Origin of the sequence: Sorangium sp. So ce295, from assembly GCF_051527405.1 — a bacterium.
GTDB lineage: Bacteria > Myxococcota_A > Polyangia > Polyangiales > Polyangiaceae > Sorangium > Sorangium cellulosum_B.
The window spans coordinates 1,036,791-1,152,133 of record NZ_CP150324.1 but is presented as its reverse complement, the minus strand read 5'-3'; the positions used below and the strand labels follow the sequence as shown (position 1 = coordinate 1,152,133).

Annotated in this window: 92 protein-coding genes (2 of these 92 cut by a window edge); 46 read left to right on the top strand and 46 right to left on the bottom strand. The window is 69.8% G+C overall.

Annotated features, from left to right (window positions below):
* Positions 1–78, bottom strand: partial view of a DNRLRE domain-containing protein gene (locus WMF11_RS04365; RefSeq protein ID WP_437976531.1) — the 5' portion only. It extends 858 nt beyond the left edge of the window; the window shows 78 of its 936 coding nt (coding positions 1–78); it begins with the start codon at positions 76–78; its stop codon lies off the left edge, out of view.
* A 373-nt stretch (positions 79–451) separates the two neighbouring features.
* On the opposite strand from WMF11_RS04365, the gene WMF11_RS04360 reads away from it, so the two are divergent.
* The 3 genes from WMF11_RS04360 (at position 452) to WMF11_RS04350 (ending at position 3,362) form a co-directional block, all read left to right on the top strand.
* On the top strand, positions 452–1,075 hold the full coding sequence (locus WMF11_RS04360) for a hypothetical protein (RefSeq protein WP_437976141.1): 624 nt from the start codon (positions 452–454) through the stop codon (positions 1,073–1,075).
* A gap of 119 nt (positions 1,076–1,194) precedes the next feature.
* The gene (locus WMF11_RS04355; protein WP_437976140.1) at positions 1,195–2,550 is read left to right on the top strand and encodes a DDE-type integrase/transposase/recombinase; all 1,356 of its coding nucleotides are present in this window, start codon (positions 1,195–1,197) and stop codon (positions 2,548–2,550) included.
* Positions 2,547–3,362 (top strand): ExeA family protein, encoded by an 816-nt coding sequence (locus WMF11_RS04350; protein WP_012238190.1) that lies wholly within the window; start codon positions 2,547–2,549, stop codon positions 3,360–3,362. Before WMF11_RS04355 ends, WMF11_RS04350 begins: the two co-directional genes overlap by 4 nt.
* Positions 3,363–3,565: 203 nt before the next feature.
* Here WMF11_RS04350 and WMF11_RS04345 read toward each other — a convergent pair whose 3' ends face one another.
* The 5 genes from WMF11_RS04345 to trmB all read right to left on the bottom strand — a co-directional run bounded on the left by WMF11_RS04345 (position 3,566) and on the right by trmB (position 10,412).
* A complete protein-coding gene (locus tag WMF11_RS04345; RefSeq protein WP_437976530.1) occupies positions 3,566–5,656 on the bottom strand; it encodes a hypothetical protein in 2,091 nt (696 codons plus the stop codon).
* Positions 5,657–6,773: 1,117 nt separating this feature from the next.
* Positions 6,774–7,694, bottom strand: a complete 921-nt coding sequence (locus tag WMF11_RS04340) for an SDR family NAD(P)-dependent oxidoreductase (RefSeq protein ID WP_437976529.1) — start codon at positions 7,692–7,694, stop codon at positions 6,774–6,776.
* 443 nt (positions 7,695–8,137) lie between these two features.
* Positions 8,138–8,854, bottom strand: a complete 717-nt coding sequence (locus WMF11_RS04335; protein ID WP_437976528.1) for an MXAN_6577-like cysteine-rich protein — start codon at positions 8,852–8,854, stop codon at positions 8,138–8,140.
* A 583-nt stretch (positions 8,855–9,437) separates the two neighbouring features.
* A complete protein-coding gene (locus tag WMF11_RS04330) occupies positions 9,438–9,674 on the bottom strand; it encodes a hypothetical protein (protein WP_437976527.1) in 237 nt (78 codons plus the stop codon).
* 57 nt (positions 9,675–9,731) lie between these two features.
* The gene (gene trmB / locus WMF11_RS04325) at positions 9,732–10,412 is read right to left on the bottom strand and encodes a tRNA (guanine(46)-N(7))-methyltransferase TrmB (protein ID WP_437976526.1); all 681 of its coding nucleotides are present in this window, start codon (positions 10,410–10,412) and stop codon (positions 9,732–9,734) included.
* 111 nt (positions 10,413–10,523) lie between these two features.
* On the opposite strand from trmB, the gene WMF11_RS04320 reads away from it, so the two are divergent.
* The 7 genes from WMF11_RS04320 (at position 10,524) to WMF11_RS04290 (ending at position 21,234) form a co-directional block, all read left to right on the top strand.
* A complete protein-coding gene (locus WMF11_RS04320) occupies positions 10,524–12,773 on the top strand; it encodes a hypothetical protein (RefSeq protein WP_437976525.1) in 2,250 nt (749 codons plus the stop codon).
* Positions 12,774–13,168: 395 nt separating this feature from the next.
* Positions 13,169–15,508 (top strand): TonB-dependent receptor, encoded by a 2,340-nt coding sequence (locus tag WMF11_RS04315; RefSeq protein ID WP_437976524.1) that lies wholly within the window; start codon positions 13,169–13,171, stop codon positions 15,506–15,508.
* 155 nt (positions 15,509–15,663) lie between these two features.
* Positions 15,664–16,164, top strand: coding sequence for a chemotaxis protein CheW (locus tag WMF11_RS04310; protein WP_437976523.1), 501 nt, complete (start codon positions 15,664–15,666; stop codon positions 16,162–16,164).
* Entirely contained in the window at positions 16,161–16,685 is a 525-nt protein-coding gene (locus WMF11_RS04305; protein ID WP_437976522.1) for a response regulator, read from the top strand. The genes WMF11_RS04310 and WMF11_RS04305 overlap by 4 nt, the downstream gene beginning before the upstream one ends.
* Positions 16,686–16,760: 75 nt before the next feature.
* Entirely contained in the window at positions 16,761–17,342 is a 582-nt protein-coding gene (locus WMF11_RS04300) for a YfiR family protein (RefSeq protein WP_437549630.1), read from the top strand.
* 138 nt (positions 17,343–17,480) lie between these two features.
* Complete coding sequence (locus tag WMF11_RS04295) at positions 17,481–19,046, top strand: methyl-accepting chemotaxis protein (protein WP_437976521.1); 1,566 nt, start codon at positions 17,481–17,483, stop codon at positions 19,044–19,046.
* Positions 19,030–21,234 (top strand): hybrid sensor histidine kinase/response regulator, encoded by a 2,205-nt coding sequence (locus WMF11_RS04290; RefSeq protein ID WP_437976520.1) that lies wholly within the window; start codon positions 19,030–19,032, stop codon positions 21,232–21,234. Before WMF11_RS04295 ends, WMF11_RS04290 begins: the two co-directional genes overlap by 17 nt.
* A gap of 30 nt (positions 21,235–21,264) precedes the next feature.
* Here the strand turns inward: WMF11_RS04290 and WMF11_RS04285 are convergent, their stop codons facing one another.
* Positions 21,265–22,056 (bottom strand): OmpA/MotB family protein, encoded by a 792-nt coding sequence (locus WMF11_RS04285; protein WP_437976519.1) that lies wholly within the window; start codon positions 22,054–22,056, stop codon positions 21,265–21,267.
* 203 nt (positions 22,057–22,259) lie between these two features.
* Here WMF11_RS04285 and WMF11_RS04280 point away from each other — a divergent pair, with 203 nt between their 5' ends.
* Both WMF11_RS04280 and WMF11_RS04275 read left to right on the top strand, forming a co-directional pair.
* Positions 22,260–23,078 carry a DUF4339 domain-containing protein gene (locus WMF11_RS04280; RefSeq protein WP_437976518.1) on the top strand — a complete coding sequence of 273 codons (819 nt, stop codon included), beginning with the start codon at positions 22,260–22,262 and terminating at the stop codon, positions 23,076–23,078.
* 478 nt (positions 23,079–23,556) lie between these two features.
* Positions 23,557–25,023: a glucose/sorbosone family PQQ-dependent dehydrogenase gene (locus WMF11_RS04275; protein ID WP_437976517.1), complete on the top strand. Its 1,467-nt coding sequence runs from the start codon at positions 23,557–23,559 to the stop codon at positions 25,021–25,023.
* Positions 25,024–25,101: 78 nt separating this feature from the next.
* Here WMF11_RS04275 and WMF11_RS04270 read toward each other — a convergent pair whose 3' ends face one another.
* Positions 25,102–26,796 (bottom strand): delta-60 repeat domain-containing protein, encoded by a 1,695-nt coding sequence (locus WMF11_RS04270; RefSeq protein ID WP_437976516.1) that lies wholly within the window; start codon positions 26,794–26,796, stop codon positions 25,102–25,104.
* Between the two features lie 400 nt (positions 26,797–27,196).
* On the opposite strand from WMF11_RS04270, the gene WMF11_RS04265 reads away from it, so the two are divergent.
* Both WMF11_RS04265 and WMF11_RS04260 read left to right on the top strand, forming a co-directional pair.
* Positions 27,197–27,556 carry a hypothetical protein gene (locus WMF11_RS04265; protein ID WP_437976515.1) on the top strand — a complete coding sequence of 120 codons (360 nt, stop codon included), beginning with the start codon at positions 27,197–27,199 and terminating at the stop codon, positions 27,554–27,556.
* A 332-nt stretch (positions 27,557–27,888) separates the two neighbouring features.
* Entirely contained in the window at positions 27,889–29,064 is a 1,176-nt protein-coding gene (locus WMF11_RS04260) for a hypothetical protein (protein ID WP_437976514.1), read from the top strand.
* Positions 29,065–29,083: 19 nt separating this feature from the next.
* Here WMF11_RS04260 and hcp read toward each other — a convergent pair whose 3' ends face one another.
* Positions 29,084–30,385: a hydroxylamine reductase gene (gene hcp / locus WMF11_RS04255; protein WP_437910947.1), complete on the bottom strand. Its 1,302-nt coding sequence runs from the start codon at positions 30,383–30,385 to the stop codon at positions 29,084–29,086.
* A gap of 568 nt (positions 30,386–30,953) precedes the next feature.
* On the opposite strand from hcp, the gene WMF11_RS04250 reads away from it, so the two are divergent.
* On the top strand, positions 30,954–32,723 hold the full coding sequence (locus WMF11_RS04250) for a CotH kinase family protein (protein WP_437976513.1): 1,770 nt from the start codon (positions 30,954–30,956) through the stop codon (positions 32,721–32,723).
* A 58-nt stretch (positions 32,724–32,781) separates the two neighbouring features.
* Here the strand turns inward: WMF11_RS04250 and WMF11_RS04245 are convergent, their stop codons facing one another.
* Both WMF11_RS04245 and WMF11_RS04240 read right to left on the bottom strand, forming a co-directional pair.
* Positions 32,782–33,204, bottom strand: coding sequence for a DoxX family protein (locus WMF11_RS04245; RefSeq protein WP_437976512.1), 423 nt, complete (start codon positions 33,202–33,204; stop codon positions 32,782–32,784).
* Between the two features lie 97 nt (positions 33,205–33,301).
* Complete coding sequence (locus WMF11_RS04240) at positions 33,302–34,204, bottom strand: LysR family transcriptional regulator (protein WP_437976511.1); 903 nt, start codon at positions 34,202–34,204, stop codon at positions 33,302–33,304.
* Positions 34,205–34,616: 412 nt separating this feature from the next.
* Between WMF11_RS04240 and WMF11_RS04235 the strand changes: the two genes are divergently transcribed.
* Positions 34,617–35,987 (top strand): glycoside hydrolase family 15 protein, encoded by a 1,371-nt coding sequence (locus WMF11_RS04235; RefSeq protein WP_437907112.1) that lies wholly within the window; start codon positions 34,617–34,619, stop codon positions 35,985–35,987.
* Between the two features lie 54 nt (positions 35,988–36,041).
* Here the strand turns inward: WMF11_RS04235 and WMF11_RS04230 are convergent, their stop codons facing one another.
* Positions 36,042–36,929, bottom strand: a complete 888-nt coding sequence (locus WMF11_RS04230) for a transglutaminase-like domain-containing protein (protein WP_437976510.1) — start codon at positions 36,927–36,929, stop codon at positions 36,042–36,044.
* Between the two features lie 178 nt (positions 36,930–37,107).
* Between WMF11_RS04230 and WMF11_RS04225 the strand changes: the two genes are divergently transcribed.
* From WMF11_RS04225 to WMF11_RS04205, 5 genes are all read left to right on the top strand, one after another.
* On the top strand, positions 37,108–37,413 hold the full coding sequence (locus tag WMF11_RS04225; RefSeq protein WP_437297850.1) for an ArsR/SmtB family transcription factor: 306 nt from the start codon (positions 37,108–37,110) through the stop codon (positions 37,411–37,413).
* Positions 37,414–37,457: 44 nt separating this feature from the next.
* Positions 37,458–37,931 carry an ArsI/CadI family heavy metal resistance metalloenzyme gene (locus WMF11_RS04220; protein ID WP_437976509.1) on the top strand — a complete coding sequence of 158 codons (474 nt, stop codon included), beginning with the start codon at positions 37,458–37,460 and terminating at the stop codon, positions 37,929–37,931.
* Between the two features lie 76 nt (positions 37,932–38,007).
* The gene (locus WMF11_RS04215; protein ID WP_437907109.1) at positions 38,008–38,418 is read left to right on the top strand and encodes an arsenate reductase ArsC; all 411 of its coding nucleotides are present in this window, start codon (positions 38,008–38,010) and stop codon (positions 38,416–38,418) included.
* Positions 38,415–38,855: an arsenic resistance N-acetyltransferase ArsN2 gene (arsN2, locus tag WMF11_RS04210; RefSeq protein WP_437976508.1), complete on the top strand. Its 441-nt coding sequence runs from the start codon at positions 38,415–38,417 to the stop codon at positions 38,853–38,855. Before WMF11_RS04215 ends, arsN2 begins: the two co-directional genes overlap by 4 nt.
* Positions 38,856–39,143: 288 nt before the next feature.
* Positions 39,144–40,229 carry an STAS domain-containing protein gene (locus WMF11_RS04205; RefSeq protein WP_437907107.1) on the top strand — a complete coding sequence of 362 codons (1,086 nt, stop codon included), beginning with the start codon at positions 39,144–39,146 and terminating at the stop codon, positions 40,227–40,229.
* 252 nt (positions 40,230–40,481) lie between these two features.
* On the opposite strand, the gene WMF11_RS04200 is transcribed toward WMF11_RS04205, so the two are convergent.
* Positions 40,482–42,734: a prolyl oligopeptidase family serine peptidase gene (locus WMF11_RS04200; RefSeq protein WP_437976507.1), complete on the bottom strand. Its 2,253-nt coding sequence runs from the start codon at positions 42,732–42,734 to the stop codon at positions 40,482–40,484.
* A gap of 382 nt (positions 42,735–43,116) precedes the next feature.
* On the opposite strand from WMF11_RS04200, the gene WMF11_RS04195 reads away from it, so the two are divergent.
* From WMF11_RS04195 to WMF11_RS04180, 4 genes are all read left to right on the top strand, one after another.
* The gene (locus WMF11_RS04195) at positions 43,117–43,383 is read left to right on the top strand and encodes a hypothetical protein (protein WP_437907105.1); all 267 of its coding nucleotides are present in this window, start codon (positions 43,117–43,119) and stop codon (positions 43,381–43,383) included.
* A gap of 78 nt (positions 43,384–43,461) precedes the next feature.
* Entirely contained in the window at positions 43,462–44,979 is a 1,518-nt protein-coding gene (locus WMF11_RS04190) for a M20/M25/M40 family metallo-hydrolase (protein WP_437976506.1), read from the top strand.
* Positions 44,980–45,048: 69 nt separating this feature from the next.
* Positions 45,049–45,492: a helix-turn-helix transcriptional regulator gene (locus WMF11_RS04185; protein WP_012233393.1), complete on the top strand. Its 444-nt coding sequence runs from the start codon at positions 45,049–45,051 to the stop codon at positions 45,490–45,492.
* Positions 45,493–45,545: 53 nt separating this feature from the next.
* The gene (locus tag WMF11_RS04180; RefSeq protein ID WP_437297839.1) at positions 45,546–45,932 is read left to right on the top strand and encodes a VOC family protein; all 387 of its coding nucleotides are present in this window, start codon (positions 45,546–45,548) and stop codon (positions 45,930–45,932) included.
* Positions 45,933–46,009: 77 nt separating this feature from the next.
* Here WMF11_RS04180 and WMF11_RS04175 read toward each other — a convergent pair whose 3' ends face one another.
* The 3 genes from WMF11_RS04175 to WMF11_RS04165 all read right to left on the bottom strand — a co-directional run bounded on the left by WMF11_RS04175 (position 46,010) and on the right by WMF11_RS04165 (position 48,989).
* The gene (locus tag WMF11_RS04175) at positions 46,010–47,131 is read right to left on the bottom strand and encodes a hypothetical protein (protein ID WP_437976505.1); all 1,122 of its coding nucleotides are present in this window, start codon (positions 47,129–47,131) and stop codon (positions 46,010–46,012) included.
* Between the two features lie 89 nt (positions 47,132–47,220).
* Positions 47,221–48,060 (bottom strand): hypothetical protein, encoded by an 840-nt coding sequence (locus WMF11_RS04170; RefSeq protein ID WP_437976504.1) that lies wholly within the window; start codon positions 48,058–48,060, stop codon positions 47,221–47,223.
* Positions 48,057–48,989, bottom strand: coding sequence for an ABC transporter ATP-binding protein (locus WMF11_RS04165; protein WP_437976503.1), 933 nt, complete (start codon positions 48,987–48,989; stop codon positions 48,057–48,059). Before WMF11_RS04165 ends, WMF11_RS04170 begins: the two co-directional genes overlap by 4 nt.
* Before the next feature lie 650 nt (positions 48,990–49,639).
* Here WMF11_RS04165 and WMF11_RS04160 point away from each other — a divergent pair.
* Positions 49,640–50,233 (top strand): hypothetical protein, encoded by a 594-nt coding sequence (locus WMF11_RS04160; protein WP_437549606.1) that lies wholly within the window; start codon positions 49,640–49,642, stop codon positions 50,231–50,233.
* Between the two features lie 57 nt (positions 50,234–50,290).
* Here the strand turns inward: WMF11_RS04160 and WMF11_RS04155 are convergent, their stop codons facing one another.
* Complete coding sequence (locus WMF11_RS04155) at positions 50,291–51,649, bottom strand: FAD-binding oxidoreductase (protein WP_437976502.1); 1,359 nt, start codon at positions 51,647–51,649, stop codon at positions 50,291–50,293.
* A 129-nt stretch (positions 51,650–51,778) separates the two neighbouring features.
* Complete coding sequence (locus WMF11_RS04150) at positions 51,779–52,684, bottom strand: LysR family transcriptional regulator (protein WP_437976501.1); 906 nt, start codon at positions 52,682–52,684, stop codon at positions 51,779–51,781.
* Between the two features lie 145 nt (positions 52,685–52,829).
* On the opposite strand from WMF11_RS04150, the gene WMF11_RS04145 reads away from it, so the two are divergent.
* Positions 52,830–53,609, top strand: a complete 780-nt coding sequence (locus tag WMF11_RS04145) for an NAD(P)H-dependent oxidoreductase (protein WP_437976500.1) — start codon at positions 52,830–52,832, stop codon at positions 53,607–53,609.
* Between the two features lie 101 nt (positions 53,610–53,710).
* Here WMF11_RS04145 and WMF11_RS04140 read toward each other — a convergent pair whose 3' ends face one another.
* Positions 53,711–55,168 carry an RICIN domain-containing protein gene (locus WMF11_RS04140; RefSeq protein WP_437976499.1) on the bottom strand — a complete coding sequence of 486 codons (1,458 nt, stop codon included), beginning with the start codon at positions 55,166–55,168 and terminating at the stop codon, positions 53,711–53,713.
* A 405-nt stretch (positions 55,169–55,573) separates the two neighbouring features.
* A complete protein-coding gene (locus tag WMF11_RS04135; protein WP_437976498.1) occupies positions 55,574–57,070 on the bottom strand; it encodes an RICIN domain-containing protein in 1,497 nt (498 codons plus the stop codon).
* A gap of 1,082 nt (positions 57,071–58,152) precedes the next feature.
* Here WMF11_RS04135 and WMF11_RS04130 point away from each other — a divergent pair.
* Positions 58,153–59,355: a hypothetical protein gene (locus WMF11_RS04130; RefSeq protein ID WP_437976497.1), complete on the top strand. Its 1,203-nt coding sequence runs from the start codon at positions 58,153–58,155 to the stop codon at positions 59,353–59,355.
* 185 nt (positions 59,356–59,540) lie between these two features.
* Positions 59,541–59,708 carry a hypothetical protein gene (locus tag WMF11_RS04125; protein ID WP_437976496.1) on the top strand — a complete coding sequence of 56 codons (168 nt, stop codon included), beginning with the start codon at positions 59,541–59,543 and terminating at the stop codon, positions 59,706–59,708.
* A 449-nt stretch (positions 59,709–60,157) separates the two neighbouring features.
* On the opposite strand, the gene WMF11_RS04120 is transcribed toward WMF11_RS04125, so the two are convergent.
* Positions 60,158–61,102, bottom strand: a complete 945-nt coding sequence (locus tag WMF11_RS04120; RefSeq protein ID WP_437976495.1) for a hypothetical protein — start codon at positions 61,100–61,102, stop codon at positions 60,158–60,160.
* A 1,252-nt stretch (positions 61,103–62,354) separates the two neighbouring features.
* Between WMF11_RS04120 and WMF11_RS04115 the strand changes: the two genes are divergently transcribed.
* Complete coding sequence (locus WMF11_RS04115) at positions 62,355–62,513, top strand: hypothetical protein (protein ID WP_437976494.1); 159 nt, start codon at positions 62,355–62,357, stop codon at positions 62,511–62,513.
* Between the two features lie 122 nt (positions 62,514–62,635).
* On the opposite strand, the gene WMF11_RS04110 is transcribed toward WMF11_RS04115, so the two are convergent.
* Positions 62,636–67,096 (bottom strand): phosphorylase family protein, encoded by a 4,461-nt coding sequence (locus WMF11_RS04110; protein WP_437976493.1) that lies wholly within the window; start codon positions 67,094–67,096, stop codon positions 62,636–62,638.
* Between the two features lie 171 nt (positions 67,097–67,267).
* Positions 67,268–67,633 carry an ATP-binding protein gene (locus WMF11_RS04105; protein ID WP_437976492.1) on the bottom strand — a complete coding sequence of 122 codons (366 nt, stop codon included), beginning with the start codon at positions 67,631–67,633 and terminating at the stop codon, positions 67,268–67,270.
* Positions 67,634–67,972: 339 nt separating this feature from the next.
* Here WMF11_RS04105 and WMF11_RS04100 point away from each other — a divergent pair, with 339 nt between their 5' ends.
* Positions 67,973–69,187, top strand: a complete 1,215-nt coding sequence (locus tag WMF11_RS04100) for a hypothetical protein (RefSeq protein ID WP_437976491.1) — start codon at positions 67,973–67,975, stop codon at positions 69,185–69,187.
* Positions 69,188–69,360: 173 nt separating this feature from the next.
* Here WMF11_RS04100 and WMF11_RS04095 read toward each other — a convergent pair whose 3' ends face one another.
* The 3 genes from WMF11_RS04095 to WMF11_RS04085 all read right to left on the bottom strand — a co-directional run bounded on the left by WMF11_RS04095 (position 69,361) and on the right by WMF11_RS04085 (position 75,713).
* Positions 69,361–69,906: a DUF1003 domain-containing protein gene (locus WMF11_RS04095; RefSeq protein WP_437907094.1), complete on the bottom strand. Its 546-nt coding sequence runs from the start codon at positions 69,904–69,906 to the stop codon at positions 69,361–69,363.
* 572 nt (positions 69,907–70,478) lie between these two features.
* Positions 70,479–71,801, bottom strand: coding sequence for a hypothetical protein (locus tag WMF11_RS04090; protein WP_437976490.1), 1,323 nt, complete (start codon positions 71,799–71,801; stop codon positions 70,479–70,481).
* A gap of 237 nt (positions 71,802–72,038) precedes the next feature.
* Positions 72,039–75,713: a sensor histidine kinase gene (locus tag WMF11_RS04085; protein WP_437976489.1), complete on the bottom strand. Its 3,675-nt coding sequence runs from the start codon at positions 75,711–75,713 to the stop codon at positions 72,039–72,041.
* A 184-nt stretch (positions 75,714–75,897) separates the two neighbouring features.
* Between WMF11_RS04085 and WMF11_RS04080 the strand changes: the two genes are divergently transcribed.
* Positions 75,898–76,167, top strand: coding sequence for a hypothetical protein (locus tag WMF11_RS04080; RefSeq protein ID WP_437976488.1), 270 nt, complete (start codon positions 75,898–75,900; stop codon positions 76,165–76,167).
* A 198-nt stretch (positions 76,168–76,365) separates the two neighbouring features.
* Here WMF11_RS04080 and WMF11_RS04075 read toward each other — a convergent pair whose 3' ends face one another.
* Positions 76,366–76,725: a hypothetical protein gene (locus WMF11_RS04075; protein WP_437976487.1), complete on the bottom strand. Its 360-nt coding sequence runs from the start codon at positions 76,723–76,725 to the stop codon at positions 76,366–76,368.
* Between WMF11_RS04075 and WMF11_RS04070 the strand changes: the two genes are divergently transcribed.
* Entirely contained in the window at positions 76,724–77,404 is a 681-nt protein-coding gene (locus WMF11_RS04070; RefSeq protein ID WP_437976486.1) for a hypothetical protein, read from the top strand. The genes WMF11_RS04075 and WMF11_RS04070 overlap by 2 nt on opposite strands.
* A gap of 132 nt (positions 77,405–77,536) precedes the next feature.
* On the opposite strand, the gene WMF11_RS04065 is transcribed toward WMF11_RS04070, so the two are convergent.
* The 9 genes from WMF11_RS04065 to WMF11_RS04025 all read right to left on the bottom strand — a co-directional run bounded on the left by WMF11_RS04065 (position 77,537) and on the right by WMF11_RS04025 (position 90,388).
* Entirely contained in the window at positions 77,537–81,451 is a 3,915-nt protein-coding gene (locus WMF11_RS04065; RefSeq protein WP_437976485.1) for a serine/threonine-protein kinase, read from the bottom strand.
* On the bottom strand, positions 81,435–82,289 hold the full coding sequence (locus WMF11_RS04060; protein WP_437976484.1) for an ATP-dependent Clp protease adaptor ClpS: 855 nt from the start codon (positions 82,287–82,289) through the stop codon (positions 81,435–81,437). Before WMF11_RS04060 ends, WMF11_RS04065 begins: the two co-directional genes overlap by 17 nt.
* 69 nt (positions 82,290–82,358) lie before the next feature.
* Positions 82,359–83,228: a hypothetical protein gene (locus WMF11_RS04055; protein ID WP_437976483.1), complete on the bottom strand. Its 870-nt coding sequence runs from the start codon at positions 83,226–83,228 to the stop codon at positions 82,359–82,361.
* Positions 83,229–83,593: 365 nt separating this feature from the next.
* Positions 83,594–83,752 carry a hypothetical protein gene (locus WMF11_RS04050; RefSeq protein ID WP_437976482.1) on the bottom strand — a complete coding sequence of 53 codons (159 nt, stop codon included), beginning with the start codon at positions 83,750–83,752 and terminating at the stop codon, positions 83,594–83,596.
* Between the two features lie 74 nt (positions 83,753–83,826).
* Positions 83,827–84,321: a cupin domain-containing protein gene (locus WMF11_RS04045; RefSeq protein WP_437865387.1), complete on the bottom strand. Its 495-nt coding sequence runs from the start codon at positions 84,319–84,321 to the stop codon at positions 83,827–83,829.
* Between the two features lie 176 nt (positions 84,322–84,497).
* Entirely contained in the window at positions 84,498–85,577 is a 1,080-nt protein-coding gene (locus WMF11_RS04040) for an STAS domain-containing protein (RefSeq protein WP_437976481.1), read from the bottom strand.
* Positions 85,578–85,930: 353 nt separating this feature from the next.
* A complete protein-coding gene (locus WMF11_RS04035; protein ID WP_437549590.1) occupies positions 85,931–87,220 on the bottom strand; it encodes a DUF1552 domain-containing protein in 1,290 nt (429 codons plus the stop codon).
* A 71-nt stretch (positions 87,221–87,291) separates the two neighbouring features.
* Positions 87,292–88,962: a DUF1592 domain-containing protein gene (locus WMF11_RS04030; protein WP_437976480.1), complete on the bottom strand. Its 1,671-nt coding sequence runs from the start codon at positions 88,960–88,962 to the stop codon at positions 87,292–87,294.
* 592 nt (positions 88,963–89,554) lie between these two features.
* Positions 89,555–90,388 carry a helix-turn-helix domain-containing protein gene (locus WMF11_RS04025; protein WP_437715666.1) on the bottom strand — a complete coding sequence of 278 codons (834 nt, stop codon included), beginning with the start codon at positions 90,386–90,388 and terminating at the stop codon, positions 89,555–89,557.
* 131 nt (positions 90,389–90,519) lie between these two features.
* On the opposite strand from WMF11_RS04025, the gene WMF11_RS04020 reads away from it, so the two are divergent.
* Together WMF11_RS04020 and WMF11_RS04015 are read left to right on the top strand one after the other, a co-directional pair.
* The gene (locus WMF11_RS04020; RefSeq protein ID WP_437976479.1) at positions 90,520–91,371 is read left to right on the top strand and encodes an NAD(P)H-binding protein; all 852 of its coding nucleotides are present in this window, start codon (positions 90,520–90,522) and stop codon (positions 91,369–91,371) included.
* A gap of 393 nt (positions 91,372–91,764) precedes the next feature.
* Complete coding sequence (locus WMF11_RS04015) at positions 91,765–92,613, top strand: hypothetical protein (RefSeq protein WP_437976478.1); 849 nt, start codon at positions 91,765–91,767, stop codon at positions 92,611–92,613.
* A 19-nt stretch (positions 92,614–92,632) separates the two neighbouring features.
* Here WMF11_RS04015 and WMF11_RS04010 read toward each other — a convergent pair whose 3' ends face one another.
* The gene (locus tag WMF11_RS04010; RefSeq protein ID WP_437976477.1) at positions 92,633–93,409 is read right to left on the bottom strand and encodes a hypothetical protein; all 777 of its coding nucleotides are present in this window, start codon (positions 93,407–93,409) and stop codon (positions 92,633–92,635) included.
* 477 nt (positions 93,410–93,886) lie between these two features.
* Here WMF11_RS04010 and WMF11_RS04005 point away from each other — a divergent pair, with 477 nt between their 5' ends.
* From WMF11_RS04005 to WMF11_RS03990, 4 genes are all read left to right on the top strand, one after another.
* Complete coding sequence (locus tag WMF11_RS04005; protein ID WP_437976476.1) at positions 93,887–94,555, top strand: hypothetical protein; 669 nt, start codon at positions 93,887–93,889, stop codon at positions 94,553–94,555.
* A 76-nt stretch (positions 94,556–94,631) separates the two neighbouring features.
* Complete coding sequence (locus WMF11_RS04000) at positions 94,632–94,946, top strand: hypothetical protein (RefSeq protein WP_437976475.1); 315 nt, start codon at positions 94,632–94,634, stop codon at positions 94,944–94,946.
* The gene (locus tag WMF11_RS03995; RefSeq protein WP_437976474.1) at positions 94,930–95,217 is read left to right on the top strand and encodes a hypothetical protein; all 288 of its coding nucleotides are present in this window, start codon (positions 94,930–94,932) and stop codon (positions 95,215–95,217) included. The genes WMF11_RS04000 and WMF11_RS03995 overlap by 17 nt, the downstream gene beginning before the upstream one ends.
* Positions 95,218–95,504: 287 nt before the next feature.
* Positions 95,505–95,996: a UPF0262 family protein gene (locus tag WMF11_RS03990; protein ID WP_437976473.1), complete on the top strand. Its 492-nt coding sequence runs from the start codon at positions 95,505–95,507 to the stop codon at positions 95,994–95,996.
* Between the two features lie 152 nt (positions 95,997–96,148).
* On the opposite strand, the gene WMF11_RS03985 is transcribed toward WMF11_RS03990, so the two are convergent.
* Entirely contained in the window at positions 96,149–96,655 is a 507-nt protein-coding gene (locus tag WMF11_RS03985; protein ID WP_437976472.1) for a DUF1993 domain-containing protein, read from the bottom strand.
* Between the two features lie 402 nt (positions 96,656–97,057).
* Between WMF11_RS03985 and WMF11_RS03980 the strand changes: the two genes are divergently transcribed.
* Positions 97,058–97,630: a hypothetical protein gene (locus WMF11_RS03980; RefSeq protein WP_437976471.1), complete on the top strand. Its 573-nt coding sequence runs from the start codon at positions 97,058–97,060 to the stop codon at positions 97,628–97,630.
* A gap of 112 nt (positions 97,631–97,742) precedes the next feature.
* On the opposite strand, the gene WMF11_RS03975 is transcribed toward WMF11_RS03980, so the two are convergent.
* Positions 97,743–99,659: a response regulator gene (locus tag WMF11_RS03975; protein ID WP_437976470.1), complete on the bottom strand. Its 1,917-nt coding sequence runs from the start codon at positions 99,657–99,659 to the stop codon at positions 97,743–97,745.
* A 219-nt stretch (positions 99,660–99,878) separates the two neighbouring features.
* Between WMF11_RS03975 and WMF11_RS03970 the strand changes: the two genes are divergently transcribed.
* The 5 genes from WMF11_RS03970 to WMF11_RS03950 all read left to right on the top strand — a co-directional run bounded on the left by WMF11_RS03970 (position 99,879) and on the right by WMF11_RS03950 (position 105,519).
* Positions 99,879–100,808, top strand: a complete 930-nt coding sequence (locus tag WMF11_RS03970) for an RNA ligase family protein (protein ID WP_437976469.1) — start codon at positions 99,879–99,881, stop codon at positions 100,806–100,808.
* A 77-nt stretch (positions 100,809–100,885) separates the two neighbouring features.
* Positions 100,886–102,100, top strand: coding sequence for a phosphotransferase (locus tag WMF11_RS03965; protein ID WP_437976468.1), 1,215 nt, complete (start codon positions 100,886–100,888; stop codon positions 102,098–102,100).
* Positions 102,101–102,131: 31 nt separating this feature from the next.
* On the top strand, positions 102,132–102,791 hold the full coding sequence (locus tag WMF11_RS03960) for a MarR family winged helix-turn-helix transcriptional regulator (RefSeq protein ID WP_437907072.1): 660 nt from the start codon (positions 102,132–102,134) through the stop codon (positions 102,789–102,791).
* Between the two features lie 250 nt (positions 102,792–103,041).
* Entirely contained in the window at positions 103,042–103,626 is a 585-nt protein-coding gene (locus WMF11_RS03955; protein ID WP_437549576.1) for a protoglobin domain-containing protein, read from the top strand.
* Positions 103,627–104,052: 426 nt separating this feature from the next.
* On the top strand, positions 104,053–105,519 hold the full coding sequence (locus WMF11_RS03950; protein ID WP_437976467.1) for a hypothetical protein: 1,467 nt from the start codon (positions 104,053–104,055) through the stop codon (positions 105,517–105,519).
* Between the two features lie 125 nt (positions 105,520–105,644).
* On the opposite strand, the gene WMF11_RS03945 is transcribed toward WMF11_RS03950, so the two are convergent.
* Entirely contained in the window at positions 105,645–106,091 is a 447-nt protein-coding gene (locus WMF11_RS03945) for a hypothetical protein (RefSeq protein WP_437976466.1), read from the bottom strand.
* Between the two features lie 299 nt (positions 106,092–106,390).
* Between WMF11_RS03945 and WMF11_RS03940 the strand changes: the two genes are divergently transcribed.
* Positions 106,391–106,867 carry a VOC family protein gene (locus WMF11_RS03940; protein WP_437907068.1) on the top strand — a complete coding sequence of 159 codons (477 nt, stop codon included), beginning with the start codon at positions 106,391–106,393 and terminating at the stop codon, positions 106,865–106,867.
* Positions 106,868–106,982: 115 nt separating this feature from the next.
* On the opposite strand, the gene WMF11_RS03935 is transcribed toward WMF11_RS03940, so the two are convergent.
* The 6 genes from WMF11_RS03935 to WMF11_RS03910 all read right to left on the bottom strand — a co-directional run.
* Positions 106,983–108,020 carry an NADP(H)-dependent aldo-keto reductase gene (locus WMF11_RS03935; RefSeq protein WP_437976465.1) on the bottom strand — a complete coding sequence of 346 codons (1,038 nt, stop codon included), beginning with the start codon at positions 108,018–108,020 and terminating at the stop codon, positions 106,983–106,985.
* Between the two features lie 220 nt (positions 108,021–108,240).
* Positions 108,241–108,945: a hypothetical protein gene (locus WMF11_RS03930; protein WP_437976464.1), complete on the bottom strand. Its 705-nt coding sequence runs from the start codon at positions 108,943–108,945 to the stop codon at positions 108,241–108,243.
* A gap of 143 nt (positions 108,946–109,088) precedes the next feature.
* The gene (locus WMF11_RS03925; RefSeq protein ID WP_437976463.1) at positions 109,089–112,892 is read right to left on the bottom strand and encodes an ATP-binding protein; all 3,804 of its coding nucleotides are present in this window, start codon (positions 112,890–112,892) and stop codon (positions 109,089–109,091) included.
* A gap of 272 nt (positions 112,893–113,164) precedes the next feature.
* On the bottom strand, positions 113,165–114,205 hold the full coding sequence (locus tag WMF11_RS03920; protein ID WP_437976462.1) for a metalloregulator ArsR/SmtB family transcription factor: 1,041 nt from the start codon (positions 114,203–114,205) through the stop codon (positions 113,165–113,167).
* 216 nt (positions 114,206–114,421) lie between these two features.
* Positions 114,422–115,024 (bottom strand): glutathione S-transferase N-terminal domain-containing protein, encoded by a 603-nt coding sequence (locus WMF11_RS03915; RefSeq protein WP_437976461.1) that lies wholly within the window; start codon positions 115,022–115,024, stop codon positions 114,422–114,424.
* A gap of 209 nt (positions 115,025–115,233) precedes the next feature.
* On the bottom strand, positions 115,234–115,343 hold the 3' end of the coding sequence (locus WMF11_RS03910) for an IS1182 family transposase (protein ID WP_437974976.1). The gene runs 1,480 nt beyond the window's last position; only the last 110 of its 1,590 coding nucleotides appear in the window; its start codon lies off the right edge, out of view; it ends in the stop codon at positions 115,234–115,236.

Genomic DNA, 115,343 nt, shown 5'->3' with positions numbered 1-115,343 from the left:
TGCCGCTTGCGAGACCAGGTACTCCGCGCTCGACACGGTATTACCGCGCCCTCTCATTGATGCGGCAGCGCATCGCATCGAGCATGCTGCTTGATGGTGAGGGGTTCTGCCCAACGAGGCTGGCCATCAAGGAGAGTGCTCGCTCCGCGTGCGCGACCCGAGAGGACGACTCCGGAGGGCCGCGGCGCACGCGCATTACCTCCAGCCCCTCAAGATTCTCATCGCAGCCCTCTCTGCGCACGGTTTCGTCGACCCCAGAGAAGCCCTTCCCGCGCGGGCACCCCACTTCCGTCCATCGGTCGAAAATTACCACCTCTTGTTGCTCCCGCGCCCGCCTCACGACGGGGTAGGCCGACCGCAGGAGCGGAGCAGCGGCGCGGTGCCGGCCACAAAATAGGCGACGAGGAGACCTGATCTTGGCGGACAGCCTCCTCGTCGTGCTCCGGTTCTTGTGCCCAGGAATCGAAGCGGTCGCAGTGTTATCCAGAGCGCCATCGACATCAAGCGCTGGCAGCAGCAGCTGCCCACGGTCGTCGAAGCTAGGCCTGCGCGCTGCCCCGTCTGCGGCGCTGCGAGCTGTCCGCTGGGCGGCGCCATCCGGCTCCAAGGCCACGGCAGGCGGGAGCGGCAGGTCTGGGGCCCCACCAGCCCGGACCAACCTCCCGAGGTGCTCTCGGTGACCGCCCGCCGCTACCGCTGCCTCGATTGCGGCGCGGTGCTCCTCGTCGTTCCTCGCGGTGTGCTCGGCCTTCGCGTGTACAGCGCCGCCGCGATCGGCTTCGCCCTCGCGCTCTGGGGCCTGGCGCTCTCGACGGCGGCTGAGGTCCGTCGGCGTGTGGGCCCGGCGAAGATCCTCGGCGACAGCGCCGTCGCTGGTTGGGCCACGCTGCGCCGGTGGGCGCGCGACGTCGCGCAGCGACGTCTGTTTGCGGATGCCCCCGACCCAGGCCCGTCCGCCTCGCTCCGGAAGAGCGCAGCCGCCGCTGCGGCATCACTCGCGGCAAGCGCGGACCCGACGACCCGGGCGCTACCGCTCGAGCAGCGCGCCTTCTTCGGCGCCGCGCATGCGGCGTGAGGTCCTTTGCCCCCAAGGAGACCCACTCGTACAGCCCACCTGAGAGGATCGCTGCCGAAAACGCCGCCGATCCCGGACAAGGACCGCGCGCCAGCAAGGCGCAGAAAGGACCTGTCCGAATGCCCCTCGGCCCTGCCGACCCAGCCGAGACCGTCGCGATCTATCGCGCCACGGTCATTGGCCCTCTCATGCATCGCGTGCTCACCCACGGCCAGCTCGCCGCCGAGCTGCGCACGCTCAGCGAGCAGCGGTTTCGACCGCCGGGCGCGCACAGCACGCGCACCTACTCGGTGCCCACGCTCGAGCGCTGGCTGTATGCGTATCGCTCCGCTGGCCTCGACGGCCTGCGCCCGCAGCCGCGCAGCGATCGCGGCTTCGCGCAGGGCCTGTCGGAGGAGCTGCGCACGCTGCTGCTCGACATCCGACGCGAGCATCCCGACGCCTCGGTACCGCTCATCCTCAAGACGCTCGTCGACGAGGGGCGGCTCGAAGCGGGCAAGGTCTCCGAGCCCACCGTACGGCGACTGTACGCCGCGCACGGCCTTCGCCGCCGCGCCGCGCGCGCCGAGGGCGAGTCGAAGACGCGGCTGCGCTGGCAGGCCGAGCGCCCCGGCGCGCTCTGGCACGGTGACGTCTGCCACGTGACCGGCTGCACCGTCGGCGGCAAAGCGACGCCGCTGCGCATCCACGGGCTGCTCGACGACGCCTCTCGTTACGTCGTGGCGCTCGAGGCGCACACGACCGAGAAGGAGGTCGACATGCTCGCCATGACCGTCGACGCCCTGCGTCGCCACGGCAAGCCCGACGCGCTCTATCTCGACAACGGCTCCACCTACCGCGGCGATGTCCTCAAAACCGCGTGCGCGCGGCTCGGCATCACGCTCCTGCACGCAAAGCCGTACGACCCAGAGGCGCGTGGCAAGATGGAGCGCTTCTGGCGCACGCTGCGCGAAGGGTGCCTGACCTACCTCGGCGCCGTGGCGTCGCTCGTCGACATCAACACGACGCTCCGTGCCTTCCTCGACAGGCGTTACCACCCGGCGCCGCACGCGGGCCTGCTCGGCCAGACCCCGGCGAAGATCTATGCGGCTCGCCCCGCCGCCGAGGGCGGCGTCGACGAAAAGGCGCTGCGCGTCGCGCTCACCGAGCGCACTCGCCGCCGCGTCTCGGGCGACAACATCGTTTCTGTCGACGGTGTCGCCTGGCAGCTCGATCAGGGCTACCTCGCCGGCCAGATCGTCTCCGTCGCCCGGTGCTTCGTCGCGCCTGACGAGCCGCCGTGGGTCGAGCACGAGGGCAAGCGCCTGGTGCTGCATCCGGTCGATCCGCAGCGCAACGCGCGGCGCAAGCGGGTGCCGTGCGGCGGGCCTGCGGCGGACAAGCCGACACGCCCGGTGGACTTCAACCCCGCGCGGACGCTCGGCCGCTCGATGGGCACTGGCGCCGACACGAGCGAGCGCGGAGGTGAAACGTGAGCGAGTCCTATGTCCGCTTCTTCACCCTCTCCGCCGCCCCCTTCTCCAAGGAGATCCAGGACGGCGACCTGTGGCTGCCGCCCTCCAAGGAGCAACTCGTCGAGGAGGTGTGCGAGGCCGTGCACGAGCACGCCCAAGTGCTGCTGGTCGGCGAGCCCGGTGCCGGCAAGACATGTGTGCTGCGGGCAGTGCGTCATCGGTTGCCGCAGGCCGGCTTCCGGCTGACCTACTGCCACAACGCCACGCTGGGCCGTCGCGACTTCTATCGCCAGCTCTGCCATGCCCTCGGACTCAACCCCGCCGCGACCGCAGCGGCTGTCTTCTACGCAGTCAGCGCGCATATCGAGACCCTCGGCCGCGAGCGCATCCACCCGGTTTTCCTGCTGGACGAAGCGCACCTGCTCCACCAAGACACGCTCGATCATCTCCACATCCTGCTCAACTACGAATGGGACAGCCGCGCCCTGCTGTCGCTGATCCTGGTAGGGCTCTCTGACCTCCAAGACCGGCTTGAGCTGCGCAAAAACCGCTCGCTGTATTCGCGCATCGAGCGGCGTCTCTCGATCGGTGCGATGGTGCCCGACGATACCGGAGAGTACGTGCGGCTACGGATGAGCCGCGCCGGCGCCGACCGCGACGTCTTCACCGCGGACGCTCTGACGCTGCTCCACGAAGCGGCCGGCTCGAGCCTGCGCGAGATCGACCGCATGGCCACCGCCGCGCTGCGCGAGGCGGCGCGACGGAAGAAGAAGCTCGTCGAGCGTGACGTGATGGCACGCATCGTCGGCGATCTGGGGACGGACGGCAGCTGACGCTGACCGACACGACGGGCGTCACCTCGGCGCTGGCAAAGGAACACCTCGCCGGCGCCGACGGCCACGAACGATGATGGCCATCGCGAGTCGCCCTGCGGCGCGCGTCCGAGCGATGGCCATCGCTCTCCTTGACTGCAACCGCGCACGCCGGCGATCGCCATCAAGCGGCCTGCGCGGCGGACCATCAGCCAGCCTGAGCGTCAACACACGGTGCCGGTCGCGGCCTGATCGGCCGAGAACAGCACGACCTGATTCTGCGGCGCCGAAAGCTCGACGCCCACCACGTTGCCGGCGATTACGTTGCCGTCCGCAGCCGACAGTCGCGTTTGCTCGCCGAGCGTCGCGCCCGCCGAGACGACGGTCAGCCACTGCTGCGCCGCCGCACGCACCGGAGCGTGCACCTCGAGCCGCGCCGTCGAAGCGGGCAGCGTCGTCGTCGTCGTGCTCGCGCTCTTCGGCAGCAGCGCGCGCACGCTTCCAACCAGCGTGGTCCCCACCACGACGTCGAAGCGCTTCTGTGTCGCGTCGGCGGTGGTCACCTGACGCGGCGCCACGGGTGTGTGAAAGCTCATCCACTGGTCCGCGCTGGCCTTCGCCACCGTCGTGCGGTCGAACAGCACGAAGCTGCCTGGACGGAAGAACACCACGTCGCGCGTGAACTGCGAGACCGGCTTGACCGTGGGGCTGCCGTACTGGTCTCCGAGGCCCGTGGCGCGCGCGCGCACGAACGCGCCGCGGTCCTCGTACCGCTCTACATGGGCGTTCGAATCGACCGGTGAGAGCGAATTTTGTCCGGGGTTGTACCGGTTCGTGGCGTCGTCGACGAAGAAGGTATTGTGCAGCCGGCGCTGGCTCGTGCCGTAGCTGTCGTCGTTCACCAGGTTCTCGCAGGCGTTGCCGCAGTTCTGGGGCAGCCAGCCGGTGGCGTTCATCAGTACCGGCTGATCGCCGACCACCACGCTCAGACCGCCGGCGTTGAACATCTGCTCACCGGAGTAGGCGGCGTTGATGTACGCGCCGCCAGACAGCGCCCCCCACACGGCCGTCTTGTCCCAGGACGAGCGCATGCCGACGTGGCCAGGGCCGGCCGCGAAGTGCGACAAGCCGCTCGACTGGTACCCGCTCCTGGCGGCGGCCGGATCGCCATACAAGAACTTGGACCACGGCGCCGAGTCGTCGCCTGCTGCCGCGATCACGTCGGCGGCGAAGCCGCGCGCGACGGCGGCCGAGGTGTCACCCTGCTGCTCGAGCATGGTCGCCAGGCCGAGGAACATCGCCACAGAAGGACGCATGTTGATGCCCGCACGAATCGTGCCCTGGTCGTCCATGTGCTTGAGTGAAGGCCACGTGAAGTACCGAGCATAGGTCGCCTGCTCGCGGGCCAGCGGCAGCTCCTTCCACCAGTCGAGGCCGGTCGCCGTCTTGGTCGCCCACAGCGCCTCGACCACGTACAAGACGGCCCTGCCGCCGTAGCCCCAGCCCTCGGGCCAGCCTCCGCCGGCCATCATGCTCGTGAACTTCGGCTTCACGAGCTGTCCCCACATGCGCGTCACGACGTCGTTCCAGTACGCGCCGGCCTTGGCGTTCTCGCCCTCGGTCGCCAGCGCCGCCGCGGTCTTGGCGAGGTAGTAGCCGGCGAAGTAGTTACCGATCGGGTCGTTCTTGATCAACCCGCTCTCGTCATACCAGTCGATCCACGCGTTCATCGAAGCGACCAGGCGCGTCTTGGTCGCAGCCGGCAGCGCCGGGTAGAGCCAGTCGTAGCCGAACGCCATACCGACCACGTAGTTTCGGATGCCGTAACCCAGGTCCGTCGACGGCTTCTGCCCCCCGGACGCGACCGGGGTGCTCATGGCCTCCAGCAGGCGAACGCCGGCCTCGCCGTAGCGAGCCTGCGCGGCCGTGTCGTTCGTCACGCGATAGCAGATGCCCAGCGCGCGCACGACCGGCGGATACTCGTCACCTTGATAGCCTTGCCCGACGCTCGGGTAGCCCGGGTAGGTGCTGCCGTTCGGCGGGTGCATCGTGCCGGTCGTGTAATCGTCGCAGCGCTTCTTCAACGCCGTCCAGGCGGCGTCGCCAGCCGCGGCGCGCGCCTTCAGGCGCGCGATGACGGAGTCGGTCAAGATGAGCCGCGCGGCGGGGCGCGCCACCAGCATCTCCTCGCTCGCGCCCACGTCTTCTTCGGCCAGCTCAGCCAGATCGTCCGAATCGGAGACGCCCAGGCAGCCGAGCAGGCCGGAGATCCCGGCCAAGAACGCCAAGGGAAGGAGGTGACTGATTCTACGCATTGAGTCTCCTTTGACGGAAGGCACACACGTGCCCCGTCGCAGACTTGCTTCGTCTGTGGGTTACCCGTTCGGCGACTGACCTCGAATCGGGGCCTGGGCGGCCCCTCCGCGGTCACGTCCTCATCGAGCGGCGCTCAACGATCGACATCACCACGAGCGAGGTGATGAGCTTCCCGGCGGCAAACGACCGCGACCCAAAGCATCGAGAAATCGAATGCATGGCTTCTTCTCCCCCGGCGTCGTCGAACCGCTGCGGTGGACAGGACCGTGACGGGCGAAGGCACCAGGGGGCAAAAGAGGAGCCTCCCGCTGCATGCCTTCGCGCCGCGAACCATCGGTGCAGACCATCCAGCACCAGAGGGTGCGGATACAGGCGCTCTCGTGAAACGACTCTATTCCCGGATCGACATGTCCGGTCAAGACGAAATACTTTCCAGGATCAAACGACCGCCAATTAGGTCGCACACTTCGGTCGTCATTCACATCAAGGCTATAAATTTTCGATGCAGAACTGAAGTGCTCAGGCCGCCCGCCGGTGTGAAGCAAGGTATAGAGAAGCGGCCGTCCGCTCGCTTGAGTGTATGAACGCAGACGAAATCCACAGAAGTGTTGGTGAACACCCAGCGCGACTGGGTTATCCAGGCCAGCCAACGACCTTTACTTACCTGACCCCGCGCTGGCTGGCTCGGCGGCGGCCCCCGCGACGCGATGGAGGTCGCGCGCTTCGTTGGCGACACCGCGACTCCGCAAGCAAGAAGCCGCTCCCAGTCCTGATCGAGCGCTGTGCCGAGGGTTGGCTACCCGGATCGCGGCTCGCCAGGGCCGCTGGAGCGCCGCTCGCCGTGACCTTCGTCCGCGCGGTCGCGAGGCTGCGAAAGGCGTGCTCGCGAGCCGCTCGCCGATGGAGCTCGTGTACCGGTCGCGGAGCGCGAGTGCGTCGACGAGCTGCCGGTCCTTCGCGCGCTTGTCGTGGAGAGCAAGACTCCAAAGCAGCGCGAACGCCGCTCGCTTCTCGAATTCCCCCTCTTCACGGCTCCACTGCTCGACCTTCGCCCACGCGTCGTCGCGGCGAGGTGCCGGCAGCGCGCCTGGATCTTCCGAGGCGCGCTGCCCCGGGTCACACTGCGGTGTAGCCGCCGTCCACGGTCAGCTGCGTGCCGGTCATGTACGACGACCAGTCGGACAGCAGGAAGACCGCCGGTCGAGCGATCTCGTCTGCGTGCGCGTACCGCTTCATCAGCGTGGCCGCGCCGAAGGCGTCGAGCACCTGCTCGCCGCTTTGCATATGATCCCAGATCTCGGTCTCCACCGGGCCGGGCAGGATGGCGTTGACGCGAATCTTGTCCGCCGCGTAGTCGATGGCCGCAGACTTGGTGAGGCCGAGGATCGCGTGCTTGGTCGCGGCGTAGACGCCGAACCCGGGCGCAGAGACCGTGGAGGCGATCGAGCCGCAGTTGACGATCGAGCCGCCGCCGCCCTTCTTCATGACGGGCACTTGATACCTCATGCACAGATAGATGCTGTGCAGGTTGACCTGCATGAGAGCGAGGTAATCGGCGACCGGCACGTCCGCGAGCGGCCCGAGCGCGGTGGCGATACCGGCGTTGTTGAAGACGCTGTCCAGCCGCCCATGGACCTCCACGGTGCGCTCGATCAGAGCGTGGATGTCCGCCTCGACGGTGACGTCGGTGCGGACGAACAGCGCGTTTCCACCCTCCACCTTGATGCGGGCCGCGAGCGCGTCGCCCATCTCCTGGCGTCGCGCGGCCAGCACCACCTTGGCGCCGGCCCGCGCCGCCGCGATCGCCGTCGCGGCCCCGATTCCCGATGTGGCCCCGGTGATCAAAACGACTTTATTGCTGAGCATGGTAATCTCAACTCCGTGTAATAAGGATTGGAATGGTTCGAGAGACTGGCTGTCTTTAGCTGACGGGACGACGGCGAAGAGGAGCCGCCCGAGGGGCCGCCGGTGCTCGTCGCGCCGCGGGCTCGCCTTGACGAGCTCGAGGCCGTCCAAGCGTTCGCGCTGGCGTGCCACCGAGGATAGCCCGCGCGAAGCCATTCCGACCTATCAAGAATTTTCCGCCAACGACGACCGGCAGTTGGCATAACGTACAAGAAGTACGATCCACTGATCCGCGTACAAATACCAACAGATCCAACGAGTTCACTCGGATATGTAATATTGTCTACATTACGCTGGCGACGCCGTCAGATTTCAGCGCTGCCCGATTCTATTTGGCGAGGGCGGGAACGGCAAGAGCGCGGGGATCAACCTCGTGAGGGCGATGTTTCCGCCGGAAGCACTCGCGAGCCTTCCGCCGCAACGGTGGACGGAGCGATTTGCGCTGTCTGCGCCGCCGGCGTCGCGGTACTTGGCGCGGGCGATGACCATGCGGACGTGGCTCGGGCGCCGCCAGGCGAGCCCGGCGACCGCTCGTCATCGACCGGTGTTTATGGCGGGATCTCTGACACGCGGAACTAGCGACAGATGCCCGTGACGCAGTTCTGTCCGTCGGTGCAGACGGTGCCGCACGCTCCGCAGTTGCTCTCATCGTTGCTGAGATTCACGCATCGGTTGCCGCAGTACGCCAGCCCCGCGTTGCACGTGCACTCGCCAGCGGTGCAGAACGAGCCGCCGCCGCACGTGTTGCCGCACGCCCCGCAGTTGAACTGATCGAGGTTCGTGTTGACGCAAAGCGGATCGCAGTAGGTCTGCCCCGCCAGCGGGCATGTGCAGGCGCCGGCCTGGCAGGTCGAGCCCGCTTTGCAGGTGGTGCCGCAAGCCCCACAGTTCATGCTGTCCGTCTGCGTATCGACGCACGCGGGATCACAGAACGTCTGGGTCGGGGGACACGGAGATTCGCTGGCCCCACCCTGTCCCCCCGAGCCGTCGAGGCCACCTTGCCCCCCCGCCCCGCCGGTGCCACCCGCCCCGCCGTCACCGCTCCCGCCTTGCCCTCCGGCCCCCCCGAGCCCGCCGGTGCCGCCGGTGCCGCCCGCGCCGCCGGTGCCGCCCGCGCCTCCATCACCGCTCCCGCCTTGCCCTCCAGCGCCCCCGAGCCCGCCCGTGCCCCCCTGCACGTCTCCACCACTCCCCGCGTTCCCGCCGGTAGCGCTACCGGTGCTCGTGGTGGTGGAGCCTGACGTGGCGCTCGCCTCCGCCTGGGTGCTCTCGCCGCCGCTACATCCGACCATCGGTGCCGAACAGACGGCCACGCCCGCCAGCCAACCCAGGATCCCCATGTTCACGCGCGCACGATGCATGTCGTCCTCCAGATGTAAGAGGTAAGTGGAGTCGTGCCAACATCACGGCTTGCTCTGGGCAGCTTCGACGACTCCCATGGACCGCTGTCGCTGCGGATAGCGCGCGCGGCTCAGCTTTTTCTCATCTCGGGTCCGAAAGAACGACTGCCTCTGTTCGGAGCACCACGGAGAGAGCCCAGGACGAGCCCTTCCCCCGAAGCGTCGCGTCCCCCATCCCAGGTGTGCCCGCATCGCTGTAGGACACATGAGCCTCGACACCGGACGACCGGCCCCGTTCTTCGCACGGCGTAGGGGCGCTCGACTCCCACGCTTGCGACACCGCGACCGTATCGGTCCACGATCAGGGTCGGCGACGCACATGCGGCGATGGGCGCTGCGCCTGGGGCAGGCTTGGCTCCCTCTCCCGATTCGGCAGCAGCGTAGCGGCTACCGTGCGTGCCCGGGAGGGGATCCCCCAGAGCTCGAGCATGGCCTGCTGAGCAGCGCGCGGCGCTGCTCAGCAGCCATTCTCCATCTACTCCTCGTCGTCACTCTCCATCTCGGTGTTCGGCGTCGGCCGGGAGACATCGTCTTCCTGCCGCAACCCCGAGTACACAATGAAGCATCCCGCGATCGGCAATAGCCAACTCAGCGCGCTTTGCAGGAGCTTCTGGTCGCGCGAGTACAGATCGCTCCGCCACAGGCGCACCGTGATGAACACCTGGGCGAGGATCGCCGCGGCGACTGTCGTCCACGCGAGGATCGAACACATGACGTGCAGCGTAGCCGCCATCCGTCTCACGCGCCCCGTCGAGCACGTCCAGCGGGCTCAGCCGGCGTCTTGGCCGGGATCCAGCGGCGCGCCGCCGGCCGCGCGCGGCCGCCTCCGGTAACGCAGCCGGCTCACCGGCAGCCCGTCGGCGATCGCGTGGTGCTCGCGGGGGCTCCTCGCGCCGTAGGGGTTCTCGGCGAGGTGCGGCGAGCCGGGCGCGTCGCCCGCCGGCTCGAACGCGGGGTGCGCGCCGATCTGCTCGGCGTAGAGCGCGCCGCGCTCCTCGACGTCGGTCTGCACGAAGAGCTCGCCGCCGTCCATGAGCAGGCGCGCGAGGCTGTCGAGCAGCGCCGGGCCCATCACGAGCCGCTTCGTGTGGCGCTTCTTCCACCACGGATCCGGGAAGTGCAGGAAAAACCGCGCGATCGACGCGTCGGGGCGGAGCCGCGCGAGCGCCTCGCGCGCGTCGGCGTTGAGCGCCCGCACGCGGCCGCCGAGGCCGCCCTTCCTCAGGCGCCCGTCGACGATCGCCGACCACTTCAGGCGGATCTCCAGCCCGAGCAGCCGCGCCTCGGGGCTCGCCGCCGCGCGCTCGAACAGGAAGCCGCCGCGGCCGGGGCCGATCTCGATCTCGACGGGGCCGGCGCCCGGGATCAAGGCGTCGATGGAGACGTCGTCGCCGTCAGGGAAGCGAGGCGCGTCGGCGTAGGGGTGGTTCGGGCGCGGCTGGAAGACCATGGAGCCCCGGCGCTCTACCAAATGCCGGCCGCCCCCGCGCGGGAAATCCGCCGGCCACCCGGCGCGGGAAATCGCTGTCCCCCGGCGGCACGGTGGTATGCGTCGGGCCCCATGGCGGCACCTCCGGCCCCCTCCCGGCTGCGCGCCCTCGCCGCGCGCGCCCTCCCCTATGCGCCCGCCCTCGCCGCGAGCGGCGCGCTCGGCGCGCTCTGCGTCAGGGCGATCCTTGCGCAGGCCGGGCGCCCGGCCCTGCCGCTCGACGACGCGTTCATCCACATGCAGTACGCCCGGCGGCTCGCCGAGGGCGGCCTCTTCAGCTTCGTCGCCGGCGAGGGCTACTCGAGCGGCGCCACCAGCCTGCTCTGGCCCGTGCTGCTCGCCCCCTTCCACGCGCTCGGCCTGCGCGATCTCTCGCTCGTCTATGCGGTCTGGGCGCTCGGGCTCGTGTTCCACGCGGCGCTCGCCGTCGAGACCGCGCGCCTCGCACGCCCCCTCGCCGGCCCCGCGGCCGCCGCCGGCGCGGGCGCGATGTGCGCCGGGTTCGCCGCGTTCGCGTGGTTCGCCTGGAGCGGGATGGAGACGGTCGCCTTCGCCTGGATCCTCACCCGCACCGCCCGTCTGGCAGCGGCGCTCTGCGAGCCGGCACCGCCAGAGGCCGCCACGGACAGCGCGGCCCCCGCGGAGCCACCCGGCGCGCCCGCGCAGCCGCCCACCGCCTCCATCGCCCGCTCCCTCGCGCTCTGCGGCTTCGTCGCGCCCCTGCTCCGCCCGGAGGGCGCGCTCGCCTCCCTGCTCGCCGCGATCGCGCTCGCCCTGTGGGCGTCACGCGCTGTGGCTCCAGCGCTGCTCCCGGCGCCGCCCCTCTCCGCTCCATCCCCCTCCCGCAGCGGCGCTCTCTGGCACACCGCGCACACCGCGCACACCGCGCACTCCGCGCACTCCGCGCGCTCCGCCGGGCGCCTGCTCGCCCTCGCGCCGCTCCTCGGTCCGCTCGTCGTCCCGGCCTTGAACCTGCTGCTCGCGGGCCACCCGACCTCATCGACGACGTCCGTCAAGTGGCTGATCGGCAACCCCAACTACGACGGACCGACGCTCAGGGCCGCGCTCCTCGACAACGTCCGGCTGCTCGTGACCGACGTGATCGACGGCGGCCAGTGGACGGCCGTCTTCCTCCCCGAGGGCTCCGCCGCCGTCATCGCCCTCGGCGCCGTCGCGCTCGCCGTGGCAGCGTACCGGAGGGGCCGCCCAGCGCACGCCGCGATCGTGGGCGCCCTCGCGCTCGGCGCGCTGCTGCCCTGCACGTACCTCAGCTTCCTCTGGAACCGCGTGCGGTACGTCTGGCCCTTCGCGCCGGCGTGGATCGTCATGGCCGCCTGCCTCGCGCGCGAGCTCGGCGACGCCGCCCGGCGGCTCCGGCCCTCGCTCCACTACGTGACGCCCCTCCTCGCCGGCGCGTTCGCCGGCGCCCTCGCCGCGCGGCTGCCGTGGGCCATCGGCGACCTCGCCAACTCCGCCCGCGCCATCGATCGGCAGCAGGTCTGGCTCGGCCGCTGGGCCGCGCAGCACCTGCCGGAGGACGCCAGGATCGGCGTCAACGACACGGGCGCGCTCGCCTACTTCAGCGGCCGCAGGACCTTCGACGTCGTGGGCCTGACCACCGAGGGCGAGGCGCGCTACTGGGTGGCCGGCGCCGGCTCCAGGTTCGAGCACTACGAGAGGCTGCCCCCGGAGCGCCGGCCGACCCACTTCATCGTCTACCCGCACTGGATGGCGTGCCCGCCGGTGCTGGGCCGCGCGCTGGTCGACGCCACCGTCGAGGACCAGGCCATCCTCGGCGGCACCACGATGATCGCCTACGAGGCGCGCTGGGACCTCCTCGGCTCAGGGGCGCTGCCGGTGCGGTCCGTGCCCGGCGAGCGCATCCTCGACGAGCTCGACGTCTCGGACCTCGAGTCCGAGGCGGCGCACGCCTATGCGCTCGATCCGCTCGCGGACCAGCGCAACATGGCGATCGCGCTCGCCGCGCCGGAGAGCAGCGCGCCAGGGGAGCTCGACCTCACGCGCACGGAGCTCGCGGACGGTGGCCGCTACCACCGGACCGCCGATCGCTTCGTCGCCCACCTCGCGGCGCCCCCCGCCGAGGCGCGCCTCGTGCTCCGGGTGGCCTCGGACGAGGGCGCCGAGCTCGCCGTCTCCGTGGCGGGCGAGGCGATCGGCGCCATCGACGTGCCGCGTGGACCGTGGGTGGAGCGGGCGCTGCCCCTCCCCGCCGCGCGCCTCTCCACGCCGGCCCCCATCGCGATCACCCTGCGCCGCGGGGCTGGATTCCACGCCTTCCATTACTGGATCACCGGGCGCTGACCGCCGGCCCCCGGCGCCGCCCGCTCATCGGGGAACACCACACCTTCTCACATCGACTCCGATCGAGTCGCGCCCCGGGTGCAGCTCCCGCTCCCAAGCTGCCTCTCGAGAGTCGAGAGCGCGCCGGCGGGCTCGCGGAGCTCCACGTCGAGCGTTCAGGACAGGCGTTGACGCACCCGGGTATTCGTGTAACATCGGGATGTTCGCGCAATACAGCAAGTCAGCGAACAGATCCGTCGCAGACTCGTGGGGGAGACCGGGCAGCGCGCGCCCGCTGGCGCCGCCGCGCACCGCCATGGCCGGCGGTCCAGCCGTGCTCCAGGACCTCGGGCCACCGGCACGCCGGCTCGCCCCGATCCCGTGCGCCCTGCCCGGCGCTCGAACGTGGGGAATCGATGCGCAAGTCGGCTTTGCTCCTCTGCTCGCTGCTATGCCCTCTCGGGGCGGCGGGCTCTTCCTGGGCGCAGACCCCGGGGGGCGAGGCGCTGGCCAGCGGTGATGACGGCGGTCAGGGGCAGTTCCTCTCGCTCGATCTCGAGGAGCTGCTCAACGTGAAGGTCTCGTCGACTGGCTTCTTCGAGACCGAGAGCAAGACGTCGACCGGTCAGGCGCGCCTCTATGATGCGCGGACGCTGAAGCTCTACGCCGTCCGCTCGCTCGACGACCTCTTGCAAGCCCACCAGCCCGGCGTCCTGATCGGCGAGCACGAGCGCACCTCGCGCCTCATCGGCGTGCGCGGCGTGCTCATCGACAACAACGCCAAGACGCTCGTCATGGTCGACGGCGTGAACACGAACATGCGCGCCCATTTCGGCGCCATCGGGAGCACGCTGGCCGTGCCCCTCACCGGAGACATCGAGCGGGTCGAGGTGATCCTCGGCCCCGGCGCCATCGTCCACGGCTCCGGCGCGATCAGCGGCTTCGTCAACGTCCTCAGGCCCACGGGGATCACCCGCCCCGGGCTCTGGGGCAAGGCGTCGTATGCCTCCGGAGACACGCGCACCCTGGAGGTCAGCTACGGCGGCCTGCTCAGCGAGAAGCACAACGCCGATTGCTTCCTCTACTTCGGTCACGCCGACAACGAAGGAGAGCTGCCCCAGGCGCCCCGGCCGAACACGGCAGAGCTGTACGGGAAGGACTACGCGGACGTCACGGCGTCTCCCTTCCTGCACCACACGCGCGTCAACGCCCTCGGCGAGCCGAGCTACAAGGGCTTCGGCCGCTTCCGCTACGGCTCCGAGCGCAGCCCCGTCAGCGTCGATCTGCGGCTCGACTACGCGCAGACGTCGATGATGGGCAACGCCCCGAACAGGGGCATGACCCGCGAGCAGCTCGCGGGCCAGTGGTCCGACAGCAACACCGGCCATGTGCGGCAGAGGACGTTCGCCGTCACGCCGGAGATCCACGTCCACCTGTCCAGGCAGCACAAGGTCGAGCTGGTCCCGACCTTCTCGGCCTTCGAGACGGCCCTCGTCCCGGCCGACTGGGTCGCAGGCGAGATGGCGAAGGCGTCCAATCCGGTCCCGGGCGCAGGGCTCCTGCCGGTCGGGGGCCTCGGCGAGGAGCACCGGGACATCAAGGCGGTCTACAAGACGACGGCGCTGCCGAACAGCCAGCTCGCGATCGGCGCGTCGGCGAGCCACAAGCGCTTCAACGGCCAGAGATCCCGCTGGGGACGGCTCTACGGGACCGCCTTCGAGTCCCCGGAGAGCTTCTCATGGACCGAGCTCGCCGCCTTCGGCGAGAGCACGGCCACCTTCCACGATCTCACCGTCTCCGCGGGCCTGCGCTTCGATCACACCGAGTTTGGAGAGCTGAACCTCCGCGGGGGCCTCTCGCGCGAGCCCGAGCCGGTGGACAGCCCCTCCTACCGCGTCGCGGCCGCCTACGCGATCAGCGACACGCAGAACGTCAAGCTGTCCTACCAGAAGGGCTTCCGCTTCCCGGACGCCGCTTACTTCAACTGGCTCGAGCGATTCAACGCCGCCTTCGAGGACGAGCCCATCGCGCCGCTGCCCTCGCTCGTTCCGGAGTCCTCCCACCTCGTGGAGCTCGACTATGTCGTGGGCCTGCTCGACGAGCGCCTCGCCCTCGACGTCGCGGTCTTCTATGAGCGCTACAGGAATACCCTCGGCTGGGTGTTGTGGGATCGGGTGCGGCCCGAGGACTTCGAGGACCACGTGGCCCAGAACCCCAGGCACCCGGCCGTGGGCGGCTGGTGGGGCAGCTTCGCGAACAGCACCGCGGACGTCGACGCCCTCGGCGGCGAGATCGGCGCGATCGCCGACCTCGGCGGCGGGTTCGCGGGGGACCTCTGGTACAGCGTGTCGAAGCCGTTCGGCGCCGAGAGCGACCTCAACATCCTGACCAACTGGGACGGCGAGACCTGGGCCAACTACCCCATCCACCTCGTCAAAGGCCACCTGAGCTACAGCGCCAGCCGGTTCACCGCCGGGCTCGCCGCGACCTTCCGGACTGGCATGAACAGCCACGGCTCCAGGGACGCGCCCGCCCACGACACGGACGAGCTGCCGCCGAGAGATCGGCTGGCGGCGCGATCGGCGTTCAACCTCGACGCCTCTGTGTCCTTCTCGCCGATCGAGCGCGTCTGGGTCTCCGTGTTCGGCAAGAACCTCACCTTCAACAAGATCCCTCCACCCTCCTACGCCTCGCACCGGCTGATCATCACCACCGGTCGCCCCTACGTGGGCGCCTCGGTCGAGGCGTCTTACTGACGCCGCCGGCCCGGGCGGGAAGGCGGCGCGCGCGGGAAGGCGGCCCAAGCGCACGACAGCGACAGCAGAACCGACATCAGAAATCTCCTGACACCGCGCAGCCCGATACGAATGCACCTCCCCGGCGTCTGCCCTTGTGATAAATCGAGGACACCTTGTCCGAAGCAATGAGCCAGGTTCACGATCTGCTCGACGACACCCCGGACAAGGGCCTGCGCGAGAGGGCCGTTGTCGATTTCCTGCTCTTCGACATGGGCGCGGTGACGTTCGCGGTGAGGGCGCAGCAGGTGGAAGAGGTGATCGCGTGGCGCGCCCCCTTGCCGCTGCCGCGCACCGACCCCCGGGTGATGGGCATCCTCCAGGACCGGGGGAGGATCATCGTGATCCTGTCGCCCTTCCTCGCGGAGCCGGCGGCTACCCCGCTCCGCATCGTCGTCTGCCGCGCTGCGCGCGGCTACCTGGGATTGCCCGCCGGCAAGACGCGGTGTGTCGCCGCGGTCGAGGTGTTCGGGGAGCCCGTGCCGAACGCTCTCGTCGACACCAGCGAGGGAGCAGTGACCTTCCTCGACGTGACCCACCTGGTCGACGCTCCCGGCGTTGCGCCTCGGCCCTTCGTGGCGACGCGCGAAGCTCAGGGCATCTGGTCGAATCCATGAGCGTTCCGAGCTCCCGATCCCCTGCGCCCAGGGCCAGACAGCCGCTCGATTCGGCCGATGAGGCGTCCCCGGCGAGCGCGGCCCCGCTGTCGCGGTCGCCGGCGAGCGCGCCGGCGAGCACGCCGGCGAGCACGTTGACAACCGCGCCGGCGAACCCGCCTGTGCTGGTGATCGACGACAGCGAGATCGCCCGAGAAGAGGTGTCTCGCGTGCTGCGCTCTGCCGGTTTTCAGGTGCTCGCGCTCCCCTCCCCCATCGGGGCGACGCAGGCCATCGTGCGGCACCAGGTGCGCATCGTCGTCCTCGACGTCTTCATGCCCACCATCCGTGGGGACCGGCTGCTCACCCTGTTCCGGAAGAACCAGCGGCTCGGGCAGCTCAGCGTCATCCTGATGTCCGGACACTCCGAGCGGGAGCTCGAGCAGCTGAAGCTGGAGGTCCAGGCGGACGCGGTCCTCTCGAAGCGCCACCTCGAGCGTCTGCCGGCCCTGGTCCAGCGGCTCGCCGGCAAGGAACGCTGACGTGGGGACCGCGGTCGCCTGATGCCACGCCCGTCGAGGATCCGTCCGCGATCGTACAGAGCTCGCCAGCGGAACATGGTGTCTCCGATCTCGTCGATTCGAATGCTGATGGCCGCGGCCCTCCTCACGACCGTGAGCACCGAGAGCCACTCTGCCGCCTCCGTCCCCTACGAGCTGCGGGGCGCCATCCTCCTGCGCTCGATCGGCTACGAGAGCGGGTTCGCGAGCCGCGCGGGCACGGCCGTGCTCGCGGTCGTCGGGGCGGAGTCGGGCGCGAGCGCGGAGGACGCGAGCGCGATGGCGGCCGTGCTCTCCAGGCTGGCCGCGAAGACGACCGTGGCCAAGCGGCCGGCGTCCGTCCTGCGCGTGACGTACAGCGGAAGGGCCCAGCTGCAGGAGGCGCTGCGCGCCGCCGGCGCCGAGGTGGTCTATGTGGCGCGCGGGCTCGCCGCGGCCATCCCGGACATCCCGTCGCGCGAGGGAGCCGTCGTCCGCATCGTCGTGTGCGGCGACGGCGACGACACGAAGCGCGGCTGCGCCGTCGCCGTGGGGCTCTCGGGCGCCAAGCCCGAGCTCCTGCTGAACGTGAAGCACGCCAACGCCGTCGGCCTCCGCTTCGACCCGCAGCTCCTCCGCCTCGCCCGCATCGTCGACTGAGGCCCTCGCGGCGTCCGTCACCGGACACCGCGCATCGCCGCTCGCAGGTTCACGGCTCACGGTTCACGACTCGCGATCTCCCATCGCCCATCCAGCGCCCCCCCGTTCAGCGTCCGCCATCGCTGCCCCTCACCCGCCATGCTCTACTTTCGCTCTATCCGCTGGAAGATCGCCGCCCTCGTCGCGTCGGTGGCCATCGTGCTGTCGGCGCTCGATCTGTGGCTGATCCCCGAGCACGCAGCGCGTGCGAGCGAGGCCGAGCTGCGCGAGCGCGCCGGGATCCTCGCGACCATGCTGAAGGAGCCCATCGGCGTGGCCATGGACCTCGAGCAGCCGCCGGAGACCTTCCCGGACACCCTGCGCACCGCGATGACCGATCCCCTGGTGAGCTGGGTGTCGGTCTACGACGCGAGGGGGCAGCGCATCGCCGCGATCGGCGCGGCGCAGGCGCCCGAGGGCGCGCGGGGCCGGGGCGACGCGGGCGTCGTCGTCAGCGAGGCCCCGATCCGGTCGCGGAACGGCGATCGCCAGCTCGGGACGCTGGCCGTCGGGCTGCGCAGCGACCGGATCGCCGAGCGCCGCGCCGACGCGCGCAGGACGATCGCCCTGCAATCGGCGGGGATCGCGCTGCTCGGCCTGGGCCTCGCCTGGGTCATCTCGGCGCGCATGACGCGCTCGATGGCGCACATCAAGGAGGCGGCGGACCGGATCGCCCGCGGCGACGTCTCGGCCCGGCTGTCCCTCAGGATCTCGGACGACGAGCTCGGGGACATGGCCAGCGCGTTCGAGCGGATGAACACCCAGCTGCGCGAGCTCCAGGAGACGGCCGCGCGGGTCGCGGGCGGCGATTTCACCTGCAAGATCACCGGCGACGGGGAGCTGTTCGCCGCGTTCCGCTCCATGGTGACGAGCCTCCAGGAGCTCGCCTCGCGGATCGGCAACACCTCGGCGGAGGTCGCGTCGGCCGCCGCCGGCATGTTCTCGTCGGTGCGCGAGCAGGAGACGAGCGCGAGCCAGCAGAACGCGGCGCTCGAGGAGATCCGGCGGACCGTCGAGGCCCTGACCGCCAGCGCGGATCACATCGCGAAGGACGCGGCCACGGTGCACGAGACGGCGCAGCGGAGCCTCGTCAGCGTCCAGCACACGGCGGAGCAGACGCGCCTCGTCAGCTCCCACTCGGACCGCATCGGCGAGATCCTGTCCTTGATCCAGAGCATCGCCGACAAGTCGGACCTGCTCGCGCTCAACGCCGCGCTCGAGGGCACGAAGGCCGGCGAGGTGGGGCGCGGGTTCTCGCTCGTGGCCGCCGAGATGCGCCGCCTGTCCGAGCACGTCATGGACTCGGTGCGCGACATCCGGAAGCTCGTGGCGAACATGCACGCGGCCTCCCACGCGTCCGTGCTCGCGACCGAGGACGGGATCAAGCTGGCCCGCGACACGGCCGCGGCCGCCGCGCAGATCTCGGACGCGGTGGACCACCAGCGCGAGGGGACGGCGCGGGTCAAGACGGCGATCGTCAACATCGTCGGGGCGGTGAACGACACGCTGACGAGCAGCGTGGCCGCGACGCGCTCGGCCGAGTCGCTGCTCCAGCTGTCGCACGTGCTCAAGACGACGGCGAAGGCCTTCCGGGTCAAGCCGCCGGGGGCGAGGGCCGGCAAGCCCGAGAGCGCGGAGGCGGACGCGGATGAGGAGCCGGGCTGATCTCGTCGCCGCCTTCCGCCGGACCATGCCCGACCGCGTGGCCCAGGCGACGGACCTGTGGCTCGGCTACGAGCAGGGCCAGAGCGGCAACCTGCAGGTGCTGCGCCGGCTCCTGCACACGCTGAAGGGCGAGGCGCACATGCTGGAGCTCGCCGCGTGCGGCGACCTGGCCGAGCTGGCGGAGGACGTCATCGACGCGGTGCGGGGCGGCGCGCGCCCCACGCAGCTCACCGGCGACAGCCTCCTCGGCGCGCTGGAGGGGCTAGGGCTCCTGTCGGCGAGCCCCGACGCCGAGGCCGCGCGCGAGCTCGAGATCGTGAAGGAGACCCTCCGCGCCGCGCGCGCGGAGCTCGGCGGCGGCGGCCCGCCCGCCGGCGAGCTCGCGCCGCCGCTCGCGCCGGCGCTCGTACCGCCGCTCGTGCCGGCGTCTGATTCCGTGCACGAGAGCGTCCTGCCGCCGCGGCTGGACCCGCCCGACGCGCCGCCCGACCCCGCCCAGCCGACCGCCCGCGCGGCCCTCGACGCCGAGGCCGTCGGGGCGCTCTTGCAGGAGCTCCAGCGGCTCCACGGCGAGCGGGAGGTCATCCAGCGGCGACTTCGCGAGTCCCAGCGCATGCTCCGCGCGCTGCTCGTCGAGATCGACCCCCGCGGCGCGGACGTGGATCGATTCGGGGAGCGCATCGCGAAGACGCTCGGCTATGGCGCGGAGATCGAGCGCCTCCTGAGCGCCGTCCGGGCGGACTGGTCCAGCAACGAGTTCGCGGCGGGGCGCGCGCTCGACGAGCTCGACGAGGTGGTCCGGAGGGCGTCGGTCGTGCGCACCGAGCGCCTGCTGAACCAGGTGTCGCTCGCCGCCCGGAGCGCGGCGCGCATGCTGGGCAAGGACGTCGAGGCGCGGGTCGAGGGGACGGGGCTGCTCGACGCGGCCGTGGAGCGCCGCCTCGAGCCGGCGCTGCTGCACCTCGTGCGCAACGCCATCGACCACGGGATCGAGCCGGCGGACGTCCGGGCGCGCCGCGGCAAGCCCGCGCGCGGGACGGTGGCGGTGACCGTGGTCCAGACCGACGCCGCCGTGCGGGTCGAGGTGAAGGACGACGGCGGCGGGGTCGACTTCGCCCGCCTGCGCGAGGTGCTCGCGCCGTCGGTCCCGGGCGCCTCGACCCTCGACGACGCCGAGCTCATCCCGTACCTGTTCGCGCACGGGCTCACGACGAGCCGCAGCGTCGGCGCGATCTCGGGCCGGGGCGTCGGGCTCGACATCGTGGCGCGCGAGATCGGCGCGCTGGGCGGGCAGGTACGGGTCGACTCGAAGCCCGGGCTCGGCACGACGATCGTGCTCGTGGTGCCGAAGAACCTGCACGGCGAGGAGGTGGTCCCCGTCTCCAGCGGGCGCTTCCGGTGCGCGGTGCCCACGCACGCCGTGCACTCGGTCGTGCTGCTGGAGGACGAGGAGCTCCTGCGCGCCCCCGACGGGCCGCGCGTGCGCCTGACCAGCGGCGCCTGCGCGGAGCTCGCGCCGCTGTACGCGCTCGGGGCGGTGCTCGGCGACGGAGGCCAGCCCGCGCCCGGGGACGCGGCGCTCGTGCTGCACCACGCCGCTGGCCTGTTCGCGGTGAGCGTGGACGGCTACGAGAACCCCCGGCTTGTCGCGCTCGTGCGCTCGGAGGAGATGCCCCTCACCTCGCCGCTCGTGCGCGGGGTGGCGCCGACGGCGGACGGCGAGGCGATGCTGCTCCTCGACGTGGAGCGGCTGTTCGCGTACGCCCGGCAGGCGCCGGGAAACGCGCCCTTCACGGCCGCCGCCGACCAGAAGCGGGAGCCGCTCGCGCTGGTCGTGGAGGACGCGCCCGTCGCGCGGGAGCTGCTCTGCGGCATCCTGCGGTCGATGGGGCTCCGCGTGGAGGAGGCGAGCGACGGGCGGGAGGGGCTCGCGCGGGCGCGCGCGGCGCCGCCCGACGTGGTGCTGACCGATCTGGAGATGCCCTACCTGAGCGGCCTGGAGATGGTGGCGGAGCTCAGGCGCTCGCCCGGGCTCGCCCGGGTGCCGGTCGTGGTGCTGACGACGGCGGCGCAGGAGCAGAGCGAGGCCGCGCTGCGCGGGCTCGGCGTGCGGGCGGTGCTGTCGAAGCAGCGGTTCGTCGAGGAGGAGCTGCGCCGGATCATCGCGGCCAGCCTGGGGGGCGCGTGACGGCGGGCACGTCGAGCGCCCTCGCGGCCGTCACTTCTCCGCGGAGGCCGCCGGCAGCGCGACGGAGATCTCGACGCGCCCCGGGGGCAGCTTGGTCTCCCCGAGCGCGGCGGCCGCGGGGTCGTGCTCGGCGTGCCCCACCGCCGACAGCCGGGCCCCTGCCACCGCGCACTTGTCCTGGAGCGTCTGCGTGACGGTCGCCGCCCGGACGGCGGAGAGCTCCCACGGCGTCGGATAGGCGGCCTGCAAGGGGGCCGGCACCGAGGCCGGAGGACCGCTGACCGCGCCGACGCGCAGCGGCGCCTGGCCGCCGCCGCTCGCGGACAGCGCGCCCGAGACCTGGCACAGGAGGGCCTGCCCCTGCGGGCTCACATCGACCGTGTTGGGGAGGAACACCGCGCCCTCTGAGAGCGCGACGAACGCCTGCCCCTCCGCGACCGCGACCGCCGCGACCCCTTTCTTGACGTGCTTGTCGAGCTTCCCCGCGAGCTCCGCCTTGAGCTGCCCGACCCGCTCGGCGCCCGACTTCTTCGCGGCCTCGGTCTGCTGCCGCTCCGCCTCGCCCTTCTGGATCTGCGCCGTCTTCGCCTCGAGCTCCCCGCGCACCTGGCTCAGCGTCTGTTCGAGCTCTTTGGCCCTCTGGTTCGACTTCCGCTGCTCCTCCAGCAAGAGCACGTGAGCGCGGTGAAGCGGGACGTAATATGCCGCCACGAACGCGGCGGCCGCGACGAGGAGGAGCGCCGGCATCACGCGCATCCAGCGTCGGAAGCTGGACGATCCAGCGCTGTTGCCGGCCGCGATCGCCTCATCCGCGATGTTCATGACTGCCTCCATGCTCCGCCGCCATCGCGGGCGAGAATACCGGCATGGCGAGGATCTCGCCAGCGCAACGGGTCACAGCGTTACGGCTCACACCTCACTCATTGCAAAAATCCGCACCGTCTCGAAAGCACGCCGAGGCTCATGTCGGTGTGTACGGTGCGCTCGCGCCGTGGCATCCTCGGGGACGCAAGGGAGGACTTTGTATGAAACCGCCGCCCCTTCCGGCCAGGCGCCCGGCGCCGCCCGTTCCGGCAACCGATGATCGCGAGAGTCTCTGGCACGTCGCGATCGCGCCTGACGACATCAAGGTGCTCACGTTGGACAAGCTCGACGATCTGTTCCGTCTCGACGTGATCGACGAGACGACGAAGATTTGGCGCCCTGGCATGGCCGCCTGGCAGCCGCTCGGCGTCGTGGCGGGAATCGAGCCGACGCCCCCCGAGCCGGCGCAGGTCCAGGGTCCTCCGCCGAGCACGGCGCGCCGGGGCCCGCCTCCGCCGCCCCCGCGCGCCCCCGGGCGGCGGAACATGGACTCCGATCATCCGACGCCGGTGGCGTCGCCCATGTCCTCCACGATGCCGCTCGGCGCCCCGATGCCGCTCGGCGCCCCGATGTCGCTCGGCGACACGATGCCGCTCCGAGCGCTGGACGACAGCTCGCCTCACCTCGTGACGCGGACCGAGGTGCAGGCGCCGCCCGCGGCGATGCTCGCGGCGTCTCGGCCCACCTCGCCGCCGTGGATGCCGGAGGCGCGGGAACCGGAGTTGTTCAACGAGGCGACCTACGCGGCGCCCCGCGCGCGCGACACGGGCCGGGTGCAGCGCCTGACGCTCGCGCTGTCGGTCATCGCGGGGCTGGTCGTGACGCTCTACCGCAATGACGTCCTCCTCGACGCCGCGCGCTCCTCCGGGCATCAGGGCGTGTATCTGAAGGTCGAGACCGCGCTCGGCGGGCCCGGCTTCGGGACCCCGCGCTCGATCGAGAAGCTCGACGTGTCCGCACAGCCGGCGCCGACGAAGTAACCCCACCAAGATCCAGCGCTCCATCGAGCGCCGCGCGACACGCGACACGCGACGTCGCGAGATCGGCCGCGCTGCGACGCTCGGCCGTCCTGGCACAGCGACCCAGACACGAAGGCCGCCGAGGCGCAAGCGACGCCACGAGCGCGAGCGCAGCCATGTCCGCGCCAGGAACGACACAGTGGCTCGTTCACGCACAATGTCACCCACCGACATCGCCAACATCGCAAATCAACGTTGTCAGTGCGAGCGAGCTCCACATTTGCTATAGTAAAGACCTTACTCTAATCGGGGAGGGCCCTACCGGATGTCTCGCAATCCCCGGTTGTATGCCGAGATTTACCCAGCGCGTCCGCCACGCCGTGGCGCGGTGGGATCGGGTCAGCACCGACATTTAAAAATCCCGTGAACGAGACAGGGAGGTAGTCCTATGTCGCCCTTTATCTCACGCAACCTGGCTGTTGTTCTGGCTCAAGTTGGTTTGCTCACCACGGCTTCGTGGAGCCTCACCGGATGTGGCCAGGCGGCTCCCCCGGACGAGCCGCTCGAATCCGATGCTCAGGCCCTCGTCGCCGAGGAGGCCGAGGATCCCGGCGATGGCGACGAGGCGTGCTCCGGCGAGGAGCCGACCTTCACCTCGCGCGAGATCGTGCGGGATCTCTCGTTTCCGATGCGGATCGTCTTGGGACCGGATGGCTACCTGTGGCTCACCGAGCGCACCGGGAAGCGGGTCGTGCGCGTGAGGCCGGAGGACGGCCTTCAGAAGACCGCGATCACCATCCCGGAGGCGTTCCAGTCGGGAGGTCAGGACGGGCTGCTGGCCCTGGCGCTGCACCCGGATCTGCTCAAGCACAAAGGGAAGGACTACGTGTACGTCTCCTTCACCTACAACGTCGCGGCAGATCCGGCGGTGGACCGCAGGACGAAGATCCGCCGCTACACGTACAACCGGGTGACCGAGACCCTCGGAAACCCTGTCGACGTCATCACGGGCCTGCCGGGGAGCGACGATCACAACTCCGCGCGGCTCCTGTTCGGGCCCGATGGGAAGCTCTATTACACCATCGGAGATCAGGGGAACAACCAGTTCGCCAGGATGTGCAACCCCATCCGCGCGCAGGAGCTGCCGACGGCGGCCGAGGTCGCGGCGCACGACTGGCAGAAATACGTCGGCAAGATCCTGCGCTTGAACGTCGATGGCTCGATCCCGAAGGACAACCCGAAGATCGACGGGGTCCGCAGCCATATTTACTCCTACGGCCATCGCAACGCGCAGGGCCTCACGTTCGGCCGGGGCGGCAAGCTCTACGCGAACGAGCACGGGCCGAAGAGCGACGACGAGCTGAACCTCATCCAGCCCGGCAACAACTATGGCTGGCCGTACGTCGCCGGCTACCAGGACGACCAGGCGTACACGTACGACAACTGGTCGGCCTCGAGCCCGACGCCGTGCAACGAGCTCTCCTGGAGCGACTTCGCTCCTCCCCCGTCCGTGCCGCGGCAGCTGGAGAGCGCCTTCAGCCACCCGGACTTCAAGGAGCCGCTCCTCACCTTCTACACCGTCCCCAACGACTACGTCTTCTTCGACTGGGCGTGCGGGTTCACCCAGTACATCTGCTGGCCGACCATCGCGCCCTCCTCGCTCCACTACTACCCTGCCGGGCACGGCATCCCCGGGTGGGATCACACTCTCTTGATGACCTCCCTCAAGAAGGGCGCCGTGTACAAGGTGAAGCTGAGCCCGAACGGGAAGACCGTGGAGGGCGAGCCCACCGTCCTCTTCCAGACCACGAACCGGTACCGCGATCTCGCGATGAGCCCGGACCGCAAGACCTTCTACATCATCACGGACACCACGGGGAACACGAGCGGACCGACCGGCGGCGTCACGACGGTCCTGGACAACCCGGGGGCGATCCTCGAGTTCAAGTACACGACATCGCACTGAGCCAGCACCGGAGTCGGGGGGCCTGCGTCGTGCCGGCGCAGGCCCGCGCCCGACTGGCCCCCTGACGGGGCGCTTCGCTCAGTTCCAGAGCCGCGCGACGAGGCCGTGGGTGGGAAACGTCTGCCGGATGCCGGACACGAGCAGCTTGCCGTCGGTCGAGAGCGTCATCGACTGCACGAAATCCTCTTCTCCGAGGAAGAGCGCCTGAACGCCCTTGTCGCCGAACGTCGGATCGAGCGCGCCGTCCGGCAGGAAGCGTGCGAGGGTGGGCTGGTTGGCCTCGCGCGGCCCCACGTTGCCCGCGACCACGATGCGGCCGTCGGGCTGGAGCGCCATGTCGACCGCGTCGCCGCCCGCGAGGCCGGCCAGCGCGAAGCCGTCCTCCCCGAAGGTCGGGTCGAGCCGGCCGTCGGCGTCGATGCTCACCACGAGGAAGTCGCTCGACCCCGCCTCGGTGCTCCGGGCGCCCACGAGGACGCTGCCATTGGGCTGGACGACCACGGCCACCGGCTCCTGCTGACCGGGCCTCGTGACCGTCAGCTGCCCCAGCCCGCTGACCGCGCCGTTCGCGGCGAGCGACACCAGCACGATGTCCCGGTCGCCGCCCAGCTCCGCCCAGCCGGCCACCAGCACCGAGCCGTCCGGACGTGCCGCCAGCGCCGTGCCCGCGCTCGGGCCGACGCCAAGCGGCGCGATCCACCCGACCGTGGCGAACTTGTTGTCGAGGTAGCCGTACGTCGGGTTGATCGCCGCGACGAACAGCTGCCCATCGCGCTCGCCGGTCACGAAGAGCTGCTCGGAGGCCGACAGATCCATGGCCGCCACGTGCTCGTCGCCGCCGAGATCGATCAGGCCCTTGCCCGTGTTGGCCGAGTCGATGTTGTCCTGCGCCCCGTTGTCCCGGTAGCGCAGGAAGGCGATGTCGTCCGTGGCCTCCCCGCTGGCGTAGCCGGCGAGGAAGACGGTGCCGTTGATGAGGCGCGTGATGCCGCGGAGCTCCTGGTATTTCGTGCAATTGCAGAAGCTGCTCGTCACGCGGCCGCCCGCGAACGCGGGATCGAGCGCGCCGTCGCGGAGCAGGCGGAAGCCCTCGAGCTTCGACGCGCCGACGCCGCTGACGCTGTTGCCGGCGGTCAGGATCTGCCCCGACGCCCCCTGCCGGATGTCGTGGAGCCCTCCGCCGTCCGAGGCGAGGTTCCACGAGGTGATGCCCGCCGCGCCGAAGCTCTCGTCGAGCGTGCCGGGCTTGCCCGTGACCACGGCGCGCGCGCTGTCGGTGCGCGTCGTCCGGCCGGAGGTGGCGATGAGGTCGAGGTCGAACGCCGTGCCCAGCGTGAGCGCGCCGGAGGCGCCGACCTCCAGCCTGCCCGCGCTGCTGCCGGGCGGGATGGTGATCGGATCCGCGACGAGGCCGGCGGGCGCCGCCTGCACGTCGACCACGACCGGCTCATCGAAGCCGCCGATGCGGGTGATCGCGACGTGGACGTGATTGACGCCGTTGTAAGGGACATCGACCGAGTCCGCCAGGATCGCGAACGTGAAGTCGCCCTCGGCCTGGCCCCCCTGCCCGCCGCCTCCGTCGGCCGTCCCCCCGCCGGAACCAGAGGGGGACGAGGACGACGAGGCGCCGCCGCCGGCGCCCGAGTCGAGCGACACGTCCTCGATGCCGAGGAGCGCCTCGCAGCCGAGGAGCGCCGCGGCGCCCCCCAGGAGCGCCGCGCGGGCCGCCACGCGGGCCAGGGCGGCGGTTCTTCGATGGGTTGTGCTGTTCACGGCCCGCCAGGCTAGGTCACCCGCGGGACGACGTCGAGACGGCGGCCGCATCGCGGGCCAGCCCGCGCGCAGGCGCTCAGTGCAGCTGCGCAGGGCGCGTCCTCGACAGGCCCCGAGGTCAATCGACAAACCTGCCACCTGTCAGGAAGGACGTCACCGGTGAAACGCGACAGAAACCGAGGCATCGCCCCGCGCCAGCTAAAGCGCAATCCTGGCGCACAAGCGCAAACGATGCGCGCGGGCTCCTCGCCTTCGCCGCTCCTCCCGTCCGTGGTTGCTCGCGGAGCCAACGCTCGGCGGCCCCATGGGCGAGAAAGTCGATTTCGCCATGGCGGCCGAGCACGCCGCTTGAAATGCCACCGACGAACCGGTAGAGTTCGTCCCCCGAAGGAGGGTCTCAATGACCAGACCCCAAGTATATCTCGCCCTCAAGGCATCCGGGAATGCACGCTTCGTCGTAGAGAGCGTGTCTGCGAACCTGGGCGACGCGCCAGGAGCTGGCGCGGAGTACGTCGGCGAAACGGATAGGCTTCGCATTCCTGACGAATTCGTCGCTAGGTACATCGATATTCGTGTCCGTGTCCGGACGATCTCCGGGCCCGCCCAGATCACGCTCTACGCGTGGTCCTCAATGCTGGAAGACGACGCACGGACGCCGCAACGAGACGAGCGCTGGCGCGCTATCGCCACCAAGATCGTCAACAAGACATCTGCCACAGTTCTGGAGGGCAGCTTTGATCCTCGGGAGATAAACCTTTGATGCAGCGGCTCCTCATTGCAACGGGAGTGCTGCTCGTTACGACTGTAGCGGAAGCCCAAGCGCCCGCTGGCGCAGCGGCAGCCCCTCCTGGCGCAGCGGCAGCCCCTCCTGGCGCAGCGGCAGCCCCTCCTGGCGCAGCGGCTGCCCCTCCTGGCGCAGCGGCTGCCCCCCCTGGCGTAGCGGCAGCCCCTCCTGGCGCAGGGGCTGCCCCTCCTGGCGCAGCGGCGGGTCCTCTACCACCGCAACCGGACACATTGGAGCCCCTCCACGCGACCGCCTCGGCCCTGGACACGCCTGCTCCTCCCGCAGGACCGAAGTCTGGCGTCGATCCGGTGAGCAGCATCCCGTCGCTCACGCTGGCCCCTGAGCTGTCCGCGCCATGGCTCGATATCATGGCTGCGTCTCTCATCGTCAGCGACAAAGGGGCCGCGGTCAGGGGCATCTTTGCACCCTTCGTGTTCGTCGACTCGCCTCCTCCCGTCATCGCTGACACGCGGATCGAGCTTCGCGGCCAGAGCGATCCATCCAAGCCATGGGGAGTGAGCCTATCTACCGGCTACAGCTCTGCGACCACCGATCTCCAGGTGATCGACCCGAACGACGCGAAGAGGCTTTGGAGCGAATGCGACAGCAAGGCGCAAGCGGACGCGAACACCGCCCTCGGCAAGGCAACCACCGAGTTCGCGGCCAGCCTCAACAGGCTGCTGCCGCCAGCGGGGCAGATCCAGCCACGGGACCCATCGAGGGAGGCGCTGAAGTCATACGCAGGCAGGCTGTACACCGCATGGCAAGATCTGCCGGACGCCAGCCGAGAGTCGCTCAAGAAGGAGGCCGCTGCCCTCGCGAGCACCGTTTACTCGACGGAGGACACGAGAGCCGAGTGCTGGTACAAGAAGTACGCCTCGGAGCGCATGCGGAGAGCGTACTCCCATGGCTGGGCCATCCGTGTCGAGGGGACCTTTGACTTCTTTCCCTACGCCGAGGGACCCGCGGTGAGCCCCGACGGCGAGCAGCCGCACGCGGCCCCGGTCCCGCACGCGGTCTCGGGCGCGAGCGTCACCCCGTCGGTCCTCTGGTTCCCGGCCCCGGACGCGCGGCTCGCGGGCGCGTTCGCCTACTCCGCGAAGAGGACGAGCCCGACGGTCGAGGACCCCCAGCGGCGCGTCGGCTTCATGCTCGACATCGCCAGCAACTTCGGCATCGGCGATATCGACGTGAGCGGCTTTCAGCGCGGCATCGCTGTCGGCGGTTCGGTGAGCGTCCAGTGGTGCAAAGAGAAAGGCGGCTGCGACGACGAGGCGCCGTACTACAAAGGGGTGAAGACCAAACGGACCGTCACGCTGGGCGGGTACGTCGACCTCCGCGCCGCGGAGAAGCTTCAGCTCCGGATCGGCGTCCCCATTACCCTTTATACCCTTGCCGCGGCGCCGGCGAACAGCGATGGCGGAAAGCTCGTGTGGGCGCTATCCCCAACGCTCGCTCTCTCCGCCACGCAGTGGGTGCTCTGAATGTAGGCTCCGTGCCTGGTCAGGCGCTCGCGGGCGCCCGGTGGAGCTGCAGCAGGTCCATCGACGGCGCCCTGCCGGTCAGCCGGAGATCGTAGCGCTGCTGCAGCAGCCGCAGCACGTTCGGCGTGAGGAACGCCGGCAGGCGCGGCCCGAGCACGATGCCCTTGACGCCCAGGCTGAGCAGGGTGAGGAGCACCGCCACGGCCTTCTGCTCGAGCCACGAGATCACCAGCGTGAGCGGCAGCTGGTTCACCCCGCAGCCGAGCGCCTGGGCGAGCGCGCCGGCCACGCGGAGGGCGCCGTAGGCGTCGTTGCACTGCCCCATGTCGAGCAGCCGCGGCAGGCCGAGGTGGGTGCCGTGGTCCTGGTTGCGAATACGGTACTTGCCGCAGCCGAGCGTCAGAATGAACGAGTCCCGGGGCGTCTGCGCGGCGTAGTCCGTGAAGTAGCTGCGCGCCGCCTCGGGGCCGTCGCAGCCGCCGATCAGGAAGAACCGGCTGATCTTCCCGGCCTTCACCGCCTCCACGATGGCCCCAGCGTGCGCGAGGATCGCCTCGTGGTGGTAGCCGACCTCGGTCTCGCGGACGAAGTGGTCGGGCAGCGGCGGGCTCGCGAGGGCCGCCCGGATGACCTCGGAGAAGTCGCCGCCGCGCACGCGCCGGCCGCCGGGCACCGCGGTGACGCCGGCGGTGAACAGGCGATCGCGGTAGGCCTCCTTCGGGATGAGCACGCAGTTCGAGGTCATCAGGATCGGCCCAGAGAACGCCAGGAACTCGGCCTTCTGGTGCTGCCACGCGGAGCCGTAGTGGCCGACGAGGTTCGGGTGGCCCGCGAGCTCCGGATACGCGTGCGCCGGCAGCATCTCGCCGTGGGTGTACACCCTCACGCCCGTCCCCTCGCACTGCCGGAGCAGCTCGGCGAGGTCCGAGAGATCGTGCCCCGAGACGAGGATCCCCGGCCCCGCCACGGTGCCTTCCCGGACCATCGCCGGCTGCGGCTCGCCGAAGCGCATGCGGTGGCCCTCGTCGAGCATCCTCATCACGAGGAGGTTCACCTGGCCGCACTCCAGGCAGAGCTCGAGGAGCGCCTCCGGGTCGAAGCTCACGTTGGTCAGCGTGGAGAAGAGCGCCTCCTCGAGGAAGCCGTTCACCCGTTCGTCGCGCATGCCGAGCTTTCGCGCGTGGTGCGCGTAGGCGGCGACGCCCTTCAGGCCGTAGATCAAGAGCTCCTGGAGCGACTGCACGTCCTCGTCCTTGCCGCAGACGCCGGCCGTGGTGCACCCGGTCCCGTGGGATGCTTGCTCGCACTGGTTGCAGAACATGGTCATGACGGACCTCGAGGGTTGTGGGCCCACGCGCGCTGCGCGGGCGCCGGCCGGAGAGCGCGCGTGGGGCGCAGCGCGGCCGCGCAGGGCGCGTCCTCGGCGGCCACGAGGCCAATCAACGATCGTGCCGGCGGCTCGCCCCGGATCCCGGGAGGCCAGAAGGGGACAAGGCCGGGCTGTCCGGCGCTGCCCCGCGGCGGCCGAGGCGCAATCATGGCGTAGGGGTGCAAACGGTGCGCGAGAGCGGCTCGAAGAGAGATTGCGCCGCTCGCCAGGGACGCGCCTGACGTGCGCTGATCCTGTTCAGCTCAGGGAGACGAAGCGTCTCGGCGGCGAGGTCGACCTTCCCACGCGACCATGCCGCCATTCCAATCCCAGCTGGCGCTGCCGTTACCCCATGATCCACGTTCACACGCGACGTTTTACAAGATGTGAGCTGCTCCCCGCCGAGGGACACGAGGCCGCTCGAGTCGCCGCGCCCGAAACGGATAGCGCTGCAGCCCTGTGTGCCAGTAGAATGGAGGATCCTTGAACTCTGAATGAGGTCGCAGTGGAAAATCATGTCATGGTCAAACGAGGGCGCTTTGCCCGGTTTCACCGTTCCATCTCGCTCGCCCTGATCTCGCTGAGCGTTGCCTGCGGCCAGGCACCGGCTGGCGACGGCAACAGCGGCAACGGCGACGGCGGGGGCAACGGCAACGGCGGGGGCAACGGCGACGGCGGGGGCAACGGCGACGGCGGGGGCGACGGCACCGCGGCGCCTCCCCCCTCCCTGACCGGGGAGGTGTCGTTCTCCACGCCCAGCCAGACGTTCAGGGATCAGATCCAGGTGGGGATGTCCACCCCCATCGAGGGGGCCGAGATCCGCTACACGCTGGACGGGCTGCTGCCGACCGCATCCTCCACGTTGTACACGGGCGAGCCCGTGACCCTCACCGTCACGACGCAGGTCCGCGCGCAGGCGTTCGTGGGAGGCGCCGCGAGCGGCGCGGCGAGCACAGGCCTCTACATCGCGCGCACCTTCGACGCGACCTCCGATCTTCCCATCGTGCTCATGGACGGTTACGGCATGGGCAAGCCGACGGACAAGGAGGTCTACTTCGACGCGGCGGTGATGGTCTGGGAGCCGGTCAACGGCGTCGCGTCGATCGCGTCGCTGCCCACGCTGGCGATGCGCGGCGGGTACCACGTGCGCGGTCAGTCGTCGCGGAACTTCCCGCAAACACCGTACAAGCTCGAGCTGTGGGGCAACGACGACAAGGACCTCGACTACCCGGTGCTGGGCATGCCCGCCGACTCGGACTGGGCGCTGATCCCTCCCTACTACGACCGCACGTTGATCCGCAATCCGTTCACCTACAGCCTCGGCCGCGACATGGGCCTCCAGGCGCCACGGGTCGAGTTAGCCGAGGTCTATCTGAACTACGACGCGCGCGTCGTGGGCGAGGCGGATTACCAGGGCATCTACTGGATCTCCGAGACCATCAAGAACAACAAGGTCCGCACCGATCTCAAGGAGCTCAAGGAGACGGACCGGGCACTGCCGGACATCAGCGGCGGCTACATCTTCAAGTTCGACCAGGCGGCCGCCGAGGAGCCGAAGCTCGCCTGCACCGGGTCGGATCCCCTCCCGTCGTTCAGCTTCGGCGGCGGCGGTCCTCGTCCCGACGAGGGCGGCACGTGCTGGATCGATCTCGAGGTCGTGGATCCTGATCCCCTGAATGACGAGCAGGCGACCTGGCTGACGCAGTACATCCAGCAGTTCCACGACAGCATCCACCAGACGCCGATCGGCGATTACGCGTCGTACATCGACGTGCCGTCGTTCATCGATTACCTGATCATCAGCGAGCTGACGCTCAACGTGGACGCGTACGTGCGGAGCGCGTATTACTTCAAGGATCGCGATCAGAAGCTCAAGGCCGGGCCGCTGTGGGATTACAACTTCGCGCTCGGCGGGGTGGGCGCCCAGAGCGCGACGCCGCAATCGGAGAACGACACCGGCTGGCGCTTCAGCGGCACGAGGAACGTCAACAACTGGTACCAGAAGCTCACCGCGGATCCGAGCTTCATGGCGCAGGTGAAGGCGCGCTACACGGCCCTTCGCCAGACGCACCTGTCCGAGGCCGCGATCGAGGAGCGCATGAACCAGCTGAGCGCGCCGCTCTCGCAGGCCGTGGTCCGCGACTTCGCCAAGTGGCCGGTGTCGAGCATCATCGAGTCGAGCGAGGGTTTCCTCGGCGGCCCCACCGCGCCGACGTGGGAGGGGCAGCTGCAGAGCATGCGCGACTTCCTGCGGGCCCGGCTCGCCTGGATGGACGCCAACTTGCCGTGACGCGGCGCGGGCCGCCGCGCAGCTCGCGCGGCCCTCCCCGACCGTGCACGGCGAGGCGCTAGCCGCGCTGCAGCCGGCTCACGGAGAACGCGCCGTCGCCGAGGAGGGCCTGCGCGCCGAGCGCGGTCATCAGGAAGGCGACGTACTCCCAGCCGCCCCCCTGGCCGGCGAACATCCAGCCGTTCGGCAGGTGCACGAGCAGCGCGCCGAGCATCACCGGCAGCAGCAGGAGCGAGACAAGGCGCGTCCTGAGCCCGGCGAGGAGCGCCGCGCCGCCGATCAGCTCGGCGAGAAACACGGGATACGCCGTCCAGCCGGGGAAGCCGCTCGCCGCGAAGAACGCGACGGTGCCCGGCAACGTGAACACGAGCGGCTTGGCGAGCGCGTGCGCCAGGAACACGGCGCCCAGCCCGAGGCGCAACACCAGCGCGGCCAGCTCGGCCGAGCGGGGAACGGAGAGGATCGTTTCGACACGGTTCATGGGTGATGCCTCCATGACCCAAGCAGTAAGCCCCGGCGCCGCGCCACGGTAGAGCGCGCCCGGGAACGAATTGTTCTCCGGGGAGAACGATCTGCCGCTACGCCCACGAGATCCCGCGGAACGCGGCCGCCAGGTGCTCCATGAGCCGCCGCACCCGCGCGGGCGGGCGCCGGCCGGCGGCGTGCACCGCGTAGATGCCCATGGGCCGGGGCGCGAACGCGTCGAGCAGCGTGACCAGGCGCCCGGCCGCGAGATCCTCGTCGACCATGAAGCGCGGCAGCACAGCGAGGCCGATCCCGGACACGGCCGCCTCGCGGAGCGCCGTCCCGTTGCTCGCCGTCAGCGGGCCGGAGACGGGGACGGAGATGCGCCCGCCGGCCCCGTAGAAGCGCCACTCGTCCTCGACGCGCAGGTGGACGTAGCGCAGGCAGTCGTGGTGCAGGAGATCCCCCGGCTGCTCGGGCCGCCCCCGCCGCTCGAGGTACGCAGGCGCGCCGACCACGTGCAGCGCCGTCGTGGCGAGCTGGCGCGCGACGAGGCTCGAGTCCTTGAGCTTCGTGATCCGGATGGCCAGGTCGACGCGCTCCTCCACCAGGTCGACGAGCCGGTCGTTCAGCATGAGCTCGACGTGCGCGCCCGGGCTCGCCCGGAGGAACCGCGCGAGCGGCTCCGCCAGGTACATCTGCGCGAAGCTGACCGGCGCGTTGAGCCGGATGCGGCCCCGGTCGGCGTCGGACGCGCCCCGCACCGCGGCGGCGGCCTCCTCGAGCACGCGCGCGCAGCGCGCATAGAGGTTCATGCCGGCGTCCGTGACGGTGAGCTTTCGCGTGGTGCGAACGAGCAGGCGCTCGCCGAGGCGCTCCTCCAGGCGCGCGACCCGGGTGCTCACCATCGACTTCGACACCCCGAGCTCCGCCGCGGCCGCCGTGAACGAGCGGCGCTCCACGACGCGCGCGAAGCACAGCAGGGCGGGCAGATCGTCGAAGAGCGGGTCGACCATGCGCCCACTGTGCGCGGCGGGGCGGATTGTTCGCAACAGCGAACATCCCGGGATCGGCGCCGCCGGCCACGGCCCGGCCAACGCGGCGCCGCGCGGCGGGCGGCCGGGGCCTCCTCGCGGAGCGCGACGTTCAGAGGAGACCAGGCGACGACGCCGCGACGCTCCGCTGGCCGCGTGACGCGGCGCGCGACCGCGGTACGCCTGCTCTCGACGCGCCGGCGCCGCCGGTCGTGGCGTCGCTCCGCGCGCGGGATCCCTGCACGACAGGGGCAAGCCCTGTGCCCGGCATGCGGACGGATAGCAACACGACGGCGTTCGAGCAGGGCCTCCCACACCACCTCGCCGCGATCGCGCGTAGCGCACGGATCGGCGCCCCGCTATAAAGGAACCACCACGAGAGAGAGGGGGTCCCATGGCCAGTTCATTCGGTTACCTGAGCACCAGCGTCGATGTCTCGTCCGTATCGTTCGACGCGATCAGCAAGTACATGCAGGTGCTCCTCCTGCGGAACATCGCGACGGGGACCTGGGTCTTCAGCAAGGGCGCGATGCAGTCCGTCAAGGGGTGCGTGCTCGCGTCCCCGTCCCTGCCGGACGACAGGGGTCAGACCGACCAGGACTATGTGCACCACTGGATCCGGGACGCGGCCATCTGCATTCCGGAGGCGCTCGACAACCCGGTCTTCACGGCGCGGACAATCTGCGAGGATTACACGATGTTCTCGGCGCTGTGCCAGGAGAACGCCGAGCGAGCGAGCAGGTTCGCGCTGGCGTGCTTCCACATCGACGGCACCGTGCGCGACAACTGGACCTCGCAGACGGACGGCCCGGCGCACCGCATCCTGTCGCTCCTCGCCATCGAGGATCGGCTCTCGCTGCAGGCGCTCGCCACGGCCAGGTCCATCATCGAGAAGGACACCCGGTACCTCCTCTCGGCCTACAAGGAGCAGACGCACAACCTCTGGGAGGAGACGGCCGGGTTCAGCTTCTATGCCCGCTCCGTGCAGCGAAAGGCGTTCCTCTCGCTGATCAGCCGCGCCGACGAGCACGGGCTCTCTCCGTACATCAACGACATGTGGGCGGCCGCAGAGTGGCTGGGCAGCCAGATGGCGACGCACCAGGGCACGTACGAAGGGCAGCCGTACTACGCGTCCATCACGGGGCCGAACGGCAGGCCCGTCGAAGGCAGGGGAGCGACGCTCAACGTGGATGTCGTCATGTCGGCCGTCTACGGCTCCACGAACTGCGCGGACCCGGTGCTGCTCTCGACGGCCGCGCTGGTGCGCGAGGCGTTCACCCAGGGCGACCGGCGGTACCGCATCAACGACGCCGATCGGGCGCTGCCTCGGAGCAGGGGGCCGATGATCGGGCGGTACCCCGAGGACACGTACGACGGCAACCTGTCGGATCACGGTCCGGACGCCGGTCACCCGTGGGCGCTCACGACGTGCAACTTCGCGGAGCTCTACTTCATGCTCGCGGCGAAGATCAAGAGCTCCCCCGGCGCCGTGCTCGTGAACGCCACGACGCAGAAGTTCTTCGCGCAGGTGGGCGTCAGCGATCCCGCCGATCCGGACATCGCGGCGAAGCTGATCGACGCGGGCGACAGGATGCTCGAGGCGGTGATCTACCACTCCGATCGCCTCCAGCTGAGCGAGCAGTTCGATCGCGACAACGGGTACGAATGCAGCGTGAGCGATCTGAGCTGGAGTTACGCGACCTTCCGGAGCGCGGTCAGGGCGCGCGAGGCCGCCGTGGGCGATTTTCCGAGCCGCCACGGGTAGCCGGAGCGCGGCGCGCTCGTGCGAGAGGTGCCCGGCGGCGAGGTTCGACGCAGGTCAGGTCAGCGCATTGTCCTGACGGTTGAGCACGGCGTTGAAGACGACCGCCGGCACCCGCAGGCGCTCGTCGCCCTCGTAGAGCTGGCGCAGCTCGGCGAAGCGCGCGTCGGGTGAGCGGGTGATCGCCGCGAGCCGGTCGAACAGCGCGAGCTGGTCGTCCCGCAGCGGCTCGTCGGGTCCGATCATCGGACCCCAGTCGTCCCACGGCAGCATCTCCATGTTGTTGAGCGCCGCGAGATCGCGCAGGACGTTGCCGCTGATGAACCAGAGCCCGCGCATGTCGAACATCCCGAACTTCGACGGATCGGCCTCCCCGGCGCGGCACTGCGCCCAGGCGTCGCCCGCCACCACGAAGCGGTGGCGCGGCACGTCGAGCACGTCGAAATCGGGCTTCAGCGCCGCCCGCTGAACGTCGTCGATCTGCGCGTCGACGAGGACCCAGCGCTCCTCGGCGGCGTTCCAGTGCTCGCAGACCCAGTGGTCCACGAAGTCGCTGGCGTGGAAGTAGCCGCCGAAGCCGCAGCGGGCGCGGGCAGGGATCCCCTTGGCGCGCAGAAAGGCGACCAGGAGCACCGTGAAGTCACGGCAGGAGCCGACGAGGCGCGTGTCGAGCGGCCGGGCGGCGGAGAGCGGCCGATCGTCGTGGGCAAAGAGGCGATCCAGCCTCCGGTCCGTCGGGCGGAGGTGGGACTCGGCGCGGCGCTCGTCCGAGAGCTCCACGCCATAGGCCTGCGCCCAGTGCACGTGCAGCAAGAGGCCCTGCACGACGCGCACGAGCGAGGCCACGTCGCCCGGCAGCTCGTCGAACCGGGGCGTGTGCGCGCCGCCGGACGTCATTGGCGCTGGGCGCGTGTAGAAATCGAGGATCTCTCGGGTGGTCGTCATCGTTCTCTCTCCACGAGGTCGGCCGTCCGGGGTGGTGATATCACTCGCGCTAAGGAATTTCACTTCTCGATCCGGACGAACACCGCGCAGGGCGCGGTCCGAGCGGCCGCGTTGACAGCTTCGATTTTTTTGGAAGAAGCCCCTTGCGCCAGTACTTCTAGATCCGTAGAAGTAGTGCGTGCCCTCGACACTGGAGCGCCACGCTGAACAACTGGCCGCGCTCGGTCACCCCGTCCGCCTCGCGGTTCTGCGCTTCGTGGTGCAAGCCGGCGCCGACGGCGCATCCGCAGGCGAGATCCAGGCGCACATGCACATGCCTGCGTCCACGCTGAGCCATCACCTGAAGCGGCTCGTCGACGCTGGCGTTCTAAGGACGCGCGGAGAAGGAACGTTCCACTACTACAGCGCCGACTACGCGGCGCTTCGCGGCCTCACGGACTACATCTGGGAGGACTGCTGCAAGCGCGGGAAGAGTTGCTGTTAATTTTTTTCTCCACTATTTCCAAAAATTTGGAAGGAGTACCTGAGATGAACGTCCTCAAGCCTCACGTTTCGCTGAACATCTCCAACATCGATGCCTCAGTCGCGTTCTACGAGAAGGCATTCGGTGTGCGCGCCGCGAAGCGTCGACCTGGCTACGCCAAGTTCGACCTTGCGTCGCCTGCCCTCAACCTGACGATGCAAGAGGCGCCGCGCACGGGCGTGAACGCGAGCCATTTCGGCATCCAGGTCGCGAGCACCGACGACGTGCTCGAGGCCAAGCGCGCCTTTGAGGCGGCCGAGCTCAAGACCTTCACGGAGGACACCGCGTGTTGCTATGCGGTGCAGGACAAGGTCTGGATCGAGGACCCCGACGGCAACTCGTGGGAGGTGTTCGTGGTGAAGGGCGACGCGGACGTGATGGGAAGCCAGCCTGCGAGGAGCGAGCCTGAGAAGAGCGAGGCGGCGTGCTGCGCGCCTGCCTGCTGCGCCCCCGCGAAGCTCGGCGATGCAGCGCGCTGATCTCACCCGAAGGGCCGCCAAACCTGCCCCAGCGCGCATCCGATGTCGTCGTTCCACGAGAGGAGGCCCGCACGTCATGACAGCCACACCGAAGCTGATCCTCTTTGCCTGCGTCCACAATGCGGGCCGATCGCAAATGGCCGCAGCATGGTTCAACGCCCTGGTCAACCGCTCGAAGGCGCGCGCCATCTCCGCCGGCACCGAGCCCGGCTCACGCGTTCACCCCGAGGTGCGCGAGGTGATGCACCAGGTCGGGATCGACCTGTCCGAGTCGACGCCGCAGAAGCTCACGCACGCGCTCGCAGCGGACGCGTACATGCTGATCACGATGGGCTGCGGCGAAGCTTGTCCGACGGTCCCAGGCGCGCGACGCGACGACTGGCCCTTGGAGGATCCGAAGGGAAAGCCGCTGGAGCGCGTCCGTGCCATTCGCGACGAGGTGAAGGCGCGCGTCGAGGCGCTCATCGCGGCCGAGGGGTGGCGTTGAGCGACGCGAAGATCGAGCCGGCTGCGTCGGGCGATCTCGACGTGGTTCGGGGGCTGCTTGTCCGCGCGGAGCTACCGACGGCCGGCCTGCTCGACCAGTTCCCCGCCGCGTACGTGGTCCTGCGGCGCAGCCTGGAGCTCGTCGGCGTAGCTGGGCTCGAGACGTACGGGCGAGTTGGCCTGCTGCGCTCCGTGGCCGTGGTGCGGACGCTTCACGGGCAAGGGTTCGGCCGGGCTCTCGTCGCCAACCGCATCGATGCGGCGCGGGTGGAGTCGCTCGAGGCCGTCTACCTGCTGACCACGACCGCCGAGGACTATTTCCGGGCGCTCGGCTTCGCCTCGACGCCGCGCGAGGCGGTTCCAGCCGACCTCGCCGCCTCCCCGGAGTTCGCCGGCGCCTGCCCGGACTCGGCGGCCTGCCTGCTGCTCCGCTTGTGAGGCCAGGAAGCCGCGCAGCTTTGGCTCCTGCGTCCGCTCCTCGGGGCGGAGTCAGGCTCGGTCCTCGGACGCCACCGTGATGGCGACGCCCCCCTCATGCACGCTCTCAAGAAGGATCGGCAGCGTGACCTGGGTCGAGAGAAACACGCCACCTTCCTTCAGCGAGCCCTTGCAGCGTGCGGCGCTGGACAGCCCGGCGCCGCTCGGGGAACACTCGGGCATATGGGACACGAGGGGGACGACGATAGCGCTCAGCTGGCTCGCCGCCTGGAGGCGATGGAGCAGGAGATGGAATCGCTGCGGGCGGACGCAGGCAGATGGCGCGCGCTGATGGCGGCGCGCTGCCTCAGCGTGTCGATCCACCAGCCCGTCGGCAGGACCCACGCCGTCAACGCCGGCTGGGAAGCGCTCTGGCGAGCCCCAGCCGAGGAGTTCTTGCAACTGAAATACAACATGCTGGAGGACCGGCAGCTCGCCGAGAACGGGATCATGCCGCACATCGAGCGGTTCTTTCGCGGCGAGGAGGTCGCGATCCCGCCGATCAGCTACGACACCGACCTTGTCGAGGAGCTCACGGGCAAGAAGGGCGGCGCGGTGTGGGTCTGCTCCTTCGGGGTGCCGGTGCGCGACGCCGGGGACGGGTTCGAGGGCGTGCTGTTCCAGTTCGCCGTCCCGGAGGCGGCCGAGATCCAGCACAAATACGAGGCCCTGCTCGAGGAGCAGCGGGCGCTCCAGGCGTCGCTGGAGGCGCGGAACCGGGAGCTCGAAGAGACGGTGCGGGTGATCGCGGCGCAGCGGGACGCGATCCAGGCGATGAGCGTCCCGGTGATCCGCGTCGCGGACGGCGTGCTCTGCCTCCCCATCGTGGGCATGATCGACGACGCGCGGGCCAGCGCGCTCCTGGAGCGCCTGCTCGAGGCGATCGCCGCGCAGCAGGCGGCGCAGGTGCTGCTCGACATCACCGGCGTGCCGGCGCTCGACGCCCGGGCCGCCGCGCAGCTCGTCGGGGCGGCGTCGGCAGCGCGGCTGCTCGGCGCGTCCTGCACGCTGGTGGGCGTCTCGCCCGCGCTGGCGCAGACGCTTGTCGAGCTGGGCGTCGACCTCGGCGGCCTCGACACCGCGGCGACGCTGGCCGAGGGGCTGACCCGGGCCCTCGCCGCGCGCCGTGGGGCGGCGCAGCGGAGCGCGGCGTTCGCGGCGCATCGGAGCACGACCGTCGCGGCGCACGCGCCCGAGCGAGGCGAACGGGGAGCGGCGCATCGGCCGGCGGCGCTGCCCCGTGGAGAGGCGTATCGACCGGCGGCGCTGCCCCGTGGAGAGCCGCATCGGCCGGCGGCGCTGCCCCGTGGAGAGGCTCCGTTTCGCAAGCGGTGAGCGCTCGCCCGGCCACAGCAAACGGCGCGGCGGGCGGACCCATGCTCTGCTGTTCACCATCAAGCTGTCGAGCGCTCGCAGCGCTCGCAGCGCTCGCAGCGCTCGCAGCGGCGCCGTCCCCTGCGCCCGGCGTGCCGCTCCAGGCCCGCCCGAGGCGACACCACCCGTCCCGACCGGTCAGGTCTTCACCGCGCCCGCGGTGAGCGGGCGGCGCGCCCCGGGCGGGGGCGGCCGCGGCCGTTCCTTCACCGTTCACCGGGGCGCCGCGCCGTCCTTGGCGGGCGGGGCGCCGAGCCCGAGCTCCTTGAAGAGGAACGCGAACACGTCGGCTTGCTCCTCGATCTCCTCGGAGAGCGGTGTCCCGGCCCCGTGGCCCGTCGAGCCGCTCGCCCGGAGCAGGATGGGCGCCGAGCCCGACGAGGCCGCTTGCATCCGCGCCGCCATCTTCCGCGAGTGCCATGGATCCACCCGCGGGTCGTTGGCGCCGGTCAGGAACAGGGTCGCCGGATAGGCGGTCCCGTCCTTGACGTGGTGATACGGCGAGTAGGCGTGAAGGGCCTTGAACTGCTCGGGGTCCTTCACTGTGCCGAACTCGGTCACGTTGAACGCCCCGTTCGGCGTGAGCTCCACCCGGAGCATGTCGTAGATACCGACGTGCGACACGACCGCCTTGACCATCTCCGGGTGCTGCGTGAGCAGCGCTCCCATCAACAGACCGCCGTTCGAGCCGCCGCGGATGGCGAGCCGCGCCGGGCTCGTGACGCGCCCGTCGATGAGGTGCCGCGCGCACGCCGCGAAGTCGTCGAAGACGTTCTGCTTCTTCGTCAGGTTGCCGCCGCGGTGCCACGCCTCCCCGAACTCGCCGCCGCCGCGCAGGTTGGCGATCGCGACCACCCCTCCCTGGTCGAACCACAGCCGCCAGAGCGGGTTGAACCCGGGAGCCATGCTGATCCCGTAGCCGCCGTATCCCGTGAGCAGCGCCGGCGCGGTCCCGTCGAGGGGTGTGCCCTTCCGGCGCAGGATGTTGAGGGGGACCTTGGTCCCATCCTTCGAGGTGCACGCCTCCCGGGCGACCTCCACGTCGGCATAGGAGACAGGGGCCGTCATCGCGAGCGCCGTCTTCGTCACCTTGCCGTCCCTGGCCGAGTACGTGAACCAGGCCGCCGGCTCGGTGTAGCTCACGCCGCGAAAGAGCATGTCGTCCCCCTGCGTGCGCACGAGCTGCCGCACCGAGGAGACCTGCGGGATCGGCACCGTCCCGACCGCCTTGCCCTTCAGATCGAAGACGCGGACCTGCGACGGGCCGCCGAGCAGATCGCGGACGTAGAGCCGCCCTGTCGTGGGCAAGAAGTCCTGGATCACCGCCTCGCTCTCCGGCACGACGAGCTCCGCCCTGGCGAGGTCCAGCTTGCCCGGCGAGAGGCGCAGCACCTTGCCGCGCGGCGCGTCCTTGCGCGACAGGAGGTAGAGCCGGTCGTCGGCGCCGAACACGACCCGGATGACCTTGTCGGGCAGGTCGGCGAAGCGCGCCCACTTGCCCGAAGCGTCGAGGAGATAATGCCAGTACTCGCCTCCATCGCCGTTCTGCACGCTGGCGAGCACGAGCTTGCCGCTCTCGCTCGTCGTGAGCTCCACCTCGGCGATGCGGGGGAACTCCGTGCCGAGCGCGTACCTGTCGTCCTTGTCCGGCGTGCCGAGCTTGTGGAAGTAGATCTGCTGAAAGAAGCCCATGTCCTCTCGCGGGCGCTCCCCGGGCCGAGGGTGTCGGGTGTAGTAAAACCCCTTGCCGTCGCCCGTCCACGCCAGGCTGCCGCCCGCGGTGCCGCTGTTCGCGTAAGGAACGGTGTCGCCCGTCTCCTTGCCCGTCGCCACGTCGTAGACGCGCACGGTCCCGCTCTCGGTGCCGCCTTCGGACAGGGAGACAGCCACCTTCTTGCCATCGCGCGACGGGACGAACCAGTCGATGGCCGTGTGCCCTTTCGGGTCGATGACCTCTGGATCGACGAGGGTCCGCGCGGAAGCGGGGTCGTTCACGGACCTCAGGACGACGAGGAAAGGCTGCTGCTTCGGCGGCTGGTCCTTGAGCGCGAAGATCTGCCCGCCGGCCTCCTCGAGCGCGTAGTGGTTCGCGGAGGTCGCCGACAGGATCTCCTGCACGCGCGCCCGGATGGCGCCGCGCGCCGGCACGGCGTCGAGGTAGGCGCGCGAGAGCTGGTTCTGCTCGGCGACCCAGCGCTCCACCTCGGGGGAGCTCCCGTCCTCCAGCCACGGGTAGTCGTCGACGACCCGGGTGCCATGGTACTCGCTCGCCACGGGCCGCTTCGCGGTCGCTGGATAAGGAAGCCGCCCCGCTCCGGAGGGCGCTGCCGGCGCGGCGTGCGGCGGCGGGGTCGCGGCGGCCGGGGTAGCGGCCGGCCTGTCCAGCGGCCTCGACGCGGGGGCGCTGCACGCCGCGAGCAGGGGCAGCGCCAGGGTGAGGGCGGAGGTCGTACGCAGGCGGGTCATGTACCCGACGCTAGCCGGCGACAGGGCGGTCACGGAAGAGGGCGAGCGTCGTCGCGATCCTGCAACCGTGCAAGCCGGCTCCTCGCACAATCGAAACCCGCCCGATCGGCGCCCGAGACATAAGTAGGGGATTTTCCGAAGGGTGTACCTGGTACGGAGAATGCTTAACCCTCGACCAGCTCCGCCGGCGGCCTCCGCCTAATCCCCCGAGGCGCCCGGCGGCGCTGCTATTTTGTCCTCTTGATCTCGGGCGGCCGCTCTGGTCGCGGCGCCTCGATGGTTGAGGCCGGTGGGCGCCGGCGTCCCTGCATCGATGGCAGAGGTCGCCCTGGCACCCGGGCAGCGCGCGAGGCGCGGCGCCCTTCGTGCTACCGTGCGCCGCATGTCAACTTACGCGAACGAAGGGGCGGCTGCGAACGGCGAGGTCCGCGAGGTCGACGAGAGCGTCCTTAAAGATCTCGAATCGAAGTACGCCGAAGTGGCTTGCCCGGTGCACGGCGAGCCGCCGAGCTTCGAGCTCGCGCCCGACGGCTCCGTGGTCGAGCGCTTCTGCTGTCCAGCGCTCCTCTCGATCGTCCGCGAGCTCCAGGTCGCCGCGGGCGAGCGCCCTCCGCCTCCAGAAGGCGAGGACGAAGAGGTCAGAGGCTGATCCCTGTCGCGCAACGAGGGGTGTCCATGAAAGCGGGGGGAGGACCGTTCCCGGCCGGCGCGCTTTAAGCTGCGCGCCATGCTGGACATCGATCGCCGCACCTTCATCGCCGGCGCCGCGGCCTCCGGACTGCTCGCCTCGTTTCCCCGCCTCGCCAGGGGCGCGCGCGGCGAGGCTGTCGACCTCTCACCGGTATACGACAAGATCACCGAGCAGCGGAGGCCGTCGATCGAGCGCATCCAGCGCTGGATCCAGCAGCCATCGATCTCGGCGCAGGACGTAGGCATCGCCGAGTGCTGCGACCTGACGATGGATCTCCTGCGCGACGCCGGCTTCGGAACGGTCAAGAAGATGAAGACCGACGGGCATCCGGGCATCTTCGCGACGCTCGACGCCGGCGCGAAGCAGACCATGGGCTTCTACTTCATGTACGACGTCCAGCCGGTGGAGGAGAAGGAGTGGTCCTCCCCGCCCTTCGCGGCCAGGCTTGTCGACAAGGCGGACGTCGGCAAGGTCATCGTGGGGCGCGGCGCGGTCAACCAGAAGGGACCGCAGGGGGCGTTCCTGGCCGCGCTGCACGCGGTGCGCGCCGCCGGCTTGCAGCTGCCGGTCAACCTGGTGGTGGTCGCCGAGGGGGAAGAGGAGCTCGGCTCGCCGCATTTCTCGCAGGTGGTGCGGAACGATGAGGTGATGAAGGCGCTCGAGAAATGCCAGGGCGTGATGATGCCGGCGGCGGACCAATCGCTGTCGGGCACGGTCAACGTCGTCCTGGGCGCGAAGGGCATCGTCTACGTCGAGCTGGAGGCGAGCGGCGACGCCTGGGGGCGCGGCCCGCGCGGCGGGGAGATCCACTCCAGCATGAAGGTGGTCGTCGACAGCCCGGCCTGGCGGCTGGTGCAGGCGCTCGGCACGCTGGTCTCGGCGGACGGCAACGAGCCGATGATCGACGGCCTCACCGACGCCGTGCGCCCGGTCTCGAGCCAGCAGAAGAAGCTGCTCGACGACCTGTCGGCGCGCTGGGACGACGCCGACTGGAAGAAGGTCTTCGGGGTCGACACGTGGGTGAACGACCTCGACGAGCGCGCCATGCTCGAGCGCTACGTCTCGCGCCCGTCGGTGAACATCGACAGCCTCTACGCCGGCTACATCGGCGAAGGCTCCAAGACCATACTGCCGCACCGCGCCTTCGCCAAGATGGATATCCGGCTGGTGCCGGACATGACCGCGACGGACGTGCTCGCCAAGCTGCGAAGGCACCTCGACAGGCGCGGCTACAAGGACATCGCTATCAGGAACATGGGCAGCTACGACCCGACGGACACCGCGCTCGAGGCGCCGCCCATCCAGACCCAGCTCGCCGTCTACAAGGCCGCGGGCCTGGCCCCGGTGATCTGGCCGCGCCTCGCCGGCTCCTGGCCCGGCTATCTCTTCACGGGAAAGCCGCTCGAGCTCCCCGCCGGCCACGTCGGCCTCGGCCACGGCTCTGGCGCCCACGCCAAGGACGAATACTTCGTCATCGAGCCCGCCGCCGGCAAGAAGTACCTCGGCCTCGACGGCGCGACCCGCTCCTTCGTCGATTTTCTGTTCGCGCTCTGAGGCCCTCGCGCGCCCCTCCGGTGGGTCGCTTGAGCCAGCCGCCGCCACGCTCTATGCTGGTCGCCGGCGATGCTGCTCGGACACGACGCGCTGAGGAACCTCTGCCGGGCGCGGGACCTGCTCTCCGAGGTGCGCGAGTCGAGGTTGTCGATCGAGGACGTGGCGCGGGAGGTGGCGATCTCCCCCTACCACTTCATCCGGCAGTTCGAGGCGGTGTTCGGCGTGACCCCGCACCAGTACCGCATCCGGCGGCGCCTTGATCTGGCCAAGCAGCTCCTGGCGGCTGGACATCACTCGGTGACCGACGTGTGCATGGAGGTCGGGTTCTCCAGCCTCGGCAGCTTCAGCGCGCTGTTCGCGCAGCGGATCGGCGTGCCGCCGTCGGCGTACCGGCGCCGCGTGCGCGCGATGGTGCAGGTGCCGGGGAGGCTCCCGTGGGAGCTCGTCCCCGGCTGTCTCACCCTGATGGGCCGGCTGCCGCCGGGCGCGTTTCGCAGTTTTCGAGAAGCATGAGCCGGGCGGCCCTGGCAGAGTCGGCCCGAACCGTCAGCTCAGCGAGGCGATCGATGAGGATCAAGCTCAACAGCATCATGGTCGAGGACCAGACACGCGCGCTCACGTTCTACACGGAGGTGCTCGGCTTCAAGAAGAAGAACGATTTCCCGGTCGGCGAGTACCGGTGGATCACCGTGGTCTCGCCGGAGGGCCCCGACGACGTGGAGCTCGTGCTGGAGCCGAACGCCAACCCGGCGGCCAAGACGTTCCAGCAGGCGATGTTCGCGCAGGGCATCCCGCTCACCGCGTTCGAGGTGTCGGACCTCAAGGCCGAGTTCGCTCGCCTCAAGGAGCACCAGGTCGCGTTCACCCAGGAGCCCACCCCGATGGGCCCGGTCATGATCGCGGTGTTCTCGGACACCTGCGGGAACCTGATCCAGCTGTATCAGCCGCTCTGATACCCCATCGCCAGGGCCATCCCCGGCCCTGACAGGGTATCATCCAGGGACGCGCGGCTCGCGAGGCATTGCGCGCGTCACCGCGTCGGCGCAGGCTCGGCCTTGATGTCGCGCTCCGGCTCGCGCCGGTCTCGACGACACGGGCCGAGGTTCTTCAGCAGCTCGACGGGCAGCGCCACGTCGACCGAGAAGCGCTGCTCCTCCGGCTTGATCGTCCCGGGAGGGCGCCGCGCCTGCGTCTCCACCCGCGCGTGGTCGAGCAGCTCGGCGAGCTCGTCATTGTCTTCGCGCATCGCGTTGAGCCGCCCCATGGAGAGCGCGGCGCCGAACAGCTTCGACAGGTCCTCCATCTCCTGGCCAGGGGGGCCGGCGACCTCGGCGACGACGGCGACGTCCTCCGAGGCGTCGACGTGGATCTCCACCCGCTGGACGGTCTCTCGGATCCGCTCGGCGAGCTCGTCCTGCTCCGACGCCAGCATCTTCGAGAGATCGTCGGGCGACAGCACTCCATAAACGTCGCTGTAGGCCTGGTGTTCCTGGAGGATGGAGCCCTGCGCGGGATCGGTCGATTCGAGTCGATCGATCGCGTCCTCGACGAGATCGGGCTCGGCGCGCGGGTTCAAGAGCAGGACGTCAGGCCCCCACGTCGCGACGACCCTGCCCGTGTCCTTTTCCTCGTAGAGGATGCCTTTCTCCCCGTACGTCCGCGTGGTCCATCGCTCGCGCTCGAACTTTGCGCCCTCGAACGATCCCTGGAGCACCATGAGCCCCGCGCTCGACGAGGCGACGCGCTCCACGTCCTCCAGCACGTCGATCCCGAATCGGTCCTTCAGGCGCGCGACGCCGGCGCGCTCCTCGCCGCGCGACAGCATGCAATCGAGCCAGATCTGCATGATCGGCGACTCTTTGAGCGCCTCGATCTCGAACACCATGGCCGAGTGCTTCGGATCGACGGGCAGGGCGGCGAGCACCGGGTCGCGCGTCCATTGCGGCGCTTCGACGCCGGGTGGCGGGGCAGACAGCGGCGGCAGGGTGCGGCGGCGGCTGGCGCGCTCCATCTCCGCCGGCTTCGGATAGCGCGGAAACTCGATCTTCCGGGGCCGGACCGTGGGCTTCTCCTTGTCACCGCGCGACATCAGCCACGCGGCGAGCGCGAGCAGGACCATCGCCGCCGCGAGCCACACACCCCGCTTCTTCATCGGTCTCATCGGGTCGTCACCCCCGCAGAGGCGCCGCGGATCTGCCGATGTCGATCGCTCACCGCCTCGTCCAGCATCGCCGCTCCACCCTAGAAATCCTTCTCTTCGAACACGTGGACGCCCACCGCGAGCGCGGCCAGGCCGAAGAGGAGCAGCCCCGCCACCTGGCTGGCGAGCACATCCCCCTTGATCGCCGTCGCCACCGCGATGTCCGCCGACGCGTCGGCGAGCGCCGAGACCCGCGGCAGCACGAGCGTCGCCGCGCGGAAGGCCCCGCGGGCCAGGCCAGGCTCGAAGAACGAGTCGAGCTGCTCCCGGTACCCCGCGACGATGCCGAGGATGAACAGCGCGATCCCCACCGCCGCGGACAGCGCGGCGCTCCGCACCATCACCGCGGTCGTGAGCATCGCCCCGTAGATGCCGGCGAACGTCACGCTCGCGAGGAGCGCCGCCACGATCGGGCTCGCCATCCACACGCCCGCCCTCAGCCCGAAGATGACCGTGATCCCGAGGGCGCCGTACAGCGTGCTGAGGAGCGAGAGCGCGAGCACGCCGAGGAACGTGCCGAGCAGGAGCTCGAACCGCCGCACGGGCAGCGAGAGCAGGTGCTCGATGCGCCCCGGCGCCAGCAGGCTCGGGCCGAAATCGGCGCAGGAGACGATCCCGAACGCGAGCCCCCCGTAAAACAGCACGTACGCCAGCGCGCGGCCGACGTAGCGGAGCGCGACGTCGACCGAGCGGATCTCGCCGCGGCCGAGCTCCTTGCCGAAGAGCCGCGTCGCCGCGAGCGCGCCGTCCACCACCTCGAGCTGCAGCGCGCTCCCGATCACCACGAGCGCCATCGTGACGCCGAGCCCCAGGGCGAGGAACCACCGCCGCGACGAGGCCTCGCGCAGGAGGTCGCCGGCGACGCTCAGCGCCGCCCTCACGCCGCACCTCCGCGGGCGCCGCCCGCGCCCAGCGCCTCCGCCAGCACGTCCTCCAGGTCGCGCAGGTCCCGCGACAGCTCGACGAGCAGGGCGCCGGCGCGCCGCGCCTGATCGAGCGCCTCGTTGAGCGTCGCGGGGCTCTCGGCCTCCAGGCGCCACCCGCCCTCCCCGTCGATCGCGCGGAACCCGAGCGCGGCGAGCCTCGCCGCGTCGGCGCCGTCCGCGAACCGCACGCGGTACGCCGTCTCGCTGCCGCACAGCTCGACGAGCGCCCCCTCGCGCACGAGCCGCCCGCCCGCGAGGATGCCGATGCGGTCGCAGATGCGCTCGGTCTCCGACAGGAGGTGCGAGTTCAGGAACAAGGTCGCCCCCCGCGCGCGCTCTTCGCCCAGGATCCTGCGGATCTCGGCGCGGCCGAGCGGATCGACGCCGTCGGTGGGCTCGTCGAGCACGAGCAGCTCGGGCTGCCCGAGCAAGGCCGCGGCGAGCCCGAGGCGCTGCCGCATCCCCTTCGAGAACCCGCCGATCTTGCGGTCCGAGTCGACCCCGAGCCCCACCCTCTCGACCAGCGGGCGCAGCGCGCCCTCGCCCGGCGAGAGGCCCTTCATGCGGGCCACGCTCGCGAGGAACTGCCGCGGCGTGAACGCGCTGGGCAAGAAGAGCCGCTCCGGCAGGTACCCGATCCTGGCGCGCACGCCCGGGTCCTCCGGCTCGCCGCCGAGCACGCGCACCGTGCCGCTCGTGGGGCGCACAACGCCGAGCAGCGTCTTGATGAACGTCGTCTTGCCCGCGCCGTTGAGGCCGATGAGCCCGAACGCGGCGCCGCGCTGGATGGCGATGTCGAGGCCCGCGAGCGCCGTCTGTCCGCCGCTCCGGCGGAAGAAGCCGCGGTAGACCTTCCTCACGGAGGACGCTTCGATGGCCAGCACGGCGGCGTAGTCTGGCCGGCCGACCGCCGCACGCAAGCGGAATGCCCGAGGCGAGGGAGAGCGGGGCAGGAATCTTTCCCTCGCGACGGCGCGACCAGGCGCGCGCCGAGTCGACCTCGAAAACACAGGTTCAGAGCAAAACCCATCGTGAGGGAGCGGGAAGTCCAGACGCTCCGGAGGCGTTCCGGCCCCATCCTCCGCCCGCGGACAGCGTCAAGCGCCAAGGAGCACGTGGTTATGACAGACCATGTCCGACCGGGTCCACGCCTCGATCACACCCCGACCTCTCCAGTTCTCCACAGGGGTTCTCCACAGGAGATCCCCTGGAGAACAGCTGGATTCTGTCGATTACCTTTGCCGCGCGCGCCTCCTCCCGTCATGGCCACTCGCGCGGCCAGGAGGGGCCCCGCGCCGCCGGGGGAACCGCGCCCGACCACACGCGTAAATAATCGTAATCACAAACATTTTTCGACAAGCGGCGCATCCGTCCGCCCTCGACAGGTTGGGACAATGTCCGTCCGACCGATCCCTTTCCCGACGGGTCGAAGATGACTATCCATGGTAGACACCAAGGACGCGGCGCGACGGCGTGTCTCTCGTACGACGCGTGTCAGTGGCGCGCCCGAATGCTTCGTTTTGCAGGAGACTTCATGGAAAAGATCTCGCTCACGTACTTTGTCGACTTCGTCCTCAAGGCCGGGACGCCCAAGCTGACCGGCGTCAGGGAGTTCAAGGAACGGAAGGACGAGCTCTACACGGACTTTTACAGGCAGGTGCGAGAGGCGATCGTCGACATGCACAGGAGCGGAGAGCCCACCAGCGTGCTCGACGGCTTCCTGGCCGCGCAGCACGACGAGCGGCGCCGCCGCATCTACCCGTCGGTGGTGAATGGATATCGCAAGTTCCTCGCCTCGGCGAAGATGACGTGGTTCGAGCCGCCGGCGTCGACGTACCGCCTGGGCGATCTCGAGATCAACGTCAATCCGGAGCTCGGGCTCGTCATCGACGGGACGCCCCACGTCATCAAGATGTATTTCCGCGGGGAGCCGCTGTCGTCCAAGCGCGTCTCGGTCGTGCTGAACCTGCTGATGAACGGTCTCGCGGAGAGCACGCCGGGCGGCGCCTTCGCGGTGCTCGACGTGCGGAACGCCAAGATTCACACCTTCAAGGTGCCGAACCCGCGTCTCAGCCTGCTGCTCCGCGGCGAGGCGGCCTCCTTCGCCACCATCTACACCGGGCTCTGATCGCGGCGGCGCCGCGCTGCGCGAGGCGCCGCCGCGCTGCGCGGACACGACGCCACGTCAGCCGTCGATCACCTTTCCGGGGTTGAGGATGCCGCCCGGGTCGAAGGCGTGTTTGATGCGGCGGTGCAGCGCGAGCGACGCCGCGCCGAGCTGGCGGGCAAGGAAGCCACGCTTGAGCGTGCCGACGCCGTGCTCGCCGGTGATCGTGCCGCCGACCTCGAGCGCCTGCGCCATCACCTCGTTGAAGGCGGCGACCGCGCGCGCCTCGGCCGCGGCGTCCTTTCCATCGAACACGACAAGAGGGTGAAGGTTGCCGTCGCCCGCGTGCGCCACCGTCGCGATGGTGGTCTGCGTCGCGGCGGCGATCGCCTCGATTCGACGGAACATCTCCGGCAGCTGCGGCAGCGGCACGGCGACGTCGTCGACGAGCACCGTGCCGAGCTCCGCGAGCGCCGTGAGCGCAAGGCGGCGCGCGGTGAGCATCATCTGCCCTTCGCTCTCGTCGTCGGTGGTGGCGACCACCGTCCCGCCGGCGGCCTCGCAGGCCTCCTGCATGCAGGAGAGCTCGGCGGCCCCGGGCGCGTCGCTCTGCGCGATCAGCATCGCGGCAGCCTCGGTGTCGAGGCCGAGCGGGCGGTAGCGCTCGACGGCGCGGAGGGCCGTGCGGTCCATGATCTCGAGCATCGACGCATCGACCGACCGGACGATCGTCGCGACCGCCCGGCCCGAGGCCTCGAGCGAGGTGAACGTCGCGACGAGCGTGGTCGCCGGCGGGGGCCGCCGCCGCAGACGCAGCGTGATCTCGGTGATCAGCGCGAGGGTGCCCTCGGAGCCGACCAGGAGCCGCGTCAGATCGTAGCCTGCGACGTCCTTGCGGCTCCGGCCGCCGGTGCGGAGCGCCGTCCCGTCGGCGAGGACCGCCTCGAGGCCGAGCACGTAATCGGACGTGACACCGTATTTCACGCAGCACAGGCCGCCGGCGTTGGTGGCGACGTTGCCGCCGAGGGTCGAGACGGCGTAGCTCGACGGGTCGGGCGGATACCACAGCCCCCGCTCGTGCGCGGCGGCCTTGAGCTCGCCGTTGAGCACCCCCGGCTGGACGACGGCGAGCATCGCCGCCTCGTCGATCGCGAGGATCCGGTTCATGCGCTCGAAGCTCAGCACCACGCAGCCGTCGCTGGCGGTCGCGCCGCCGGCCACCCCGGTCCCGGCGCCGCGCGGCACCAGCGCGGTGCGGTGCCGGGTCGCCCACTGCGCCAGCGCCTGCACCTGGGCGGTCGAGGCAGGCCGCACCACCGCGACGGGCCAGCCGCCAGGCGCCCACAGGGCCTGATCGCGGCGATAGCCCTCCATGACGTCCCGATCCGTCACCAGGCCGTCGCCCAGGATAAGTGCAAGTTCATCGAGCGGGTTCATATGCCGTAGAACTCCGAGAGGTGCGCCCTGAGGAGCGTTGCTGCCGACTTCACGTTACCGCCATCGGCTTGCCGAACGGGTGACAGCCCGCGACCCGCCTCGCCGGCCTCGCCGCGGCGAGCGACGCCATCATCGAACATCCCCCGCGAGCGCTCGCACCCGGTCCCGGAGCCAGGTGAGCGCCGGGTGCCTGGCTGTCCTGTGGTGCCACGCCATGACGATGGCGAAGCCCGGCACGGGGACGGGGGGCGGAAGGAGCTCCAGCCGGTCGGCGCGGTCGCGCGCCAGGCGCTCGGGGACGAGCGCCGCCATGTCCGAGCGCGCCACGAGCTCTGGCACCATGAGGAACGAGGGCACGGACAGGACCACCCGCCGCTCGCGCCCGAGCGCCGCGAGCGCGGCGTCGGTCGCGCCGGTGAAGCCGCCGCCGCGCGGGCTCACCACCACGTGGTCGAGCGCGCAGAGCTGGTCGAGGCTGATGGTGCGGGACACCAGCGGGTGATCGCGCCGGACGATGACGACGAAGCGCTCGTCGAGCACCTTCCTGGTCCGCAGGTGCTCGGGCGCGAGCTCGGGCGTCAGCACGGCGAGGTCCACCTCCCCGCGCTCCACCTGGCCCGCGAGCTGGGCGACGTCGAGGGCTCGCCACGCCAGCCGCACGCCCGGCGCCTCGCGCCGGAGCTGGAAGGCGAGCGGCATCAACAGCGCATATTGCACGTAGTCGGACGCGGCGATCGCGACCGTCAGCTCGGACGTCGCGGGATCGAAGCCCGCGCCGGCGGCGACCACGGCGCGCACGCCCTCCAGCGCCTCGTGCAGCGGCGCCTGCAGCTCCAGCGCGCGCCTCGTGGGCGTCATGCCGCGCTGCGCGGGGACCAGCAGCGGGTCGCCGAGGAGCTCGCGCAGCCGCTGGAGCTGCGCAGACAGCGCCGGCTGGCTGAGGTTCAGGCGCCTTGCAGCCCTCGTCACGTTGCGCTCGGCGAGCAGCGCGTCGAGCGCGACGAGCAGGTTCAGATCGAGGCGGCTGCTATCCACCGGGTCGATAGCAGCACAGAAGAACCGTGACTTCAACGATGCCGGGGAGAGACCTAGTTTCCTGGGCATCCACCCGGCCGCACCCGGGCCTATCCGCTGATTCACTGCTGGAGGAGACGAACATGCTCCTCGGAAAGGACATGCCATGAAGGTCCTCATCGTCTACGCGCATCCCGAGCCGCGCTCGTTGAACGGCGCGCTCCGCGACCGGACGGTCGCGACGCTCACCGCCGCCGGGCACGAGGTGCTCGTCTCCGACCTCTACGCGCAGGGCTGGAAGGCAGCGCTCGACGGCGTCGACTTCCCGGCCGAGCCGGCGGGCGCCCCCCTGCGCGTCATCGAGGCCTCCCACCGCGCGTTCGAGCAGGGCACGCAGACGCCGGACGTCGCCGAGGAGCAGCGGCGCCTCCTCTGGGCCGACGCCGTCATCCTCCAGTTCCCGCTCTGGTGGTTCTCCATGCCGGCGATCCTGAAGGGCTGGGTCGAGCGCGTCTTCGCGCACGGCTTCGCCTACGGCGTCGGCGAGCACTCGGACCGGCGCTGGGGCGATCGTTACGGAGAGGGCGTGTTCGCCGGCAAGCGCGCCATGCTCGCGCTCACCGCCGGCGGCTGGGCCGACCACTACTCGGAGCGCGGCATCAACGGGCCGATGGACGACCTGCTGTTTCCCATCCAGCACGGCATCCTCTTCTATCCCGGCTTCTCGGTGCTGGATCCCTTCGTCGTCTACCGCGCCGAGCGGATGAACGAGGAGCGATTCCAGGCGATCGCGATCGACCTCGATCGGCGCCTCGAGCGGCTGTTCGTCGACAGGCCGATCGCCTACCGACCGCAGAATTACGGCGATTACGAGATCCCGTCGATGAAGCTGAGGGAGGGGCTCGGCGGCGCTGGGCAGCAGGGCTTGAGGCTGCACCGGACATAGCTCACGCCCGCAGGCTGTGGCGTGAAGAGGGACGGGCGACGCGGCGGCTCGGGCGGGCGCGTCAGCCGCCGCCCGAGCCGCCGCGTCGGCGGGGCGCGAGGTCAGAATTGCGAGAAGAAGTTCCAGATGGACGAGCTCGCGAAGCTCGGCGTCTGGTGGTCACCGGGGAACTCGCAGCGATGCACCGGGTATCCGTCCCGGCACCCTTGATAGGCGACGCACGAGTTGGAACCTACGGGGCTCGTCTGGGTGCTGCAGCCGTTCTTGCGCACGAAGACGTCGAGCGCCGCCCTTCCGGCCGAGACGGGGACGACGCTGTCGGACAGGCCGTGCGACATCCAGACGGCGACGGGCTGGGTGTTGGACTGGTTGCAGCCGCTGTAGAGGGCGCCGGACATCGGCGCGATGGCTCGGAAGACGTCGGGCATATCACAGCCGAGCGCGTTCGACATCATCCCCCCGAAGCTCCACCCGGTCGAGAAGACACGGCTCGTGTCGACGCACAGGTTGGCTTTGAGGGAGTCGACCATGGCGCGGGCGAAGGCGATGTCGCGCCCGCCCGTGTTGGCCCATCCGTTGTCGATGCCGTTCGGCGAGACGAAGATCGTGCTGCCGTTCGCCAGCGCCTTGAGCCCATAGTACCCGTTGTTCACGACGTCGTTGGCCGATCCGCCGCGCCAGTGCCAGCCGAACACCAGCCGATACGCCTTGTTCGGGTCGTAGTTCGCCGGAACGTCGAGCACGTACTGGCGCGTGGTGCCGTTGACGTTGATGGTGCGGTTACCGCTGGTGAAGGAGGTGGGAATGCCGCAGCCGGCGCTGCGCGTGCCGGCGGAGCCGCCGCCGCCACCGGAGCCGCCCGTGCCGCCGGAGCCACCGCTGCCGCCGGTGCCGCCGGTGCCGCCGGTGCCGCCGGTGCCGCCGGTGCCGCCGGTGCTACCGGAGCCACCGCTGCCGCCGGTGCCGCTGGTGCTACCGGTGCCGCCGGTTCCCGAGCCCACGGGCGTGAGTCGGAATTGCTGATTGGTGCCGCCGTTCGACGCCCATTGAATCACGGCGGTGCCGTCCGCAGTGCCGCGGCCGTAGACGTCCAGCGACTTGCCGCTGTGGCGCGCGGTGAGGCGCACGACGCCGCTGGCCACGTCCGTGAACGACCATTGCTGGTTTGACCCCGTCCAGCAGGAGTATTGCTGGATGGCGGCGCCGTCGCTGGTGGAGGCGCCCGTGACGTCCATGCAACGGTTGCTGTTGACGTTGCGGATGCGATAGTAGCCGCCGCCCGCCGATTCCATGCGGAACTGTTGCCGCGTCGAGCCGTTGCAGCTGGCGATCTGCATGGCCGCTTTATCAGCGGTGCTGCCTCCGGCCACCTGCACGCATTTTCCACTCTGGACGCCGACGATCGTGTAGACCGCGCTCGTGTCGATCGTGATGGCGCCCTCGAGCGAGCCTGCCTCCTCGATCTCGGCGTCGTACGCCCCGTCGGGGCCGATGACGCACGACACGGCGAGGATGCCTGTCGCCACCGCAAGCAAGCTCTGCTTGGTTCCGAATCTCATCTTGTCCTCCTCTTCCTGTTAAGTAAGTGAAACTGCCATCTCCTCACGGCTCGACGCTGCCCTTGCGCAGGTCCGGGTCACTCGCCGCGCGCTCGAGGCTCCCCAGCGGGCCGCCGCGCCGGCCATTGCCGCTGCGGCAGAATGTAGAGACGCGCGCAGGGTGGATAGGTTCGCTCTGCGTGCGTCAGGGTCGGTCAGACCGCCCTGCTCCTCGGAGCAAGGCGGTTCGAGAGCGAGCCTAGAACACCAATCATGTTGAAGCCCGGAGAATTTTCACAGGGAGGCGGGGAGGCGGGGAGGAAGAAAAGAAAACTGAATCTCTCCCTCTTGCGTCTCTCGCTCCCCGCCTCCCCGCCTCCCTGTGAAATTCCTGTTTTTTCTCGGGGTTTCAACCCGTTTGTCACTCTAGGGCAGATTGGCAGAAGAGACCTGCCAGGTCCTGTCGGTGCAGAAGCGGCAGCTCGGGCCGACGAGCGCGCCCTTGCCGGTAGCCGATTCGTCGCCCTTGAGCCACCAGTTGAGCCACGCCAGGTTGACCTGAGTGAACTCGCCGCCGTTCCTGGCCCACAGATCGCCCCCGTGATCCGCGCCGACCTTGGCGAACATCATGACCGGAATATCACCCAAGGCGGCGATGTTCTCGAAGTCTCTCGCGCCGTTCTTGTTGGCACCCAGGCTGTCCGCGGTGCCGGTGACGATCAAGACGGGCGTGTGAATCGAGTTGTAGAACGACTGATTCGCCGAGAAAGAGCCGCTGCTCGTGTGTCCCCAGGTCGTCATTCTAGGGTCTGCAGCGGTCCCCGCCGCCATCAAGCCGCCGCAGGAGAAGCCGTTCGCGGCGACCTTCGTGGTGTCGATCTTCTGGTAGTAGGCGCTGCACGGCTTCTCGTTCTGGGCGATCACCCAGTCGACATAGGCGCGCAGCACGTCGCCTCCGCTCCCGAGGTCGCGGTTGGGCTGGCTGTTGACCGGTGTCCCGTCCGCCACCACGAAGTAGCCATGCGAGGCGATCTCGGCCATGGCCGCCTGATTCGCGAGCCCGTCTCGCGAGCAGGCGCCCTCCCCCCAGACGAAGATCGGATACCTGGCGCCTCCACCGAGATCCGCCGGACGAAAGATGGTGCCCTGGTTGATGCCCGGGTCCGAATTCGTCTCGACGACCACCCTGTGAGGGCCGCTCCCCGACACGTTTCGACCAGTCGGCTGTGACGCGGTGCACGTGCCGCCGGTGCCGCCGCCGGAGCCACCGGTGCCACCGGTGCCACCGGTGCCGCCGGTGCCGCCGGTGCCGCCGGTGCCGCCGGTGCCGCTGGTGCTACCGGTGCCGCCGGTTCCCGAGCCCGCGGGCGTGAGCCGGAATTGCTGATTGGTGCCGCCGTTCGACGCCCATTGAATCACGGCGGTGCCGTCCGCGGTGCCGCGGCCGTAGACGTCCAGCGACTTGCCGCTGTGGCGCGCGGTGAGGCGCACGACGCCGCTGGCGACGTCCGTGAACGACCACTGCTGGTTTGACCCCGTCCAGCAGGAGTATTGCTGGATGGCGGCGCCGTCGCTGGTGGAGGCGCCCGTGACGTCCATGCAACGGTTGCTGTTGACGTTGCGGATGCGATAGTAGCCGCCGCCCGCCGATTCCATGCGGAACTGTTGCCGCGTCGAGCCGTTGCAGCTGGCGATCTGCATGGCCGCTCCATCAGCGGTGCTGCCTCCAGCCACCTGCACGCATTTTCCACTCTGGACGCCGACGATCGTGTAGACCGCGCTCGTGTCGATCGTGATGGCGCCCTCGAGCGAGCCTGCCTCCTCGATCTCGGCGTCGTACGCCCCGTCGGGGCCGATGACGCACGACACGGCGAGGATGCCCGTCGCCGCCGCAAGCAAGCTCTGCTTGGTTCCGAATCTCATCTTGTTCTCCTCGTCAACTTAAGTAAGCAAAACTGGAGTCTTCTCACGGCTCGACGCTGCCCTTGCGCAGGTCGGGGTCGCTCGCCGCGCCCTCGAGGCTCCCGAGCGGGCCGCCGTGCCGGCCATTGCCGCCGTGGATGACTGTCAAGATGCGTGCAGAGTGGATAAGTTCATTTCTCGCGCGCCAGGCAGCACGAAGAGGGAATCTATTGTTCCGGGCTGGCAGGCGCGTCAAGCCGATTGTGCATCGCGAGCAGGCCTGATCCTCATGAAGGTGCGACAAGCTCAGATACGGAGTCACGATGGTGACGTGACGCCGACATGGGGTCGAGTCCTTCACGGGCGCGATCGCCCGGCGCGCCAGGCGCGCGAATCTCGCGCAAATCTCGTCGAAAATCGCCCGCGACCAGCGGACCTCGCCGGCCGCGCTCGGCATGCGAGCGCGCTCGAAAAGCTGGAGTGAGAATGGATGAGATGCCGGGGACCAGGAGATCCAAACGCGAAAATCAAGCCCCTCGCAGCGACCGTCCCGTCGTACAGCCATGCTGCACGTCGATCGGTATATCGAACCTTATTCGGTCCGCCTCACTCCTGGAAAAGTGATGCTGTATCAAACTTATCCATGCATCGAACGGGCCCCCTTCACGCCACAGCCTGCAGGCTCCGACAGGACAATGGAGCGCACGAGCAGTAGCCACCCCTGATCGAGCAGCCGGCGTTGCCGTGCAACACGACCAGAATGTTCATGGTGCATCCCCCCGAGAGGCCTGCTGCTGGGCGGGATGCGTCGGGTCGCTTCCGAGGTTCCCTCCGCTGGGATCGTTGCTGCAGCCACGATCCCCACTGGCCAGGACCGCGATCCCAGCCGCGAGCGACATGACCGAGCGCTACTTCATGACCGTCTCCTGGATGCGCATGAGGGCCCATCCGGAGCGAAGCAAAAGCAAGACGACCGGCCGACAGTGTGAGCGTTCACATGTCCGGTGTCAACGTCGATCGACCCGCCTGACGCTCGGCTGACGTGATGCGCTGCTGTGAGCATTCATAATTTCACCGAGCCTGCCATGATAGAAGTCGCGCCCATGACATCGACTTGCTTCCGCTCTACCGCCCCGTCGCTGCGACGCACCGCCCTGGCCCTCGCCGCCGTCCTGACGCTGACCGGTTGCTCGTCGGGCGGCGACTCGGGCGACGACGCGCCGGCGCCCGCCGATCCCGTGCCCCTGACCGCGTTCTGCGTCGAATGGTCCGCCGCCCGCTGCGCCGGGGTGCAGGGCTGCTGCACCCAGACGACCGGCAAGTACGCCGACGACGCCGCCTGCGCCGCCGGCGAGACCGCCGTGTGCGAGGCGACGATGCTGCCCGCCCTCGGCAACCCCCAGTTCATCTACGACGAACAGGCCGGCGGCGACCTCATCGCCCGCCTGCGCCGGTCCGGCGACGGCTGCCGCGAGCCCGACGGCGGCCTGGACATCACCGCCCTGCTGAAGCCGGCCCTGGAACCGGGCAGCGCCTGCGACCTGGCCGGCGCCGCCGCGCTGGGCGGGAACCCCTGCAAGGGGACCATCTGCCAACCGGCCAGCTCCGAGTCGACCGCCGGGACGTGCCTGGTGCTGCCCGCCGAGGGTGAGCTCTGCCCCGACCTGCTCTGCGCCGCCGGGCTGGCCTGCACCAGCGAGACGGACGACCGCCGTTGCCGCCCCGCTCCGCCCTTGCCAGCCGAGGGGAGCCCCTGCGACAGCAACACGGACCTGTGCGCGCCCGGGCTCCGCTGCATACCGACCACGGTCGCCCTGCGCGCCTACTTCGCCGGCGGGGACTATCCCGAGGAGTACACATGCCAGTTCCTCCACAAGAACGGCGAGCTGGCCCTGGACCCTGGCGACTGCGCCAGCGGCCTCATGAAGATCACCTCGCAGGCCAGCCTGGCCGCCACCTGCACCGCCTGCCGTAGCCACAAGGACTGCTCCAGCGAGAACACCGACACGTTCGACGGCCTGGTCAGCATCGACACCTATAGCGGTTACTGCGACCAGGGCGTCTGTCACGACGGCCTGAACGACGTCGCGCACGGCAGCAAGTCCGAAGGCGCCATCTGCTTCGACGTTGCGGAGTGCCGATCCCTCAGCTGCGACCGCACCCCCAGCGCCTATGGCCACTGCCAGAAGGCGAATGTCGAGGCGCTGTTCTGCACGGCGCCGTTCACGGGCGGGGGCGCCGCCCCTGATGGGGAGGCGGCGCTCATCACCTCCAGCTCGGGATCCCGACCCGCAGCTCGCCCCTGAGGCCGGCGGCGCCGGGGCGGTGACCCGGCGGGACGAGGCCCAAGGACGAATTTGCGATGGCGAACCGTCGCGAGCCGTGGGTTCGGCCGGGATGTCGAGGAGGCGTGACGACGGATCGCAGCCCTTCGGAGCGCATGGGCCCATCCCGGGTCCAACCGGCAAGGCCCGGGCACGAGGCATTCGCGATGGTCGATCCGCCGCATCGGGCCGCCGTCGTCGCGTCGCTCGCCAAAACGCTCATCCGCGCCGTCGCCCTCGGGGACGAGAAGGCGGCCGGGGTCGTTCACGAGGCGATAGGCCGTCTGCTTGCGCTGCCGGCGGTACTGGATGGGCGAGCGCGCTCGCGCCGGTAGCACGCAGGCCCTATCGCCGCCGGGAAGTGGCCTTCGCGGACCTGCACCGGCGGACCCGCACGGCGTCGCCAAGTAGCAGGCGTTGTCGCCCCACGGGCCCGTCTATGCGCGCGACCTCCTGACCCAGCTCCGGCTGCTCAGGCCCAGGAGCGCATCGTCCTACTCCCAGTCGGCGAGGGCGAGCAGGTCTCGTAGGTCGCCCGGATCCTGAAGCTACCCATCGAAACCGCGTTCTCGCGGCTCCGCCTGGACCGCGAGCACCACGCGCGCGTGCTCAAGCGCTGCCGTCGTTTGCGGTAGACCGCCATCCGGAGCTCTCAGGTGAGAGAAGAAACCTGACGCGATCCACCTCTCTCCTGGAAAATGACGGCCTATCAACAACTTACCCATGCGTCGACGGCACCGCGTTCACTTCACCGCTTCACCGCTTGCGGGTTTCCACGGCACGCTCAGGGAGCATTGCATCCAAGCGGCCCAAAAAGGCGCGCCACAGGTGGATCGGAAGGGCCACCGTCCGTGCCAGCCATCGCGAAGTAACGCCCGTTAGCCCAAAGCAGGTTCGAATAACGATGATTATTGGTGGCCGGAGAGTAGAAAATGAAAGGTCCCGCCACGAGCTTCAGCTGTGCGTCGAAGAGGCGAAACGTGTCACCGTTCAGCACCGCGAGGGATGTGCCGTTCCAGTGGACTTCGGGGAATTGTCCAGAAGACCCAATATTGACCGGTTCTCCGGTCGGAATGCCTGTCGCATCGGTGGTGATCAGGAACGACTCGCCTGATGCTTCGAAGCTGCTGTAGCCGACGACATACCCCTGCGGAACCTTGGTAGCGGACGAAGCCTCGGCATCGCGGGTCCCGTCTGTGATCGGAATTTCTGGTCCTGTGGCCATACCGTTCACGTCAAGGTTGCGTGTAAAGACAGCGTAACTTCCTGATCGGTTGTCACTCCAAAATAGCCTAAACGCAGCGCCAGACGGGACGAGCCGGGTAAGCACGACACGCGCCGACGGCGGCGTTAAATCGTGCGTGGCCAGGGTTTGGCCGCTTGCGTTGACTTTGACCACCTTGAAGGATGAGCTGACAAGACCAGTGTAGTGGTCGAAGGCAATGAGAAAATCTGTGCCGGAGGCTGCCATGGCCACTCCGGACTGCGAATTCGAGGAGGCGATCTTGACTATTGGCGATAGTGCCAGACCATTTTCCGAATAAGCGCGAAAGTAGACGCCGCTCCCGGTGTAGGTCTCAGCCCATGCGATTCCGAAGGCCGACCCATTCCAGACGATATTCGCAACGCCAGCCGTGGCGCCGTCCACCTCGATGGCCGGCCCAAGGAGCTTGCCAGCGCTGTCGAAACGCTGAAGCTTCACCTTCCAGGAGTTCGGGATGAGATCCAAGTAGGAAACTCCATAGACCGAGCCGGAATATGCTGCCTTCGGTCGACGCGCGTCGGTACCTCCGATTGGGAAAGGTTCGCCAAAGAGCGGGAGCCCGTCGTCTGCGACTCCGCTGCAGTCTTCATCGATCGCATCACAAGTTTCAGCTGGAGGATTACATGCTATGGGGAGCGTGCATGCCTCAGCGCAGGTGTGCGTTCCGATGGTGCCGCAGGCCGTCAAGCAGGGAATGCTCGCTCCCTGGACGCACTCGAAGATGTCATCTGCACCGCTCCTACAATCGTCGTCTTGGCCGTTGCACGTTTCGGTTGGCGGAATGCAGTTGTTCGGGATCTGGCAGTCAGCAGTACAGATGACCTTGCCGACGGTTCCACAGGCGGTGTTACATGCCAATTCAGTGCCGGGGGAACATGGGCAGAAAGCGCCTCCGGCGCCACCTGTGCCTGCGCCAGAGGCACCTGTAGTGCTCGCGGAACCACCCGTGCCGCCTGCACCACCAGTACCTGATGCGCAGCCCTGGCAATCTTCGAAGCCGGAGCCGTCGGGAAGGCATATCTGGGCGCCCTTGGCGCCGCCGATGCAAGCACATTCGACTTGCTGGCCGGGCACGCAGGCCATGGGACCGCCGGAACTCGCGCTGCTCGTGTCGTCACGGGTGCCGGTGGATGTCGTACTGCTAGTAGTAGCCGAGTCGCCGCCGCAGGAGATCGCCGCACTCAGCGTCGCTAGGAGGCCGAAGAACTTGGTTCGCATGGTCCGCCCGTTCAGGGGACGCGATTATAGCAGATCGCGCCCAGGCAGTAGGGGCGCCCTGCTGAGAAACCGCGGCGCGCTCCCTCCTGGAACTGCTCTGGCTGGTGGAGCCCCGGGAGCGGAAGGTGCTGCTCCTCGTGGGCAAGGGCGAGCAGGTCAGCGAGATCGCCCGGAGCCTCGGGGTTCCGGATCAGGACCGCCTTCGGCCGGATCCATCGAGTTCGCAGGCGCCTGGCTGCCGCGCTCAAGGGCACCGCTGACGGTGGAACAGTAGCAACTTATTTCTAGTGCCCGCTGGCTCGGTCGCTGTAGCCGGATCTTGGCACGCAGAGTCGTAGGGGCTCGGTCGCCGCGAGGCAAGTGTCCGCCGTGGAACTCCGTCTCCGCGAGGCCGGCTGAGATCCGGCCAGTCCCAAGAGCCTGCTTTCGGTGCACCGGCATGGGGAGGGGCGTGCGGCCGGCCGTACTTGCGGGCGAGTGGCGGGTAAGCCGTTCGGCCGTGGGTGTACGTGGGTGCCTAGGCCCCACCGGCCGCGGGCCGCAGAAGGACGTGAAGCTCTTCACGGGCGTGTGCCATTACCTGCCGGAGGCGTGCGACGAGCTCCGCCGCCTGACAAGGCCCGTCCCGCTGGGGGCAGCCAGCGGGAAGGTGCCCTGACACGCTAAGGCGGGTCCCCGTTCACCGCCAAGTCCACGCGGAGACGCGGGCTGCAGCGGGGCACTTCCCGAGCACCAGTGTGCCACGCTCGCACCGCTGCGACGGACCCACGCCGCTGGGGCTCACGGAGCGAAGACGCCGCGCTCGAGCGCGTGGAACACGAACGCGGCTACCCGCTGCGCCGCAAGGGCCTGCCGCTGCTCCTTCTGTTGATACTTCTGGCCGTCCGCCCAGTCGCAGACGGCCTTCACGACGAGCCAGTCGACCTTGGCTTCGTGCGCCATGGCGGCGACGCCTGCCCCCTCCATCTCTCCTCCCCTTGCCTCAGGGAAGAGCTTCAGGAGCTGGTCACGAAAACTGGTGTTGTCGACAAGCTTGTCCCCGGAGAGCATCAGGCAGCAATCGACGCCGCCGTATTCCCCGTCGTCCCACGTGGTCATTGCAGTCTTGACCTGGTTCAGCGTGCGCGCAGGGGCGGTGATCCTGTCCCCCCGGGGGACAACGGTCAGTTCGCCGGTGGTAGTGTCCGTGCCGTACCGCGCGAGCTCGTAATCCTGGAGCTGCGCCGACACGAGGATCTTTCCGATCGGCTGCCTGTCCGGGGCCATGCCGAACGCGATCCCGACCATCAACACCAGGCTCGGCTTCAGTTCCCAGATCGCGCGCAAGGTGGTCGAGATCGAGCCGCCCTGCGTCTTGGCGCCCATCTCCGATTGCACGGCGAACACGCGGGCGCCTCCGATCTCCCCGAGGTCGTGGTAGATCTTGAGCGCGCCACGGACCGACTCGTGGGCGCGGGGTGCGATCATTGCGGCCCTGCCAAGTACCGCCTGGGTCTCCACCTGGGTCACCGTCATCAGCAGGACGTCGCAACGGCCGACGAGCCGGCCGTCGTCGGCGCGCCAGTCCGCGGGCGCCGCGTGGCCCGCTGCGCGGGGATGGAGAGCGATCACCTGCTTCGGTGAGAGGAGCGTGCGCGTTCCCTGGAGCGCGTTCTCCTGGGCGTGGATGCGCGCGAGGCTGATCCAGTCCTTGCCCCGGTGCGCCTGCTCGATGCGCAGGATGGCGTCGACCGCGGCGCGGGTGCCTCGCTCGGACAGATGCCGGAGCAGCTTGTCGCGCAGCTCGGCGGCCTCGTCGCGCGGCTCGATCGTTTGTAGCGTCCCGGTGGAGACGTCGCGGTCCTTGGCGCGCGGAAACCGCTCCTCCATCCACAGGAACAGGTCTGCCTCCTCATCCTCGGAGAGGTGCTGCCAGCGCGACCGCTGCCCTCGCGACATGTCCGGCAAGGCTCCGAGCACGACCTCCTGTCCAAACTCGGGAACGGCCCAGAACACTCGCTTGAGGACAGGCCAGCCTGCGTCCGCCGTGTGCGCGAAGAGGGCCTGGGCCGCGGCCCGCGCGCGCCTCCTGGCGTCCCGTCGCGTGGGGAGCGGCAGGGACAGGAGAGACGCCGCGTACGCCCGCGCTCCCGCGACGCCGCGGTCGAGGAGTTCGTCGAGCAGCGAGCCGACAGCGGCGGGAGCGAGCGACGGGTCCTGCGCCTTGAGCAAGAGGAGCGCACTGAGCCGGTCGTCCCAGCAAAGGGTCAGCTCCGGGAGGAGATGGATGGCCTGGTGCCGTCGGTTCTCCTTCTCGAGGAGGATCCCGAGGGCCCACAGGGCTTCTTCGGGGGCAAAGCGATATGCGAGTCGCACGAGCTCGCGGTGCGCCTCTTCGTCGGCCCGGTCGTCGGAGAACGCGCTGTGGTAAGCTAGGATGGCGGGGGCCCACCGCTGCCACGCGCTCGCCGGGAGCGCATCGATTGCTGCCGGATCGAGGCGCTTCAGGAGCAATAGCGCCCGGTAACCCGAGATGGCCCGAGCGTGGGACGATCCGCGTCCAAGCCACCTTTCTGGATCCGCGTCGCACTCCATGACGTACCGCCTGGCGACTAGCAGGATGCGGCGGCGGGTGGGGGCGGCGGCGTCCTTCCAGCCAGGAAAGCTCGTCAAGCTCGGCTGGCCGTGGTCCGAGTAATCTGTGCTCGTCGGGGGCAGCGACATTTCTCGCTGCATCTGATAGAAGGCATCCAGGTCTCCCTGCTCGACGCGCTCGAGGTACCGCAGGACACGCTCCGCAGGGGCCGGCTCGACGAGACGCGTCTGCCTCTCGCGCTCGAGCTCTGCCATGTGCTTGCGCAGCTCTTGCCATTGCTTCTTCTGCTGCGCTGCGAGCGGAGAGCCCAGCTCGACGGGATCCATCATCCAACGGAGTGCATCACGGAGCTCGGGATGTCGAGCTGCCGCTTCGAGCACGGGGTTCACGGAGTCGAAGGTGAATCGCTCGTGCTGAACAGCGGCGTCCACGAGGCTGGTCCAGCGTTGCCGCAGCGCCGGTTCGTGCGTGGTCTCGAAACGGTCCAGCAGCCATGGCAAGTCGCCCGGAGAGAGGAGGTTTTGCGCTTCAAAGGTCCAGTAGAGCCGGTCGGGCTCGGCGCGCCGTTCTGTCGATCGCAGATACGCCTCGATGAATCGCTGCCGCTCCCTGTCGTCGCCGATCGGGCGGCCTCTTGCCTGTTCACGGCGTGCAGGGTCGTCGAACAGGTGTTCGTGCCGGCTGAACTTGATATGGGCCAGGTGGACGAGCGCCTCGAGGATGGCCGGATCATCCATGCGCTCCCACGCCCTGCGGATGAGCCGGTCGATGAGCTTCGCGAACCGGTCTGTCGTGCCGTACGCGCGAAGCTGCCGCTCAACCCAAGCGAGGGCCTCGATGAGGTCCGCGTCGGCGAGTCCCTTGTCCAGCTCCCGTTCGATGAAGGCCCGGTACGTGCCGAAGTAGCTCTCGTCCTTCGGGTGCGTCAGGCAACTGAAGAGTTCGCGTGCTGGCATCTGCCTCGGCCAGAGCGCGATGAGGGTATATCCCTTGAGCTCGTCGTGCGGGTCCTCTCCAGCCTGCCCGTAGGCCAACGGCCGGAGGCGAAGCTTCGTGGCCTCGTCCCCGGCCTTCACGACGGCCCGCGCAGCGCGGGTCCGGAGGTCCACGTTGTCCGCCGGGTCGAGCGCAACGTCCGCCATCGCGTCTTGGAGAGGTCGTTGTATCTCGCACGCATCGGCGATGTAGAACGCGGCCCGCCGGGCGTTGCGGTAGCGATCTCGGCCCCGGATCCAGGGCTCGAGCTGCGCCACCAGCCCGGAGTGCGCCAGCTTGCGGTAGGCCGCGTTGCCCCCGACGTCGATGTCGCTCAGCTGCAAATCTGCGAAGCGCTGGAGCAGCACGCCGACGAGCTTCTCGCGCTCCGCATCACCCACCATGGCGACATCGCTCTGCAAGAGCGTCCGCGGGTCGTCCTCCATGAGCTTCCTGAACACCTTCAGGTCGGCGCTCGCCATCCAGGCAGCGACCTCGCGCAGCGCCGGGACGATCTGAACGCGTTCCCCGGGAGGGAACAGGATCCGCTCCAGGCCCTCGAGCCGGAACCCCCGTTCGCGCAGGAAGTACGCCGCCAGGAACTCCGCGTATGTCTGGTGCGCCCAGCCGAGCAGCCCGCCCCGCCCTCGGTCGGTGAAGAGCCCCGTCATGGTCAGCGTCTCCTGCACCGCCTTCGCATCGACCTCAAGCGTTTCGTCCCCGACTCGCTCGCTGCGCCCTTTCAGCGCCTCCGCGAGCAGCGCGTCTTCGGGGAGGTCGCCGGGATCCGGGCCGAGGTGAACCATGGACCGGCTCCCGAGCACGCAAACCGCAGCGACACGCGCAGCGACAATCATTCGCTGGCGCACGTCCAGCCGTCCGGTCTCGCCGTGGTCGCGCCGGCTCAAGCTCCCCTCCTCGCAGAGCAGGCGACACCCCTCCTCGTAGATTTCCCAGCGGGTCCTCGGCAGCTCGCCCCGGGCGCGGAAGCGGCGCAAAAGGAAGCTCAAGGTGACGGGCTTGATGGCCAGGGCGACGGCGCCGCGGCGCGCGACCTCCGAGAGAAACGCGCCGGCATCGATTCCCTCGTCGCATGCCGCAAGCTCCACGTCCTGCTTGCGCAGCGGCGCGAGCTCGTAGGTCTCGACGAGGCTCTTGCCGTCACTATCCTGACCCCACAGCTCGTGGAGCTCCTGCTCCAGGAGGAGCGGCACCTGAGCGGTGCGGCAAGCGATGCGCAGCCGGAGCTTCTCGATGGGGCCCCGGCGGAGCTTGCCAAGGATCTGCGACGCCGCGCCGGTCTCGGGAGACTCGTCGAGGCTGTCGAGGAAGAGGTGGAGCGTGTGCTCGCCATCGATCCACCCCTTGAACTTCGGATCCTCCAAAAGATCGCCCTTCAGATCGCGATCCACGCGGAAGTCGATGCTCAGAAGCTTTTCTCCCCGCAGGATCTGCTTTTCGGCGACCTTTCGCTGCCTGTCCATCGCTTCCGACTTGCCGATGCCCGGCTCGCCTAGGAGGAGCAGGCAAGGCCTGGATGCGATGGCCTCGAACGCCACCACGCAGGGCTCCCCGTACCAGCCATGGTCGCCCTCGGGATCGAGGAGATACCCCTCTCGATCCAGCGCACTCCGTCCGTCGCGCGGACACCAGAACCGCTTCCAATCGTACCGCCGACGTGCGCTTCCCATGGGAAGATGAGCTCCAGAACCAGGGCGCTGTGAGGGGCAGAGGCTACGTTGCTGTCCGGGTCCCTGCAAGCCCGTGCCCGTCGGCGCCACGCCCAGCGGCGGGCCGTGCTGCAGCACAGGAGCCAGCGCCGGACCGCTCCTGCCGCGCCTGCCGCGCGCCCGGCTCGGCCGTCACGACTCGCACTCACCCCGCCTCCTCGGCCCGCACCGCAGGAAGCCAAAGGTGCAGCGTGGTGCCCTCGCCCGGCTCGCTCTCGATACGGAGCTGCTGTGGTGCTCCTCGATGAACCGGTGCATCAACGACAGCCCGAGCCCCGTCCCTTGTCCGGGCGGCATGGTCGTGAAGAACGGCTCGAAGATGCGGCCCAGGTCCTCAGCGCGGATGCCGCAGCCAGCGTCGCGCACGGCGATCTCCACGCCGTGGACGTCCCCGCGCGGGAGCGGACGAGCCCCGACCGCCAAGGCACTGCCGTGGTGGCTCACGTCGAGCGCGTTCTCGATCACGCCGAGGGAGCAGGCCGCGCGGACTAGTACCACATCGCCCAAGGACTTCCCTGGCACGGAGGAGTGCTCGGGATAACTTCAACGATTTCGAAGGCTTCTGCTTGAGGCTCGACCCCCTGGTTCGCCCAGGAGGGCGCGGCGCGGCCGCGTCAGCGCCGCCGGACGGCCGGACGTACTCCGCCCCGGCGCCTGGCTCAGGAACGCCTCCTTGAGACGCTGAGCGACATACACCGAAGGTGTGTCTCGCACCTCCCCACCACGAGATTGATGAGCCGCGGCGCCCCCTCGGGCGCACTGCTGCAGGAAGTCGAGAGGATGCCACGACCGAGCCGGCGCTGGCCGGCGCGGCACAGGATGGCAACGGAGGAACCGATGATCCGTATGGCTCATACCGCGCTGGTGTATCTCCCCCTCGCGCTCCTGCTTTTGCCCGCCTGCGGCGAGGCCACCGCGACGGCCAGCGCGGAGATGGCCCTGAGCGAAGAGCTCGGCGCCGCGGCCCTGGTCGAGGAGCACGACGAGGGGAATGTCGCCTGGCGCATCGACGGCGACGGCCAGGTGAAGGCCGCGATCACCGGCAGCTCCGGCATGCGCATCAAGGAGGACGTGGGCGGCACGCTCGTCTGGAAGCTGCCGTCCGGAGAGGCGCGGACGATCCCGCTCGCGATCGACGCGAGGACGGGGCTCCTTGTCGCGGCGGGGCCGAAGCTCGAGGCGGACCTGACGGAGATCGGCTACACGCTCACGATCTCGGGCAGGCCGTGGAGCGGCGTGCTGCACGTGCCCGCGGGCGGCACGGCGGAGCTCGTGGCGAGCGCCAGGGTGAGCGCGGAGAGCAAGGTGTCCGAGGTCACGGTGGGCCCCCACGGCGGCTCCGTCCAGGTGGTCGGCGACGACCGGCTCGAGATGGTCGCCAACGAGGCCACGGGAGAGGTGCGCGTCTATGTGCTCGATGCCCACCTCAAGCCGGTCGCCATCGAGGGACGAACGCTCAAGCTGGGTCTCGTGGCCGAGCGACCCGAGGTGCTCGTCCTCGCGCCGGCTTCTGCCGGGTTCTATTTCGTGGGCAAGCTCGCGGCGGTGGTGAACCCGTTCCGACTGACGGTCGCGCTCGGATTCCACGGCACGACGCGCGTGGCGCTCTGGGGCTACCGGCCCGGCGTGCGCGTGATCGCGACGGCCGCGCGGGCGCCGCGGGTCAACATCCTCGTGAAGACCTTCGTCGATGGGCCTGACGTCGACGTGCACGCGGGCGCGCGCGCAGACGTGGATGTGAAGGTTCACGATCATGATCGCGGCGGCGACAAGGTCAAGATCATGGTCCACGACAAGGACCATGGCGGCGGCGACAAGGTCAAGGTCATGATCCATGACAAGGATCATGGCGGCGGCGGCACCAAGATCATGATCCACGACAAGGACCATGGCGGCGGTAACACCAAGGTCATGATCCACGACAAGGGCCATGGCGGCGGCAACACCAAGGTCATGATCCACGACAAGGACCATGGCGGCGGCGGCAAGGCGAACGCGCATGGGAGCAGCGGCGGCGCGGCGAAGTCAGGCGGCGCCAAGGGCAAGCGCTGAGCTGCGCCGAGCCCGCAGGTGCCGCCGTCGAGGCTTGACGTCTCCGAGGCATGTTGACTTCCCACCCCCGGCGCTGCCCGAGAAGGATTCGACCGAGGTGAGGCGGAGTTTCGACGGCTCGGCTCGCCGCGCTGCGGGCCGGGCTCATCCAGGCCTCGCGCGCTCACGCGGCCTCACGTGCCGGGCCTGTCGCGCGCCACCCGCTCGATCTCCTCGATGACCTCTTCGGGCCGGACATCCCTCTTCAATTCGTCCAGGGTTGCGTCCTGTCCGCTGGTGACACCGAGATGACGAGCGATGTCGTCCACGAGGCCGATCAACCGCGTGACCTCGTGCTCGGCGAGGAGGTTGATCTGGAGATCCAGATCAGCCCGTTTGTCCGCGAGCGCCTGCATCCGGTTCTGGCTGATGAGCACGAAGGTCGACAGGAAGATCGCCTCGACCGACGCGATCATCGCCAGCATCACGAAGGGGAACGGGTCGAAGGGCTGGATCCAGGGGACGACGCCCAGGTTCACCAGGATCCAGCCCCCGAACAGGAGAGCATGGATATAGACGAACGTCATGCTCCCCGCGAAGCGGGTGATCGCGTCCGCCACCGTCTCTTGATGGGTCTTCCCACGTTCCATCTTCTCCCGTACGGCGATCAGGGTCTCTATGTTTCGCCGGACCAGGTTGTTCAGCTCGCTCGTGTTCGCGTGACGTCGATTCCGATCCATCGGAGTCATGCGGATGCAAGTTTCGCCCCCACGGGACGACCCGCGCCCTTCCCGGCGTGGGCCGTACCCGCAGGGGATGACTGGCTGCTGCGCCAGCCCGCCGGGCGTGGTCCCGCGGCAGGCCGAGCAGCGGCTCCACCGCCGCGCCGTTCGCGTCCTCGGCGCTCCTGGCGACCGAAACGAAGCCGCGCAGGCTCTCCTGGACCTCATCGACGGGATGCATCACCCGCGTGCGGAACGTCACCCTCACGTCGAGCAGCTCCATGCCTCTCTCGGATCACCTGGGCCTCGACGGACTCGTACTCCGACATGTCCCGGCTCACGGTGATGTCGCCGCCCTCGGTGACGTACCGATCGGTCAGGCCGAGGACCACGCCCTCGAACGGCGCTCCGTCATCTCCACATCCCGGCAGGGCCGCAAGGATCGCTATCACCAGCACTGAAGAGTGAAGAGTCCACGTGCGCATCGTCCCAGTAGACGAAAGCGTGTGGAAGCAGCGAAAGTGGAAAATTCCGTCCGACGCGTTTCTCTCGGCGGCGCGCTCGCGGCCAGGCGCGCTCGCCGCGGCCGCTCACGCGGCGACGAGCATCCGTTCGCCGTCGCGCCGCGCCGCCGCCCACGTCTCGTCCCAGGCGGCGTCGGCCTCCGCGCGCCGGAGCCGGCCGAAGGCCTGCACCTCCTTCCGCTCGCCCTCGACCTCGGCGTCGTCCGCCGGCGGCGCCGGCGCCGGCCCGGTCATCGCGTCGCCGACCGCCTCGCGCACCTCGCGCCCGCCCTCGGCCAGGCAGTAGGCGAGCACGCGCCACCCGAGCTCGGCGTGCAGCGCCTCGTCGCGCGCGATCTCGCCGAGCGCCACGCGCACGCCCTCGTCCCTCGCCCCCGCGAGCGACCGGCGCGCCCGGGCCGCCGCCGCGCCCTCGCCGAGACAGCCGTCGTGCCACGCCTCGAGCGCCATCCGCACGAGCGCCGCCTGCCGGTCCGCGTCGCGCGCCGCCGGAGGCGGGAGAAGCGCCGGCCTCAGGCGCCACCCCGCGAGCGCGCTCGCGATCTCGCTGCACCGCGCCGTGTGGCGGACCTCATCGCCGAGCGCGCCGAGCGCCCGCGCCACGAGCGACGCGGGCGCGCCGACCGCCGCGAGATCCCGCGCGAGGGCGAGGAACGCCGGGATCGAGCCGCACTCGGCCCGCGCGCTGTCCAGCCACGCCCCCGCGAGCGCCGCCCGGGTCGCGCGATCGAGCCGCGCCGGGCGCGACGCGGCGGGGCCCAGCCCGAGCACCGGCGGGAGCACGACGCCATCGGCCGTGCGCAGCGGCCGGCCGTCGATGGCATGGGACCGCTCTCCGAAAGGCCGGTTGGCGCGGACCCCCATGCCAAACATGCCCTCGGGGACGTACAGCTCGCCCGACACCGGAATGACCGCGCGCGCCGAAAAATCGACGACCACCGGCTCGAACAGGCTGGCCATCGCGCCGACGTGGAGGCCGTGCTGCGCCGGGAACTCGTCGCTGATGCGGGTGCGGTACGTCCAGCCGAGCTCACCGGCGATGCTGCAGGCGATGACCTGGTCGGAGTTGCCCGAGGTATCGCCGCCGCCGTGGCTGCCGATCGCGAAGCGGCCGGCAGAGAAGTCGAGCCATGTCGCCTGCGCGAACGGACCGAATCCCATGTGACCCGAGTCGAACACTCCGGCGAAGCTGCCCTCCATGAGGAACGTCCCGCGGAGGTCGGCGCCAAGACCGAAGGCGAGCTTCTGGCCGAAGGAGACCGACACGGAGACGCCGACCGACATGGCAAAAGCATCGTCCTCGGCGCGCGCCTGGCCGGGCAGCGAGACGAGGGCGGCGACACCGAGGGCGGCGAGCGTGGGCGGGAGCGCGCGGGAACAAGAGGACATGGAACCTCCGTAAGCAGAAAGGGGGGCCAAGAATCGATCTCTGCTCCAAATTTACCAGAGGGCGCGAACCGGCACGACCGCGATGGATGACGGAAAGCGGCTCTGGAGGGCGGGAACACGCGCCGCGGTCCGTTCGGAGGTCCACGTCGGCGGGCGCGAGAAAAAATGAGGCTCCGCGTGCCCACGCAGCTTCCGCCGGTGATGAGGGCGACACAACCGCTCGCCGCGTTCGGTGTTCTAGCGGCGCTCAAGGATCAACATCGGATTTGGCCCGCCATGAAGCCGTGCCTCACCCGCGGGATGACATGGCGGGCGGGCTGCCTCCGGGATCGTGAAGAAGAACGTGCTCCCGCGGTCTACCGCGCTCTCCACCCATATGCGGCCGCCGTGAGCCTCGACGATGCCCTTGACGATGGGGAGCCCCAGCCCGGCGCCGCGCCGCCCGGCCTTCCGCGCCTGCCAGAACCGATCGAACACGTGGGGCAGGTCCTCCTCATGGATTCCGGCGCCCGTGTCCGCGACCCAGCACAGCACTTCGCCCTCCCGTGACGCGGCGCCCACGGTGATGGAGCCGCCGGGCTTCGTGAACTTGATCGCATTGCCGATGAGGTTCTCGAAGACCTGCAGGAGGCGATCTCGATCGGCCCAGACCTCGTGGAGGTCGGGCTCCACACCGAGCTTCAGCTCGACCGGGACCGAAGCGGCGAGCGGCCTCTGAGCCTCGACGGCGTCGGTGACGAGCTGTCCCACAGGTTCGGCGTTCTGTTCGATGCAGAGGCGACCTGCCTCCATGCGCGTCACGTCGAGGAGGTCCTGGATGAGGCGATTCATCCGTGTCCCGGCCCGCTCGATCCTCTCAGCCGCCTTTCGAGGAGGGCCGTCGGCTTGAGGTGAGAGGTGCCGAAGGAGCGCCGCCTGCATGAGGATGGTTCCGAGCGGGTTGCGAAGATCGTGAGCGACGATCCCCAGCACGTCGTCCCGTGCCTGGATGGCGCGCCCGGCTGCCCGATAGAGCCGCGCGTTCTCGACCGAGAGCGCAGCCCGGTGCGCGAGGTTCTCCGCCAGGCGGAGCTCGGAAGACCCATACACCCGAGTCTGCGTCGAGGACACGAACGCGATCGCGCCCAGGAGCCTCCCGTGTGCCAGGAGCGGCACGGTCATGACGGATTGGGGATCCATGCAGCGAAGCACCTGAAGGTGCTCCGGGCTCTGGGCGAACGACTCGACCATCTCGGGCGACAGCCGCTCGATGAGGATGGGTTGCCGGGCCTCCAGCGCCGGCAGAACGAGGTGCGGGCGCCTTCGATCGAGCGGCAGCCGCTCGAGTGACTCGCAGGCCCAGGCCTTGGAAGGGTCTCGGCCGACGACCTTCACGCGCCGCACATTGTCGTCTTCTTCGACCACATCCACGATGCAAAAGTCCGCGAGGTCACGGACGACGAGTCGTGCGATATTGCAGAGCGTGTCGTCGTAGTCGAGCGTCGAGGCGAACACCTCGCCGACCTCCGCGAGCAGCTTTTGCTCGTCTTCGAGCCGCCTTCGCTCGGTGATGTCGTGCTCGGTCCCGACCATGCGAGCGGGTCTTCCCTCTCGGTCGCGCACGAAGACCTTGCCCCGGTCGAGGATCCAGATCCATCTACCGGATTTGGTGCGAACGCGAAGCTCGGCCTCATACTCGGGGGTGAGCCCATCGAAGTGATCCCTCAATGCCTTCTGCACACGGGGCGCATCGTCGGGGTGCACGCCGGCGAGCCACGAATCCACGTGGGGCCTGACCTCGTCCGGGCGAAAGCCGCGCATCTCGCACCAACGCGGGTTGAAGATGACCTCGCCGGTATGGATGTCCCAATCCCATGCGGCCAGGTCTGCGCCCTTCAGCGCGAGCTCGAACCGCTCTTGCGTTTGCCGAATCTGGTTTCGAGCGCGCGTCTGCTCTGTGACGTCGCGGAGCGTGACCGTGAGGATCCTCCTGCCGCCGACGTCGAGCCTCGAAATGGAGGCATCGACGGGGAACTCTTCGCCGTTCTTCCGCACGCCGACGAGCTCCCTGCCGCGCACGTCCTTGGAGCGCGCGACCGTGTCCCCCGCCGCGAACCTCTCGACATGCTGACGGTGGATCGCCCGGAAGCGCTCGGGGATCAGGAGTTCGAGGGGAGCCCCGATGACCTCTTCCCTCGAGTAGCCGAAGATGTTCGCTGCGCCTTCGTTGAACATGCTGATGCGTTGACCATCGTCGATCGAAATGATCGCGTCCGTCGAGATGGAGACGATGCCCGAGTATTTTGCTTCCGAGAGGCGGAGCTCCTCTTCGAGGCGCCTCCGCTCGGTGATGTCCTGCGTGATGCCGATGCCGCCGAGGAGCGTGCCGTGCTCGTCGAACTCGAGATCTGCCTTCTCGCGAACCCACCTGGACTCACCCTCCGCGACGACGCGGTGTTCGATGTCGTACGGCTCGCCGCAGAGGGCGGCCTTCCATCTCCCGTCGACGTACGCTCGGTCGTCCGGGTGGACGCAGGCGAGGAACCCCTCGTAGGTCATCGGCGTCCCCGTGGGGACCCCGAAGATCCGGTAGTTCTCGTCGGACCAACGAAGCTCGTTGCGCCGGACGTCGAGCCGCCAGCTGCCGACCCTGGCCACGGACTGGGCTCGATTGAGATCCGCGTGGCTCGCGTGGAGCAACCCCTCGATGCGCTTGCGCTCGCTGATGTCGCGCACGAATGCTTGCCATCGTCCATCCGGGAGGATCTTCGCGCAGACCTCGACGAATACGTAGCTACCATCCTTGCGCCTGAGTCTCCACTCGTCGATGTCGATACTGCCACCGACGAGCTGTCGCCTCGACTGCAACAACCGACCGGCGTCCTCGGGCGGGATCAGATCGAAGATGGTCTTCCCGATGATCTCTTCGCGAAGATAGCCGAGGATGCAGCAACCGGCGCTGTTGACGTCGGTATAGCGGCCATCGAGGTTCGCCACGAAGATCCCGTCCGAGGCCTGTTCGATCAGGTTGCGGGTCCGGGCGCGGCTCGCCTCGAGGGCCTCGTGGACGCGGTTGAGGGGCGCGGCCGTGATGGCGAGCAGCGACAGACCTACTGCGGCCATCGCGGCGATCAGCGCGGCGATACCGAGCGAGAGGTCCACGACACCCACCGCGGCGGAGATCCGCGTGACGGCGACTCCGAGGAGCACCGGGACGACGATGGTCGGCAGCGCCAGGCGCCTGAGCATGACGCCGCCTGCCCCCTCCGACGTGGCCGTGCGCATGATGCCGGCCGCCGGCCGATCGAGGAGCACGCCGGCCGTCGCGAGCAGGAGGCTCAGCGCCGTCGCCGGCGCTACACCGATGACAGGCGAATAGGCAGACTGATAAAGCGGACCTGCACCGAAGACGAATCCAACGAGCGCCGTGAAGGCGATGAGACCAGCGAGCAGGGCGAAGCACTCGGACGGACGTACGCGAGCGGTGGGGCGGACGTCGGAGAGGAGGAGCGCAGCGGCGAGGAGCGCGATCGACAACGCCGTCGGCGGCGACGGGCGTCCAGGATAGGGTCCAGCCTGGCTGCCCACGGGGAGCGCTCGGCCGCCCACGAGGAGCGAATCGATAGGAAGGTCGATCGCAAAGAGGTACTCGGCGAGCGTCCCGACGCCGATGATCAGCACGACGGCGAGCGCGAGCAGCGACAGAATCTTCAGCAGGCGGCGGCATCGGGTGCCTTGCCGATAGCGAAGGGCTCCAGCCACACCGATCAGCGACAGAGCCAGCGCCGTGTTCGGCATCATCGGTGGCTGACCTGGCACCATCGTGGTGAGAGGCGTCGCGCCGGCGAGCCAGCCGACGAGCCCAACGAATCCTAGCGCCGCGCTCCCGAGGTACAGCCGCCGCCCGACCGCTGCCTGACCGAGGTCGGTCATATGCCAGCTCGCATGGCTTTGATCTCGTGCGGCATGGATGGCTTCGCCACCCGTGAACGTAGCATGGGGCAGGAGGGGTTCGTCCCGTTCGACGGGAGGGGAGTACAGCGCCCGGGAGGCTCAGCGCGCCCCTTTCAGCGCCTCCGGTCTGTCCAGAACGCCGCTCGCTGGTGCGAATTTCCGGATGCCGTGGCATTCCTCGAATGGGCTCCTCCTCCCCGCGCCTTCGCTGCCGGAGGCGCTGTCGCCAGGCGCGGGCACGGCCACCGGCGAGCCCGCGACCGCCAGCGTCACCAACGCCCGAGCCGGCCGGGTGCCGCGGCTGCGCCGGATCGAGCGGACGGCCGACCGCGCGGCCATCGCCGATCTCCTCGCCTGTCATCGCGAGAGCGTCGACGGACCGCGGCCGCACGCGCCTGTCGGAGCTCGGCGGCGGATGAGCGCAGGGGGCTGACACCGGTAGCAGCGTCCGTGCGGCGGGTGCTTTCGGAAAAAAAGTTGACTCCCGAGCGCGCGCCGTCGCCACATGGTCATCTGGATGTCGCGAAACGTTTGCCGAATTGAAAAATTCTGCTCGCTCGACGAGAGGCGCACCGGCGCGGCTGCCCCTCTAGCTTAACCAGGGAAAGGAAACGGAGACCATGACACGCACTTATCGCCCCTTGCTGCTGCCTCTCACCCTCGCGCTCTTCTCGCACGTTGTCGGCTGCGGTTCAGACTCGGATGCGGACGCCTCGAGCGACGGCTCGACCAGCACCTCGTCCACCTCCGGCGGCAGCTCCACCTCCTCCGCCTCCGGCGGCAGCTCCACCTCCTCCGCCTCCGGCGGCGGCACCTCCTCGTCCACCTCCGGCGGCAGCTCCACCTCATCCACCTCCGGCGGCGACGCCACCTCGTCCACCGCGAGCGGCGACTCCACCTCATCCACCGCGAGCGGCGACACCACCTCGTCCACCGCGAGCGGCGGGACGACCGAGAAATTCAGCTTCTTCGTGACCAGCCTCGCCGCCATGCGGGAGCTGTCGGGCTCCCAGGACGGCTTCGGGGGCGACCTCCGCTTCGGGGAGACAGGGCCGGGCGCCGGTCTCCGCGGCGCGGACAAGATCTGCGCGACGATCGCCGAGAAGAGCCTCCCGGGCGCGGGAAGCAAGGTGTGGCGCGCGTTCCTGAGCGCCACGGCAGGCGAGGACGGGAAGCAGGTCAACGCGATCGACCGGATCGGCGAGGGGCCCTGGTACGACCGGCTCGGCCGGCTGGTCGCGAACGAGAAGGCGGAGCTGCTCAACACGCGCCCCAGCGGGGCCGACGCGGCGATCATGAACGATCTGCCGAACGAGGACGGCGTCCCCAACCACCAGCCCGACCCGGCCCAACCCGAGGTCGACAACCACGACACCCTGACGGGCTCCAACACCCAGGGGCAGCTCCAGGGCGCCTCGGCGACGTGCAAGGACTGGACGGCCAAGACGGGAGACAGGTCCGAGGGGGGACCGCAGCTTGGACACTCGTGGCCAAGGGGCAGCGGCCCGGGTGGGGGCGGGAGCTGGGCCCACTGGATAACGTCCCACAATGCACCGGGGTGCGCGCCTGGGGTCAATCTCGTGGACGCGGGAGGCCCCGCGCCGGGCTCGAACACCGTCGGCGGCGGCGGCGGCTACGGCGGGATCTACTGCTTCGCCCTGACGCCCTGACGCAGGCAACCCGGCGCGCGCCGCCTCCCGGCCGACAACGCCATGAGCCGCCCCGAGCTGCCGGCCGAACGACGAGCTCGTCGAGCTCACCGCGAGGCCGTCGTGCTGGATCGGGCACCGCTCCTCCCGGCGTCAGCGACCGCCGAAGCCGGGAGCGAACAGGGCCGTCATCCGATCCGGGCGGCTGGCGCCGAGGCGGACCATCGCGTCGTCGGCCGCCCGGACGAGCGCGCGGCCCTCATCGCCGCCAAGCACCTCCCCTAGCCGCCTGCGCGCCGCCGCGGCGCTCAGCGCGACCTCGCTCGCGTCGAACCCGGCGATCGCCGCCTCCAGGTGCGCGCGCGCGAGCGCCGCATCGCCGCGCGTCCAGGCGACGGCGGCCAGCGTGAGCCACCCCTGGGCGCTCGCCCAGCCCACCCGCTCCCGCAGGAGCGCGCCGGCCACGCGCTCGGCGATGCGCAGCAGCGGGGCCGGATCCGCCGCGCTTGCGACCGCGTCGAGCGCCGCCCGCCCGCGCAGCTCGATCGCGCCGATCCGCATCGGGCTCATGCGCAGGTACGTGGAGTCCTCGACCATCGGCCACGCGGCCGTCAGCCGGCGCCACGCGGCGCCTGGGTCCTCGCAGTACAGATCGATGAGCACGTCCGCAAAGAGCCCGAAGAAGTGCTGCAGCTGGAACCCCTGCTGCCGCCACGCCGCGAGGGCCTCCGCGAGATCCGCGCGCGCCCGCGCCGGATCGTCCGCGGCGAGCGCGACGAGGCTGTGGCCCCCCGTGACCGTGCGCAGCGACGTGACGGCATACCTGTCGCCGCGCGCCTCCGCTTCCTTGATCCACGTGGGGAGGCGCTGGGCGAGCCCCCTCAGATCGCCGAGCTTGCCGAGCCCGATCATGCAGATGGTCTGCGCCGTGCCGATCTCCCAGGCCACCCCGGTGCACCGCTCGCGGAAGATGCGCTCTGCCTCCTCGGCGTGCATCACCGTCTCTCGAAACGACGTCTCGTGCGCGGCGATCGCCCGCTGGATCCGGAGGACGCCCTCGACGCGCGCGTCGGCGGAGCGCTGGAGGAGCGGCGTCACCGCCGCGATGGCGCGCTCCACGGAGCTGCCCGCCGGCTTGCCGATGATCGACGCGAACAGCGCCATGAACGCGAGCCCGAGCGCGACGCGCCCCGGCTCCCTCGCGGCCAGCGCGAGGAGGACGTGCTGCGCGTGAAAGCCCACCGCGCGCACCGGATCGACCGCGCAGAGCCCGAGAAACGCAGAGAAGCAGACGTCGACGCGGCGAAGCTCGCCGGGATCGATCTGGCTCGCGTCGCGCTCCTTGAACCCGAAGCCGCGCAGGGCGAGCCGCGTCCGGTGAAGGAGCGCCGCGGCGAGGGCGCGGCGCTTCGTCTCGGGGTAACGCAGGCCCGTCTCGGAGAGCACCTCCCGGAGCACCGCGACGCCCTCTTCCGTGTGACCGCTCGTCAGGAGCTGCTCGGCCGCGAGGCGCTTGCAGTCGAGGACGACCGAGGGCGCCGCGGCGCCTCGCGCGGCGTCCGCCGCGCAGAGGTAGGCGCGGGCGGCGTCGGCGCCGCGGCCCGCGTTCGCGAGCGCATGGCCGAGCTGCACGAGGAGCCCGTGCCGGCGCTCGCTGCCCGCCGGCGCGCAGTCGAGCGAGAGCTGGTAGAGCCGCGCCGCGTTCTCGAAGGCGAGCGCGGCGGCGGCCCTGTCCGCCGCCTCCGCGGCGTACGCGCCCGCCCTGTCGAGATCGCCCGCGCCATGGAAGTGACGCGCGATCTGCTCGGGATCGGCGCGCCCCAGGGCCGCGAGCTCCTCGCCGAGGCGGCGGTGATGGTCCTTGAGCCGGGACGGCTCGATCTGGCCGGACGCCGCCTCGCGCACCCGATCGTGGTACGCCTCGACAGGATCGGCCTCCTCGAGCCCGCCGGTGCGGACCAGGTGCCATGTCCGCAAGGCGTGCAGCGCCGACGCGGCGTCCCCCTGCAACCCGGCGGCCCTGAGCGCGACGCGCTGCTCGATGGGGAGCCCGGCGACGGCGATCACCTCGAGGAGCCGCCGGGCGTCCGCCGGCAGATCCGCGAACCTCTCCAGGAGCAGCGCCTCGAGCGACACCGGCGGCGCCGGGGAACAGGCGTCGTCGTGACCCGGGTGAACCGGCGCCGCGCGGCCCAGGTGGAGCGCGAGCTCCGCCAGGAAGAAGGGGTTGCCCTCGGACTCGCGGGCGATCTCCGACGCATCGTGCGAGGGGCCGTGGCCGCCCAGGAGCGAGCGAGCCAGCGACTCCGCTTCTTCACGAACGAGCGGGCCGAGGCAGAGCTTCCGGTGCTCGGCGGCCCCCGTCCACCTGGGCGCCGGAGCGCCGAAGAGCTCCCGCAGGAATGGACTCGATGCCTCGTCCTCGGACCGATACACGCCGAGCATCAGCATCGAGGGCGGGTCGGGCGGGCCGAGGAGGTCGGCGAGGAGCAGCGCGCTGTCGCGGTCGCCCCACTGCAGATCGTCGATGGACACGACGAGCGGCCCCTTGTCGGCGAGCGCCGACAGGAGCTCCTTGAGCGCTCGAAACGCGCGGAACCGGAGCTCCTGGGCGTCGTGGATCTCGAAGGCGCGCCGCGGGACGTCCTCGATGGCCGCGACGACGCGCAGGGCGGGGAACACGCGCACGAGCTCGTGGATCCCGCGCGGCAGGAGGCCCGCGGCCTCGGACCGCGGCAGCCGCTTGAGATGGCGGCTGAGGGCGTCCAGCGCGCTGTCAAAGGCCTTGAACGGGACGGACTCGCGCTCATAACACCGGCCCGAAAGGACCACCGCGGCGCGGCGGCCGCGCAAATCGTCGAGGAAATGCTCGACCAGCGCCGACTTGCCCATGCCGGAGCGACCATGGACGTAGACCGCCACCGGGCGGCCAGCGCGCGCCTCGTCGAACGCTTCCTGGAGCGCTCGCAGCTGCTCGCCGCGTCCCATGAACAGCGCGCGCGGGAGCGGCGCCGGCGCCTCGCCGCCTGGCGGCGGAGCGCCGGGCCGGGGAGCGGCGCCAGGCGCTGCCGCGAGGGCGACCGCCGCCTCGCGGAGGACGCGCAGCGCGTCCGCGCCCGTGGCCCGCGCGCGCGGGTCGCGCTGGAGGAGCTGCAGGCACAGATCGCTCAGCGGCCGGGGCGCGTCCGGCGCGACGAGGTGAGGCGGCGGCGGCTCGCCGAACGCCTTGGCCTCGACGATGTCGAAGAGACTGCCGCTGAAAGGCGCGCGGCCGGTGAGTGATTCGTAAAGGATCACGCCGACCGCGTACCAGTCCGCGGCGGCGGACGGCTCTCCACGCATGTGCTCCGGCGCCATGTAGATGGGCGTCCCGGCGATCGGGGCGTCTGTCTCGGCGGTCGCGAGCGCCGTCCTGCGAGCGCCGGTGTCGCGGGCGATGCCGAAGTCCAGCACGACCACCCGACCGCTCTGGTCCACGAGCACGTTCGAGGGCTTGAGATCCAGGTGCAGCTTGCCCGCGCCGTGCAGCGCCTCGACGGCGTGCACCAGCTGCTCGAGCGCCTGGCAGAGGCGCGCCACGTCGACCTTGGGCTGTGACGCTGGCGCGCCGCCGGAGGCCGTCGGCGCCGCGCCGTCGGCGCGGGGCGAGGGCGCGCGGCCGTCGAGATCCGCCTGACAGGTCGTGGCCGCCGCGGGGGAAGTCCGCTCCGGGACATGCGCCGGCGCGCCCGGGGCGGCGAGCTCGCCCCCGCGGACGTACCTGGTGAAGCTCACGCCGGAGACGAGCTCCATCGTGAAGAACCAGCGCCCCTGCGCGGAGATGAGCTCGTAGAGCGTCACCAGGTTCGGATGGGCGATGTCCGCGATCGCGCGGAACTCGCTCTTGAGACGGAGGATGTCGGCGGCCTCCATCCGGAGCAGCGTCTTGAGCGCCACATCGGCGCAGCGAAGCCGATCGTGAGCGTGGTAAACGACCCCCATGCCGCCCGCACCGAGGCGGGCGCGGATCTCGAAGCGGTCCGTGCCGCCGAACCCCTCGGCGGCCGGACCGTCAGCGACGCTGTCCATCTGAGCTGTCCATCTGACCCGTCCCTGCCTCCGCGGGCTCGGTGGCCCAGGTGAAGCCCATCTCCTCTGCCGCCGGACCGAGCGTGAGGCGGATCGGCATGCCGCGCTCGCGCGCGACCTGCGTCGCGCGCGCCAGGAGCGCGGCGGCGGTATCCGGCCGATACGGGCCCGCTGCGGCGGAGCCCGCGAAGTGCACGGTCAGCATGAAGTGCGTCGCCTCCACCTCGTCCATTCCGAAGCAGTCGACGAGCAAGCGCTGCACGGCTTCCATCTTGGTCACGTCGTCGTTCCAGAACACGACCTCGACCAGCTCGCCTGCGGGGTCGCTGCGCTCCGGGGCGCGGGGCGGCTCCCGGCTCGCCCGGTCGAGGTCGCGACACGCCCTCGTGAGCAATGCGGCGGCGAAGCAGCCCTCCCCCGCCGACTGCGTCGCGACCACCAGATCGAGCGGCGACGGGCCCCCCCACGACGCCGACCTCGACCAGGCGCGATCCACGATGGCATTCACAGCCGGCGAGAGCTCGAACGCGGCGCTGTCCGTGGGTGCCTGGCGCGGCGCCGGGAGCTGTTGTTCCAGCTCGCGCCGCAAGGACGCGGCGCTCGCGCCGGCCGATGCGACCAGCGTTGCCACCCGGCGATCGCAGAGCGCAGCGAGCACGACATGCTCTGGGAGCAAAACCCGCTGCCCGCGCCGCATGGCTTCGATGGTCGCCGTGTGCAGGACGACGGCGCTATCGCCGCGAGGACGCGCGTGTGAGCGCCGCTTCCGCCGGCGGTAGAGGATGGCGAGCACGGTCGCCAGGACGAGGAGCCAGAGCCCCACGAGGAGGATGCGCATGCGCGCTGCGCATCCTACGCTGAAAGCAGGGTTGCCTCCAGCGCGCCTCGTGGGGAGTGGGCTCCGCGATCAGTTACACGGCCCGAGGTCGGCCCACTCGGCCGGGCACCAGAACGTCGGGTTGCTGGGCGGGCACTCCGGGTGCGACCACCAGATCTGCTGGGTCGCCGACCAGAGATGGCCGCCGTTGGTGACCAGCGTGGAGGGCGTATACACCTGCCCCGACGACCACGCGGGCGCGTTGCTGCAGTCGTTCGGGGGCACGGTCGATGACGTGCAGGCTTCCCAGGTCGACGGCGACGCGCCGAGGTTCTTGTTCTGGTAGACGTAGGGCGCGGCGTCGTGGAACGACCAGGTGCTCGCGCCTGACATGTTCTGCCAGGCGCCCGAGGTCGTCTTCACCTGCTGGCGAAGCATCTTGATGGGCGCCTGGCAGGAGACCTGCGGCTCGGGGTACTGCGGGCCCACGTCGGCGAAATGCTCGATGTCGTGCGCGTACATCTCGACGGTGCTGCGCGCGTCCTGGGCGAGGAACTGCCAGCCCGCGCCGTTCTTCATGTCGACATAGAGGCAGAGCTGGGCGCCGGTCACGCTCGCGACGCGCTCGGCCGTGCACCATTCGTACTTGAAGACGACCTGCTGCCCGGGCTGCAGACCGCCGAGCGAGCCGCCGCAGGTGCCCCCCGAGCCCCACTGGGTGTTGCAGCTCGGATGATTCCCCGTGACGCCGTTGTCATCTCCGAAGTAGTAGACGAACCATCCATCGGGGCTGTGGTAGATGCCGGACTCCAGATTGTAGTACCACTGGCCCACCGCGGTCCAGGCCGTGGACGCGTTCAGGAGCTGGGGTACCTGCCACTCGATGAGCCAGCCGCGGGTGTCTCCGACGTTGCCCGTGTAGCTGCTCGTCAGATCGTAAGTTCCGCGCTGGCTCGCCACACCGAGGCTCTCCTCTTCGTCCGCGCCGGCACCGGCTGTGCATGCGGCGGCGCCGAGGGCTCCGAGGAGCAACAGCGCCGCGCCGATTCGCGGCAGGGCAGCGCGTGACGGGCGGAGAGAACAGGGTTGCATCGACAGAGTGCTCTTCTCGATCATAAGGATTCTCCTGAGAGCGACGTTATCCCCCGCGGCGGTGAATAGCGCGGACCGAGGCCGCCCACCGTTAAGACGTGTTAAGCCGAACGACGTGATTCAGGGGTGGGGCGCTGAGCGCGCGGAGCCGTCCGCGGGGTGGGTCGATGCGCTGGTGACGACGTGGAGGACTGCTCAGCCCGCCACTGCGTCGAGGATCGGACGCGGTCCGGTCACGGCAGCTCGAGGCCGAGGCCGAGGTCGAGGATCGCCGACACCGGTGACGCACGGAAGACGTCGCGCCGCTCCCCCGCCTCGTCCGTGTAAAAATACACATCGCGCGCGAGCGGCACGGCGACCCCGAGCCCGACGGCCCCGAACAGCGGGCCCACGCCGGCGTCGCCGAGCGCCCCAGCGGCCGATGCGGTCTACCCCCCGGGAGACATCGATTCGGCCGAAAGCCCGCTCATCGGCGCGCCGTCTCCCATTCGGGGCTGCTCAGGAAGTACGTATCGTAGAGCTCCTGCACGTCGCGCAAGGTCTCGGGCGGCTCCTCGCCGTGAGCGATGCGCGTCAACTTGCGAAAGTAGTCGAAGCGCTCGACCCCTGGGGTGATGACGACCAGGAGCTCTGCGCCCTTGCCGCGCGCGGCGGCGAACGCGTGGGCGACCCGCGGAGGGACCACGAGGAGATCGCCCTTCTCGGCCGTCACGATGTCGCTCCCCGAGAGGACCTGGACGGCGCCGTCGAGCACATAGAACATCTCGGCCGAGGCGTCGTGACGATGGGGCCGCGCGCCGTCCGCGTCCTTCGCGAGCGTCACACGCACGGTGGAGAGGGCTCCGCCCGTCGCGCTGCTGTCCGCGAGGAGCTGGATCCGCGCGGCGGGAGAGCCGACGATCTCAGCGTCAGCGCCACGGACGACGACCGACCGATCGAAACAAGGCTGGATGATCGACATGCCGCCCAGTGAAGCACCCGCGGGGCGAGCGCTCACCTCGAAAAACGTAGGGAGCGCTCCCGCAGGCCGTGGGAGGAGCTCGCCCCGTCGATGGCGGATGCCTTGTGGAGCTGGTGGAGGTGAGGTCGCTGTTCCAGCAGGTGGACAGCGCGTCCGTCACCTGGGATGAGCGCGCTTCACAGGGCTTTCGGGCGGGGAGCAGCATCGGCCCCGGCGGCCATGCACACCTTGAGGCCCTCCTGCAGGTTGCGCAGCGTGATCATTCGATCGAGATCCATGCCCACGGACACGACGGTCTGAGCCACCGCGGGCCGGATGCCGGTCACCACGACGCGGGCGCCGAGGAGCTCCACCGCGCGCACGATGCGGATCAGGTGATCGGCCGTGCTCGTGTCCACCGCCTCGACGGCGGTCAGATCCAGGATGACGTGCCGCGTCTGGCTGTCGACGATCACGCCGAGCAGCCGCTCCATCAGCGCGGACGCGCGCTGGTTGTCGAGCCCTCCCATGACAGGGACGGTGAGCACGCCGTCCCACACCTGGATGATCGGCGCCACCATCGCGCTGAGCGCCGTCTCTTGCTGCTGGATGAGCTCCAGCTTCTCGCGCAGCGCGAGCTCGGTCCTCTCCCGCTCGGCCACCTCGTTCCTGAGCCTGGACAGCGCGATCGCGAGATCCGAGCTCGTGCCCCGATCGGCCTCGAGGAGCGCCGAAAGCCGCGCCTCGACGGTCTCGTCGGTCGGGCGGACCAGGAACTCGTCGTACGCCGCGCCCTGCGCCGCGAACACCGTCTGCTCGGCCCAGCAAGGCACCCCGAACAGGCGCTCGGTGATCCCGGCCAGCTTGCCGGCCACCATCGCGCTCCCCCAGCTGACCCCCAGCGCGCGCTGGTAGATCGCCTCCCAGCTGTTGACGGTGCGATACCGGACCTCGCGGCGCTCGCGATCCACCGCGACGACCTCCCACCGCCCCCATCCGGCCGGCCAGGCGATCTCGGACACGTGGCGCATGCCCTCCTCGAAGCTCGGATGCGCGCTGATGATGGCCCAGTCGCCGTCGACGCTCTGCCGTCCCCCGAGCTGGAGACACAGGTTGAAGCGCTCGACCCCCACCATCGCCACCATGCCCGACATCAGCCCGGCCACCGAGCTCGGGATCCACATGCTCAGGGTAGGCGTCCCGGCCCACAAGTTGACGCCGTTCTTCATGTCCCATTCGATGTCGAATCCAGAGATTGTTATCCGAGGGGTTGTCATGGGCTCACCTTGTAGCGCGATGGATCACGGAGACGGGGCGCCGCATGCGCAGCGTTCCGCCCCGCCGGCGCTCTTGCCTCACCTGCGGCGGCACGGCAAGCCCTAGCGCTACCACGCCGGCACGACCTGCGTCGGGTCGCGGCGAGCAACGAGCGGCTCACGCGGACGAGCGTCGAACGAGCGGCGTTGTCGGCAAGTGACCGAGACTTCATGTCTCAGCTGCCGCGCAAGGTCTCCATCGACGCTCGGGCGCGCGACGCTGGTTCACCCTACCATGAAGTAGGCTTCGACTCTCCTGCAGGGCTCCTTCCAGAGACGTGTGCTCGCGAGAAGGTCGAGGAGGCGCCGCCTGCTCAGGTGAGCGGCAGGGCGCCCCCGGTGTTCAGGACGCCCTCGCCGAAGCTCTTGACGTCCTCGAAGCCCATGTAGTGGAAGCAGCTCACGAGCATGTCGGCGAAGGAGCGATCGCCGCGGAAATCCATCAGCCGACCGCGCCGGAAGTGGTCGTGGGCCTTGCCCGCGAAGACGACCAGGCTGTCCTCGATGCTGTGGCTGTCGCCCTGCCCGAGCTCGTTCCAGTGCACGACGAGCGTATGATCCCAGAGCGTGCCGTCGCCGTCGCTCGTGTTCTTCAAGATCTCGTAGAGCTTGGTGTTCTGCTCCCAGAGGTGCCTGTGGATCTTGCGCACCTTGGCGAACGAGTCATCGTCGCTGTTGTGCGAGATGTCGTGGTGCCCATCGCTGAGGCCCAGGTTCGAGTAGACGCGGTTGCTGGTGTTGCCGCTCCAGTTGAAATGCACCACGCGCGTCAGATCGCAGGCGAACGCGAGGGCGCTGATCTTGAAGAACAGCTCGCCCATGATCGCGTGGTTCTCGTCGGCGTAGGGGTTGATCCTCTCGCCGAGCGGGGTCTGCACGCAGGCGGCCGCGCCGTTGCCCGCCTGGAGCGCGCGCTCGACGTCGCGCATCGCGTCGAGGTGCTGCTGGATCTTGGCGCGGTCGTCGGCGCCGACCCGGGTGAGGAGGGAGTTGCCCTCTTCGCGCACCAGATCGATGGCCGACTGCTTCTTCGCGAGGCGCCTCAGCACCTCTTGCTGCGCGCCCCCGTCGCCGGGCATGGCGGCGAAGATCCGGGCGTAAGCCTCGTAAGGGTCCGTCTCCGGCGGGATCGGGTTCTGATCGCCCGCGGGCCCCGCGTGGGAGTGCGTGTTCCAGATGTCGTTCCACTTGTCCCCGACGCGGTACACGAGGTGCCGGTGCGCGACGCTCTCGTTGGCTTCCAGCACGCGACCGCCGATCGCGTAGTCGGCGCTCGGCCCCTCCACGTAACCGATGGTGGTCTCGGTGCCGCCGATGGGGAACGACCCGGTGCCGGACTTCCACGGAGCGAGCGAGCTGCCGCCCTGCTGGTGGTTGTCCGCCCGCTCGGACTCCGGCAGATCGTAGAAGCGCTTGTGCAGGTTGTTGAGAAAGAGGAGATCCTCGCGGTACGGCTCGAGCGGGGCGAGGAACTCGCCGAGCTGAAAGCTCGTCTCGCCGCGGGCGTCGAAGCGCCTCTCCGTCTCGTCGCCGTTCGCCTGGAACACGAACATGATACGGCGCGGGGACGGCGTCGTCTGGGCTCGCGCGCGGCTCGAACGCATCGCATCGAGGAACGGGAGCGCGAGCGCAACTCCGGATGCGCCACGCAGGAAGGTACGGCGGCTCAGAGGTTTCATTGTTTCTCCGGGACGATGACGGGGCGGTAGCGGAAGGCGTCGGTCTGCGTGAGCGCGACCAGGAGCTCGGACAGGCTGTAACCGCTGTCCTTGAACGCGAGCGAGAGCGACGCCATCGAGCAGCGATCGGCGTCGGTCTTGTCGCGACCGTAGAAGAAGCGGAAGTTTTGCAGCACGTAGCAGGCGCGCGCCTCCTCGCTCTGCGCGAGGCGCTGGCCCAGCTCGGCGGCGTTCGCCACAGGGCCGTTGACGTCGCGCGTGCTCGAGATGGCGCTCGAGGTGTCGATCGGCCTGCCGGCCTCGTCCGTGGTGCGGGGGCGGCCCACGGCGTCGAACGACTCGAACACAACGCCGATGGGATCCATCAGCGCGTGGCACCCCGCGCAGCTCGGCTCGGTGCGGTGGAGCTCGAGGCGCTCGCGCTGCGAGAGCCCCTCTCCGAGGCCCTCGAGATCGAGCTTCACGTCGTTGGGCGGCGCGGGCACGATCTGGCACAGGAGATCGGTGCGCACCTTGAGGCCGCGGCGGACGATCGAGGTGCGCGCCGCCTTGTCGCGCGTGAGCATCATGCCCTGGGTCAGCACGCCCGAGCGGCCAGGCATGTCGACCTTGACGAAATCGTCGCCGCTCACCCCGCTCACGCCGTAGTGCTGCGCGAGCGCGCCGTTCACGAAGCTGTAATCGGCGGCGAAGAGGTCGTCGAGCGAGCCGCTCGGGCTCGCGAGCAGGTCCTGCACGAACGCGCGCGTCTCCTCCCGCAGCAAGGCGGGCAGATCGCGCGAGAGGTCCGGATACACCTCCGGATCGCGGTTCATGCTGCCCAGCATGTCGGTGTCGAGCCACTGGTCGAAGTACTCGAGCAAGCGCTCGGCCCTGGGATCGGCCAGCATGCGCCGCACCTGGGCTTCGAGCTGCTCTGGCGTGCCGAGCTCGTCCGCCTCCGCCGCCCGCGTGAGCTCCTCGTCCGGCTGCGACTGCCAGACCAGGTACGAGAGCCGCGAGGCCATCTCGTGCGGCGTGGGCTCGGTGACGTCCCCCGTGCTCGCCTGGCCGAGCTCGACGCGATAGAGCACGTTCGGCGACTGCAGCATGCTGAAGACGACCCACTCGATGCCGTCGTCGAAGGTGTACCCGTCCGATCCTGCGGTGAAGCGCTCCTCGTAACTCTGGACCTCGGCTTCCGTGAGCGGCCGGCGGTACGCCCTGGCGCCGAAGGTGCGGATGAAGTCGCGCGCGCACTCGATCTCGCCGATCTCCTCCGGATCGCAGGAGACGAGGCCCGAGGCGTGGGCCGCGACAGCGGCGACCTCCTCCGCGGCGTCGAGGAACTTCTGCGCCACGAGCGAGCCGACGTTCAAGAAGCTCGCGTTGTTGCGGAAGCCGAGCGACTCGGACTCGTTGGGAAATGTGGCGACCACCTTGTCGACGGCGGAGGCCACGCCCGGGACGCCGGAGAAGAGATCCTTCACCGTGTTGGCGTACTCGTAATTGCTGAGACGGCGGAGCGGCGCCGTACCGGGCCTCGGCGTCTGGCAGAACGCCGAATCCAGCACGTCTTCCGGCGGCTCCACGATCCCAGGATCGTCCCCGCCGGGGCCCGTGCCAGACCCCGTGGACTGGCCGGGGCCGCCGATCTGGCCGTTGCAAGCCGCGACGAACGCGAGCAAGAGCGGCGCAGCATACCTGAGTTGTGAGCCGAAAAGCTCAAGAGGCCAGCGATGCGTGTGTTGCTCGGGGTTCACCGTGTTCTCCACGCCGCGCCCGAAGAAAGGCACGAGTTGGTGCGAGCGCCGACCACATGGATCGGCACCTGCACGGGTTCCCGACGCTGCGACTCAACAGCGCCGATTTGATATTATGTACCAGAACCTGTCCCGTCCGGCTCACGGCAGAGGTCGATTGCGAACACTTTTGTGCCCCAACGACCCACCAACCCACCCATTTTATCTACCGTCGTCGCGTTTTTGAACCTCGACGGTAGCGGCGCGCGACACCTCACGAAACATCACTGCCGACAGTAGATAAGTTTAACTACCAACGATTTCGACGGCTGGACGTGGAGACGTGGAGACGTCGGAATCGCGCTGGAGGAGCAGTCGCCTTCCTTCCGCCATGAGGTCGTGGCGCCATCGCCGCGCCAGGCGCCGTTCGAATCAACAGACGCTCGACCTCATCGATGACAGCCATTCTACCGAGTCAGTGCTGCGCTTCTCCTCCGACGAGGAAGAGAGGCAGATCGAGGACCTGCCGGGGCCGAGGTCACCCGCGCGCCGTCGCGCCGCCGCACCCGGGCCTCGCGGACGGGCGCGCGCCCGCGAGGTAGGCCCGCGGCGTCACCCCGAGCAGCGACCGGAACTCGGCCGTGAGGTGGGCCTGGTCGTAGAAGCCTGTCTCGAGGGCGAGCCGCGCGAGGCTCGTCGTGGCGAGGCGCTCGGCGACGCGACGGATGCGCGCGATGCGCGCGTAACGCTTCGGCGATATGCCGATCTCCTCGTGGAAGAGCGCGCGCAGCGTCCGCTCTGCGACGCGGAGGCGCCGCGCGAGCGCGGGGATGGAGGCGTCCGAGTCGGGTGCCAGCGCAGACGCGTCGAGGGCATCGACGGCGCGGCGCAGGAGCGCCCGGCGCGCCGGGGCGTCGGCCCTCGCGTCGACCGCGCGGCAGAGGGCGTCCTCGAGCAGGCGCACCGCCGCGGCCGGGTCCCCGCCGGCGCGCGCGAGGGCATGGCGAAGCTCGCGCGCGCGTGCGCCCCAGAGGTCATCGAGGGGGACGACGCGATCGACGAGCTCGTGCGCGGCGACGCCGAGCGCGGGCCGCGCGCCCCCGGGGTGGAACGAGAGGCGAGCATAGAGAGGCACCGCGCCCGAGGGCTTGAACGTGGCGCGCTGAAGCGGCCCCACCGCGGCCACGACCGGCTCGCCCCCGGTCCAGCAGGCGACGAGCGACGTGGTCCCGCTCGGCAGCCGCGTCCACCCCGCGGGCGGCGAGGGGACGGCGCTCATCACGTGGACGTCGGAGACCCAGGAACGGAGCGGCGCGCGCGGCGAGAGGTCACGGCTGTCCGAGCGGGAGGACGGGAGCGAGGGCGCAAGCACGACGGCAGTGTAGCGCGCGCCGCCTCGTCCGCCTCGGCCGTCGCGCGCCGATGAGCTCGAACTTCGTGCCGGAATCTCCAAGAGACGGCTCCGCCGAGACAGCAGGCTTCGCTCTCGAAACGGAGGTGTTCATGATCCTTGTTGCTGGTGCGACAGGCACCATCGGTCGCGCGTTGATCCCACAGCTGCTCGCCGCCCGGGCCGACGTTCGGGTGCTCACCCGCGATCCCGGCCGCGCGCGTGCGCTCTGGGGGAGCGACGTCGAGGTAGCCTGCGGAGACTTCACGGATGCGCCGTCGCTCGGGCGCTCGCTCGAAGGCGTTGACCGCCTGTTCTTGCTCACGGCGCCGGGGCCGACGGTGGCCGATCACGACCGCGCGATGGCCGCGGCGGTGGCGCGCTCGCGGGTCGAGCAGATCGTCAAGCTCTCGGCTTATGGCGCCGAGCAAGACGACCTCATCGCCTCCAGCTGGCATCGGGCCGGAGAAGAAGCGGTGATCGCGACGGGGCGCCGCTTCACGCTGCTCCGGCCTGCGGGATTCCACTCGAACGTGCTCGCGTGGGCCGTAAACGTGCGCGCCGGCGCCCCGATCGAGGTCTCGACCGGCACAGGGAAACACGCGGTCGTCGACCCGCGCGACGTCGCGGCCGTCGCCGCCCGGGCGCTCACGTCGAACGATCACGACGGGCGGGCGTATACGCTCACCGGGCCCGCCGGCCTCGACGCACACGAGCAGATCGCGATCCTCGCCGAGGCGCTCGGGCGCCCGATCGCCGCCGAGGACGTCACCGTCGAGCATGCGACGGCGAAGATGCGGGCGGCCGGCGCCCCGGAAGCGTTCGTCGCGGCGGTCCTCCAGGGCCTCACGTTCCTGCGCGACGGGCGCGCGTCGGCGCCGACGGACGACGTCGCCGCGGTCCTCGGCCGCCCGCCGCGGTCCTTCGCGGCGTGGGTCCAGGACCACGTCGACGCATTTCGCTGAGCGCCCGCGCTCGCGGCGCGGCGGCTGAGCCCTCGGACCGAACCGGTGCAAGACGCATCCGTCCGATAGCGCGCATGAAGCGGAACGTCGCAGGCACGGCGCGTGATGCCTTGGAGCATCGCTGGTGATGCCCGCGCTCTACTCAGCAAGAGATCAGCAACACGCATGCCACAAACCGTCCAATCGGACGGTTTGCCTTCACCGAAGCCAATGATACTCTCCTTTCCAGGGCTCTCACATTCCAGGTTCGCCCTGCGCGTCCGAAGGGTGGAGGGCCACTGTTCGACCTGGCCGATCGCGCGAGGGCATCCGCCACGTCATGGGCTCGCTCTCGACGTGAGGCCGTGGGAACGAGGACGCCAGATCGCGTGAAACAAGCAGTGAGGTGGACCCATGGCAATCGCTTCGAATACCGCCTTATGTGTCTCAGCCATCATGTTCTCGCTCTCGGCCGCTGCAGGCTGCGGAGGCGACGCCGAGATGGCAGCGTTCGGAGAGGTCGGGGAAGCGCTCTCGGCGTCCTCTCACCCCGGTAACCCGAACCCTGGCCTCGTCGTGAATCCCGGTGCCCGCGGCGCGCTGTACAGCAAGCTGGCTGCGCGTTGGTGGCAGTGGATTTACTCCATCGAGAGGACCAGGAATCCCTTGTTCGATGCCACCGGCGAGCACGCGCTCGAGGGACAGACGAGGCCCGTGTACTTTCTCGCGGGGGTGATCTGCATCATCCAGCCCGACGGAAGCTGTGATCCCGTGGAGGAAGAGGTCGTCCGTCGCATCCAGATCCCGCCCGGTGTCCGGCTGTTCTTTCCGATCGTGAACACCGAGATCGACGACTTCAATCTTCCGGCTTTCCTCCCGGAGCAATGTAGAGAACTCTACGATCCCGAAACCAGCACCATCACCGACAAACCTGCGTGTGCGACGACGATAACGGACCAGTTCAGCTTCGCGTCCGCGACGATCGACGGTGTGGAGATCGCCGGGCTGAATCCGCCAGGGGATTCGATTTACCGCGTCCAATCCGGCGAGTTCAGCTACACGGTGCCGGATGACAACATCTTCGACGTCTTCGGCGTGGAAGCGGACGCGATGACCGTAGGGCCGGCGATCACCGAAGGGATCTACCTGCTCCTGAATCCGCTGCCGCCGGGCGAGCACACCGTGCACTTCGAGGGCGCGAGCGAGGAGCTCGGCTTCAGCCTGTCGATCACGTACATCATCGAGGTCGCCCGCGGCCGCTGAGGGGCCCGGCCTCGGGCGATCATTTGTAGAAGCCGACGTCGTCGATATAGACGTCGAAATCCTCCCCTTCCGTGAACCCGAACTCGATCGCGAAGAGCCCTGTGAGGTCGATGGGCTCAGCGCCACCGCCGCCGCGCGCGAACTCCTCGAAGGGGATCACGACCGGGGCCCACGCCGTGCCGAGGCGCGCGGTGGATGACCAGTCGTCGAAGCACGGATTGGCCACGTCCTCTCCCGATTCATCGCAGATCCCGCCCGCGGGATCCGAGGTCTTGTCCGTGATGTTGACCTTCATGGTCGTCGCCGCGCCCGCGTCGCCGAGCTTGGCCCAGAACACGATACCGCTGTACGCCGACGCGTCGTAGGCGAGCAGGCCCCCGTCGGGGCCGTTCAGGGCGAAGCCGAACCCGGCGCCCCACTCGGTGAAGCCCGATCCGAACGTGTGCATCGCCATCGTGCTCTCGCCGCGCGGCTCCGCGAGCGCCTCCGGGATGAACCCGACGGGATTCTCTTCCGAGTAGACCGGGGGAGTCTGCGTGCCCGTCCCATCATTGAAGCTGTACCAGTAGCCGACCCTGCCACCCGCCTCATCGATGGCGCTGTCGCCGTCTTCCATGTCGTCGATCAGCTCGACGTCGGTGGGGACGACCACCTCGCCCCCGCCCGCGCCCGCGCCGGCCTCACCACCCGCTCCGTCCACCAGGTGGTAGCCGTCGTCCAGCCCCACGAGCGTGGTGCATCCACCGGCTGTGAGCGTCCACGCCGCGCACATCCATGCTGCACGCCTCTTCGCCATATCTTTTCCTACCACCACCGCGTGGGCACGGTCCACCGCGGCCCCACCGCGCCCACGGCACCCCGGAGAGGAAGCGACGACCGCCGGCGTTGGACGGATCTGGCCTGCGGCGCTGGACGACACCCGGGACTTGCGGCGCAGCGCCGATCCGTGAGATCTTCCGTGCGTGAGGTCACCCAGAGCGCCTGAATCGACAGTCCTGGTCCGGCGGCTTCCGTTGACCAGTCGATTGCTCGTTGGGCGGAGAGGAAGAAGGAGAGATTCACAGGGAGGCGGGGAGGCGGGGAGACGAGAGATGGGAATCCGACGTCATGGTCCCCATCCCTCGCCTCTCCATCTCGGTCTGCACAGTTCTCTCTCCTCCCCGTCTCCCCGCCTCCCTGTGTACTCTCTCTTGCTCCGCCTCCCGCCCAGCAAGCCGCTGGTGCCGACCACGCTGCGCGCGGCGGCACGCCGGCAAGACGTCGGGTGGACGAAATGACGGTCGAAGACGCAAGGCGCGCCCTGGACGCCGCCCGCGAGGAGCTGTCGGCTGCAGCCGCTGCGCTCTCCGGAACACGCGGAGACGGGGGGTGGGCCCGTTACCAAGCTGCGCACGACAAGTGCATCTCGCTCGAGCGAGATCTCGCCCGCGCGACCGGGGAGGAGTGTGCCGTCGAGATCCCCTGGCAGCATCCTTGGAATGTCGGCGCCCCACTCCCGCATGTTTTCTCCTCGGGCTCCAGGACTCTCGTCGTCTACAACATGCGCGAACCTGACCCCGCGTGGGATGGCTCGTATGCGACCGTGGTCGATCGCACCAGCGCCGACCTGCGCCTGATCGCCATCGTCGAATTCGAGCAATGCCTCGCCCACAAGCTCGGTCCACCGAATGACGAGGTGCTCCACGGACATCCCCTGCACGGCCGCGGGCTGGTGGGGTATGCTGCGCACGTCGTCGAGAGGTCCCAATGGATCGCCGAGCTGATGAAGATCAACTCGGTTCACAGCGAGTACAATCCAGCGTGGTGGAAGCAGTATCGACACTACTTGCTTGCCTTCCACGACGAGACGTTCGAGTGCATCGCCCGGGGTCATTCACTCAAGCAGACGATGTCGTCGTTCCCCGAAGCGCTCCACTTGTGCACCAGGAGCATCCTGGCGTGACGTCGCCGCCCGACAAGCTGCTGAAGCAAGCGGCCGCGGCTTATAGCGGCACGTCGGGCAGATCTGGGTCACTCCCATGGCCATAGACTTCAGAGATTGCGCCATGCTCGTGTCGCTCGACGCCCAGGGCCGCCTCGTTGACCGGTTCGAGCTGTTCATCCCGCTGGAGACGACACGCTCGTGCTTCTCACGCCCACCTGATTTCGACGACGGATCGGTCGTCTCGTGGGGCGCGCTGACCCCGGAGGAGGCAGAAGACCTCGTCGCCCACGACGTCTATCCCGAGCATCGATCGGAGACCCTTGATCTCGTGCGAGAGCTCTTCGCGGCAGGCGCCTCGACCCGCGTGAGCCTCTTCTACGCCGACTCGAACCATGCCTACCGACCTTGACCTGCTCATCGTCGACCCGGACAGCGCTGCCGTTGTTTGTAGCCGCTCCCTCGGCGGCAACTTGACGCTCGAGCGCGCTCGACAGGTCCTCGGGCGGGAGCCTGGTACGCGGATGCCAGGCCTGGAAGCCTGGAGCGGCGTATCGCCCGATGAGCTCCGGCAGATCTCCAGCGCGAGCTACGCCCATGGCGCAGATCCAGCGGAGATCGACGTCATCGCGCAGCGATTCCCATCCTCGAGGTATCTCTGGATCCTGGTGAGGGATTTCTAGCGCTGCCGTCGCGATACGGGCCTTGTGCCACACACGAGGAGCCCCATGGCGATGCCGCGGTTCGCCCTCGCGCACCGAGCGCTGCGCGTATTCCGGCGGTCGCGCGGCGTGACGAGGCAGAGGTTGCGGCGGAATTCTATCCTGGGCGTCCGAGGGTCCCGGCGACGATCGTGCACCGGACCAAATACGGACAATATGTAGTTTATGGAGTTCTGTCGATTTCCTCGGTGGCCGACGGTGAGCGGTTACAACCGTGAGGGGTGAGCGCTACACTGAGCTCAGCCCATATGCCCGTCGATGCCATCCGAATCGAAGAGCGCCTCTGGTCGAGCGCGTCGCCGCTCCGCAGGCAGGAGTGGCGCACGCTCACGACCGATATCGTCTCCGGCGAGCCGCCCTGGCCCTCGCGCGAGCCCTGCACCCTCGTCGCCGGTTGCGACGACAGAGACCTCCACTTCGTCTTCACCGGGAGCTCCCCCTCGGCGGACACCCTCGCCCTCCCCCGGGCGGAGGTCGCGCCCCTCGTGGGCGAGTACGTGGGCCTCATCCGAAAGCTCTCCGGGGGCGACCTCTACCCCGCCCACATCGAGCCCATCGATATGGCCAAGCGCGTCCTCCACGACACCGGCGCAAGGCGGATGGGCGCCCTCCTCCCCGACCTGAGCCCGAGCTTCGAGACGCGCCGCCGCTTCTTCTCGCTCGTCGTCTCGCTCCTCGTCGACACCACGCAGCTCGGCCCGCTCCCAGCACATCACCACGATCCAAGGCGCGTGCGGTAGCCGGGCGTCCCCCAGAAACGACGGCGAGCAGCGGTCACCCGCACAGGAGACGGGCCCAGATCGGCGTTTTCGGCGCGGAAGCGCACTCCCGTGCGCTGAGCACCGAAAACGTCGAGGTGGGCCCGTATCCGCAGCGGGTTACCGCTGCTCGATCAGCGGGCGCCTAGGAAGTCTAGCTTGCCGATCTCGAGCCCGTTGTGGCGCAAGATCGCGTAGGCGGTCGTCACGTGGAAATAGAAGTTGGGCAGCACGAAGTTCAGCAGGTAAACCAGGCCCTTGAACTGCAGCGGCTGATCGCGCGTCGGGATGGTGACATCGCGGTCCTCGGAGCCGTCGATCTGCTCGGGCCGGAGGCTGTTCAGGAACGCGACGGTCTTGGCGATGCGGGCCTGTAGCTCGTCGAAGCTGGCCTCGTTGTCCTCGTACTTCGGCACGTCCACGGCCGCCAGCCGCGCTCCACAGCCCTTGGCCGAGTCGGAGGCGATCTGCACCTGGCGCGTGAGCGAGAGCATGTCCGGGGCAAGGCGCGCGTCGAGCAGGACGCGCGGCTCGATCTTCTTCGCCTCGGCGTACGCGGCGGCCTTGGTGAGGATCACCGAGAGGTTGCCGAGCATCCTGACGAGCACCGGGACCGAGGCCTGATACATCGAGATCGTCATCTTCTCATCTCCTTGCTATCGCACGGTTCAGGCAGCGCGTTCCCCGCACGGCGCACGCGGCGCGGCGCCGGCGCACCCCCCGGCGGGGACGCGAGCAGGCGCGAACATAGGGCATCCTGCCCGCCAGGCAAGCACGCCCTCTCACGCAGGGGCCGCCCGCGCCCCCCGGGCGCCCGAGCACGGCGCTCGTTCACGCTGATCCACGGACTCCAGCGCTGAGCACAAGCCCGCGGGGCGCTCCGCGTCATGACGCGCTCGTGAAGTAATGTAAAGAGCATTGACGAACGAGATTGGATGACGGGGTGCCGCGGCGAGCGGCTCGGCGCCGGGGAGGGAGCGCGACGGGAGCGCGCCGTGATGGCCCTCGACGGCCGCGGGGACGGCACGCTATAGGGGGCGCCGATGCGACACATCCTTTTCCTCAGCTTGTTCACGGCTGCGCTGGCGACCGCATGCGGCTCCTCGACGACCGATCCGGAGCCGACCGGGAGCGGCGGGTCGTCCGCCAGCTCGACGAGCGAAAGCTCGACGAGCGCCAGTTCGACGAGCGCCAGTTCGACGACCTCCAGCTCGGCCACGGGCGCGACCTGCGCTCCTGGCGAGACCATGTCCTGCACCTGTCACGCCGTCGGCGCGCCGGGCGTCGCGACGTGCCTCGCCGACGGCAGCGGCTACGGGCCGTGCATGGAGCAAGGCGGCGGCGCCTGCCGCTGTCCCCTCGGGCGCAGCGACGGCTGCTGCCCTGGCGACGGCATCTGCTGTGCGTGCGTGCAAGGCTGCGATCCGAACACCGATCCCCTGCAAGATCCCGAGACGGACGCGCTCATCGCCTGCGTCTGCGCGGCGGGCGTGTGCGCCGACGAGTGCGAGAGGGAGTGCGCCGGCCAGGGCATCGCGGCGGACTGCAGGGCGTGCGTGCAGCAGGCGGGCGCGGACGCGTGCAAGGCGGAGTACGAGGCCTGCGGCGGGACGTGAGCCCGCGCCGCGAATCGCGCGGCGCGCGGTCAATGGCGGGGCGGGGGGCGGGGCCCGATTCCCCTCTTCCCGGCCGGCCCCGATTCCCACCTTCCCGCCCCCGGGCTCTCCTCTACACGCTCTCGGGCTCTGCCGCTCTCGCCTCCAGCAGCGCATCGATCCGCCGGAGCAGCTCCGCCGGATTGATCGGCTTCGGCAGCACGCGTCCCGCGTGGGCCGAGAGGAACCGCCTGCTCACCTCGCTCGTGCCCCCTCCGGTCATGAACAGCACCCGGTCGACGAGCGCCGGCAGCTCCGCCTCGAGCCACTCGTGGAGCTCTATCCCCGTGCCCTCCTGCATCACGATGTCGCAGAGCACGACATCGAAGTTCACGTCCAGCCGGAGCGTCCTCTGGGCCTCTCTGCCCGAGCGCGCGCAGACGACCTCGTGCGACGCCTCGAGGAGCCCGCGCAGCGCGCGAAGGAGGAGGGGCTCGTCGTCCACGATCAGGATCCGGGCGCGCCGCGCCGGCTCCTCATGCCGCGCGGGCGCGGGCGCGGGCGACGCGCGGCGAGGGGTGAGCTCGGCGCTCGCCCAGGCGGGCAGCCGGACGCGGACGCAGGTGCCGACGCCGGCCTCGCTGCTGACGCCGATGGTGCCGCCGCACGACTCCACGATGTTGCGGCAGATCGCGAGTCCGAGCCCCGTCCCCTCCCCCGCGCGCTTCGTGGTGAAGAACGGCTCGAACAGCCTGTGCATGTGCTCCTCGGGCACGCCACAGCCGGAGTCCACGATCTCCGCGACGACCTCCCGGCCCTGATCGCGGGTCCGCACCTCGACGACGTTGTCGGCGACGCGCCCCTCCTGGATCGACTGCGCCGCGTTGATGAGCAGGTTGACGAACACCTGCGTCAGGCGCCCCTCCGCGCCGCTCACGGGCGCGACGGAGGCGAGCTCGCGCACGACCCGCGCGCGGTGCTTCATCTGGGAATGCACGATGTTGAGCGCGCTCTCGATCACCGCGTTGACGTCGGTCGGCCCGACCGCCTCGTTCGCCTCCGCGCGCGCGAACACCCCGAGATCCCCGACGATGTCCACCACCCGCGCGGCGCCCTGGCGGGCGTCCGCGAGCGGCTGGGCGAGGTGCTCGGTGGCGACGCCCTTGCCGGCCAGCCGCCGCACCTCGCGGGCGAGCAGCTCGAGGTTGGCCACCACGTACGCGAGAGGATTGTTGATCTCGTGGGCCACGCCCGCCGCGAGCTGGCCGACCGCGGCCAGCCGCTCGCTGCGCTCGAGCCGTGACCTCAGCTCCTCGGCCCGGCGCCGCCCGGTCACGTCGCGCAGGAGCGCCATGCGCGAGGGGCGCCCCTGCCAGTCCACGTCGACCCAGCGAACGTCGAGGACGACCTGCTGCCCTCCGATCTCCAGGCTCGTCTCGCCGGCGCAAAGCGCCGCCGGGCAGCCCCGCCCGGCGACGGGGCGCCCGTCGCCCAGCAGCGACTCCGCGGCGGGGTTCGCGAAAAGCACCGTCCCGGAGGGATCCAGCACGATCACCCCGTCGGCGCTCCGGGCGATGAGCTGGTGCAGGTTGGCCTCGTTCTCGCGGGCCTCGGCCATCGCCCGCGCGAGCTGCGTCAGGAGCTGCTGGCGGCTGACCGCATAGCGGATGGCTCGCCACAGCGTGTCCGCGTCGAGGCCCCGCTTCACGAGGTAATCCTGCACCGACGCGCCGAGCGCGCGCTCCGCGAGGCGGACGTCGTCGTGGCCCGTCAGCACCACGATGGGCACATGGGGGTCCACCGCCCGCACCCGCTCGACCACCTCGAGGCCCTCGCCATCGGGCAAGGAGAGGTCGAGGAGGACGACATCCCACCCCTCGTTCACGCGCGCGAGCCCTGCGGCGAGCGTCTCCTCGTGCGCGAGCTCGGCGCGCTGCCACGGCACGGCGTCGAGGTGGCTTTGCACGACGGAGGCCGCGATGGCGCTGTCCTCGATCAGCAGGAGGCGAAAGCAAGGCGCAGGCGGCGCCCGGCTGGGTTCAGCGGACATGGTGACCCCCTGAGAGCTAAGGAACGCCAACGCTTTCCCGGAATCAAGCGCCTCGCGCCCCCGCCGCCCTCGCCGCGCCGGCGGCGCGCAGCGCGGGCGGAGCGGGGATTGCCGCGCTCCTCCGCCGCGTACGACGCAACGCACCATTCAACGCACCATTCAACGCACCGTTCCGGCGTCCGCGGACCGGCCACGCCATCGGCGCTATCGTCGCCGGAAATGGAGTTCCTCCCCTTCCCGAAGATGCCGTGCCTCGGCGCGAGCGACGCTCCGACCTGGGTCGCGCTCGAGAAGATCCACGGCGCGCAGCTCGTGATCGGCGTGGACGCGGCCGGCGTCCATTTCGGCAAGCGCAAGGAGTGGCTCCGGGACGAGGACCCCTTCTTCGGCTGGCAGCTGCTCCGCGCGTCGCTGCGGGACGCCGCCCGCGCGGCGCACGCGGCGGTCGGCGCGGCGCGGCTCGTCCTCTACGGCGAGCTCTTCGGCGGCGGCTACCCGCATCCGGACGTGCCGTCGGGCGGCGTGAGCCCGGTGCAGACCGGGGTCTGGTACGCGCCCGACCTGAGGTGGGCGCCCTTCGAGCTGCGCGCGATCGATGCCGGCGAGGACGCCTTCCTGGCCTGGAGCGAGGCGGCCCCGGTCGCCGCCGCGGCGGGGCTCATGATGCCCCCGCTGCTCGCCCGGGGGCGCAAGGCGGAGATCGCCGCCGTGCCCGAGCGCTTCCCGTCGCGCGTCGCGTCCGCCCTGGGGCTGCCGCCCCTCGGCCCGGAGAACCTCGCGGAGGGGCTCGTGGCCAGGCCCGACGTCCGCATGCCGGCCGGGGCCTACATGGCCTTGAAGCGCAAGATCGCCGAGATGCGCGAGGACCGCTTCGACGAGAGCGCGCCATGGGACCCGGAGCGCCCGGTCGACCTCGCCACGCTGATCCGCTGGGGGGAGCGGCTCGTGAACGGCCCGCGCCTCGCGTCCGCCGCGTCGAAGGTGGGGCGCCACGATCGGGCGGCCGTCGACGAGGAGGCGGCCCTCGACGTGCTCGTGGACCTCGAGGCGGCGTTCCCCGGCGCGATGCGCGCCCTCTCGCCCGACGATGGCGAGGCGCTGGAGCGCGCCGTCAGGGCCGCGGTCGCGGGGCAGCCGCTCTCGACGTGAGCGGCGCTCGGACGTCTTTCGTACCGCGGCCGAGCACCCGCGCGCGAGCGACGCCGCCCCTTCGCTATCATCGCGCGATGCTGCCCCACCCGCCGCGCGTCGTTCGGCTCGTCCTCCTCACCACGAGCGGTGAGCTCCTGGGCGCGCTGCCGCCCTATCCGGTGGCGACGCCGTGGTGGCAGGACGCGCACGCCGTCGTCCAGGGTGCCCGCGAGCGCTTCGGCCTCCAGGTGACGGTCCTCCGGATGCTCGCCGCCGAGCTCCCGGCCCCCCAAGGCGGGGCGGTCACCTACCTCGCGGAGGCGGAGATCGACGCGCCGCCGCCCGGGGTCGAGCCCTGGCGCGGGGCGCTCGACGACCACCCGCTCCGGCAGCCGTGGGCGCGGCCGGGCGGGCCTGATGACGACCTCGCGTGGGCGGACGCCGTCCTGCGCGATCGGGGCCTCACGCGGACGGCGCCCGCCGAGCAGGTGCGGTCGTGGAACCTGTCGAGCCTGTGGCGGCTCCGTGCTGGCGACCAGACGGTCTGGCTGAAGCACGTCCCTCCGTTCCTGGGGCACGAGGGGGCCGTGATCAGGCGGCTCGCGGGAGGGCCGGTGCCAGCCCTCCTCGGCCACGACGGCCGGCGGATCCTGATGCCCGAGATCCCGGGCGAGGATCTCTACGAGGCCGATCTGCCGGTCCGGGAGCGGTTGGTCTCGCTGCTTGTCGGGCTGCAGCGCGACGCCAGCCGGAAGGTCGACGAGCTCCTTTCGCTGGGGCTGCCGGACTGGCGTGCGCCGGCCATGACCCGGCTCATCGCGGACGTGGTGACCCGGACGCCCGACCTGTCCGCCGGCGATCGGGCGACCCTCGACAGCTTCGTCGATGGCCTCCCCGAGCGCTTCGCTCGCCTCGCCGAGGCCGGGCTGCCCGACACGCTGGTTCACGGCGACTTCCACGTCGGCAATGCCCGAGGCGACGCGACGTCGGCCGTGCTGCTGGACTGGGGCGACAGCGGCGTCGGGCATCCGCTGCTCGATCAGCCAGCGTTCCTCGACGGGGCCCCGCCCGGCGCGGTCGAGCCGCTCCGGAGCCTCTGGAGCCGCGCGTGGCGCGCCGCGATCCCGGGCTCCGACCCCGAGCGCGCCGCCGAGCTGCTCGCGCCCGTCGCAGCGGCCCGCCAGGCGATCATCTACCGCAAGTTCCTCGACAACATCGAGCCGTCGGAGCACCCCTACCACGCGAGAGATCCCGTGGCGTGGCTCGCGAGGACAGCGGCGGTGGTGCGCTCTCGGCGCACCCTCCCTTGACAACTTAGGACTCCTAAGTTAAATGAGGGTCATGGGTCGCTCGCTCCCGCTCTTCTTCGAGGAGAACTCCGAGCCGATCGATCGGCGCATCGCGGTCGGGCTTCGAAAGCTGGGGCTCGCGATGAAGCTGCAGGCGTGGGAGCAGGCGAACCACGAGGGCCTGTCGCCCACGCAGGGGCAGATCCTCGCGACCCTCTCGCTCGAGGGGCCGCTCAGCGGGAGCGAGCTCTCGCAGCGCCTGGGCGTCACGCTGGCGACCATCAGCGATTCGGTCCGGACGCTCGTGGACAAGGGAGCTGTCGTCAAGCGCCCGGACCCGCGCCACCCGCGGGCGAGCCTGATCGAGCTCACGCCGCACGGGCGCGCGCTCGCGCAGAAAGTAACGACGTTGCCCGACGCCATCGTGTCCGCGGTGGGCGCGCTCTCGGCGCTGGAGCAAGAGGCGTTCCTGGCTGGGGTCGTGAAGATCATCCGGTCCTTGCAGCTCAGCGGGCATATCCCGGTGAGCCGCATGTGCGTCACGTGCAAGTACTTCCGGCCGAACGCGCATGAAGGGGCGCTGCCCCACCACTGTGCCTTCGTCGACGCGCCGATGGCGGGCCGACACCTGAGGATCGATTGCGGCGAACACGAGCAGGCTGAAGAGCAGCAGCGCGAAGACGCGTGGAGGCGCTTCGTCCAGCCTGACTAGAGCGTTGCTCATCCCCGCGAGATGAGGGGATAGCTCTCCCGAGGCCTGTCACTGGCTCCTCGCTCCGGGCCTGCGCGCCCGCGACCTCGGAGCGCGGTCGGCACGCGCGCCGGCGCTGTCGCGAGGAATCGAGGCCGAGCTTCGGAGGAACAACCTACCGGCCAGTCGCCGTCGCGACGACCGGTTCGACGCCCCGAGCACGTCGCTCGGGGTGAGCGCGGGGTATTGCCCGCAGAAAGAGTGGACGATCATGACCATCCATGGATACACGGTTGGAACACACGCCGTCGCGAAGTCCCCGGTTCTGCCCGCCGACTTCGAGGACATGAAGAAGAGCGCCCTCTTCGGGGAAGAAGACGTGAAGTACCTGCGCCTCTCGCACGACGTCGTGAAGGATCAGGTCGAGCAGATCCTCGATGTCTGGTACGGCTTCGTCGGCGCGAACCCGCACCTGCTCGCGTCCTTCACCGGCAAGGCCGACGGCAAGCCGCTCGGCGACTACCTCGGCGGGGTCCGCAAGCGCTTCGGCCAGTGGATCCTCGACACCGCGCGCGCGGAGTACGACCAGAAGTGGCTCGACTACCAGCACGAGATCGGCCTCCGCCACCACCGCATCAAGAAGAACAAGACGGACGGGGCGCCGTCGACCGACCTGGTGCCGTTTCGCAACCTCTTCGCGCTCATCTTCCCGGTGACGCTCACCCTGAAGCCGTTCCTCGCGAAGAAGGGCCACTCCGCCGAGGAGGTCGAGAAGATGCACGCGGCGTGGGTCAAATCCTGCCTGCTGCAGGTCACGCTGTGGAGCTACCCCTACGTGAAGGAGGGCGACTTCTGACGCGCTGACCGCCCTGCGCCGCTGCGCGTGCTCGGCGCCGCGCCTCGAGGCGCCCGGAGCCCCTCTGCGCGTCGGGCGCCGTACGGATGGGGTCTGTGGACGAGCACCCCATCGCCCGCTCGCTAGTGTGGTAGACAGGGGCGCGATTTCCTCGCTCAGCGTCCTTCGAGCGCGTGAGGAACGTGCGGGAACGCACGTGAGCTTGTGGGCGCGCTGCTACCCTGTCCTGCCGCGGTGGCAGAGAGGTTGAATGTGTCTCATCAAGCCAGGACAGGTCGCGCGGTCGGGGATTGACATCTCCGAGGCGTTCGGATCTCATCCTGGCGCATGATGCGCGAACAATTCGGACACGTCGGAGGGTCGGGCGCCAGGCCCAAGCTGGGTTTCATTCTTGGGCTCCTCCTCGTCGCGGCCTGCGGACAGAAGGTGCGAACGTTCGAGTCGTCGTCGAGCTCCAGCGACGTGGGGAGCGGCGGAGGCGGCGGTCATGCGGGCAGCGTCGGCAGCGCGACAGGCGGCGACGGAGCGGGTGGCGGCGCGGCAGGCGGCGACGGGACAGGCGGCGACGGGACAGGCGGCGACGGGACAGGCGGCGAAGCCCCCCCGCCCCACTGGGAACCGTTCGAGCGCGTCGGTCATGACGATCTCGCCAATCAGATCTCGAATTTCCTTCCGCAGGTCGCGGTCTCGGCCAACGGCGACGCGCTGCTCGTGTTTTATGATCAGTCCACCGTATGGGCGCGCCGCTATGTCAAGAAGAGCGACAGCTGGGACCCGCTGCTGCAGATCAACGACGCGGCCACGAGAGGCGTGAACGCCAGGGTCGCCATCGACGCCGAGGGCAACGGGGTGGTCGTCTGGTATTCGTCCTCGGTGGGCGGCGCCGTGTTCGGCAAGCGGTTCACGGCATCGCTCGGATGGCCCGCCGGGTGGGGCACGGTCGAGACGATCGCCGAGGGCACCTCGGGTGTCTCGAAACATTCGACGACGGTCGCGATGACCCCCGCCGGCCATATCGCCGTGGGGATCGACGTGAACACCACCGACACCTCGGCGCGTGAGGGCTACCTGGCCATTTACGAGGGCGGGCAGGGCTGGCAGACACCGGTGAAGGTGTCGGGGAGCACGACCAGCTGCAACGGCACGGCTGTCGGCGTCTCGACCGTGGGCACGACGCTGCGCGCGGTGGCGGCGTGGTACCAGTCGGACGGCGGGCGTCTCAACGTGCTGGGCAACGTGGTTACCTACGATCTGACGACGCACAAGGGCAGCGCGGCAGGCCCGAAGCCGCTGGAAGCGGATGACACGCTCGACCATTTGAGCCCGCGCGTCGTGATGGACGGCAACGGGAACGCGATGGTCGTCTTCCTCCAGCGCGACTCGACCTCCTCGGTGTCGCACGTGATCGCCAATTCTTATTCAGGCGGCGTGTGGGCCGGAGCCACCGGGGTGGATACCGCGGGGCAAAAAGCGTCTGACTACGCCGTCGCGATGAACGCGGAGGGTGAAGGGGGCGTTGTGTTCCGTCAGTGCGGCGCCGGCTGCGCGATCTGGGCGCGGCGCTTCTCGGGGACGACGTTCCAGCCGGCCGACAAGCTCTCGGCCGACGAAGATAGCGTGAGCGGTCCCGAGATCGCCGTGGATGGGGCCGGGCGCGGGCTCGCGGTGTGGACCCAGAAAGCCGCCGCCCTCCGGTCGATCTTTGCCAGCGAGCTCTCGCCCGCGCAGGGATGGACGGGGGCCCACGCGCTGGAGGACGACAACGCAGCCGAACACTGGGAGCCGACGGTGGGCTTCGGCCCGAACGGGACGGGGATCGCCGCGTGGGTGCGCGAGACGACGACGAACGAGGTCATGCGTCGCTCGATCTTCGCCGCTGTTTACAAATACTGAGGACGGCGCTGGGTGCCCGCTCCACCGACATCTGAGTCCAGGCGTCCACGGTCCTGGTGGGCCCTCAGCCGGGCTCCAAGAGCTTTCACGCGCTCATCTGCAGGCCGGCCCACGCGGAGAGGGGCTCAGGGCGGCGGCACGTTGATCAGGCGGGCCGCGCACCGGCCGCTCTGGCAGAGGCAGCCGCCGCCGCAATCCATTGTTCCGGGGCGACACTCCTGTGTGCACATCAGGCCTCGATCACACGTCGGCGCGGTGGCCTTCGCGATGCACGCGGCCGCGTGGCACGCGCACACGGGCACACAGTCTGCGTCGCTCTTGCACGGATCGCTGCCCACGACGATCCGCTCGCCCATCGGGGCGGCCGCCGGCGGCGCGGCGGGCTCTTCCGCCGGAGGCGCGTTCGTGCCGGGAGGCGCGTTCGTGCCGGGAGGCGCGTTCGTGCCGGGAGGCGCGTTCATGCCGGGAGGCTCGTTCATGCCGGGAGGCTCGTGCGTGGACGCCCTGCACCCGGCGCCGCAGAGCCCCGCGGCCAGGATGACCCCCATCGACCCATCGAGGATGTGTCTCATGCGCGTGCTCTCTCACGGATCGCCGCGACGTTCCACCCTGCCCGCGAGCTCATCCTCGCCCAGGGCCGCCCCGGCGCGGCGGCCGGCGCACCACGGCGGCCGCCCGGCGGGCCGCCGCCCCGCCCCCCTCAGCCGCCCCGGCGCCCGGGAGCCCGGCCGCCCCGGCGGGTCGAAAAAAAAATCGTCGGTCCCATGTCGAGCCGGCGCACCGAGCTCCGACATCCAGGCAAAGCGCGGTCGCGGTGACCGCGCCGCCCTCACCTCACCGCCGGGCCCGACCCCGGCCAGGAGCTCCGATCATGACCACCCCGCAGAAGATCAAGACGTGCCTCTGGTTCAGCAACAACGCCGAGGAGGCGGTGAAGTACTACCTGTCCGTCTTCAAGGGCTCACGGATCCTCTCGGAGCTCCGCTCGGGAGACGCGGGTCCGGGGCCCAAGGGCTCGCTCGTGATGGCCGAGTTCGAGCTGCACGGCCAGCGGCTCATGGTCCTGAACGGCGCCCACCAGAAGTTCAACGAGACGTTCTCGCTCGTCGTCACCTGCGAGACGCAGGAGGAGGTCGACGAGCTCTGGAGCAAGCTCACGGCCGACGGCGGCGCCGAGAGCCAGTGCGGGTGGCTCAAGGACAGGTTCGGCGTGTCCTGGCAGATCGTCCCGTCCGCCTTGATCCGGCTCATCCAGCACCCGGATCCGGCCAAGGCGGGGCGGGTCATGCAGGCGATGATGCAGATGAAGAAGATCGACATCGCGCGGATCGAGGAGGCCGCCCGATAGGCGCCCTCGTCCCGCCCGCCCGAGGTCCGGCGAGGGCTCGCCGGACCGCTCCCGCGAACCGAGAGGTCGCACCGCGCGCCGCCCCGGGCGAGCGGCGCCGCCGGGGCCGGCGAGATCAGGGCGCCGGGTTCGGGTACCGGGCGTGGATCTGCTCGATCTCTCCGAGAACCTCCGCGGCGAGCACCACGCCCGCGCTCTTCACGTTCTCCTCGAGCTGCTCGAGCGTTGTCGCCCCGAGGAGGGTGCTCGCCACGAACCATCGGCTGCGCACGAAGGCGAGCGCCAGCGACGCCGGGCTCAGGCCGTGGGCGCGCGCGAGCTTGACGTAGGCCTGCACCGCCTCGTCCACGTTGGGCTTCCTGTAGCGCTGGCCGAAGGTCTCGAACCGGGCGAAGCGCGAGCCCGGCGGCGGCCCGCCCAGGTGCTTGCCCGTGAGCAGGCCGAACGCGAGCGGGCTATAGGCGAGCAGCGGCACGTCCTCCCGGCGCGAGGCCTCCGCGAGCGCGGAGTCGAACGTGCGGTTGACGAGGCTGTAGGCGTTCTGGATCGACACCGGCCTGGGCAGCCCGAGCTGCGCCGCGACGCGGCTCCACTGCGCCACCCCCCAGGCGGTCTCGTTGCTGAGCCCGAAATACCGGACCTTGCCGTCGCGGATCACCTCCGCGAGCGCCGCGAGCTGCTCGGCGATCGGCGTGCTCGAGCGCTCGTTCGCCGGATCGTAGGCGCTCGCGCCGAACTGCGGCACGTACCGATCGGGCCAGTGGATCTGGTAGAGATCGATATAATCGGTCCTGAGGCGCCGCAGGCTGTCCTCGACCGCGCGCCGGACGTTGGCGCGGTTGATCGCGAGGGAGCCGCCGCGGACCCACGGGATCGGGCGGCCCGGCCCCGCGATCTTCGTCGCGACGATCACCTTGTCCCGCGGCCGCTGGCTCAGCCACTCGCCCACGTAGCTCTCCGTGCGCCCCTGCGTCTCGGCGCGGGTCGGCACCGGATACATCTCGGCCGCGTCGATGAAGTTGATGCCCGCGTCGAACGCGTAGTCGAGCTGCGCTCTGGCGTCCTCGAGCGTGTTCTGCTCGCCGAACGTCATCGTCCCAAGGCAGAGCTCCGAGACCCGGAGCTCGCTGTCACCCAGCTGTCGGTAGTGCATGGCTGTCCCGTCCGTTGGATGCCCAGTACCACGGGGCAGCGACGATGTCCACCATAACGGACGATATTTCTTTTATAACGGACCAGCACCTCTCCGCGCTCGACAGCGCCCGGAGACCTGGAGCTCGCCTCCGGCGGCGGGGGTCCCCGGTCGCTGCCGCCTCGCAGAGGAGAGCCCTCTCGCCGAGGAGCGGCGTCTCCGGAGGCGGCCTTGCGAGGGTTCAGGGCATTCCCAGGCAGTAGCGAGGCCCTTCGAAGCTTCGTATGGATTGACCCTCCTCGCTGACGTTGAGCGTGAAGTAGCTATAGGCGGAGCCCTCCTCGCATTGCGCTCCGTACTCTTGCGGACCAGCCGTCGTCCCGCCGATGGGATCGAGCCATTGTTCGACGCTGGGCGTCGACGATTTCCATACCTCGGGCGTCGAGCAACCGAACTGGACCTGGTACACGTGCTCCGCGTCGTACGTGTACCTGAACGCCACGACATTCCTGGGGTAGTCGCAGAACTTGGAGACGTGCGAGCCCGTCATGCTGCCAGTCACGGGGCCTGCGTCGTACCCGTCCCCGGTGTGACCGTCGCTCTGAAAGTCGGCGCAATGCAGGACGAACCCGTTGAGCCACGCGTCACCCCAGACGCGGGCGCCCACCGTAACCCCCTTGCCGGGCACGCACTCCTGGACCATCGCGCCGCCGCCCGTACCGCCGCCGGCGCCGCCCGCGCCGCCGCCTCCCGCTTCGCCTCCGCCGCCCCCGGCGCCGCCCGCCGCGCCGCCTCCCGTGTCGGCGCCGCCGCCGGCGTCACCGCTTCCACCAGCTCCCCCAGCGGCGTCACCGTCGAACTCGAGCGTTCCTACCCCCGAGACCAGCGTGCATCCCGCGCTCGCGGCGAATCCTACGACCAGAACTCCCATCGTCGCAATTCGCATGCGTTGCGTATTCATTGTTCCTTCTCCCATCAGAAGCTGCCTCGGTCTCGCCGCGGCGCGCGTCGCCACAGCGCTCCGGGCGCCGTCACATCGTGTCGTGCGTGAGCCCTCGCCGGACTCCAGCGGGACGAGCCTGACGTGGCTCACTCGGCCCTGCGGGCCGAGGGCTCCTCGAGGAGCGCCGTCAATCGATCAATCTGGATCGGCTTGACGAGGTGCGTCTCGAAACCTGCCCCCTTCGAGCGCCGGAAATCCGCCTCCTGCCCATAACCGGTGATCGCGATCAGGCGAACGCGCTCACCCGCCGGCTGCTCGCGGAGGCGCCGCGCGAGCTCGTAGCCGTCCATCACGGGTAGTCCGATGTCGAGCAGCGCGACGTCGGGCGCGAACTTTTCCGCGATCCGGAGCGCGGACGGGCCGTCGTAGGCAACGCGCGTCGTGTACCCCAGGGCGCCCAGCGACTCGGCCAGGAGCTCGACAGCATCGAGGTTGTCGTCGACCAGCAGGATGCGACATCGGCCGGCGGGAGCCGGAGTCCCCTGCGTCCCGGCCTGCGGGCGCGCCGGCGCGGCCCCGGGCGCGCTCGCGTTCGCCGCGGCCGGCAGCCGGAGGGTGAACTCGCTCCCGCGCCCGCGGCCCTCGCTGTGCGCGCTCACGCGGCCGCCATGCATCGCGATCAGGTTGTGCACGATCGCGAGGCCCAGGCCCAGGCCGCCCTGGGAGCGGTCGAGCGCCTGGCGCTCCTGCACGAAGCGCTCGAAGACGCTCGCCAGCATCTCGGGCGCAATGCCGATGCCGTTGTCGCGCACGGACAGGACGACCTCGCCCTCCGTGCGCTCGGCGCGGACGGCGATCTCGCCCCCGCTCTCGGTGTACTTCGCGGCGTTCGTGAGCAGGTTCGAGACCACCTGGGCGAGCCTCGTGACGTCGCCGTCCACGGCCAGGCCGCTCGAGGGGACCGCGACCGTGAGGTGGTGCCGGCGCTGCTCCAGCAGCGGGCTCGCCAGCTCGACCGCCTTGGCCACGACCTCGGCGAGCTCGATCCGCTGCTTCTTCAGCTCCACCTTGCCCCGCGTGATCCGCGAGACGTCGAGCAGGTCGTCGACGAGCGCCGTCAGGTGCTTGATCTGGCGCTCGATGACGAGCCGCTCGCGCTCGGCGTGCCCCCCGGCGCGGAGCCGCATCAGGTGGAGCGCCGTCACGATCGGGGCGAGCGGGTTCCGCAGCTCATGGCCGAGCATCGCCAGGAACTCGTCCTTCGCGCGGTTCGCCCGCTCCGCGTCGCGCCGCGCGTCCTCCGCGCGGCGCAGCAGCTCCTCGCGCTCCCGCGCCGCCGCCTCGAGCTCCTTTCGTGCCTGCACGTACTCGGTGACGTCGAGCGAGACGACCAGGATCCGGGCGACGAGACCATCCGGCTCGCGCATGGGGTGGATGTTGAAGCTCCAGTACAATTCTTCCAGCACGCCGTCCCCGCGCTCGAGGTCGAACCGGTAGCCGTGGGTGACGAACGGTTCGCCCGTCGCGTAAACCCGATCGAAGACCTGAAGGAGCGGCGAGCCGACGATCTCCGGGAAGGCTTGCGCCAGCGTGCGTCCGCTCACGTCGCGATGGCCCACCGTACCCACGAAGTACGGGTTCGCCATCTCGATGACGTGCTCGGGGCCACGGTAGACGGCGATCCCCACGGGCGCCTGCTCGAACACCGCGTACATCTTCTCGCGCTCCCGCTCCGCGGCCCGCCGGTGCTCTGCGAGCTGGAGGTGGGTCGCGACGCGGGCCACGAGCTCGCGCGCCGAGAACGGCTTCACGAGGTAATCGTCGGCGCCGGCCGCCAGCCCCTCGACGCGGGACTCCTCGCCCGCCCGCGCCGAGAGCATGATCACCGGCACACCCTGCGTCGTCGGCTCGGCGCGCAGCGCCCGGAGCAAGCCAAAGCCGTCGAGGCCCGGCATCATCACGTCGGCGATGACGAGATCCGGCGTCGACCGCTGGGCGACCTCGAGCGCAGCAGCGCCGTCGCTCACGGCCTCGACGGTCCACCGCTCATCGAGGATGCGCCGCACGTACATGCGCATGTCGGCGTTGTCGTCGGCGACGAGGATGCGCGCGCTCGGGTCCAACGGCACCGAGAGGGGGTCGGACTCGACACGATCGGCCGAGGCGATCGCGTCAGCGGGCCCATCCGCGGCGAGCTGCCACCGCAGCGCCTCCTCGACGTAGGGCGCGGCGCCGGTCGCCGTCGACGAGAGCGTCTTCTCCGCGCGGATGCGCTCTGCCGGCAGGTGCGTGGACCCGCGCGGGATCGCGATCGTGAACGCCGTCCCTTCGCCCAGGCGGCTCTCCACCCGGATGCTGCCGCCGTGCAGCCGCACCAGCTCGTGCACAAGCGCGAGCCCGATCCCGGAGCCCTCGTGCGTGCGCGCGCGCACCCCCTGGACGCGGTGGAAGCGCTCGAAGAGGTGCGGCAGCTCGTGCTCGGGTATGCCGGTGCCCGTATCGCGCACAACGAGCTCGACGTGGTCCCCGCGCACGCAGAGCGACAGGAGAATCTCGCCCTCGAACGTGAACTTCAGCGCGTTGGACAGCAGGTTCAGCACGATCTTCTCCCACATGTCCCGGTCGACGAAGACCGGCTCCGGGAGCTTCGGGCACTCCACCTTGAACGCGAGCCCCGCCCGCTCGACCGCGGAGCGGAACGCGCTCGCGAGATCGACGGTGAGGCCAGCGAGGTCCGTTGGATCGTAGGACGCCTGCGCGCGGCCCATCTCGAGGCGCGAGAAGTCGAGCAGCGCGTTGACCAGCTTGAGCAGGCGCAGCGCGTTGCGGTGAGCGAGCGAAAGGGGCTCGCCGCAGAGCGCGCCCTCCGGCGACGCGAGCGCGTCCTCCATCGGGCCGAGCATCAGCGTCAGCGGCGTCCGGAACTCGTGGCTCACGTTGCTGAAGAACAGCGTCTTCGCGCTGTCGATCGCGGCCAGCTCCTCGGCGCGCCTGCGCTCTTCCTCGTAGGCCCGCGCGTTCGCGATGGCGGTCACCACCTGATCGGTGATCAGCTGAAACAGCCCTCGATACGGCTCGTCGAGCAGGCGATGCGGGCTGACGCCGCCGACGAGGAAGCCATACGGACGAGGTTGGCCCGGCCGCGAGAGGGGCAGGACGATCGCCTGCTCCGGCGCGCTGCCCCAGCGGCCGACGGGCAAGGCGCCGAAGCGGGCCGCGAGATCGCAAATGAGGATCTCGCCAGAGGCGCGCGCAACCTCCGCGAGCGGCCAGGTCGAGGCCACATCGCCTCGATCCTGGAGCGAGACGCGCGCCGGCTTCGCCGCTCCCTGGTACCCGTCGAGCCCGCTCGCGCCGACGAGGCGCGCGTCGCCCGTGTCGCCGTCCAGGAGGTAGAGCAGCGAGAACGGCAGATCGGCGTCGTTCGCCGCAAAGATCTCCGCGGCTGTGCAGCACGCCTCCTCGGCCGACTTCGCCTGGGCGGAGCGCGTCGCGAGATCGCGCAGCATGCGGAGCTGGCGTGCGTCGAGCACTTGCTCGGTGGTCTCCTTCACCGTGATGAGGACGCCGACGACCCGCTCGGCGTCACCGGGTATCGGGCTGAAGGAGAGCGTGAAGTACGTCTCCTCGACGAAGCCTCGCCTCTGCACCGGGAGCAGGAGGTGCTCGCTCCACGTCGCGGGCCCGCCGTCGAGCACGCCCTGCGCCATGGGGCCGACGACGTCCCAGACCTCGGCCCAGACCTCGGCCGCCGGGGCGCCCATCGACGCAGGGTGCTTCATGCCCAGGATGGGCCGATAGGCATCGTTGTAGATCTGCAGAAGCTCCGGCCCGATCAACATGATCATGGGAAACCGATTGCCGAGCACGAGGCCGACCACGGTCTTGAGGCTTATCGGCCATGTCGCGACGGGGCCGAGCTTCGTCTTCGCCCAGTCGATCGAGCGCATCAGGGCACCCATCTCGCCGCCCCCGGCGAGGCAGGCCTCGGCGCTCGCGTCCAGTGCGCCACCATCGAGCGAGGGCTCGGCGACATCTGAAGATTTCTTCCATATGCCGGCTGGCAACATGCACCGCCATGGTGGATGAGATCTACGGCTCCTGCCACCAGGACACGGGCGCACGGCTCAGGCGCCGCTGGCCTTGAGCCGCCCCGGCGGCCAGGAGACGGGCGAGCGCGGCGACCGCCGGGGACGCCGCCCTCTCGCGCCGCGACGTCGCCTCACTCGCGGAGCCGCGTATCCGTGTTGTAGCCGCGCGGCGCGAGGGGCGAGAGCCTCTCCAGCCAGATCTGCTCGAGCAGGGTGAGCTCGTCCGCCAAGGAGAACCCCGGCTCGTCCTTCTGCTGCACGACCTCGAGCACCTCGAACGTGAAGGCGTCGGCGCCGTGCTGCTGCCAGTCCCGCTGGAGAGCCTGGTTCTGGTGCGCGCCGATGGACAGCGCGAAACGGTGCTTGTTGAGCGGCCCATGGAGGTTCGTGCTGCTGCCGAGCAGGACCTTGCCGTTCACCGTGTTCTTGACCTGGAAGATGCCCGCCTGCTTCGGGGTCTCGAGGTACTTCCGCTTCAGCTCCTTGCGCGTTTCCATCGTGCTCGCTCCCGCCTTCTTCGTCCCTGACCCGGGCGTCGTGTTCTCCGCCCCGGGTGTCGTGTCCTTCGCCTCGGGTGTCCTGGTCTGTCCCGCGATCAGCTCGTAGTGCAGGCCGTCGCGCGTCATGTATCCCTCGTCGACGAGCATGCGCCGGATCGTGCAGTGGTCGGGATACAGGGTCTGGATGATCTCGTTCACCTCCTGCTCGCGGTAGCGCCGGCCCGCCTCGAACTTGCCCAGGAACTGCTCGAGCACGATGCGCCGCTTGCGCCATTGCTTCGGCATCTGGACCAGCACGCCCCCGCGGAAGAAGCCGCGCATCACCTGGCTCCGGGCTCGCTCCGCGCGCCGCCGCGCAGCGCCGTCGGCGGCGGAGGGCAGCGAGACGAGCTCCTTCAGCGTGAGGCGGAGCAGATCGTCGCGCAGCGCATAGACCAGGTAGTACTGGGTCTTGCGCTTGGTCACCAGCCCGGCCTCGTCGAGCTTCCGGAGGTGGAAGGAGACCGTGGAGGGCGCGCGCCCCAGCCGCTCGGCCAGCTCCTCGGCGCAGTGCGGCCGCTCGATCAGGGCGTTCACCACCTGGAGCCGCGACGCGTCGGCGAGCGCCTTGAGCACGCCGATGCGCGCCTCGACGCCCAGAGCGCGCGCCGGCGGATCTGCTTCGATGGTCATCAAAGTGAATCTAGGCGGCGCGGGGGCGCCGTCAATCTGTTTCGACAGCCATCGAACCGGAACCTCGCGGGACGGCCGTTGCTCGTTCAAGCGTCACCGTCGAGCGCACAGCCGGGCTCGGGCGCGAGCTGGGCGCGGGCGGGATGCGGGTGGGAGATGACGAGCATCGACCCCGCAGGGGCGGCGAGCGCCGCCTGGGGACCTCACTTCAGGAGATCACGGCGAGCGGTGCTGCGTGGCGGTCATGGACGGGCGCTGGCCGACGACGTCGAACCAGCGCGAAAGGCCGCTCCGGCCGCTTCGCCACGCCCGATGCGGCCAGCGGAAGTCGAGGTAGCCGAGCGCGCAGGCGACCGAGATCACGCCGATGTCCGCGAGCTCCGTCGATAACGTGCCAGCATCACGCTCCAGCCTGTCCAGGCCGGCCTCGATGGCAGCCGCCTGGCGCAGCATGACGCTGCTGGATCGCTCATTGGATGGACGATGTTCGTCGGCGAAGAGGCGCCCGGCAGCAGTGTTGACACCGTCCGCGATGCCCTGCTGGAGCAGGGCACGCCACCGCGCCTCTCCCGGCGCTGGGTACAACCCGCCGGCCGCGAGGTGATCCAGGTATTCGCAGACGAGCGCCGACTCGAAGAGCACCTGCCCGTCCCCCAGCACCAGCGTCGGGACCTTGGCCAACGGGTTCAGCGACCGCAGCGCCGCGTCCGACCAGGGATTGACCAGCACAAGCTCGATCCGGTCTCCCAGCTGCAGCTCATGCGCGACGACCCGCACCTTGCGAGCAAAGGGGGATGTGGAAGCGTAGAAGAGCCTCATGGCTAGAGCGACAAACGGGTTGAAACCACGAGAGAAAGCAGGAATTTCACAGGGAGGCGGGGAGGCGGGGAGCGAGAGACGGCAAGAGCGAGAGATTCATTTTTTTCTTCCTCCCCGCCTCCCCGCCTCCCTGTGAAAATTCTCCGGGTTTCAACGTGATCGGTATTCTAGAGCACCGACCATGTTGAAAATCGTCTAATTTCGATATGTTATGCAGCCGCCTGGATCAGCCGCTGGGCCGCCTCAAGATTCTGAATGGCTGCGCTGCGTCGGAGGTCGAACAGATTTCTCCTGGCGCCGATGTAGCGCGCGCTGTGTC

Excerpts from the sequence above, each read along its gene's own strand:
- WMF11_RS04355 (WP_437976140.1), top strand. The coding sequence starts at position 1,195 with ATGCCCCTCGGCCCTGCCGACCCAGCCGAGACCGTCGCGATCTATCGC.
- WMF11_RS04345 (WP_437976530.1), bottom strand. The coding sequence starts at position 5,656 with ATGCGTAGAATCAGTCACCTCCTTCCCTTGGCGTTCTTGGCCGGGATC.
- WMF11_RS04335 (WP_437976528.1), bottom strand. The coding sequence starts at position 8,854 with ATGGTCGGATGTAGCGGCGGCGAGAGCACCCAGGCGGAGGCGAGCGCC.
- WMF11_RS04330 (WP_437976527.1), bottom strand. The coding sequence starts at position 9,674 with ATGTGTTCGATCCTCGCGTGGACGACAGTCGCCGCGGCGATCCTCGCC.
- trmB (WP_437976526.1), bottom strand. The coding sequence starts at position 10,412 with ATGGTCTTCCAGCCGCGCCCGAACCACCCCTACGCCGACGCGCCTCGC.
- WMF11_RS04320 (WP_437976525.1), top strand. The coding sequence starts at position 10,524 with ATGGCGGCACCTCCGGCCCCCTCCCGGCTGCGCGCCCTCGCCGCGCGC.
- WMF11_RS04315 (WP_437976524.1), top strand. The coding sequence starts at position 13,169 with ATGCGCAAGTCGGCTTTGCTCCTCTGCTCGCTGCTATGCCCTCTCGGG.
- WMF11_RS04305 (WP_437976522.1), top strand. The coding sequence starts at position 16,161 with ATGAGCGTTCCGAGCTCCCGATCCCCTGCGCCCAGGGCCAGACAGCCG.
- WMF11_RS04300 (WP_437549630.1), top strand. The coding sequence starts at position 16,761 with ATGGTGTCTCCGATCTCGTCGATTCGAATGCTGATGGCCGCGGCCCTC.
- WMF11_RS04295 (WP_437976521.1), top strand. The coding sequence starts at position 17,481 with ATGCTCTACTTTCGCTCTATCCGCTGGAAGATCGCCGCCCTCGTCGCG.
- WMF11_RS04290 (WP_437976520.1), top strand. The coding sequence starts at position 19,030 with ATGAGGAGCCGGGCTGATCTCGTCGCCGCCTTCCGCCGGACCATGCCC.
- WMF11_RS04285 (WP_437976519.1), bottom strand. The coding sequence starts at position 22,056 with ATGAACATCGCGGATGAGGCGATCGCGGCCGGCAACAGCGCTGGATCG.
- WMF11_RS04280 (WP_437976518.1), top strand. The coding sequence starts at position 22,260 with ATGAAACCGCCGCCCCTTCCGGCCAGGCGCCCGGCGCCGCCCGTTCCG.
- WMF11_RS04265 (WP_437976515.1), top strand. The coding sequence starts at position 27,197 with ATGACCAGACCCCAAGTATATCTCGCCCTCAAGGCATCCGGGAATGCA.
- hcp (WP_437910947.1), bottom strand. The coding sequence starts at position 30,385 with ATGTTCTGCAACCAGTGCGAGCAAGCATCCCACGGGACCGGGTGCACC.
- WMF11_RS04250 (WP_437976513.1), top strand. The coding sequence starts at position 30,954 with ATGGTCAAACGAGGGCGCTTTGCCCGGTTTCACCGTTCCATCTCGCTC.
- WMF11_RS04245 (WP_437976512.1), bottom strand. The coding sequence starts at position 33,204 with ATGAACCGTGTCGAAACGATCCTCTCCGTTCCCCGCTCGGCCGAGCTG.
- WMF11_RS04240 (WP_437976511.1), bottom strand. The coding sequence starts at position 34,204 with ATGGTCGACCCGCTCTTCGACGATCTGCCCGCCCTGCTGTGCTTCGCG.
- WMF11_RS04235 (WP_437907112.1), top strand. The coding sequence starts at position 34,617 with ATGGCCAGTTCATTCGGTTACCTGAGCACCAGCGTCGATGTCTCGTCC.
- WMF11_RS04230 (WP_437976510.1), bottom strand. The coding sequence starts at position 36,929 with ATGACGACCACCCGAGAGATCCTCGATTTCTACACGCGCCCAGCGCCA.
- WMF11_RS04220 (WP_437976509.1), top strand. The coding sequence starts at position 37,458 with ATGAACGTCCTCAAGCCTCACGTTTCGCTGAACATCTCCAACATCGAT.
- WMF11_RS04215 (WP_437907109.1), top strand. The coding sequence starts at position 38,008 with ATGACAGCCACACCGAAGCTGATCCTCTTTGCCTGCGTCCACAATGCG.
- WMF11_RS04205 (WP_437907107.1), top strand. The coding sequence starts at position 39,144 with ATGGAATCGCTGCGGGCGGACGCAGGCAGATGGCGCGCGCTGATGGCG.
- WMF11_RS04200 (WP_437976507.1), bottom strand. The coding sequence starts at position 42,734 with ATGACCCGCCTGCGTACGACCTCCGCCCTCACCCTGGCGCTGCCCCTG.
- WMF11_RS04195 (WP_437907105.1), top strand. The coding sequence starts at position 43,117 with ATGTCAACTTACGCGAACGAAGGGGCGGCTGCGAACGGCGAGGTCCGC.
- WMF11_RS04190 (WP_437976506.1), top strand. The coding sequence starts at position 43,462 with ATGCTGGACATCGATCGCCGCACCTTCATCGCCGGCGCCGCGGCCTCC.
- WMF11_RS04185 (WP_012233393.1), top strand. The coding sequence starts at position 45,049 with ATGCTGCTCGGACACGACGCGCTGAGGAACCTCTGCCGGGCGCGGGAC.
- WMF11_RS04180 (WP_437297839.1), top strand. The coding sequence starts at position 45,546 with ATGAGGATCAAGCTCAACAGCATCATGGTCGAGGACCAGACACGCGCG.
- WMF11_RS04175 (WP_437976505.1), bottom strand. The coding sequence starts at position 47,131 with ATGAAGAAGCGGGGTGTGTGGCTCGCGGCGGCGATGGTCCTGCTCGCG.
- WMF11_RS04160 (WP_437549606.1), top strand. The coding sequence starts at position 49,640 with ATGGAAAAGATCTCGCTCACGTACTTTGTCGACTTCGTCCTCAAGGCC.
- WMF11_RS04155 (WP_437976502.1), bottom strand. The coding sequence starts at position 51,649 with ATGAACCCGCTCGATGAACTTGCACTTATCCTGGGCGACGGCCTGGTG.
- WMF11_RS04145 (WP_437976500.1), top strand. The coding sequence starts at position 52,830 with ATGAAGGTCCTCATCGTCTACGCGCATCCCGAGCCGCGCTCGTTGAAC.
- WMF11_RS04140 (WP_437976499.1), bottom strand. The coding sequence starts at position 55,168 with ATGAGATTCGGAACCAAGCAGAGCTTGCTTGCGGTGGCGACAGGCATC.
- WMF11_RS04135 (WP_437976498.1), bottom strand. The coding sequence starts at position 57,070 with ATGAGATTCGGAACCAAGCAGAGCTTGCTTGCGGCGGCGACGGGCATC.
- WMF11_RS04130 (WP_437976497.1), top strand. The coding sequence starts at position 58,153 with ATGACATCGACTTGCTTCCGCTCTACCGCCCCGTCGCTGCGACGCACC.
- WMF11_RS04125 (WP_437976496.1), top strand. The coding sequence starts at position 59,541 with ATGGTCGATCCGCCGCATCGGGCCGCCGTCGTCGCGTCGCTCGCCAAA.
- WMF11_RS04110 (WP_437976493.1), bottom strand. The coding sequence starts at position 67,096 with ATGGGAAGCGCACGTCGGCGGTACGATTGGAAGCGGTTCTGGTGTCCG.
- WMF11_RS04100 (WP_437976491.1), top strand. The coding sequence starts at position 67,973 with ATGATCCGTATGGCTCATACCGCGCTGGTGTATCTCCCCCTCGCGCTC.
- WMF11_RS04095 (WP_437907094.1), bottom strand. The coding sequence starts at position 69,906 with ATGGATCGGAATCGACGTCACGCGAACACGAGCGAGCTGAACAACCTG.
- WMF11_RS04090 (WP_437976490.1), bottom strand. The coding sequence starts at position 71,801 with ATGTCCTCTTGTTCCCGCGCGCTCCCGCCCACGCTCGCCGCCCTCGGT.
- WMF11_RS04085 (WP_437976489.1), bottom strand. The coding sequence starts at position 75,713 with ATGACCGACCTCGGTCAGGCAGCGGTCGGGCGGCGGCTGTACCTCGGG.
- WMF11_RS04080 (WP_437976488.1), top strand. The coding sequence starts at position 75,898 with ATGCCGTGGCATTCCTCGAATGGGCTCCTCCTCCCCGCGCCTTCGCTG.
- WMF11_RS04070 (WP_437976486.1), top strand. The coding sequence starts at position 76,724 with ATGCGGGAGCTGTCGGGCTCCCAGGACGGCTTCGGGGGCGACCTCCGC.
- WMF11_RS04075 (WP_437976487.1), bottom strand. The coding sequence starts at position 76,725 with ATGGCGGCGAGGCTGGTCACGAAGAAGCTGAATTTCTCGGTCGTCCCG.
- WMF11_RS04065 (WP_437976485.1), bottom strand. The coding sequence starts at position 81,451 with ATGGACAGCGTCGCTGACGGTCCGGCCGCCGAGGGGTTCGGCGGCACG.
- WMF11_RS04060 (WP_437976484.1), bottom strand. The coding sequence starts at position 82,289 with ATGCGCATCCTCCTCGTGGGGCTCTGGCTCCTCGTCCTGGCGACCGTG.
- WMF11_RS04045 (WP_437865387.1), bottom strand. The coding sequence starts at position 84,321 with ATGTCGATCATCCAGCCTTGTTTCGATCGGTCGGTCGTCGTCCGTGGC.
- WMF11_RS04040 (WP_437976481.1), bottom strand. The coding sequence starts at position 85,577 with ATGACAACCCCTCGGATAACAATCTCTGGATTCGACATCGAATGGGAC.
- WMF11_RS04035 (WP_437549590.1), bottom strand. The coding sequence starts at position 87,220 with ATGCGTTCGAGCCGCGCGCGAGCCCAGACGACGCCGTCCCCGCGCCGT.
- WMF11_RS04020 (WP_437976479.1), top strand. The coding sequence starts at position 90,520 with ATGATCCTTGTTGCTGGTGCGACAGGCACCATCGGTCGCGCGTTGATC.
- WMF11_RS04015 (WP_437976478.1), top strand. The coding sequence starts at position 91,765 with ATGGCAATCGCTTCGAATACCGCCTTATGTGTCTCAGCCATCATGTTC.
- WMF11_RS04010 (WP_437976477.1), bottom strand. The coding sequence starts at position 93,409 with ATGGCGAAGAGGCGTGCAGCATGGATGTGCGCGGCGTGGACGCTCACA.
- WMF11_RS04005 (WP_437976476.1), top strand. The coding sequence starts at position 93,887 with ATGACGGTCGAAGACGCAAGGCGCGCCCTGGACGCCGCCCGCGAGGAG.
- WMF11_RS04000 (WP_437976475.1), top strand. The coding sequence starts at position 94,632 with ATGGCCATAGACTTCAGAGATTGCGCCATGCTCGTGTCGCTCGACGCC.
- WMF11_RS03995 (WP_437976474.1), top strand. The coding sequence starts at position 94,930 with ATGCCTACCGACCTTGACCTGCTCATCGTCGACCCGGACAGCGCTGCC.
- WMF11_RS03990 (WP_437976473.1), top strand. The coding sequence starts at position 95,505 with ATGCCCGTCGATGCCATCCGAATCGAAGAGCGCCTCTGGTCGAGCGCG.
- WMF11_RS03985 (WP_437976472.1), bottom strand. The coding sequence starts at position 96,655 with ATGACGATCTCGATGTATCAGGCCTCGGTCCCGGTGCTCGTCAGGATG.
- WMF11_RS03980 (WP_437976471.1), top strand. The coding sequence starts at position 97,058 with ATGCGACACATCCTTTTCCTCAGCTTGTTCACGGCTGCGCTGGCGACC.
- WMF11_RS03975 (WP_437976470.1), bottom strand. The coding sequence starts at position 99,659 with ATGTCCGCTGAACCCAGCCGGGCGCCGCCTGCGCCTTGCTTTCGCCTC.
- WMF11_RS03970 (WP_437976469.1), top strand. The coding sequence starts at position 99,879 with ATGGAGTTCCTCCCCTTCCCGAAGATGCCGTGCCTCGGCGCGAGCGAC.
- WMF11_RS03965 (WP_437976468.1), top strand. The coding sequence starts at position 100,886 with ATGCTGCCCCACCCGCCGCGCGTCGTTCGGCTCGTCCTCCTCACCACG.
- WMF11_RS03960 (WP_437907072.1), top strand. The coding sequence starts at position 102,132 with ATGGGTCGCTCGCTCCCGCTCTTCTTCGAGGAGAACTCCGAGCCGATC.
- WMF11_RS03955 (WP_437549576.1), top strand. The coding sequence starts at position 103,042 with ATGACCATCCATGGATACACGGTTGGAACACACGCCGTCGCGAAGTCC.
- WMF11_RS03945 (WP_437976466.1), bottom strand. The coding sequence starts at position 106,091 with ATGAGACACATCCTCGATGGGTCGATGGGGGTCATCCTGGCCGCGGGG.
- WMF11_RS03940 (WP_437907068.1), top strand. The coding sequence starts at position 106,391 with ATGACCACCCCGCAGAAGATCAAGACGTGCCTCTGGTTCAGCAACAAC.
- WMF11_RS03935 (WP_437976465.1), bottom strand. The coding sequence starts at position 108,020 with ATGCACTACCGACAGCTGGGTGACAGCGAGCTCCGGGTCTCGGAGCTC.
- WMF11_RS03930 (WP_437976464.1), bottom strand. The coding sequence starts at position 108,945 with ATGCGAATTGCGACGATGGGAGTTCTGGTCGTAGGATTCGCCGCGAGC.
- WMF11_RS03925 (WP_437976463.1), bottom strand. The coding sequence starts at position 112,892 with ATGCGCTCGATCGACTGGGCGAAGACGAAGCTCGGCCCCGTCGCGACA.
- WMF11_RS03920 (WP_437976462.1), bottom strand. The coding sequence starts at position 114,205 with ATGACCATCGAAGCAGATCCGCCGGCGCGCGCTCTGGGCGTCGAGGCG.
- WMF11_RS03915 (WP_437976461.1), bottom strand. The coding sequence starts at position 115,024 with ATGAGGCTCTTCTACGCTTCCACATCCCCCTTTGCTCGCAAGGTGCGG.